The organism is Candidatus Pacearchaeota archaeon (assembly GCA_038874355.1).
Lineage (GTDB): Archaea > Nanobdellota > Nanobdellia > Pacearchaeales > GW2011-AR1 > JAVZCO01.
This window is the reverse complement of sequence record JAVZCO010000001.1, coordinates 441,127-556,469: the sequence shown is the minus strand read 5'-3', so window position 1 is coordinate 556,469 and position 115,343 is coordinate 441,127. Positions and strand designations below refer to the sequence as shown.

The 115,343-nt window shown below is 24.7% G+C and carries 116 protein-coding genes and 5 tRNA genes (2 of these 121 only partly in view); 51 read left to right on the top strand and 70 right to left on the bottom strand.

Annotated elements, in window-relative coordinates; all coding sequences use genetic code 11:
* Positions 1–848 carry the 5' portion of a glutamate--tRNA ligase gene (gene gltX, locus QW117_03310; GenBank protein ID MEM3405970.1) on the bottom strand. It extends 853 nt beyond the left edge of the window, so 848 of the gene's 1,701 nt are visible here — the first part of the coding sequence; its start codon is at positions 846–848; the stop codon falls past the left edge of the window.
* Between the two features lie 40 nt (positions 849–888).
* Positions 889–1,242, bottom strand: a complete 354-nt coding sequence (locus QW117_03305; GenBank protein MEM3405969.1) for a hypothetical protein — start codon at positions 1,240–1,242, stop codon at positions 889–891.
* A gap of 237 nt (positions 1,243–1,479) precedes the next feature.
* On the opposite strand from QW117_03305, the gene QW117_03300 reads away from it, so the two are divergent.
* From QW117_03300 to QW117_03285, 4 genes are all read left to right on the top strand, one after another.
* Positions 1,480–3,066: a hypothetical protein gene (locus QW117_03300; protein ID MEM3405968.1), complete on the top strand. Its 1,587-nt coding sequence runs from the start codon at positions 1,480–1,482 to the stop codon at positions 3,064–3,066.
* Positions 3,067–3,111: 45 nt separating this feature from the next.
* The gene (locus tag QW117_03295) at positions 3,112–3,768 is read left to right on the top strand and encodes a hypothetical protein (protein ID MEM3405967.1); all 657 of its coding nucleotides are present in this window, start codon (positions 3,112–3,114) and stop codon (positions 3,766–3,768) included.
* Positions 3,769–3,800: 32 nt separating this feature from the next.
* Positions 3,801–5,624, top strand: coding sequence for a hypothetical protein (locus tag QW117_03290; protein ID MEM3405966.1), 1,824 nt, complete (start codon positions 3,801–3,803; stop codon positions 5,622–5,624).
* A gap of 113 nt (positions 5,625–5,737) precedes the next feature.
* Positions 5,738–6,589, top strand: a complete 852-nt coding sequence (locus QW117_03285; GenBank protein MEM3405965.1) for a nucleotidyltransferase domain-containing protein — start codon at positions 5,738–5,740, stop codon at positions 6,587–6,589.
* Positions 6,590–6,638: 49 nt separating this feature from the next.
* On the opposite strand, the gene QW117_03280 is transcribed toward QW117_03285, so the two are convergent.
* The 6 genes from QW117_03280 to QW117_03255 form a co-directional block, all read right to left on the bottom strand.
* Positions 6,639–7,376 (bottom strand): hypothetical protein, encoded by a 738-nt coding sequence (locus QW117_03280; protein ID MEM3405964.1) that lies wholly within the window; start codon positions 7,374–7,376, stop codon positions 6,639–6,641.
* A 62-nt stretch (positions 7,377–7,438) separates the two neighbouring features.
* Entirely contained in the window at positions 7,439–9,901 is a 2,463-nt protein-coding gene (gene ppsA / locus QW117_03275) for a phosphoenolpyruvate synthase (protein ID MEM3405963.1), read from the bottom strand.
* 41 nt (positions 9,902–9,942) lie between these two features.
* Positions 9,943–10,482 carry a 50S ribosomal protein L16 gene (locus tag QW117_03270; GenBank protein ID MEM3405962.1) on the bottom strand — a complete coding sequence of 180 codons (540 nt, stop codon included), beginning with the start codon at positions 10,480–10,482 and terminating at the stop codon, positions 9,943–9,945.
* A 1-nt stretch (position 10,483) separates the two neighbouring features.
* Positions 10,484–10,738: a 50S ribosomal protein L35ae gene (locus QW117_03265; protein ID MEM3405961.1), complete on the bottom strand. Its 255-nt coding sequence runs from the start codon at positions 10,736–10,738 to the stop codon at positions 10,484–10,486.
* 120 nt (positions 10,739–10,858) lie between these two features.
* Entirely contained in the window at positions 10,859–12,667 is a 1,809-nt protein-coding gene (locus tag QW117_03260) for a nucleotidyltransferase domain-containing protein (protein MEM3405960.1), read from the bottom strand.
* A 158-nt stretch (positions 12,668–12,825) separates the two neighbouring features.
* Positions 12,826–12,898 (bottom strand) — tRNA-Gly (locus tag QW117_03255).
* A gap of 255 nt (positions 12,899–13,153) precedes the next feature.
* On the opposite strand from QW117_03255, the gene QW117_03250 reads away from it, so the two are divergent.
* Positions 13,154–13,588, top strand: coding sequence for a hypothetical protein (locus QW117_03250; protein ID MEM3405959.1), 435 nt, complete (start codon positions 13,154–13,156; stop codon positions 13,586–13,588).
* Positions 13,589–13,796: 208 nt separating this feature from the next.
* Here the strand turns inward: QW117_03250 and QW117_03245 are convergent, their stop codons facing one another.
* Complete coding sequence (locus QW117_03245) at positions 13,797–14,012, bottom strand: hypothetical protein (protein ID MEM3405958.1); 216 nt, start codon at positions 14,010–14,012, stop codon at positions 13,797–13,799.
* Positions 14,005–15,459, bottom strand: coding sequence for an aminoacyl--tRNA ligase-related protein (locus QW117_03240; GenBank protein ID MEM3405957.1), 1,455 nt, complete (start codon positions 15,457–15,459; stop codon positions 14,005–14,007). The genes QW117_03245 and QW117_03240 overlap by 8 nt, the downstream gene beginning before the upstream one ends.
* Before the next feature lie 219 nt (positions 15,460–15,678).
* Between QW117_03240 and QW117_03235 the strand changes: the two genes are divergently transcribed.
* Positions 15,679–16,374, top strand: coding sequence for a methyltransferase domain-containing protein (locus QW117_03235; GenBank protein MEM3405956.1), 696 nt, complete (start codon positions 15,679–15,681; stop codon positions 16,372–16,374).
* On the opposite strand, the gene QW117_03230 is transcribed toward QW117_03235, so the two are convergent.
* The 3 genes from QW117_03230 to QW117_03220 are packed head-to-tail and all read right to left on the bottom strand — an operon-like array spanning position 16,354 to position 19,077.
* Positions 16,354–16,917 (bottom strand): hypothetical protein, encoded by a 564-nt coding sequence (locus tag QW117_03230; protein MEM3405955.1) that lies wholly within the window; start codon positions 16,915–16,917, stop codon positions 16,354–16,356. The genes QW117_03235 and QW117_03230 overlap by 21 nt on opposite strands.
* A complete protein-coding gene (locus QW117_03225; protein MEM3405954.1) occupies positions 16,899–17,798 on the bottom strand; it encodes a radical SAM protein in 900 nt (299 codons plus the stop codon). Before QW117_03225 ends, QW117_03230 begins: the two co-directional genes overlap by 19 nt.
* Complete coding sequence (locus QW117_03220; protein ID MEM3405953.1) at positions 17,788–19,077, bottom strand: radical SAM protein; 1,290 nt, start codon at positions 19,075–19,077, stop codon at positions 17,788–17,790. The genes QW117_03225 and QW117_03220 overlap by 11 nt, the downstream gene beginning before the upstream one ends.
* A gap of 234 nt (positions 19,078–19,311) precedes the next feature.
* Here QW117_03220 and QW117_03215 point away from each other — a divergent pair, with 234 nt between their 5' ends.
* Positions 19,312–19,437, top strand: a complete 126-nt coding sequence (locus QW117_03215; GenBank protein ID MEM3405952.1) for a hypothetical protein — start codon at positions 19,312–19,314, stop codon at positions 19,435–19,437.
* 132 nt (positions 19,438–19,569) lie between these two features.
* Here QW117_03215 and QW117_03210 read toward each other — a convergent pair whose 3' ends face one another.
* Positions 19,570–20,022 carry a GNAT family N-acetyltransferase gene (locus tag QW117_03210; GenBank protein MEM3405951.1) on the bottom strand — a complete coding sequence of 151 codons (453 nt, stop codon included), beginning with the start codon at positions 20,020–20,022 and terminating at the stop codon, positions 19,570–19,572.
* A 315-nt stretch (positions 20,023–20,337) separates the two neighbouring features.
* Between QW117_03210 and QW117_03205 the strand changes: the two genes are divergently transcribed.
* The 11 genes from QW117_03205 (at position 20,338) to QW117_03155 (ending at position 30,197) form a co-directional block, all read left to right on the top strand.
* Complete coding sequence (locus tag QW117_03205) at positions 20,338–20,715, top strand: hypothetical protein (protein ID MEM3405950.1); 378 nt, start codon at positions 20,338–20,340, stop codon at positions 20,713–20,715.
* Between the two features lie 129 nt (positions 20,716–20,844).
* A complete protein-coding gene (locus tag QW117_03200) occupies positions 20,845–21,858 on the top strand; it encodes a bis-aminopropyl spermidine synthase family protein (GenBank protein ID MEM3405949.1) in 1,014 nt (337 codons plus the stop codon).
* Entirely contained in the window at positions 21,845–22,750 is a 906-nt protein-coding gene (locus QW117_03195; GenBank protein ID MEM3405948.1) for a hypothetical protein, read from the top strand. The genes QW117_03200 and QW117_03195 overlap by 14 nt, the downstream gene beginning before the upstream one ends.
* A gap of 8 nt (positions 22,751–22,758) precedes the next feature.
* A complete protein-coding gene (locus QW117_03190) occupies positions 22,759–23,106 on the top strand; it encodes an S-adenosylmethionine decarboxylase (protein MEM3405947.1) in 348 nt (115 codons plus the stop codon).
* Positions 23,103–24,203 (top strand): hypothetical protein, encoded by a 1,101-nt coding sequence (locus QW117_03185; GenBank protein MEM3405946.1) that lies wholly within the window; start codon positions 23,103–23,105, stop codon positions 24,201–24,203. The genes QW117_03190 and QW117_03185 overlap by 4 nt, the downstream gene beginning before the upstream one ends.
* Positions 24,190–24,768 (top strand): methyltransferase domain-containing protein, encoded by a 579-nt coding sequence (locus tag QW117_03180; GenBank protein ID MEM3405945.1) that lies wholly within the window; start codon positions 24,190–24,192, stop codon positions 24,766–24,768. The genes QW117_03185 and QW117_03180 overlap by 14 nt, the downstream gene beginning before the upstream one ends.
* A 50-nt stretch (positions 24,769–24,818) precedes the next feature.
* Entirely contained in the window at positions 24,819–25,793 is a 975-nt protein-coding gene (locus tag QW117_03175) for a radical SAM protein (protein ID MEM3405944.1), read from the top strand.
* Between the two features lie 285 nt (positions 25,794–26,078).
* Entirely contained in the window at positions 26,079–26,894 is an 816-nt protein-coding gene (locus QW117_03170; protein MEM3405943.1) for a type II secretion system protein, read from the top strand.
* A gap of 63 nt (positions 26,895–26,957) precedes the next feature.
* Positions 26,958–29,195: a hypothetical protein gene (locus QW117_03165; protein ID MEM3405942.1), complete on the top strand. Its 2,238-nt coding sequence runs from the start codon at positions 26,958–26,960 to the stop codon at positions 29,193–29,195.
* Between the two features lie 17 nt (positions 29,196–29,212).
* Positions 29,213–29,593 carry a hypothetical protein gene (locus QW117_03160; protein MEM3405941.1) on the top strand — a complete coding sequence of 127 codons (381 nt, stop codon included), beginning with the start codon at positions 29,213–29,215 and terminating at the stop codon, positions 29,591–29,593.
* 40 nt (positions 29,594–29,633) lie between these two features.
* Positions 29,634–30,197 (top strand): 4-vinyl reductase, encoded by a 564-nt coding sequence (locus tag QW117_03155; GenBank protein ID MEM3405940.1) that lies wholly within the window; start codon positions 29,634–29,636, stop codon positions 30,195–30,197.
* Positions 30,198–30,199: 2 nt separating this feature from the next.
* Here QW117_03155 and QW117_03150 read toward each other — a convergent pair whose 3' ends face one another.
* Positions 30,200–31,870, bottom strand: coding sequence for a metallopeptidase TldD-related protein (locus tag QW117_03150; protein MEM3405939.1), 1,671 nt, complete (start codon positions 31,868–31,870; stop codon positions 30,200–30,202).
* Between the two features lie 147 nt (positions 31,871–32,017).
* On the opposite strand from QW117_03150, the gene QW117_03145 reads away from it, so the two are divergent.
* Entirely contained in the window at positions 32,018–32,728 is a 711-nt protein-coding gene (locus QW117_03145; GenBank protein MEM3405938.1) for an ATPase domain-containing protein, read from the top strand.
* Between the two features lie 128 nt (positions 32,729–32,856).
* On the opposite strand, the gene QW117_03140 is transcribed toward QW117_03145, so the two are convergent.
* Together QW117_03140 and QW117_03135 are read right to left on the bottom strand one after the other, a co-directional pair.
* Positions 32,857–37,311: a NosD domain-containing protein gene (locus QW117_03140; GenBank protein MEM3405937.1), complete on the bottom strand. Its 4,455-nt coding sequence runs from the start codon at positions 37,309–37,311 to the stop codon at positions 32,857–32,859.
* Positions 37,302–37,697, bottom strand: coding sequence for a hypothetical protein (locus QW117_03135; GenBank protein MEM3405936.1), 396 nt, complete (start codon positions 37,695–37,697; stop codon positions 37,302–37,304). The genes QW117_03140 and QW117_03135 overlap by 10 nt, the downstream gene beginning before the upstream one ends.
* Positions 37,698–37,843: 146 nt before the next feature.
* Here QW117_03135 and QW117_03130 point away from each other — a divergent pair, with 146 nt between their 5' ends.
* Both QW117_03130 and QW117_03125 read left to right on the top strand, forming a co-directional pair.
* Positions 37,844–39,883, top strand: coding sequence for a hypothetical protein (locus tag QW117_03130; protein ID MEM3405935.1), 2,040 nt, complete (start codon positions 37,844–37,846; stop codon positions 39,881–39,883).
* 134 nt (positions 39,884–40,017) lie between these two features.
* On the top strand, positions 40,018–40,650 hold the full coding sequence (locus QW117_03125) for an HAD-IA family hydrolase (protein ID MEM3405934.1): 633 nt from the start codon (positions 40,018–40,020) through the stop codon (positions 40,648–40,650).
* A gap of 112 nt (positions 40,651–40,762) precedes the next feature.
* Here the strand turns inward: QW117_03125 and QW117_03120 are convergent, their stop codons facing one another.
* From QW117_03120 to QW117_03110, 3 genes are read right to left on the bottom strand one after another with little or no spacing between them, the layout of a single operon-like run.
* Positions 40,763–41,662 (bottom strand): M48 family metallopeptidase, encoded by a 900-nt coding sequence (locus tag QW117_03120; protein ID MEM3405933.1) that lies wholly within the window; start codon positions 41,660–41,662, stop codon positions 40,763–40,765.
* 34 nt (positions 41,663–41,696) lie between these two features.
* On the bottom strand, positions 41,697–42,920 hold the full coding sequence (locus QW117_03115) for a DUF2334 domain-containing protein (protein MEM3405932.1): 1,224 nt from the start codon (positions 42,918–42,920) through the stop codon (positions 41,697–41,699).
* A gap of 4 nt (positions 42,921–42,924) precedes the next feature.
* A complete protein-coding gene (locus QW117_03110; protein ID MEM3405931.1) occupies positions 42,925–43,455 on the bottom strand; it encodes a hypothetical protein in 531 nt (176 codons plus the stop codon).
* A gap of 75 nt (positions 43,456–43,530) precedes the next feature.
* Between QW117_03110 and QW117_03105 the strand changes: the two genes are divergently transcribed.
* Positions 43,531–43,869 carry a GNAT family N-acetyltransferase gene (locus QW117_03105; protein MEM3405930.1) on the top strand — a complete coding sequence of 113 codons (339 nt, stop codon included), beginning with the start codon at positions 43,531–43,533 and terminating at the stop codon, positions 43,867–43,869.
* Positions 43,870–44,080: 211 nt separating this feature from the next.
* Here QW117_03105 and QW117_03100 read toward each other — a convergent pair whose 3' ends face one another.
* Positions 44,081–44,635 (bottom strand): LemA family protein, encoded by a 555-nt coding sequence (locus QW117_03100; protein ID MEM3405929.1) that lies wholly within the window; start codon positions 44,633–44,635, stop codon positions 44,081–44,083.
* A 101-nt stretch (positions 44,636–44,736) separates the two neighbouring features.
* Between QW117_03100 and QW117_03095 the strand changes: the two genes are divergently transcribed.
* The 6 genes from QW117_03095 (at position 44,737) to QW117_03070 (ending at position 48,108) form a co-directional block, all read left to right on the top strand.
* Positions 44,737–44,919: a ferredoxin gene (locus tag QW117_03095; GenBank protein MEM3405928.1), complete on the top strand. Its 183-nt coding sequence runs from the start codon at positions 44,737–44,739 to the stop codon at positions 44,917–44,919.
* A gap of 49 nt (positions 44,920–44,968) precedes the next feature.
* Positions 44,969–45,289, top strand: a complete 321-nt coding sequence (locus QW117_03090; protein ID MEM3405927.1) for a hypothetical protein — start codon at positions 44,969–44,971, stop codon at positions 45,287–45,289.
* Positions 45,290–45,319: 30 nt separating this feature from the next.
* Complete coding sequence (locus QW117_03085; protein MEM3405926.1) at positions 45,320–46,492, top strand: cysteine desulfurase family protein; 1,173 nt, start codon at positions 45,320–45,322, stop codon at positions 46,490–46,492.
* 11 nt (positions 46,493–46,503) lie between these two features.
* Complete coding sequence (locus tag QW117_03080; protein ID MEM3405925.1) at positions 46,504–47,283, top strand: TIM barrel protein; 780 nt, start codon at positions 46,504–46,506, stop codon at positions 47,281–47,283.
* A 45-nt stretch (positions 47,284–47,328) separates the two neighbouring features.
* Positions 47,329–47,401: transfer RNA gene (locus tag QW117_03075), tRNA-Glu, on the top strand.
* A 26-nt stretch (positions 47,402–47,427) separates the two neighbouring features.
* The gene (locus tag QW117_03070) at positions 47,428–48,108 is read left to right on the top strand and encodes a PD-(D/E)XK nuclease family protein (protein ID MEM3405924.1); all 681 of its coding nucleotides are present in this window, start codon (positions 47,428–47,430) and stop codon (positions 48,106–48,108) included.
* A 254-nt stretch (positions 48,109–48,362) separates the two neighbouring features.
* Here QW117_03070 and QW117_03065 read toward each other — a convergent pair whose 3' ends face one another.
* The 6 genes from QW117_03065 to QW117_03040 form a co-directional block, all read right to left on the bottom strand.
* Positions 48,363–49,721: a restriction endonuclease subunit S gene (locus QW117_03065; protein ID MEM3405923.1), complete on the bottom strand. Its 1,359-nt coding sequence runs from the start codon at positions 49,719–49,721 to the stop codon at positions 48,363–48,365.
* Between the two features lies 1 nt (position 49,722).
* Entirely contained in the window at positions 49,723–50,196 is a 474-nt protein-coding gene (locus tag QW117_03060) for a hypothetical protein (protein MEM3405922.1), read from the bottom strand.
* On the bottom strand, positions 50,186–50,395 hold the full coding sequence (locus tag QW117_03055) for a hypothetical protein (protein MEM3405921.1): 210 nt from the start codon (positions 50,393–50,395) through the stop codon (positions 50,186–50,188). Before QW117_03055 ends, QW117_03060 begins: the two co-directional genes overlap by 11 nt.
* A gap of 1 nt (position 50,396) precedes the next feature.
* Positions 50,397–52,181: a restriction endonuclease subunit M gene (locus QW117_03050; GenBank protein MEM3405920.1), complete on the bottom strand. Its 1,785-nt coding sequence runs from the start codon at positions 52,179–52,181 to the stop codon at positions 50,397–50,399.
* Between the two features lie 352 nt (positions 52,182–52,533).
* On the bottom strand, positions 52,534–52,971 hold the full coding sequence (locus QW117_03045) for a hypothetical protein (protein MEM3405919.1): 438 nt from the start codon (positions 52,969–52,971) through the stop codon (positions 52,534–52,536).
* Between the two features lie 69 nt (positions 52,972–53,040).
* Positions 53,041–53,658 (bottom strand): rhomboid family intramembrane serine protease, encoded by a 618-nt coding sequence (locus QW117_03040; GenBank protein MEM3405918.1) that lies wholly within the window; start codon positions 53,656–53,658, stop codon positions 53,041–53,043.
* Between the two features lie 57 nt (positions 53,659–53,715).
* On the opposite strand from QW117_03040, the gene QW117_03035 reads away from it, so the two are divergent.
* The 4 genes from QW117_03035 to QW117_03020 all read left to right on the top strand — a co-directional run bounded on the left by QW117_03035 (position 53,716) and on the right by QW117_03020 (position 55,798).
* On the top strand, positions 53,716–54,075 hold the full coding sequence (locus tag QW117_03035; protein MEM3405917.1) for a hypothetical protein: 360 nt from the start codon (positions 53,716–53,718) through the stop codon (positions 54,073–54,075).
* Positions 54,072–54,437 (top strand): hypothetical protein, encoded by a 366-nt coding sequence (locus QW117_03030; protein ID MEM3405916.1) that lies wholly within the window; start codon positions 54,072–54,074, stop codon positions 54,435–54,437. Before QW117_03035 ends, QW117_03030 begins: the two co-directional genes overlap by 4 nt.
* A gap of 91 nt (positions 54,438–54,528) precedes the next feature.
* Positions 54,529–54,601: transfer RNA gene (locus QW117_03025), tRNA-His, on the top strand.
* 33 nt (positions 54,602–54,634) lie between these two features.
* Complete coding sequence (locus QW117_03020) at positions 54,635–55,798, top strand: ATP phosphoribosyltransferase regulatory subunit (protein MEM3405915.1); 1,164 nt, start codon at positions 54,635–54,637, stop codon at positions 55,796–55,798.
* Here the strand turns inward: QW117_03020 and QW117_03015 are convergent.
* Genes QW117_03015 through QW117_03005 form a run of 3 tightly spaced genes read right to left on the bottom strand, consistent with a single transcriptional unit; the run spans position 55,775 to position 57,250 of the window.
* A complete protein-coding gene (locus QW117_03015; GenBank protein MEM3405914.1) occupies positions 55,775–56,284 on the bottom strand; it encodes a PhoU domain-containing protein in 510 nt (169 codons plus the stop codon). The genes QW117_03020 and QW117_03015 overlap by 24 nt on opposite strands.
* A 39-nt stretch (positions 56,285–56,323) precedes the next feature.
* The gene (locus tag QW117_03010) at positions 56,324–56,971 is read right to left on the bottom strand and encodes a magnesium transporter (GenBank protein ID MEM3405913.1); all 648 of its coding nucleotides are present in this window, start codon (positions 56,969–56,971) and stop codon (positions 56,324–56,326) included.
* A gap of 48 nt (positions 56,972–57,019) precedes the next feature.
* Positions 57,020–57,250, bottom strand: coding sequence for a hypothetical protein (locus QW117_03005; GenBank protein MEM3405912.1), 231 nt, complete (start codon positions 57,248–57,250; stop codon positions 57,020–57,022).
* Positions 57,251–57,300: 50 nt separating this feature from the next.
* On the opposite strand from QW117_03005, the gene QW117_03000 reads away from it, so the two are divergent.
* The 5 genes from QW117_03000 to QW117_02980 all read left to right on the top strand — a co-directional run bounded on the left by QW117_03000 (position 57,301) and on the right by QW117_02980 (position 60,533).
* Positions 57,301–58,440 carry an NADP-dependent malic enzyme gene (locus QW117_03000; GenBank protein ID MEM3405911.1) on the top strand — a complete coding sequence of 380 codons (1,140 nt, stop codon included), beginning with the start codon at positions 57,301–57,303 and terminating at the stop codon, positions 58,438–58,440.
* Positions 58,441–58,489: 49 nt separating this feature from the next.
* On the top strand, positions 58,490–58,795 hold the full coding sequence (gene rpsJ / locus QW117_02995; protein ID MEM3405910.1) for a 30S ribosomal protein S10: 306 nt from the start codon (positions 58,490–58,492) through the stop codon (positions 58,793–58,795).
* Between the two features lie 19 nt (positions 58,796–58,814).
* Positions 58,815–58,895, top strand: a tRNA-Ser gene (locus QW117_02990).
* 83 nt (positions 58,896–58,978) lie between these two features.
* Positions 58,979–60,112, top strand: a complete 1,134-nt coding sequence (locus tag QW117_02985; GenBank protein MEM3405909.1) for a DUF2334 domain-containing protein — start codon at positions 58,979–58,981, stop codon at positions 60,110–60,112.
* Positions 60,113–60,164: 52 nt separating this feature from the next.
* Positions 60,165–60,533, top strand: coding sequence for a DUF5654 family protein (locus QW117_02980; GenBank protein ID MEM3405908.1), 369 nt, complete (start codon positions 60,165–60,167; stop codon positions 60,531–60,533).
* 8 nt (positions 60,534–60,541) lie between these two features.
* On the opposite strand, the gene QW117_02975 is transcribed toward QW117_02980, so the two are convergent.
* The 5 genes from QW117_02975 to QW117_02955 form a co-directional block, all read right to left on the bottom strand.
* Complete coding sequence (locus tag QW117_02975; GenBank protein MEM3405907.1) at positions 60,542–61,438, bottom strand: tRNA 4-thiouridine(8) synthase ThiI; 897 nt, start codon at positions 61,436–61,438, stop codon at positions 60,542–60,544.
* Positions 61,431–61,997 (bottom strand): DNA-3-methyladenine glycosylase, encoded by a 567-nt coding sequence (locus QW117_02970; protein ID MEM3405906.1) that lies wholly within the window; start codon positions 61,995–61,997, stop codon positions 61,431–61,433. The genes QW117_02975 and QW117_02970 overlap by 8 nt, the downstream gene beginning before the upstream one ends.
* An 87-nt stretch (positions 61,998–62,084) precedes the next feature.
* Positions 62,085–62,432: a DUF3883 domain-containing protein gene (locus QW117_02965; GenBank protein ID MEM3405905.1), complete on the bottom strand. Its 348-nt coding sequence runs from the start codon at positions 62,430–62,432 to the stop codon at positions 62,085–62,087.
* A 94-nt stretch (positions 62,433–62,526) separates the two neighbouring features.
* A complete protein-coding gene (locus tag QW117_02960; GenBank protein MEM3405904.1) occupies positions 62,527–63,327 on the bottom strand; it encodes a lytic transglycosylase domain-containing protein in 801 nt (266 codons plus the stop codon).
* 130 nt (positions 63,328–63,457) lie between these two features.
* Positions 63,458–63,742 (bottom strand): diphthamide synthesis protein, encoded by a 285-nt coding sequence (locus QW117_02955; GenBank protein MEM3405903.1) that lies wholly within the window; start codon positions 63,740–63,742, stop codon positions 63,458–63,460.
* Between the two features lie 91 nt (positions 63,743–63,833).
* Between QW117_02955 and QW117_02950 the strand changes: the two genes are divergently transcribed.
* Positions 63,834–64,079 (top strand): hypothetical protein, encoded by a 246-nt coding sequence (locus QW117_02950; GenBank protein ID MEM3405902.1) that lies wholly within the window; start codon positions 63,834–63,836, stop codon positions 64,077–64,079.
* A 2-nt stretch (positions 64,080–64,081) separates the two neighbouring features.
* Here QW117_02950 and QW117_02945 read toward each other — a convergent pair whose 3' ends face one another.
* From QW117_02945 to QW117_02935, 3 genes are read right to left on the bottom strand one after another with little or no spacing between them, the layout of a single operon-like run.
* Positions 64,082–64,519: an Hsp20/alpha crystallin family protein gene (locus tag QW117_02945; GenBank protein ID MEM3405901.1), complete on the bottom strand. Its 438-nt coding sequence runs from the start codon at positions 64,517–64,519 to the stop codon at positions 64,082–64,084.
* Between the two features lie 30 nt (positions 64,520–64,549).
* Complete coding sequence (gene groL / locus QW117_02940) at positions 64,550–66,172, bottom strand: chaperonin GroEL (GenBank protein ID MEM3405900.1); 1,623 nt, start codon at positions 66,170–66,172, stop codon at positions 64,550–64,552.
* Position 66,173: 1 nt separating this feature from the next.
* Positions 66,174–66,449 (bottom strand): co-chaperone GroES, encoded by a 276-nt coding sequence (locus QW117_02935; protein MEM3405899.1) that lies wholly within the window; start codon positions 66,447–66,449, stop codon positions 66,174–66,176.
* 143 nt (positions 66,450–66,592) lie between these two features.
* Here QW117_02935 and QW117_02930 point away from each other — a divergent pair, with 143 nt between their 5' ends.
* Positions 66,593–67,093 carry an Lrp/AsnC family transcriptional regulator gene (locus QW117_02930; GenBank protein ID MEM3405898.1) on the top strand — a complete coding sequence of 167 codons (501 nt, stop codon included), beginning with the start codon at positions 66,593–66,595 and terminating at the stop codon, positions 67,091–67,093.
* Positions 67,094–67,426: 333 nt separating this feature from the next.
* Here the strand turns inward: QW117_02930 and QW117_02925 are convergent, their stop codons facing one another.
* Complete coding sequence (locus QW117_02925; protein MEM3405897.1) at positions 67,427–68,011, bottom strand: arginine decarboxylase, pyruvoyl-dependent; 585 nt, start codon at positions 68,009–68,011, stop codon at positions 67,427–67,429.
* 206 nt (positions 68,012–68,217) lie between these two features.
* Between QW117_02925 and QW117_02920 the strand changes: the two genes are divergently transcribed.
* The 5 genes from QW117_02920 to QW117_02900 all read left to right on the top strand — a co-directional run bounded on the left by QW117_02920 (position 68,218) and on the right by QW117_02900 (position 73,873).
* A complete protein-coding gene (locus QW117_02920) occupies positions 68,218–70,983 on the top strand; it encodes a hypothetical protein (protein MEM3405896.1) in 2,766 nt (921 codons plus the stop codon).
* 73 nt (positions 70,984–71,056) lie between these two features.
* The gene (locus tag QW117_02915; protein MEM3405895.1) at positions 71,057–71,698 is read left to right on the top strand and encodes an Era-like GTP-binding protein; all 642 of its coding nucleotides are present in this window, start codon (positions 71,057–71,059) and stop codon (positions 71,696–71,698) included.
* Positions 71,699–71,734: 36 nt separating this feature from the next.
* A complete protein-coding gene (locus QW117_02910; protein MEM3405894.1) occupies positions 71,735–72,124 on the top strand; it encodes a DUF2073 domain-containing protein in 390 nt (129 codons plus the stop codon).
* A 66-nt stretch (positions 72,125–72,190) separates the two neighbouring features.
* Entirely contained in the window at positions 72,191–72,613 is a 423-nt protein-coding gene (locus tag QW117_02905) for a Zn-ribbon containing protein (GenBank protein ID MEM3405893.1), read from the top strand.
* 18 nt (positions 72,614–72,631) lie between these two features.
* Positions 72,632–73,873: a hypothetical protein gene (locus tag QW117_02900; protein ID MEM3405892.1), complete on the top strand. Its 1,242-nt coding sequence runs from the start codon at positions 72,632–72,634 to the stop codon at positions 73,871–73,873.
* Positions 73,874–73,877: 4 nt separating this feature from the next.
* Here QW117_02900 and QW117_02895 read toward each other — a convergent pair whose 3' ends face one another.
* The 6 genes from QW117_02895 to QW117_02870 all read right to left on the bottom strand — a co-directional run bounded on the left by QW117_02895 (position 73,878) and on the right by QW117_02870 (position 79,126).
* Positions 73,878–74,651 carry a helix-turn-helix domain-containing protein gene (locus QW117_02895; GenBank protein MEM3405891.1) on the bottom strand — a complete coding sequence of 258 codons (774 nt, stop codon included), beginning with the start codon at positions 74,649–74,651 and terminating at the stop codon, positions 73,878–73,880.
* 166 nt (positions 74,652–74,817) lie between these two features.
* Positions 74,818–75,186: a hypothetical protein gene (locus QW117_02890; protein ID MEM3405890.1), complete on the bottom strand. Its 369-nt coding sequence runs from the start codon at positions 75,184–75,186 to the stop codon at positions 74,818–74,820.
* 66 nt (positions 75,187–75,252) lie between these two features.
* A complete protein-coding gene (locus QW117_02885) occupies positions 75,253–76,212 on the bottom strand; it encodes a presenilin family intramembrane aspartyl protease (protein ID MEM3405889.1) in 960 nt (319 codons plus the stop codon).
* A gap of 10 nt (positions 76,213–76,222) precedes the next feature.
* Entirely contained in the window at positions 76,223–78,112 is a 1,890-nt protein-coding gene (locus QW117_02880; protein ID MEM3405888.1) for a beta-CASP ribonuclease aCPSF1, read from the bottom strand.
* Positions 78,113–78,170: 58 nt separating this feature from the next.
* A complete protein-coding gene (locus tag QW117_02875; GenBank protein MEM3405887.1) occupies positions 78,171–78,425 on the bottom strand; it encodes a hypothetical protein in 255 nt (84 codons plus the stop codon).
* 47 nt (positions 78,426–78,472) lie between these two features.
* Positions 78,473–79,126: a proteasome subunit beta gene (locus QW117_02870; protein MEM3405886.1), complete on the bottom strand. Its 654-nt coding sequence runs from the start codon at positions 79,124–79,126 to the stop codon at positions 78,473–78,475.
* Between the two features lie 105 nt (positions 79,127–79,231).
* Here QW117_02870 and QW117_02865 point away from each other — a divergent pair, with 105 nt between their 5' ends.
* Entirely contained in the window at positions 79,232–82,093 is a 2,862-nt protein-coding gene (locus tag QW117_02865; GenBank protein MEM3405885.1) for a chromosome segregation SMC family protein, read from the top strand.
* 42 nt (positions 82,094–82,135) lie between these two features.
* Here the strand turns inward: QW117_02865 and QW117_02860 are convergent, their stop codons facing one another.
* Entirely contained in the window at positions 82,136–83,344 is a 1,209-nt protein-coding gene (locus tag QW117_02860; GenBank protein MEM3405884.1) for a hypothetical protein, read from the bottom strand.
* Between the two features lie 145 nt (positions 83,345–83,489).
* Here QW117_02860 and QW117_02855 point away from each other — a divergent pair, with 145 nt between their 5' ends.
* Positions 83,490–83,867: a DUF2080 family transposase-associated protein gene (locus QW117_02855; GenBank protein MEM3405883.1), complete on the top strand. Its 378-nt coding sequence runs from the start codon at positions 83,490–83,492 to the stop codon at positions 83,865–83,867.
* A 70-nt stretch (positions 83,868–83,937) separates the two neighbouring features.
* Here QW117_02855 and QW117_02850 read toward each other — a convergent pair whose 3' ends face one another.
* From QW117_02850 to tuf, 4 genes are all read right to left on the bottom strand, one after another.
* Complete coding sequence (locus QW117_02850) at positions 83,938–84,489, bottom strand: hypothetical protein (GenBank protein MEM3405882.1); 552 nt, start codon at positions 84,487–84,489, stop codon at positions 83,938–83,940.
* Positions 84,490–84,526: 37 nt separating this feature from the next.
* Positions 84,527–85,732, bottom strand: a complete 1,206-nt coding sequence (gene dnaG, locus QW117_02845) for a DNA primase DnaG (GenBank protein ID MEM3405881.1) — start codon at positions 85,730–85,732, stop codon at positions 84,527–84,529.
* Positions 85,733–86,012: 280 nt separating this feature from the next.
* On the bottom strand, positions 86,013–86,555 hold the full coding sequence (locus tag QW117_02840) for a hypothetical protein (GenBank protein MEM3405880.1): 543 nt from the start codon (positions 86,553–86,555) through the stop codon (positions 86,013–86,015).
* A gap of 141 nt (positions 86,556–86,696) precedes the next feature.
* The gene (gene tuf / locus QW117_02835) at positions 86,697–87,980 is read right to left on the bottom strand and encodes a translation elongation factor EF-1 subunit alpha (protein MEM3405879.1); all 1,284 of its coding nucleotides are present in this window, start codon (positions 87,978–87,980) and stop codon (positions 86,697–86,699) included.
* 124 nt (positions 87,981–88,104) lie between these two features.
* Between tuf and QW117_02830 the strand changes: the two genes are divergently transcribed.
* On the top strand, positions 88,105–88,782 hold the full coding sequence (locus QW117_02830) for a hypothetical protein (GenBank protein ID MEM3405878.1): 678 nt from the start codon (positions 88,105–88,107) through the stop codon (positions 88,780–88,782).
* Positions 88,783–89,102: 320 nt separating this feature from the next.
* Here QW117_02830 and QW117_02825 read toward each other — a convergent pair whose 3' ends face one another.
* The 11 genes from QW117_02825 to QW117_02775 all read right to left on the bottom strand — a co-directional run bounded on the left by QW117_02825 (position 89,103) and on the right by QW117_02775 (position 102,745).
* Positions 89,103–91,292 (bottom strand): elongation factor EF-2, encoded by a 2,190-nt coding sequence (locus tag QW117_02825; protein MEM3405877.1) that lies wholly within the window; start codon positions 91,290–91,292, stop codon positions 89,103–89,105.
* 56 nt (positions 91,293–91,348) lie between these two features.
* Positions 91,349–91,939, bottom strand: coding sequence for a 30S ribosomal protein S7 (rpsG, locus tag QW117_02820; GenBank protein ID MEM3405876.1), 591 nt, complete (start codon positions 91,937–91,939; stop codon positions 91,349–91,351).
* On the bottom strand, positions 91,936–92,166 hold the full coding sequence (locus QW117_02815) for a hypothetical protein (protein MEM3405875.1): 231 nt from the start codon (positions 92,164–92,166) through the stop codon (positions 91,936–91,938). Before QW117_02815 ends, rpsG begins: the two co-directional genes overlap by 4 nt.
* 1 nt (position 92,167) lies before the next feature.
* Positions 92,168–92,416 (bottom strand): hypothetical protein, encoded by a 249-nt coding sequence (locus tag QW117_02810; GenBank protein ID MEM3405874.1) that lies wholly within the window; start codon positions 92,414–92,416, stop codon positions 92,168–92,170.
* 1 nt (position 92,417) lies between these two features.
* Positions 92,418–92,840, bottom strand: coding sequence for a 30S ribosomal protein S12 (locus QW117_02805; GenBank protein ID MEM3405873.1), 423 nt, complete (start codon positions 92,838–92,840; stop codon positions 92,418–92,420).
* 44 nt (positions 92,841–92,884) lie between these two features.
* A complete protein-coding gene (locus tag QW117_02800; protein MEM3405872.1) occupies positions 92,885–93,304 on the bottom strand; it encodes a NusA-like transcription termination signal-binding factor in 420 nt (139 codons plus the stop codon).
* 15 nt (positions 93,305–93,319) lie between these two features.
* Positions 93,320–96,844 (bottom strand): DNA-directed RNA polymerase subunit A', encoded by a 3,525-nt coding sequence (locus QW117_02795; GenBank protein MEM3405871.1) that lies wholly within the window; start codon positions 96,842–96,844, stop codon positions 93,320–93,322.
* 5 nt (positions 96,845–96,849) lie between these two features.
* Positions 96,850–100,119: a DNA-directed RNA polymerase subunit B'' gene (locus tag QW117_02790; protein ID MEM3405870.1), complete on the bottom strand. Its 3,270-nt coding sequence runs from the start codon at positions 100,117–100,119 to the stop codon at positions 96,850–96,852.
* 3 nt (positions 100,120–100,122) lie between these two features.
* The gene (locus QW117_02785; protein MEM3405869.1) at positions 100,123–100,329 is read right to left on the bottom strand and encodes a DNA-directed RNA polymerase subunit RpoH/Rpb5 C-terminal domain-containing protein; all 207 of its coding nucleotides are present in this window, start codon (positions 100,327–100,329) and stop codon (positions 100,123–100,125) included.
* 549 nt (positions 100,330–100,878) lie between these two features.
* The gene (locus QW117_02780) at positions 100,879–101,691 is read right to left on the bottom strand and encodes an aldo/keto reductase (GenBank protein ID MEM3405868.1); all 813 of its coding nucleotides are present in this window, start codon (positions 101,689–101,691) and stop codon (positions 100,879–100,881) included.
* The gene (locus QW117_02775; GenBank protein MEM3405867.1) at positions 101,666–102,745 is read right to left on the bottom strand and encodes a radical SAM protein; all 1,080 of its coding nucleotides are present in this window, start codon (positions 102,743–102,745) and stop codon (positions 101,666–101,668) included. The genes QW117_02780 and QW117_02775 overlap by 26 nt, the downstream gene beginning before the upstream one ends.
* A 55-nt stretch (positions 102,746–102,800) precedes the next feature.
* Here QW117_02775 and QW117_02770 point away from each other — a divergent pair, with 55 nt between their 5' ends.
* Positions 102,801–103,985: an alanine--tRNA ligase-related protein gene (locus QW117_02770; GenBank protein ID MEM3405866.1), complete on the top strand. Its 1,185-nt coding sequence runs from the start codon at positions 102,801–102,803 to the stop codon at positions 103,983–103,985.
* A gap of 20 nt (positions 103,986–104,005) precedes the next feature.
* Positions 104,006–104,683 (top strand): Type 1 glutamine amidotransferase-like domain-containing protein, encoded by a 678-nt coding sequence (locus QW117_02765; protein MEM3405865.1) that lies wholly within the window; start codon positions 104,006–104,008, stop codon positions 104,681–104,683.
* A 262-nt stretch (positions 104,684–104,945) separates the two neighbouring features.
* On the opposite strand, the gene QW117_02760 is transcribed toward QW117_02765, so the two are convergent.
* The 9 genes from QW117_02760 to QW117_02720 form a co-directional block, all read right to left on the bottom strand.
* Complete coding sequence (locus QW117_02760) at positions 104,946–105,731, bottom strand: LD-carboxypeptidase (protein MEM3405864.1); 786 nt, start codon at positions 105,729–105,731, stop codon at positions 104,946–104,948.
* On the bottom strand, positions 105,686–105,973 hold the full coding sequence (locus QW117_02755; GenBank protein ID MEM3405863.1) for an LD-carboxypeptidase: 288 nt from the start codon (positions 105,971–105,973) through the stop codon (positions 105,686–105,688). The genes QW117_02760 and QW117_02755 overlap by 46 nt, the downstream gene beginning before the upstream one ends.
* On the bottom strand, positions 105,970–106,956 hold the full coding sequence (locus QW117_02750; protein ID MEM3405862.1) for a DUF2268 domain-containing putative Zn-dependent protease: 987 nt from the start codon (positions 106,954–106,956) through the stop codon (positions 105,970–105,972). Before QW117_02750 ends, QW117_02755 begins: the two co-directional genes overlap by 4 nt.
* Before the next feature lie 330 nt (positions 106,957–107,286).
* Positions 107,287–107,361 (bottom strand) — tRNA-Lys (locus QW117_02745).
* Positions 107,362–107,426: 65 nt separating this feature from the next.
* The gene (locus tag QW117_02740; protein MEM3405861.1) at positions 107,427–108,182 is read right to left on the bottom strand and encodes an anaerobic ribonucleoside-triphosphate reductase activating protein; all 756 of its coding nucleotides are present in this window, start codon (positions 108,180–108,182) and stop codon (positions 107,427–107,429) included.
* A 25-nt stretch (positions 108,183–108,207) separates the two neighbouring features.
* Entirely contained in the window at positions 108,208–110,331 is a 2,124-nt protein-coding gene (locus QW117_02735) for a ribonucleoside triphosphate reductase (GenBank protein ID MEM3405860.1), read from the bottom strand.
* 1 nt (position 110,332) lies between these two features.
* Positions 110,333–110,764 carry a transcriptional regulator NrdR gene (nrdR, locus tag QW117_02730; GenBank protein MEM3405859.1) on the bottom strand — a complete coding sequence of 144 codons (432 nt, stop codon included), beginning with the start codon at positions 110,762–110,764 and terminating at the stop codon, positions 110,333–110,335.
* A 177-nt stretch (positions 110,765–110,941) separates the two neighbouring features.
* A complete protein-coding gene (locus tag QW117_02725; protein MEM3405858.1) occupies positions 110,942–112,576 on the bottom strand; it encodes a hypothetical protein in 1,635 nt (544 codons plus the stop codon).
* Positions 112,577–112,590: 14 nt separating this feature from the next.
* Positions 112,591–114,273, bottom strand: a complete 1,683-nt coding sequence (locus QW117_02720; protein ID MEM3405857.1) for a hypothetical protein — start codon at positions 114,271–114,273, stop codon at positions 112,591–112,593.
* 123 nt (positions 114,274–114,396) lie between these two features.
* On the opposite strand from QW117_02720, the gene QW117_02715 reads away from it, so the two are divergent.
* Complete coding sequence (locus QW117_02715) at positions 114,397–114,651, top strand: DUF5652 family protein (protein MEM3405856.1); 255 nt, start codon at positions 114,397–114,399, stop codon at positions 114,649–114,651.
* Between the two features lie 173 nt (positions 114,652–114,824).
* Positions 114,825–115,343, top strand: the 5' portion of a protein-coding gene (locus QW117_02710; GenBank protein ID MEM3405855.1) for a hypothetical protein. It continues 162 nt past the right edge of the window; the window shows 519 of its 681 coding nt (coding positions 1–519); the start codon lies at positions 114,825–114,827; its stop codon lies beyond the right edge, outside the window.

The following is a 115,343-nucleotide window of genomic DNA, read 5'->3' as shown; positions in this document are numbered from 1 at the left end:
TTATTTTTTTGTTTAAAATGTTCTTTTTCTACTATTCTAAAAAGTACAGGATCACGCATAACATAATTTAAACTTTGCATATCTCCTATTGCTCTTAATGTTGCTTCTCCTTCTTTGTATATTCCTTTGATCATTCTTCTCCATTCTATTAAATTCTGCCTCTTGTTTTTTTTCCTACAAGAACATTCTACACCCAATTTTCTTAAATTCTTTATTTTATCTCTTGGGCAAAAACAAACATAAGCTTTTTCTTTTTTTATTAATTCTTCAGCATATTTGTAAAGTTTTAACATGTCATCAGAAACAAAAGTAATTTTATCTGGTTTTATACCTAAATAATTTATAATATCTTCTTTCATAGCTTCAACATATTCTTGAGATTCTTTATCTGGATTAGTATCTTCAAATCTTAAATAACATTTTCCTTTATTTTCTTTAGCATATAAATAATTTAATAAAAAAGATAAAGCATGGCCGATATGACAAAATTTACTTGGTTCTGGAGCAATTCTTGTAACAATTTTTTTATTTTTCTTTTTTATTTTTCTTAAAATATCTTTCTCTTTTTTTTCTTTTTTATTTATTTTAGTGATTTTATTACTTATTTTATTAAATTCATGGATTTGTTCTTCTTCACTTAAAGAATTTACTTTTTTTACTATCTCTTCTATTTTAAGAAAAATTTCTTTTATTTTATCTTTTTTTAAACCATGTTGAAATAGAGGAGATAAAACAAAATTAGAAATAGCTTTTCCATTATGTTCTATAGCATTTTTTAAAGCATATGCATAAATAAGCTCTTCCCAATTTTCTTTTTTTGTTTTTTCTTTTTTTATTTTGGATTTCATATTAATTTTATCTTTTTAAAATTTTATTTATTAAAATTATTTAACTTCCTTCTAATCTTCTAACTTTCTTTTCTAATAAATCTACCCTATCAACTAAAGAATAAATTCTTCTGCTTAATTTATCTATTCTTTCTTCTATTTCTTTTAATTTAATATTTTCCTTTACATTATCTTCTTGTTTAGAAAAATAATTTTCATTTTGAGAATCAAAATTTTCATTAGTTGCTAGTGCAGAAAAAGAAGAAAATATATCTGAATTTTGTTGAGTAGTTGTTTGTGCAGTTAAATCCTCTTGTATTACATTTTTCTGGTATTCACTTTGTTCTTTCTTTTTTCTTATTCTTTCTAATGGTGTTAAATCTATAATTTTATCTCTTTTTCTTCTAAAAAACATATATCTGTTTAGTAATATTTATATTTAAACTTAACTAAATTTTAATAAATATCTTATTATAAATATAATCAAAGAATATCAAAAACTAAATTAGAAAAAGATTCTCTTAACTGAAGAGAAAAAAATATAATTGATAAAGATTTAGCGAACTAATAAAACCTTAGTAAACTTATGCAACTAAAAAAACAAAGCTTTTTTAAATAAGAATTCTTTTATTTGTAGTATAAAAAGAGGAGAATGGCAAATCCAATAGAATTACCTTCTGAAGAAAGAGAAGCTCGTGATAAAGTTTTTGAAGAAATGAATTTTATAGCTAAATTAATTGCTACTGTTAGTCCAGATATTTATTGTAAGAAAAAGGCAGCTTTAAAAGTAAAACAACTTTTAAGAGAAGGAAAATTTTGGGAAGCTGTAGAAAAAGCAGAACCTATTGAGCCAGAAATATGCCCAGAAAGAGAAACAGAATATCATAAAATAGTTTTTGATTCTTCTATGGAGGCATTAGAACCTATTTATTTTTGGATAGTTGATTTTTTACAAGATAGTGGGGGTAAATTTGAAAAATTAATAGATAATTTTTCTGCTACACCTGGATCTGGAAATTTTTCTGAACTAATGGGAAAAGCTACAAGAATGCAAGAAGAAATAATGAAAATAATGCAAACTATTGGTGTATTAATAAAAAGTATTTTAAACATAATTTATGATTTGAAGGAATTTGAAATAAGATTAGACCACTACAAAAAATCAGAGAGTAAAAATAAAGCAGAAAGAGAAGCTGGATTATTGGCTTTAAAACAAATATGGCTAGATAATGTAGATATTAAAAGAGGAATTGGAAGTATTAATGCTTTAACAAGAGGAGATCTAAATTTTGTTACTTTAAGAGATGCTTTTATGTTGGTTAATGATCCTAAAGAGGTAGATTATTTAGATTTAAATGATAGAGTTAAAAGATTATTAAAACCAAGAATAGCAGAATTTTTGGAATGGAAAAAAAGAAGTTATGCAGAGTTAACTAAAAGATACAATATTGAAAGAGCATATCTAAAATCGCAATTAAACTCTTTAAAATTATATACAAAATGGGCACAGCCTTATCTAAAAGCAGCAGCTCAATTAGAACAAAGAAATTTTAACATAACAAATCCATATTTAGTTACAGCCTTTAATACTATAGTTTTAGAGATGCTTTTATTTACTCAAAAGAAAATTGATCCAAAAGATTTAATTTATGGAAAAAATAAAATGTTACCAGAAGTTTTTGAAAAAATTTCTTTTAAGAGAGATTATTATGCTTGTGTTTTTATTGATTTTATTTTTAGAAGTTATCCTGTTCAAACAGCTCGTGGAGGAATATCTTATTCTGGAAGAGCAGAAGTTCATATACAATCTTTTGCTTTAAATAGTGAAGAGATAAAACTATTAAAAGAAAAAATAAATGAATCTAGTTTTAATGAAACTTTAAAATTGGCTTCTGGAATGACAGAAGAAGCTATAAATGAATTAAAAGATGATATAGAATATTTTTTAAGTGATGAAAGGGAAAAAGAAGGAGAAAAAAATGAAATAACTGATGTAAATCCTTTTTTAGCATTGTTTGGATTTTATAATAAATCCACATCAGAAAAAAAAAATAGAAAAGAAAAAATTAACAAAAAAGAAAAAAAACAAGAATTATTAATAAAGCCAGATAATTTCTATGAAAAAATATTAAGAAAAATAGCACAAGAAGAAGCAGCAGAAGCTTCTTGGAATTTTTTTGATAAGTTTAAGAAATCAAGAGGTTGGGCAGCTCATCCTGGTTATGGAGAATTTGTATAATCTTTAGTTTTTTAATTTTAATAAAAAATAAGTATATATATAAAAATGATAAAAAAGAAAGAAAATAGAGAAAAAAATAGAAAAGAAAAAAATAAAGAAAAAGAACAAAAAAATGAAATAAAAGAAGAAACTGAAAATAAAGAAATATCAGAAGATAAAAAGGAAATAAAAGAATTAAAAAATGAAGAAGAAATAAAAGAAAATAAAATAGAAGATTTTAATGAAATTGGTTTATTTAATAATTCCTCTTCAGAAGGATTTTTTATAGAAAGAATTGCGCCTGTTTTAATATCAAATAAAAATATTAATTTAGAAGAAATAACAATTGATGAATCAAATTTAAATAATACAAAATCAAATAAAGACGATATGTCTTTTAATTATTCTAATATCAAAAAACAATATGATAAATATGATTTAATGAATTATAAAAAAAGTGATTACTACATAATTTCAAGAGAAAATGAAGATAAAGAAAAAAGAATGTCTCTAGTAACAGATTCATTTACAAACGATTTTTTTGATAATACAAACTTAGTTCATTTAGATAAATTAAATTTGCAACATCATGTAGTATGGGAAAAGAAAAATGAGACAAAAATAAAATCTTATATTGATATAAAGCAAAATGACATATTAGAAGATACAAAACTACCTTTTGAAAAAAAAAGAATAAAAAGAAAGAATTTTAAACTCGAATAACTTCTTAAAATAAGTAAAAATATTAAAAAGAGATGGCATATGAATTTTTTTATGAAGGAAATAATCTAGAACCATTCAGAAGCCCTTATTCAACAGGATATGTTTTACCTGCATATCAAGCATCAGGAATCACTTTAGATGCAAGAACTGCAAATCAATTACAAGAATTAAGCAATAAAATAAATTTTGGGAGTAAGGTTATAGAAGTTGGAAGCATTTCTCCAGAAGTTTTTGATTCTATTCCAAAACATCATCTACAAGAAATGAATAGACTATCAAAACTGACAGGAGTAGAACCAACTTTACACGGCCCTTTAGTAGAACCTTCTGGATTTACACAATATGGCTGGAATGAAGCAGCAAGAAAACAAGCAGAAAAACAAATATTATCAACTATAAAAAGAGCAGTCGATTTATCTGATAAAGGAAATGTTAATGTTACTTTTCATTCTAGTGCTATGTTGCCGCAAGAAGAAGTGAAAATTAAAGAAAAAGGGAAGGAAGAATTACAAAGTTTTTTAGTTGTAGATCCTACAACTGGCCAAATACATCAAATAAAAAGAGAAGAGAAATTTTTTCCAGAAAAAAAAGGTTATGAGGGTTTTGAAAAAGAAAAAGAGTTGGAAAGGTTAAATAAAGAGCAATGGTATAGAATTCTTAATAGCATAGAATATTATTTGCATTATGGGGAAAGAGAAGTTAAAGAGATCGATTCTTCTGTAAAAAGAATATTAGAACAATCAGGTTATGATAAAGATAGGATTAATGAAATTAGAGAAGATTTATTTAAAGCTTACGCATCTGGGAAAATAGATTCCCTTCCAAATATTCCTGCAATTCAGCCTTTAAAAGAAGGAGCTTCTGAAATTTTTAAATCACTAGATCATTCAAAAATATTTTTAAGAGATTCTTACAATAATTTAAGAGAACTCTACAACAGAGCTTATAAATATGCCGACGAAGAAGATAAGAAAAAATTAGATTCTTATAGAAAAGAAATAGAAAAACAAATACAACAAGGAATAGAAGATAATCCTGAAAAATTAATAGAATTTTCTGACATTATTAGAAAAGGTGTAAAAATTTTATCTGAAATAAAAAATCCTCCTTTGTTTAAACCATTAAATGAATTTATAATTGATAAATCTGCTGAAACTTTTGGAAATGTCGCTTTTCAATCTTACAAAGAATTTAAAGACAAAGCGCCTATAATAGCTATAGAAAATCCTCCATTAGGTAGTGCTATTTCGACAGCAGAAGAATTAAAAGCTTTAATAGAAAAATCAAGAAAAAATTTTATAGAAAGAGCAAAAAGAGAAGGAATGTCAGAAGAAGAAGCAAGAAAAGCTGCAGAAAAAATAATAGGTGCTACATGGGATGTTGGTCATATTAATATGTTAAGAAAATATGGTTATGAGAAAGAGGATATAATAAAAGAAACAGAAAAAATAAAACCTTTCGTTAAGAAAATTCATTTAAGTGATAATTTTGGTTTAGAACATACAGAATTGCCTATGGGTATGGGAAATGTTCCAATAAAAGAAATTTTAGAAAAATTGGGAAAAGAAGGATATGAAGCAAAAAAAATTGTAGAAGCAGCAAGTTGGTGGCAACATTTTAAAACACCACCAATAACATACTCTTTAGAAGCGTTTTCCTCTCCTTTATATAGCATGATGATGGCTCCTTATTGGAATCAAGCAGGAGGATTTTATTCTTATTATGCAGGAATGGGAACTATTTTACCAGAACAGCATTTTTCTATTTATGGTTCTGGTTTTACATCATTACCAATGGAACTAGGAGGCCAAGTTTCAGGAAAACAATCAAGAGTTAGCGGTACACCAGTAGATTAAATAAATATGATAAAAAATAAAAATATAAGAATTATATAACAAATGGTTTTATAAGCAAAATTTAAAAACTTAATTTAACTTAAATTAATTAACTTAAATTAAAAAGAGGTAAAATGGAAAATAAAAATAAAAAAGAAAGATTAAAGAATATTTCTTCAAAAAATAAATATTTAAAAGAAAAAGAAACCTTAAAATTAGTAACAGAAAAAGATATTGCTTTTGATTTTGCTACAAAAGTTTATCAAAAATTTGACAAACTTATAAAAAGTATAATTCTTTTTGGTAGTAATGTTAAAGGAACTTCTACACCAGGTAGCGATATAGATATAATAATTATAGTGGATGATGTTTCTGTATCTTGGGATGAAGAACTTATTGTTTGGTATAGAGAAGAATTAGGAAAATTAATACAATCTAATCCTTATAGAAAAGAACTTCATATTAATTCTATTAGATTAAAAACTTGGTGGCAAGATTTAATTAGAGGAGATCCTATAGTTATTAATATATTAAGATATGGTTATCCTCTTATAGATTTTGGTGGTTTTTTTACTCCTTTAAAAGTATTACTGCAAGAAGGAAAAATTAAATCAACAGAAGAATCTATTTTTATTAATTTACAAAGAGCTCCTTTACACATTTCAAGAAGCAGAGCAAATAAACTTTCTACTATTGAAGGATTATATTGGGCAATGATAGATTCTGCACAAGCAGCATTAATGGCGGCTAAAAAATTACCTCCAAGTCCAGAAAATGTACCACTTATGTTAAAAGAAACTTTTGTTGATAAAAAAGAATTAAAAATTAATTATGTTGTATGGTTAAGAGACTTATATGTTCTGCATAGAAAAATTCTTCATGGAGAAATAACAGATATAAAGGGAAGAGAAATAGATGAATGGTTTGAGAAAACTAATTCTTTTGTAGAAGAAATGAAAAGAATAGTTAAAGATTTATTAGTATAATCATATTAAAAATTCTTATCTAAAATGCCTTTAAATTTTTTATAAAGATTTATTCCTTTGATTTAAAAACTTCATATATAGTTTCATATAGTCTTTCTTTTTCAACTTCATCCGCTTTTTTATGTATATCTTTTATATAATCTACTAAATATGGTTTTTTGAATTTTTTTGTTTTTTCTTCTAATTTTTCTAATTTGTTTTGATAAATTTTTAAAATCAAATCATGGTTTATTGCAGAAACATATAAAAATACATTTGTCCACATTTTTATTTCTTTTTCATCTTTTAATTTTTTACTTTCAATTAGATATTCTTTAATTATTTTTCCCGCTTCTTGATTCATTAAATTTTTAGCAATTTCCTTCTCTTTTTCATTACCTTGTTTATATAAAAAAATTATCTGTTGTATATTTTTTACCTCTTCTAAATATTTTATAAACTCTTTATACTTTTGATCAGAAGAAGATTTACTCAATAAAGATATATTAAATAATTCTTTTTCTTCTGCATCTTTTAGTATATTTTCTAAATTTCTTTTTGAAAAATCTATCGCTCTTCCTCTTTTTGTTAAATAAACAGCATTCATTAAAGCTCTATATTTATCTGGTGTTAAATTTATGCTATTTCCATTTTCATCTACAGTTGGATCTAATCCTGTTATTTCTATTGTTTGATTTCTTACATATTGATAAATATTAGGATCATAATTATCTCTACTCAAATTTTCTAAAATAGATTTATCTTTTCTTTCTTCTTCCCACTTTTCTATAAATTCCTTTTTACCCATATTTTTTAAAAGAAAAAGAAATTTATAAATTTTTTCTTTTTTGTCTTTTTTGAGTAATAACATTATTTAAGATCGCTATTAAAAATGTCTATTCCTAAATCTAAGTCTGGCCATTCCTCTTGTTTTCCTTCTTCTTTTTTCTCTTCTAACTTTTTATCTTCTTCTTTTTTCTCTAATTTTTCTTTATTTTCTAACTCTTTCTTTTTTGCCATAAATTTTAATTTAAATCTTTTAGTTTTTAAACTTATCCCTTTCAATCCTTTTTTTTCTAAATCCAAAACAAATTTACTTATTTCGTAAGCTTTATCAGGAGTTACAGTTAAACTATCTATTCCATGTTTAATCAAAAATTCTACCATTTTTTCATTATTTGCTGCCTGCCCACATATAGAAGTTTCTACTTTATATTTTTTACATACAGATATAACATATGCTAATTGTTTTAATATAGCAGGATGCATTTCATCATATAAATATTGTACATTTTCATTATTCCTGTCGACAGCTAAAGTGTATTGAGTTAAATCATTAGTTCCAAAACTTATAAAATCTATACCTTCTTTACATAAATCATAAATTATTTGTGTAGAAGCAGGAGTTTCTATCATAATTCCTAGTTTTATATTTTTTATTTCATTAGTTGTTAGAGAATATAAAATTTTTTTAAATTCTTTTATTTCTTCTACTTTAATAACTTGTGGTAATAATATTCCAATAATTTTATTTTTGGATAGTTCTAACATTGCTTTAATCTCTGCTTTTAATATTTCTTTATATTTTAAACTTGCTCTAATTCCATGTAGTCCTAACATAGGATTATTTTCTTTTTCTTTTGGTGCTCCTTCTAAATTATTATATTCATCACTTCTTATATCAGATGTTCTAATCCATATTTCATCAAAATATTTCGCTATTTCAGATATTCCTTTAAAGATTATTTTTTCGTATTCATCTATTTTATTATTTTTTAAAAAATAGAACGGATGTTTTCCTGATTCCGCAATTATTCCTTCTAATCTTAATAAACCAACTTCTTTACAAGAAGTTTTTGATGCCCTTTCCGCGAAGCTTGGTAAATCAATTCCAACTTTTATCTTTGTTTTGGTTTTTACTACTTCTTTTATTTCGACCTTTATTTCTTCTTTTGCTTTACCTTCATAAATCTTTCCGGTAAAACCATCTACAGTAACAATTAAATCTTCTTTTAAAATAGAAGTAGCTTTTTCTGTTCCTACAACAGCAGGTATGCCCATCTCTCTGCTAACAATAGCTGCATGACATGTTAAGCCACCTTCATCTGTAATTATAGCAGAGCATTTTTGCATTGTCACAACCATATCTGGATTTGTCATTTTTGTTACAAGAATATCTCCTTTTTCTATTTTTTCTAAATCTTTTAATGTATTAACTATTTTTACTTTTCCAATACCTATTCCTGGGGAAACGCCAAATCCGCTTAAGATTACTTTTCCTTCGGAAATTTTTTTTGTTGTTTCTATTTTTCCTATTGTTGTTATAGGTCTTGTTTGAACAATGTATATTTCATTAGAATCTATTGCAAACTCTATGTCTTGTGGTTGGTTATAGTGTTTTTCTAATTTTATAGCATATTCCGCAAGTTTTTTTATTTCATCATCTGTTAAAACTTTTGATTTTGCTTTTTTTTCATTTAGTTGTATAATAATATTTTTTCCTTCAGAATTACGTGTAATTTCTATTTTTTTATTTCCTATAATTTGTTCTAAAATATTTAAATCTCTTGAAACAACATACTTATCTGGAGAAATTTTTCCAGATACTATGCCTTCTCCTAATCCATAAACAGCTTCTATTATAATGTTATTATCTTCAGGATTTATTGGATTACGAGAAAACATTACACCAGACTTATCACTATTAACCATTTTTTGGACTATAACAGCAATTAGTACATCTTCATGTTTAAAACCTTTTTTTATTCTATAATAAATTGATCTGGAAGTAAAAAGAGATGCAAAACATTTCTTTATGTGATTTATAACTTCATATTTTCCTTTTACATTAAGGAAAGTTTCATTTTGACCGGCAAAACTTGCTTTTATAGTATCTTCTGCAGTAGCACTAGATCTAATAGCAACAAAAACATTTTCTTTTGAGGTTTTTAATATCGAAGTTGTAATCAAATTATTAGTAATAAATAAAGAATCGCTTGTTGATAAAATATCATAAGCATCTAAAATTTCTTCTTCTAAAATTTCTGGCATATTAGCTTTTTCTATCATTTCGTTTATCTTTTTTGAAGTTTCTTCTAATTCTTGCGTATTTTCAATATTAAGAAATTTTAATATATCATAGATTTTTTCTTTTAATCCACTTTCTCTTAAAAAAAATTCATATGCTTCTGATGTTACTACAAAACCGGAAGGTACAGGAAAACCTTCGTTATACATTTCCCCTAGATTAGCACCCTTCCCGCCAACTAATTTTATATCTTTTTTTGATATTTCAGAAAACCACTTAACAAAATTATACCTCTCTTTTGTCATATCTCAATAAGAAAATTATACTTAATAAATTTTAGCCTTTTTTATTTATTTTTTGTTTCTAAAACAATTCTTGCATGACATGGAATTTTTGCCTTTATTTTTTCTAAAGCATCAATTGCTATTCTTTTTACTTTTTCATTATTTGTCGCTACTAAAAATATTTCTTTATCTTTTTTTACTATAGCACCTCTTCCTATTGTTGTACCGAAAGAATGTTGCATTCCTTTAGACATTCTATCAGCCCCAGCTCCTGTTAATGTTTTATTTTCTCTTATTATATGATGAGGATGAACTTTCAGCTCAAAATAAAATTGACCAGCAGAATTTTTTTCTAATTCTTTATTGACATATTGTCTTGCGGCTTCTAATGCATTATCTCTTATCAATACATCTTCTCCTGAGCATAATTTTATAATTATATTATACTTTCCTTCTTTATAACCATTTAAATCTCCCATCTGAAATTTAGATATTTTTACAGGAGGGACAGTTTTTATATAATTTTTATTTTTTGATGTAGACTTTCTAGTATAAGGTGTTACGTGTTTTTTACTATATGCTAAAGCTTTTCTTAATGCCATTTTATTTTATTATTTCAATTTCATTATTTAGCGCTTGGCCTGGTAAACCTTTTTCAAATATAGCTCTTACTAATCCTTTATTTCCATGACAAGAAGAAATCTTTCCTTTTATAATTTTTCCAGATGGACTTTTCCATGCAACTTCTTTTCCTATAAACTTAGATGCCTCTTCTTTATTTTTTGCTCCAACATCTATAATAAAATGCCTTTTATGTAAAGTATGCCTTCCTCTTCTAAATTGAATTACTTTAGCCATTTTATAAAACTTAATATAAAGGTAGTATTTAAAAATCTTTACAAAATTATTTTTTATTATTTTATTAATTATCTTTAATTAGATTTTTTAAATTTATGTAATAATTTTATAATTTTTAATTTAAAAGGTTATTTCATAATTTCCAAATTGTTTTTTTAGAGCAGAAAAAAATTTATCATTTAATTTAATTTCTTCTTCCTTATTTGAAATAAAATTTGAAATTTCTTCAATATTAGATTCTTTAAATACCTCTTTTTCTTCGTTATACCTATACACTTTTTTCTCATCTAATAAAAATACTTCTTTTCCTAAAATTACTAATTCTTTTATTTTATCTTTTATTTTTATTTTATATCTGTTTTTTTCTGATTTTAAAAACTCTTGTCTTTGATTATATTCAGTTAAATAGTTTATTAATATATTAGCATCTTTTCTTGCATTTTCTACTTCATGTTTAGATGCTTTTTTTATCTCTTTTTTAATCTTTAATAAATTATTAAATAGTTTAATTATATAGGAAGGAAAAATTCCATTTTTTATTTTTTCTTCTATTTTTTCTTTGTAAATTTTTTCACTACCTCTTCCAAATAAATTTTTCATTAATTCTATAACATTCTTATATAATTCTTCTATTGTTTTTTCATTAACTCTCTCTTCTATTTGCTTTCTCAGTTCTTTTAATCTTTTCATATACTCTCGACATTCTTCTATTAAAACATCTATTTCTTTTCCTTTTATTTCTTTTAATTCATCATGTTCATATGCTTTATACAATTTTATAATTTTTTCTAGTATATCAATATATTTTTTTTCAAGAATTTTCTCTTTATCTAAAAATATTTTTTTCATTTCACTTACAGTTTCTTTTGGTGCTAATGGAGGAATACCATATAACATCAATAATGCTTGAGAAGGAGTTACAATTCCCCAGTACATTTCATTAATTACTATATCAATTAATTTTTTTTTAGCTATTTCTTCTATTTTATCTCCTATAGACATGAACATATCTATTGCTTCTGGGCTTGGTTTTAATTTTCCCATTTTTAATAACAATTTCCATGGCATAAAAGTGCCTTGATCAAATAAAGGAACCCCGTCTCGAATAAAAGTGAAAATTACAGGATTTGCATCTTTTACAGATTCCCAAAATTCTGTTAAGATATAAACTTGTACATTTAACTTATTTTTTACTCCAGCTATTTCCGAAGCCTCTATTATGTAAGAATAGATAATACTTCTGAGTTTTTCTTTTAATTCAAATCTGTTCATTCTTTTTACATCAGTATCATTTATAATTACATAAACATCAACATCAGAAGTCTCTTTTGCTTCTCCTCTAACTAAAGATCCTGCAATAACATAACTTACAACATATTTTTCGAATTTCCTTAACACCAATGTTTTATGAATTGACGCTAATCTTAAAGATCCCAAAATTCCTTTATCAAACAAAGGAAAAGACATAGATAATGCTTCAACTAAATCATACTTTTCATCCATACACATTTCCCATATTATATTAGGAGAAAAAAAATGCAACCATACTTTTTGTTTATATTCTTTTACCTTCTGAATCAAATCTAATTTTATTTTTGGTAATTCTTTAATTTTTTCATCCGGTATTATTATAGCAAGATGAATTAATTTTTTTCTTTGTTCTATCTCTTCTTTTGGTAGCTCTTCTTCTATTTCTTCTTCTACGAATTTTTCATTTGCTTGTGGCGGAATAATTCCAATAGCAAGAACAAAAGAATACTTTTTTATTACTTCTTTTTTTAATTTTTCAATTTCTTTTTTTACATTTTCTAATTCCAATTCTTTTTTTCCTTTTTCAGGAATTTGATTAGAAATCTTTTTATAAATTTCAGAATGATCTTTGATATTATCTAAATTATTTTTTTCTTGTTTTTTTTCTTCTGCATTCATTTTTTAAATAAATAAAGTTAATATTTAAACTTTGTTTAAATTCTTTAATGAGCCTGGGAGGAATCGAACCTCCGCCATCTCGGTGTAAACGAGAGGGTCTGCCATTAGCCTACAGGCTCTCTAGTATTAAAAATTATTTATGCTTTTAAATTTATGTATGCGTTCGCCGGGATTCGAACCCGGGCCTTCTCGTTGGCAACGAGAGATACTAACCAACTATACTACGAACGCTTTAAATAATATAAATTAATTAGTATTTTTAAATATTTTATCTTATTGATTATAATTTTATCTTTCCTTATTTATTAATAAAAAAATTATTTGTAAGTATTTTTACTTAATAATTTGTCATATTTGATGAAATTTCATTTTCAGAATTTGGTTGCTCTTAGGCTATCTACTTCTAGATAGAGATGGGTTGTTTATGGAAGAATTTAGAAATTTAAAAAGTAAAATTTATATATAATTCATATAATTTACTTTAAAATGATACCCAAAACTGAATTAATATATTCATACCCATATAATGCTCTATTTAACAAAGAATTTAATCACATTAAACTAGAAGAATTAAAAATAAAATTTTCAAAATTTGAAGATTTATACAATAAATATATAAAAAAAATATTAATTTTTATTGAGAAATTTAATGAACCTTGGAGGAAAAAATATATTCCTATTTATTTAACAGAAAAAACAAAGCCAATATCAAGCCCACTAACATTAAGATATGAAGAAAATGAAAAATATATTCTTGTAGTATTAATCCATGAGCTAATACATAATAACATTAGCAAAAAATTTATTGATAGGAATGCTCTTCATACACACATTTCTAATATAACCAAAAGAGTTTGTTCTGAATTAGATTTAGATTTAAGTAAAGAAGTAAAAGAATTAGAAAATAGAATTTTCAATTAAATAATTAAATATTGTTTAAAAGTGAAATTATTTACGAAAAATTTAAATAGTAGCTTTGATATTATACTATATGGTTTATGAAACTATTAAGAAAACATATAAAGAACAATTAACTTATAATATTACTTTAATCTAAAAATCTCCTTAGCATTTTCTGATAAAATTTTCTTTTTATCAGATTCCCTAATGTTTGCATTTAAAATATACTCTAACTCAGAATCATAGGAAAGTCCATAAGGTTCGTTGCTATCCTATATAATTTTTGAAGTATTCTATATGTTTTACTTATACTAAAATTTTTGAAAATTTTTTTAGAAAATAACATATCTAGGTATATTTTTGCTTCATCAAAACCAATTTCTTCTCCTAAGATTTGATAAATTGCTTTTTTGTATAAATTTTCATCCATTTGTACTTTAACCATAAAATATAGGTCTTTTACTTATGCATAGTGGAAGGGGCAAGTCGCGATAAGGCATTCCTTGTTGTTGTTCCAAAAGTTTTCTTTTTAATTCTTCTTCTGAAAATTTTATTATTTTGCCACTTTCTCTTTCCCTAACAGAATATTGTTTCTCTTTCATTTCCTTTTCACCATAAACAATTAAATACCTAATCCATTCATTTTCGGCATTTAAAACCTTTTTCTGAATTGTTTCATTTCTGTCATCAACATCAGTTCTAATTCCATAAGAGTTAAATCGTTTTGCTAAATTTATACTTTCTTCCAAATATTTTTCAGATAAAGGAGCAATTCGTAATTGAGTAGGACAAAGCCAATATGGCAACATTTTCTTTGATTGTGTAAAAGCATTTTCTAAAATACAATATAATAATCTTTCTATACTTCCTATAGAACTGTGAACTATAATACATCCTTTATTCTTACCATCTTTATCCACATAAGTTATGCCATATGTTTCTGAATCTTTAACATCCAATTGAACTGTAGCAAGTTGTGTAGAACCACCAACAGAATCTAAACCTTGAAATTCATGCTTAACTGCCCAATAGTGCTTCATTTCAGAAAGAGTTTCTATAAATGCTGGCATACCAGAATATTTCAACATCTCAATAATTTGTTCTTTATATTTTTCATAAAAATCTTTAACAATTCTAAAAGCAATAGCATATTTTATTCCTAATCCTTTAGTTAAATCATCATAATTTCTATAAAGTTCTTTATATTCTTCCCATCCACTCTCTACATCAGCAGTAAAACTATGAATATCAGGCATATGAAATGCTCTTAATCTTTTAAGCCCAGAAAGTTCTCCAGCTTGTTCATATCTAAAACTCTTGCTAAATTCATAAATTCTTAAAGGAAGATTTTTATAAGAAAACTTAGCATTTTTCATAATTTTAAATAAACCAAAATCTCCTGCAAATCTCATCACAAGCTCTTTTTCTGGCTCATCAGGACATTTAACAGTATAATGTCTTTCATGAAAACTTCCTCCTTGTTCTTTTATTTCTGGATCTGCCCAATTATACATTACTGGTGTTTCTATTTTCATACAGTTAAGTCTTTTAATAGCAATTTCATCACACCAATCTTTGATTAATTCAAAAATCAAATTACCCTTTGGATAAAACTTAAAATGCCCAGAATCTGCTTCAGGAGCATAACCAACAAGTTCTTGTTGTTGCATCTCTTTTATTGAAGGAGACTCTTTTTTAGGCATCATGCCCAATTCTATATTTGTTACATAAGTCTTCAATTCTTGACTGCCTACTTTAGATAATACTCTTTCAACTTCTTCTTTGTTATCCAAATTTATCGAATATTCTTCACCTTTTTGTGTCAAAATAAAATACTCTCTTTTTATTTTTTCACTTATTATTTCTCGTTGTGTTTTTCTTTTATCTTTCATTAAATCTTCAAGTTAATATTATTTAATAATCTTTCTAATTATTTTTATTAAATATAATTTAATTTTCTACTATTTAAACCTTTTTATTTTGTAGTGATTAATAAGTAATAAAAATTACTTTGATATCTTTATAATTTAAAAAATCAACTTCATCTATTTATATTCACTTAAAAGTAACAAAAACAAAAGATTTATAAACCTCAGGATCTTAAAAAGAATATGAAAAAGAATAAAAATTTAGAAAATTATTTATTTAAAGAAATGGAAAGGGAATTTAACAGAAATCAAAGAAAAAAAGTAAGCTCAAAGAAAGATAAAGGATGGTTTGTAAAAAATGATAGACCTGAAGAATATTTAGGAGATCCCTTTCTTTATTATAGTGATGAAGAAGTAGAAAAATATGCACGTTCTGGAGGTATGAGAAGAGCGCAAGAAAAAATTGCGTATAGAGTTTTAGAACTTTTAGAATTAGAACCAGGAAAATCTTTATTAGATATTGGTTCAGGGCCAGGATATACCGCGGAGGTTTATCGCTCTGCTGGATATAATGTGGTATGTATGGATTTAATTCCAAAAATGATAGAAAAAGCAAAAGAAAAAGGATTTGAAGCTTATGTTGGGGATATGAGAGATATTAAAGAATTATTTAATGGTCGTAAATTTGATGGAGTTGTTTCTGTTTCCGCTCTTCAGTGGATCAAAGACAAAAATGACATAAAAAAAGTAGCTCAAGGAATTTATTCTGTTTTAAATGAGGGAGGGCCTCTTATTATTCAATTTTATCCAAAAAGTGAAAAAGAATTAAAAGAGATTGCTAGAATTTTTACTAATAATGGTTTTTATGGAGAAATAATTATTGATTGGCCAGATATACCAAAAAAAAGAACAATTTATTTAGTCATGAAAAGATATTAATTTCCAAGAATTTCCTTCTTTTTTAAAAGTTATTAATTTTTTCATCCAAAACTTTTTAGGTTGGGATATTAAGTTAACATTATACATTAAATTAAGATATTTATCTAAATCTTTTTTTGGCATATGTTCTATAAAATTTTTTACTCTCTTATAGAGTTTATTTTTTTCTTTCTCACTTAGATTAGATATATATTTACAACCAAGACTTAAACCTAAAAAACAATCATCTTCATTGAATCTGACTTTAATAGGAAAAAGTTTACAATCAAGAGGTTTGTTTTTATTAATTAAACACTTCTTTTTTTTATAAAATCGGCAACGAGGAATTTTATTCAAAATTAAATTTCCTTTTTTATCCCGTTTAAATGAATCTATACAAAAAATAGAATTATTTAAATTTATTATTGGATACCCTCTTTTATAAAATTTCTTTGCCTCCTCTTCTAAAAGCCAACCATAAGTTCTACAACAAATATTACAATTTTTACAAACTTTCGAAATTCCTGGAAAAATATTTTTTATATTTATTTTATAAATGGGCATTTTTTACCTGTTAAAAGATTTAATTTTATATTTTTTGAAATATAAGAGAAATAAGGGCAATTTTTTGGCAAATTCTTTTTAGAAAAATTATTTGAGAATTTTTTGAATTTATGAAAATTGGGAGGAAAAAAACTTCCTAAAAATTTTGTTTTTTTACATTGCCTTATTTCCGTACAGAAATAAAACTTTCCTTCAGAGGTTAGAAAAATATTTTTTGGATTAATATTACAACCCCTCTCAATTCTAAATCTTTCGTCAGGAAAAATTTCTTTTAAAATTCTTAAGATTTCTTTATTATTTATTTTTACATATACTTTTTTTTTATTTTTTTTAGCTTTTCCCCTAAAAACGAGTTCGTTTAAACTAATATTTTTAGGATTATATTTAACAATTTTTTTAAGAATTTTTTTGAGATTTAATATGTTCTTTTTATTTAAAGTCATATAAATTCCAAAAGGAATTTTTTCTTTATTTAATAATACTAATGTTCTTTTTACTTTGTTGTAAGAGTTTTTTCCCCTAATAAAATCATTTTCTTCTTTCATTCCTTCAATACTTACTCCAATATAATTAATGTATTTTTTAAGAAAAATAATATTTTTACTATTAATCTGTGTTCCATTTGTAAAAAGGTTATTTACTATCCCTCTTTCATAAGAGTACTTTAAAATTTTTAAAAAATTTTTTTTGATAAGAGCTTCGCCACCAGTAAAATTTATCTGCTTGCACCCCAATTTTTTTAATAGATCTATCACTAAAAAACACTCTTTAGTAGAAAGTTCTTTTTTCGGCTTATAATTAATTAAACAATGTTTACAATTAAGATTACACTTTGTTGTTATTTCCCAATCACATCTTTGAATAAAATTTTTATATTTCATCTATTGCTCCGATATATATAAATTTTGAAAGTAGCTCTCTTAAATCTTTTTTTTCAAAATCATTTGAAAATTTATCTAAAATTTCTTTCTCTAAAATATAATCTTCATTCTTTAAAATAAACTTTACTATTCTTTTAGTAGATTCATCAATCTCTACTGTTTGATACCTTGTAACAATATAAATTTCTTTATGAAAATCATTTAATTTTAAATATCTATTTTTCTTAAATCTTCTCATGTTTGTTGGTACTTTAAATATTAGTTTTTTTGTTTTAATTTTAATTTTATTAAGAGGTTCTTTACAACATCTTACAGAATAATCAATACAAAATTCTCCAGGGAAATTAGAATCAACCTTACAACCTCCTAAACATTCGTAGAGTAAATTACAACTTTTACAAGGCTCATTAACCCAACTTAAATTTCTAAATTCGTCTAATTCTTTTTTATTCCAAATTTTTTCTAATGGTTCTTTTAAAACATTTCCATAAACCTTTAAAGATTGATTACAAATTCTAAAATCGCCATTTGGATTTATAGCTCCAAAAGTTATCCCTGCTCCGCAATTTGCATAAATATTTTCATCAATTAATCTTTTGTCTAAACAATAAGGAATTGCTGTACCAAAACCAAGAGGAATTCCGAAATCTTTTTTTGCTTTTATCATTTGATCTAAAGCAATTTTAAACTGTTTGGTTGAAGGTAAAAGTTTTTTTGTTAATTTGCTACCAATTCCTCCTGGCTCAAATCTATCTACAAAAACACTTTCCGCTCCTAATTTAGTAGAGAGTTTAATTATATTATACATCTGATTATAATTAATAGATGTCAAAACAGGGATAATTCTTACATCAAAACCTTCTTCAATATATTTTTTTATATTACTAATTATTTTATTATAACTTTTAGGATTATTAGTTAAATATTCATGGGTTTTTTTATCTCCATGAATTGGGATGCCTAAGCAAGCGAGATTTTTTGAGAGACCTTTCATATACTTAAAACCATTAGTTACAATTGTAACTGAAGAATATTTTGAAAGTTTATCTATATATTCATTTAATTTTTTAACACTTAAAAGTGAAGGTTCCCCTCCAATAAGATAAACATGGGGTATTTTTGATTTATAAACACTATCTATAATTTTGTCTAATTTTTTATAATCAATAGAGTAATTTCTATTAGGATTATAACAAAAAATACATCCCTGATTGCATCCATAAGTTGTTTCAATATGAATTAAATGGGGTATACTATAATAATGTAGTTTTTCTATCATCTTAAAAAATAAAATAAAAAAGGATTTTATTTATTAGATTTTTTAACATTATTAGAAGATTTTTGATTTTTCTTTTGTAAACTAATTCTCTCAATTTTTTTTACATCTAAAATCGCTTTGCATTTTGACATTTTGTTTTTCCTCCTATATTTTACTTTTATAATTTAAAAAAATAAAAATTTAAAAATCTTTCTTCTTCACAAATTTTATAAACTTCCTTTTTCTTTTTTATTAATGCAAAAAAATTTATTTGAAAAAAAATATAAAGAAGAAAAATGTTTATGGGGATTAAAGCCAGATAAATATATAATTGAAATTTTGGATGTGGGAGACGGAAATGCAGGTGAGCGGAACCGTTAAATTGCTGTTCATTTTTCCTGAATACTTGCAGGGATTGAGTTTTAGTGCAACGTTGGGCGAATGCCCAAAAGCTCAAAGTTGAGTTTGAGTTTTGTATAATATTTCTTGCGAAGCAAGACAATATCTAAGGTTTTAGGGGGTCGCCGTTGTTAATTTCTTAGATAACTTTAAACTCATTCTATATCTATCTATCTTGAAACCCCACTTTTTATAAACTTCTTGAGCAGAATTATCTGGATTTACATCTATTCTACATAAATTAATATTTTTTGATTTAAGAAATTCAATAAATTTATCTTTTAATTTAGTTGAAATTCCTTTATTTCTGAATTTCTTTGAAATAAAAACTTCTCCGATATAACCAAATTTCTCATATAAATATTCTTCAATTATTCCTGCAAGATATCCTATAATTTTGGATTTATCTATCGCCGCCAGGATTATACACCCTCTTTTTAGATAGTCTTCAAATTCTTCAATAATAAAATTTTCTGATTTTTCAGAAATCCCATAATCTTCGTTAAATTCTTGTTTTGTTGGTATAAATACTTCTAAGTATTCTTTTCTTGCTAATTTAATCTTCATAAACGATTAAATCTGTTATAGGTTAAAAAGTTATTCAACAAGCATAGAATTATAAGTTTCTTCCAAAACTTCAGCGAATCTAATATTGGCATATTCATATAAATCGAGAATTTCTTTTCTTTCGATTGTTCGAGATTCGAAAACTGGTAATCCGTATTCGTCATCTTGCTTCTAATCTCTAGTTAAAATTTTTATTCCATATTTATCTGGATTTCTTGCTAACGGAGTTCCTGGATATGGAACCATTATTACATGATTTTTACATGATTTAATGTGTCTATTAAGCCTATTTTTACCATATCGCTTGCAAAATCGATGTTTTTTAAGATCCTTTCTCTTGTATCTTATGGAAATAAATATTTTAATGATAGCGAACCATGGAATACTGTAAAAAAAGATAATAAAAGAACAAACTGTACTTTATATTTATGTGCTAATTTATGTAAAACTCTAGCTATTTTAACACAGCCTTATTTACCAAATGCAGCTCAAAGAATTTGGGAACAGTTGAATTTAGAGGGAAAAGTTACGAAAGTCGGACTTTGGGATTCGGCAAGTAGTATAGATCTACCAAATAATCATCTTATAAATAAACCTTATATTTTGTTCAACAGATTGAATGATGACTACTTAGAACAAATAAAAAAAATAGTTTCAAACCCAACCGAACTTAAAACTTTATTTAATTTTTGAATGTATTGGGCATAGCACAAAAACACTTTTCTCCAAAGCATTTAAGATTAAATGCTAAATTCTTTATTTTCCTAAATTTTTTATTTTGATAAAACAAAATTTAAATATTAACTGATTTTTAAAGAGAGTATGAACAGAATAAAAGAAATAGAAGAGAGTATCAAAAGAAGATATTCTTTTATGGATTTTATGAGATCTGAATCAAAAGTTGAGGACATACTGATGGACTTATGGATTCTATATCAAAAAAATCCTTGTAAAATTGCAAATTATTTAAATAATTGCGATATTCAAAGCAAGTTTAGTTCAAAAAAATGGTTTTTCCCAAAAGAAATTGAGAGGTTTAGAAAAATTAATTCCCCTACATTGAAGTATTCTCAGCTATATACAGACAAACGAACGATGTTTAAAAAACTAGACCTTTTTAAGGATTCATTAAACAAATTTTCTATTAAAAAAATCTTAATCTTAGGAGATGATGATCTATTAAGTATTTTTTTAGCTGCAAATTTCAATAAATTAAAAATAGATGTTTTAGAGATAGATACAAGAATTATAAATTACATTGAGAAGGTTTCTAAAAAAAAGAGATATAAGATTAACACCTTTCATTATGATGTGAGAGAACCTTTACCTAAAAAATTTTTAAAGTCTTATGATTATTTCTTTTTTGATTCTTCACATTGTCTTGGTGGGTATATTTCTTTTTTAACAAGAGTAATAAACTGTTTATCAAAAAATGGTTTCGGCGGCCAATTCGTTATTCAATTAGTTGACGATATTCCTATATTCACATATAAAGAAAGAAAAAAATTATTTAATTTTATTAAATCGCACGGATTAAAAATAAATAAAATAGAAAAGAAAGCAGTTACTTACGATTGCCCGGAAATATTAATTAAAAGATTTATCAAAGAGTTATTAAATTTATTTCAACAAGATGTATCAAAATTAAAACTTATTAGTTTTTTAAAGCGTTTTGGTTTTTCTGAATTTCTTCCAGGAGTTTCATTATCGCCTGAAACAATAATTGAATTAAAAATAACAAAAAATTTTAAATACCCAAAAAATGATTTTTATGATAGATCAAAAGAAAAGAAATGGGGGAAAATGTACTTTTACCAATATTATGAGAAAAAATAAATTAATCTGGTTTAAGAATTGGAATTCTCAAAATATAAAACATTTAATTAGGGTTAAAAGAATTTTTCATAAATTCTCTAGATTTCAAAAGATAGAAATATATAAGTCTAACCTTTTTGGAAAGATTCTTACTCTTGATAATGAGATACAAATTTGTGAAAAATTTAATAGTTATGTTCATGAAAGTCTTATACACCCTGTTGTTTTATCTATGGAAAAAATAAAAGAAGTGTTAGTTATTGGCGGAGGGGATGGTTTTTCTTTAGGGGAATTAATAAAATATCCTTATATTCAAAGAATAGATCTTGTAGAAATCGATAAAGATGTAGTAAATATTTGTAGGAAATACTTCCCAGAAGTTAAAAAATATTTTAACGATAAAAGAGTTCGTCTTTATTTTAATGATGGTTTTGACTATGTAAAAGACACTCATAATAAATATGATCTCATCGTCTTAGATATTTCTGACCCTAAAAATTTTGCTCTAAAGATTTTTTCAAAGGAGTTTATTCTTAATCTAAAGAGAATTATGAAAGAAAAGTCAGCCATTGTTACTCATTGCGAGTCTCCTGACTCTGCGGGAGAAGTTTATTATAGAATAATTCAAACTTACAAGTCTGTATTCAAAATTGTTAGACCTTATAGGATCTGGATACCTCATTATGTAGACTTTTGGGGGAGATTAATAGCTTCTGATATTGTAGACCCCCTCAAATTCTCTGAAAAAGATATAGAAATTAAAATAAAGACTCTAAAAATAAATCTAAAATGGCTTAATTCTATGCTTTTTTATTCAATTTTTCGTTCATTTTCAAATGATATTTTAGAGAATTTAAATAAAAACTGGGGTGTTATTCATGAAAGAGATAAATATCTTTTTTCCAAATTATAAAACACAAAATGATAAATAAAATACATAATTTTATTTTTATTTTAAAGACAAAAACAAAAGATATCTTAGATGACAGAAAAAAGGTTTACAGTATTCTTGATACTATTTCTAGTTTACTTGATTCTAAAATTATAAGAAGAACATATAAATATTATAATCATCAAGGAATAAATATCTGCTATTTTTTGTCTACAAGTCATATTATATATAGCTCTTATCCTGAGTATAATATTGTCATAATAGAAGCTTCTATATGTACAAAACCGCATAAATTAAAAGAATTAATAAAATATCTTAAGAAAAACTTTGATTGCAAGAGCTTAAAAATTAAAAAATATTCAATTAGATTAAAATGACAAAGTTTGATTTTTCATATCCTGAAGGTTTTTTTGGATTTCATAGTGGTTGGAACAATAACGATGAGTTCACAAAAAGATTATCTCTTACATTTAGAAAACCAATTAGACTAAAAATTTATCCTTCAGAAATATTGGAGGAGTATAATCCTAAATTAAAAAATATTCCCTTTTTAATAAAAGATTCAAAAGGAGAGTATCTGGGTTTAAGTTGTGGTACTGGCGGAGCATTAGTAAAAATCGAAGGAGAAACATACAAATTTAAAAGGAATGGTACGAAGTACAAAGGTTTTATTAAGAATTGCATAATCGATAGAGAGATTTTATTTAAAAAGAAGATTATTATAGAAAGTAATATTTATGAGCACAGAGGTACTTTAGATTATAATGATGCTAAGAGGGAAATAAAGAATTACCATTTAATTATCAAAGAAGGATTTGTTAGTCCTTATATTCCGATTGGAATAAGAAGGGTATTATTGCCATTTAGAACATCAGAAACTTATTGTTCTTTAATATACCTTGTTAATAGCGATTTAAGAGTAGATGAATTTTGCATGGCAGTTATAATAAATATTCTTGCAAAATTAAAAGACTCAGTTCAGTTTAACAAGAAAAAAAATTATTTTTTAATTAAAAATATTAAAGTTACAAGAATTCTTAAAGACCATCATGAAAAATTAAAGCTATTATATAACTTAGGAAAAAAGATAGGATTTATCTATAGAAAATTACATAATAAGGGGTTTATAAGAGGTATAGGAAATTCTTGGTACGGGAATGAAATTATTATGCCTAATGGAGAAATAGGAATTACAGATTTAGATTCTATGTATTCAAAAGATTCATTTAAAGGAAATGAAGAATCTTTCTTAAGATTTCAGAAGAATGATTTAAATCTTTTTATAACAGGGGTTTATTCATCTTTAGCATATTTTGAGAATTGTATTTTTGATTTTTCTGCTCAGAGTTTAATTGAAGGATTCAATATAGGATATCTTAAATATAAAGATGTTAAATTAAATAAACATCAAATTCTTTCCGAGATAGAAGAATTTCAAAAAAATAAGGAGATAATGAAAAATGCATTCAAATAAATTTTATTTTGATAAGATATACAAAAGAAAGAATTTTAAATTCGAAGAAGATTCGGGATTGGTAAAAGATATTTTAAAGTTGAAAAAATCTGGAAGTGTTTTGGATTTAGGTTGCGGCGAAGGCGGAAATGCCCTTTATCTTGCAAAAAAAGGATTCTGTGTTACTTGTGTGGATATATCAAGAACAGCAATAAAAAAAATAAAGGAAAGAGCAAAAAAGGAAAAAATAAAAATAAACACGAAAGTCGCCGATTTGGAGTTTTTCAAGATAACAAAAAAATACGACATAATAATCTCTACAGGAACATTTCACTTCCTAAATTATCAAAAAGGGATAGAACTTATAAAAAGAATGAAAAAAATGACAAAAAAACAAGGAGTTAATATAATTATTTCATTTACTGAACAAGACCCGACTTTTAATAAAAAAAGATTATATTTTAGAAATAACCAACTAAAAGAGATATATTCTGATTGGAAGATAATTAAATACCTTAAATTTAAAGAAAAAGACGAACATATGGTTCATTCTCTAGTTAAAATAATTGCGTTAAATGATTGTTAAAGTATGCATATTAGCATAAAATTTATAAATCTTTACTATTTAGTAATAACATGATAAAAGGTTATAGTCTACAAGATCTAACTGTAAATCTGTTCCTAACATCCTTTTGTAACTTGGATTGTAAATGGTGCATCGCAAGAGATTATATGTCTGAATGCCGGAAACCAATGTTTATACAAGAGGATATGATTTTAGAATTAGAAAAAAGAATAAGAAAAGAACCTCCAAAACAAATCAATCTTCTTGGAGGAGAGCCGACTCTTCACCCCCATGCACTAGAAATTGGAAGAAGATTTTATAATTGTGGCACTTCAATAGGCTTGAGTACAAACGGGCTTTGGAATAGAAAATTTAGAAAAGAATTTGAAAGAATAGAATACCCTATAGAAACAGAAATAACTTTTTTAGGATGGCATCATTATAGCTCTAATCAAAAAAAAGAACTCATTGAGACTTTTGAACAACTTAGACAAAAAGGAGGTGTTGTTTCAATTGGTGCAATAATAGATTCTGATAACTTTAGTGGTATTGAACATTTAGATATAGCTGAAAAATATCATTTCGAACTTAGATGGTCATTTTCAGAACCTATAGTTAGCTCTGGCAATCTTTTTGGATATAAGAGCCAGAATACTTTACGAAAGTATGGAAAAAGAATTTATGAAATCGTACAAGAAGCAAATAAAAGAGGCATTGAAACTTGGGGCGATATATGCGTCCCTCATTGTGCATTCAGTGAATCTCAATTAGAAATCTTTGCAAAACAAGAGAATGATGTTTCTTTTATTTGCCCCCCATTTTTTGATATATCCCCTGATTTAACTATTTGGAGATGCCTCCCTTTAAGAATATATAAAATTGACGATTTAAAGAAGTATGGGACCTTCTTAGAAGCTTACAATGCGTTAAAGAATTATGAATGTCGCAATAACTCAGGAGTATTTGGAGAGTGCAAATCTTGTTGTTATCTTAATTCTGTTTGTAGTGGTGGCCCTAGAATTGTGAAAGATTTTAAAAAAAGCTAAATGTTTTTCATCTTCCCAAATTTTATAGCAAGGAAGTTCTCCTTTGACAATCTTGCGCAAAATGCAGTTTTCTTTCATAAAATTCTAAAAGAGAGATGGTTTTTAATTCTTTTCTCTAAAATTTTTATTTTTGTAAACAAAAATGATTTAAAATTTTTATAATAAGAAATCAAAATTATTATTAATCAAATCAAGAAGGATTTAAAAAATCAACTTCATCTATTTATATTCACTTCAAAGTAACAAAAACAAAAGATTTATAAACCTCAGGATCTTAAAAAGAATATGACAAATTATAATAGCTATGCAGATGATTATTTGTTAGGAGCAGATGCTATGCCTTCACCGACAGGAAATGGGTTAGAAGAAAAAACAAATAATAATGATTCTAATTTGCATTCTTTTGCTAAAAGATTATTTAAACAAGGAATAACAAAAAAAGAAGATGTTATTAGAGTAGGGAAAAAAGCAGGTTTTACCTTAATTGAGCTTTTGGTTGTAGTTGGAATAATTGCAACATTAGCTGCAATGCTTATGCCAGCATTAAGCAGGGCAAGAGAAAGCGCAAGAAGAGCAACATGCATGAATAATCTCAAGCAAATTGGTTTAGCCTGCGAGATGTATGCTGCTGATAATGATCAGATGTATCCTTATACAGGTCCTTTAGGTTATGCTAATAATAGAATAAGAACCTCTAGCAGAAAAATTTGTTTAGGAGATTTAATTCCCCAATACATTAATACAACAGATTTAATGGTTTGCCCATCAAACAATTGGACTACAAAAGAAAAAGTAAAAGCAAATTGGGAAGCAAACCAGAATACAGATTCTACATACTTCTATAGAGGTTTATCTGGCGGCTTAACATCTTACAAAGTTGATTCTTCAGAAAGAAGAGAAAAACCAGCTTTAGTTATGGATTATAATGTTAGAGGAGCATATAACTACTTCAATCATAAAGGAGAATATGTAAATATACTTTATGTAGACGGAAGTGTTAAAGGAATTCCTGATAAAGAAGGAAAATTAACTTTACCTGGTCCTGGTCCAACAGAAGCTGACATAGTTTTTGAATATGCAGATAATTTATATAAAAAATAATTCTCACCTGCCTTTAGCTTGCTTGTAAATAATCTTTATAAACTTTATTTTTCTTTTTTATTAATGCAAAAAAAAGCAATTGCTGTTAGTAGTGCTATCATTATAGTTGTTTCATTATTTATTGTTCTCTCAGCAAGCATGTTTTTTCTTCAAGAAAAAAAACTAACAGGATTTGCTGTTTATTCAAATCCTGGAAATACTTGTGGTTTTACAATGAGTGAATCTTCTATATTTTCTGCAGATGTTACATGTTTAGCAGGAGATGGCTTAACAATAATGTGTTCTGATTGTACTCTTGATTGTCAAGGTTATAGTTTTAATGGAAATATTTATGATGAAACAACAGGTTTGATTATTCAAGGAACAAATGTAACAATAAAAAATTGTAATATGAATGATTGGTATATTTGTACAAGTGGAAACGAATATATAGGAATAAATAATTCAGGTTGCTTAAATAATACAGAATGCACATCAAACTGGCAAAATATAACAACAGAATGGCAGAATTTGAATTGTTTAAGCGAGGGAAGGAATCAATCACGTAATATAACTCAATATGACGCAAATGGCTGCAATGAAACTAACACAACTTGGACAGAATACAGAATATTATACATAAGCTTAGTTAATACATCTTGGAGTGAATGGCAAAATTTAACTTGTGTTAATGAACAAATGAATCAATCTCGTTACTTAACTCAATATGATGCTAATGATACAGGCTGTTATGAAAATGAAACTATATATGATTATAGATTAGATGGACCTATATTGCAAAATACAACATTTGGAGAGTGGCAAGAAGATACCTGTATAGGAAATCAAATGAGATTAAAGCAAAGTGCAACTCAATATGATTTATATGGATGTAAGGCAAATGAAACTGTTTATAATTATACCTTTGTAGGACCTAATTGGACTTATACTGATTGGACTGATTGGCAGAATGTAGGTTGTGCTGGTAATGACATGAACCAATCAAGAAGCAGAATAAAATATGATTCATATGGTTGTGCTGAAAATGTGACTGAATATGAATATCAATTAGTAGGACCTGAATATATTAATGTATCTATAGGTGAATGGCAAGATTATAGTTGTGTTAATTCAACAACAAAAAATCAATCACAAGAAATAAATCAATCTGATATTTATGGCTGTGCTGATAATAGAACAATATATAACTATAGATTAATTAGTTGTAATAGTGGTTATATATGTAGTGAAGGAATTTGTGTTGCTTCTTCTAGTGGAGGTGGTGGTAGTGGCGGGGGTGGTGAAAGCTGTAGTGATGAATGTTCATCTGGCCAAGAAGAAAAATCTTGCGTGAATTCAACAACAATAAAAATAAGAACATGTGGAAATTATGATTCTGATTCCTGTTTAGAGTGGAGTAGTTATAGTTATGAATCATGTAGTTATAATTATATTTGTGAAGAAGGAAGTTGTATAAAAAACATAACTTGTATAAATGAATGCTTGCCTGATAATTATCCTCAATGTAAAGATAGTAAAACTTCTTTATTATGTAAATTAAAAGATGACGGTTGTTATTACATAAAAACAGACACATGTAGTGATAATGAAGAATGTAATTATACAACAGGAATTTGTTCTCTTATTACAAAAGAAATAATAGAAGAAGAAAAACCAGAAACAAAAAAAATAAAATTTAAAGGAAAAGGCACTAATATAACATTATCTAAGCCTTCTGATTTTATACCTCACGGAGATATTCCGGATGTTGTTGTAGACACAGCAGCTTATACAACAACTGTTGCTGTTATAGCCACAAGTTTACATTTCTTATGGTTATGGATAATAAGTTTATTTTTGCCATTTTTCATTTTGCGCTTAAGACATATTTGTCTTGCTTATATAGATACAAATATGCAGCTTCCTTTTGTAAGTGAGGATAAAAATAAAAAGCAAATTTTAATAAACAAAAAAGAAATTGAAAAATTTATTTCTTTATTAGAAAATCATTTTAAAGAAAAAATAATTTTAGTTGAAGAAACACAAAATAGTTATAGATTCTTATTTTATAAAGAAGGTTTCATGGAAATTCAATTCGATTATCCTTTAATAATAAATATTCATTTTTCTTCATCAAGAAGGACAAGAAGTTTTAAGAAAGCATTTTTAGAGACAATAAAAACTCTTTATGGAATAGAAAAAATGAAAAAAATTGAAAAGTCTATTATAATAACAAAAGAATCAGCAAGTATAATTTCAGCAATAAGAAATATTTCAAGAGAAAGAAAACTAAAAAAATTAGCAGAAAATTTTAAGAAATAAAATTAAATAAAAATAAAATGAAAAATTATGATAAAGAAAAAAAAGAGAAAATGGGATTTTGCATAACTCTAAAAGCTGTAAATCTTTTTTATGATGAAACTAAAAAATCTTTTTCCGAAATAAGCAAAATAGAAACTTCTATTGAAAAATTTTTAAGAAATTTAGAAAAATCAATGCATGAAGTGATATGGTATATAGGAATAGATTTTATTAACGATAAAATTTGTGAAAGATTCATGTTTTCAAAATCCGGTTTTATGGAGATATACTTAATGCCACAAGAATTAAATATTTATGTTACATCTAAAGAAAAAATGAATAAATTGTATAATGCCTTAAAAAAAACTTTAATAAAATTAAAAAAAACATACTTAATAAAAGAAATAAAAATAAAATAAATTTAAAAAGGTAAAAATATTAAATAATAAAAAGAGGAAAATGTTAAGTCCTTTACTTAAAAAACTACTTTTTGTAAGACAATTTTCTATAGACAATGGGAAAATAAATATTCTAGGAAATAGACATGTAATGCTTAGCGATGATGTTTTATTAGAATTACAAGAAATAGATGATGTTAGGTTATATTCTTTAATAAAAGATTCAACTTTATTACAACTATCCAAATTTGTTGAGCATGCTAAGGTTTATAAACAACTTAAAGAAGTGGTTGCTTTAGACATCTCAACTCTAAGTAAAAAAATAAGTAGTAATGAAGGAATAATAAAAACAATTCAGGATATATTTGATATATATGGGTTAGGAAAGATGATTATAGCTTCTTTAGATAATACAAAAAAGCAAGCAGTAGTAAGAATATATGAAAGCGTACTTGCAGAGACTTATCTTAAAAAAAATAAAAAAAGAGCAGAAAAAGCAGTGTGTGCAATAACAGCAGCTGTAATAGCAGGAATTTTTTCATATGTTTTTGGAAAAAAAGTTGATGCTATAGAAGAAAAATGCAAAGCAAAGAATGGAGATTATTGTGAATTTATTATTAAATAAGATTATTCTCTTTTGTTGCTTATTCTTGATTTTTCTATAGTTAAATTTTCTACTACTACCAATGAAGGTGATTCGCTTAAAGTTGTTATGCAACCAGAATCACTGCCACAATAATGATTTTCTTTAACATATTCTCCACCAACAAAAGCGATATTTTCAAAAATAGAGCGAGGCATAAAATTTAATGAAATATTTTTTAATATAGGTGTTATTTTTCCGTCTAGATTTATAAGAAATGCTTCTGATGGATATAAAGTACAAATGGTTTTTCTTACTTCTTGATCTTCATCAGAATCTTCCCTTTCTTCTTCTAATAAATTTACTTCTCCAGCAGAACTATTAAACAAGATTCCATAACTTTTTCCTTTTCTTTTTAACATTTCTATGAAAAAATATAAAATCTCTTTTTCATTTTTTAATTTTTGATTCCATCTAACTAGTAAATTACTAACTCTTGGTTCAACATATTCCTTTATATCTTCTGCTCTTGCATGACCATTTAATTCTAAATCAATAGAATCTAAAAACTTAAGTTTTGCTTTGCTTTTTCTATCACAAATAAAATTTTCTAAAAAACCATTACTAATCAAATTAACTTTTTTTGCTGGAGTTCCTTCATCATCAATATTATAATAACCCCATTCTCCCTTTCCTGGATAAAAAGGATCTAATATAACAGAAAGATTTTCATTACCAATTTTTTTACCAATATCTTCTAAAGAGAATATCCCTACCATATCATCTACTTGGTACGAAAGAGAAAATAAATGAGCTGCTCCTGCTTCATGAACAGCATCTGCATAACTTTTTTCTATAAATAATATGTCATAAGTTCCTGGTTTTATATTAATAGCATTTTTTTGATTTATAATTTTTTTTTCTAAATCCAATATTTTCTTTTCTATTTTTTTCTCTTTTAAAATATCTTCTAAATTTTTTTCCCTAATTTTTTCTGTAATTTTTATTTTTCCTATCCCAGTTTTAACAAAAGCATTCATATATATTTCAAATGTGCTAGATGGATCATAAATTATTTCTGTTCCCTCAGAATTAACTAACATTTTTTCATTTTTTAATGATAAAATTTCTATTTCTCCGCTTTCATCTACCACTTTACTTCTATCTAAGTTTTTGGAAATATTTATAGCAATTTCTTCTATTTCAGAAAGATCGTAATCAAAGTTTAAATAAAAATTTGAATAATATTTTGTTGGTTGTATTGTTTCAAAAAAATCATATTTTCTAATCGCATTTTTTCCTGTATTATCAGAAGCACTTGATATATACCCAGCTAAATTTGTTATAGCATCATTTAAACTTTCTTTTCTGCACTTTTCTATTATCTTAAAAAATCCTTCTTTTGAAGAAGGTTTTATTTTATAATAACCATTTCCATAAGCACCTCCATAAAACTCTTTTTTTGTTGTTGGCCTAATAAAAGTAATATAACTTACATTTCCAACTTCTCTTTTATCTGAATTAATAATTTCTCCTTTTTCTGCTGTAACTTCTATAATAGTATTATTACTAAATAACATAGAAAAATATTCTTCTTCTAAGTCATATGGTAAAGAAGATGAAAATTTTTTCTTTATTTCTTCTTTACATTCTGGACTTTTAAAATGTTCTCTTATTTCTTTTAAAAATTCAAAAATTTCTTCCTTTTTTAACATAATTAAATAAGAAAAGTTTTATTTATAAATAAAATTATACTAAAAAAATATTTTTATAATATCTATTTATTTATAAATAAAATTATTTTTATAAATAGTTAAATTTAAATATATCAAATTTTATATAAAAATATAAAAAGAGGAAAAATGCCAAAACCTTCTGTTGACGAAATGTTAGTAGAAAGATGCCCAACAGGAATTCCGGGATTTGATAAGTTATGTAATGGTGGTTTAGTGAGAAATAATACATATGTTGTTTTAGGTGGTCCTGGAGCAGGGAAAACTATTTTTTTATTGCAATATTTATGGACTGGCTTAGCATATAATGAGAATGGACTTTACATAAGTTTTGAATCTGATTTAACAGATGTAATGCAAGATGCTTATATTTTAGGTTGGGATTTTTCTAAGTATGATCAAGCAGGAAAATGTAAATTTATAAGATTAGATCCTTCTATAACTGATAAAGAATTAACAAAACAAATAATGTCTTTTGTAGCAAAATATGATGTTAAAAGAGTATGTATAGATCCTTTAAGTGTTTTTAATATGACTATAAATGATCCAGCTAGAATAAGAAGAATATTATATGATTTATGTTCTTTGTTAAAAAGATTAAAAGTTACAGTATTGTTAAGTTTAGAAACTCCAGGAGATGGAGAAGGAGATTTATCTTCTTCAGAAGAGGTTCATAACATTGTAGAATTCTTAACTGATGGTGTTATAAAATTACATTCTTTAGGTGTAGGTGGAGAAGCAGATAGAGCAATAAGAATAATAAAAATGAGAAGAACCGCCCACGTGAGAGAACCTGTACCAATGAAGATAACAAATAAAGGAATTGTTGTTTTAAGTTAATAGTAAATTAAGTAAAGAAGATAAGTTAGTAATAAGATTAAAAAAATTTTTTGAAATATATATTTTTTTGATATGTTTTTTAAATCTTCTTTAAAGTACTATGGATTATCTTATAATAAACAAATCTTTTAATCTTTTTTTAATTTTTTGTAATAATAAATTAATAAAATTACTAAAAATAAGATTACAGAAAACCAACTAATAAAAGGCAAAATAATCTCTGAAAAACAAGGAATTATTGCTTCATTTAAATTATTACATCCTCTTGGTTGATTTCCTTCCCAAAAAACATTAATATTTAAGTATCTTATTCTACCATTGATACACTCTGTTAAAGATTCTTCTTTTATTGTGCAATTTCCATAATTATTTAAATTTTCATTAGAGAATATCTTTTTATTATTTTGTTCGTATTTTGCGTAACATTTTTGTGAAGTTTCATTCCATATGCATTTACAATTTTGTATATAATTCACATAAATTCCATCATTTGTATTATTGAAAAAAAAGCCACCACATTTTAATCCTAAATCTTGAGCAGAAAACAAGCTATGAATGCTATTTTTCGCTATCTCTAAACTATAATTTTCGCAATCTTCTTTTGTTTTATAATCAAAACAAGTTTCTATATGTTCTTCTTTGCATATATCGCTAATACATTTATATCCTAATGGACAGCAAGTTTTACTTGAAAAAATTAAAACATTTTCTCTATAACAATCATTTAAACTATCTTCTGAATCACCAGAAGAATTTATCCAATATTCTCCTCCAGAAGAACAATAATATCCTACTGAGGGATAGACATTAAATTGATTATTAATCTTTTCACTTTGGATAGGATCGTCAAACTCTACATATAATTCTACATAATGTTGGCCTGGTTGAAAGTATAAACTAAAGTTTAGTCCAGAACTACCATTTGTCTGTAATTCATTCAACCCTTTATCAAAAGTCCAATAAAATCTCATTTCATCATAAGATTTTATATTATCCAAAATATTTTTATTATACATATCTTTTGATAAACAAATCCCTATTAAGCAAGTGATATTATTAGTAGAAGAATTATATAATATTGCGTGACTTCCAAGAGCACTGAAATTTACAATTTCAGAAGAGAAATTATTATCTTTAGGTTCGCGAATATTAGCAAAAGCATATTTCTTTGTTGAACTTTTATCTATGACATAAATATTTCTTTTTAAAGAATATTCAGTTTCTCTTGATTTTATTTTTAAAATAACTTCCTTTTTTCCATCAGAAGAATAATTATGTGTTATATTGTAATTTTCGTAAGTAAATGTGTTGCCTGAAACATAGTTACCATCACCAAAATACCAAGTGTATTCAATTATATCATCTATATCGTGAGTATTTTGTATAAATCTTATTTCTTCATTTGTATAATAATATAAATCTTCTCTTGGCTCAATAATTTCATAATAAGTAGGAGAATCACTTTCTTGCAAAATTTCTAATATATTTGATTCATTTTTTATAGTATCATTTAATTTTGCTATGAAATAAACTCCATCACTTTCTCCATTAGAACAATATCTTGCTTTCCATAAAGCAATTGCTTTTCCATTAATAACATTTGCTCTTGCATATCTTGCTTCATTAGGCCAGTCACCAGAACAATCTACATCAAATAAACCTTTATCTACTTCATGAACTTCAAAATTAATTTCTTGTCCGTTATATTCTTCTCCTATGTTGTATATCATTAATACACTATCATTTACATTAGTTTTGTTTATATAATTTTGATTCATATCTGCCCAGTATGCTATTCCTTTTGGAATTTTTTTTAAACAATCATTAGGACAAGAAGTATAGTTTTCTCCTATATTTTCATTACAAATATTATCTCCACAAAAAGACTGACAACCCTTTGCAATATAATCAATTAATAATAAAACATCAGAATCATTCATATATCCATCTTTATCTAAATCACATATCTTTCCTATAGGACAATTATCTAATTCGTATGGGGGATAAAGTAAAAATAAAAATGTAATATCTGTTCCATTTAAAATTTTATCATCATTGTAATCATAAGGATGATTTTCATTAACATTACAACCAAATTCTGGTTGTGTTGTATTAACAACAAAACTAACTTGTTCTGTATTATTTACATTGCTAGCTGTATCATTACACCAGAACCTTGCTGTGTAGCTTCCGTCGTTTAATTGAGTTATGTTATAGAAGTATGTGTCATTTAATTTTGTCATGGTTATATTTGTTTGCCAGTTATTAAGAGTATATTTACAAGATGATAATGCTTTATTTGCTGTTATGTTAAAGCTGATTGTGTTTGTGTTATATGTTATGTTTGCTGGTGAGATTATTGTTAGTTGAAATGGTGTTATACCAATGCTACTATAAATAGCTAAGGGCAAATAATCTATGTTATTAGAAGCAAGAATATAAGCAGAATCGCAAATTCCATCTGAATCAGAATCAGAACAAGTCTCGCTGTATCCAGTTCCATCTGGTTTTGCCCAGAAGTTACCACCTAAATAATTTCCGCCTATTATGTTTGTGCCTGATGTTTTTGTTGTGTTCCAATTATTAGCTCGTGGTGTTCCAATAAAATAGAAGTTGTTTGTGTTGTTAAAGAAATTATTGTAAATTGTGTTAGGAGTTGAATCTGGTGAAGATAAATAAATTCCATATTGTGTATTTTTTGTGATTGTGTTTGAGTGTAATGTGTTATTATTTGAACTTGAAGAAAGAGAGATACCACGAAAATTTAAATTAGCTGTTGAGTTTATGATTTGGTTATTTGAACTTGAATCAAGATAGATACCATTATTATTTGAATTAGCAGTATTATTTACTAATATACTATTTGATAAGCTAGGTAAATCAAATCCAAAACCTCCAGAATTATTATTCGCAATATTATTCATTATTGTATTATTTGATCCACTTATCCTAATTCCATAACTATTTGAATTAGCAATATTATTCATTATTGTATTATTTGATCCACCTAAAAGAATCCCTATATCACTATTTGAATTAGCAATATTATTCATTATTGTATTATTTGATCCACTTAAATAAATACCGTACCAATTATTTGAAGAATTTATATTTATGAAATTTGAGTTATCAGTTAAAAAAGCAATAAGCCCATTATTCTTTTTGATTTGAGAAGCTTCTATTGTTATATTTGTGATGACTGAATAATCTGCATTACATAATATTAATTCGGATAATACTTCATTTGATAAATTTATTGAATTATTAAAATATTTAATAGTTCTGTCCATAGAACCAATGTTATTTTCTAATATATTATTGCAATCTTCATTTTTTGATGCATAAATATAAATATCAAAATTATTATTCTCTTTTATTATATTATTAACTACCGTATTATTTGAACTTGAATAAAGATAGATACCACGAGAATTTAAATTAGCTGTTGAGTTTATGATTTGGTTATTTGAACTTGAATAAAGATAGATGCCATAAGAATTTGAATTAAATATTGAATTTATGATTGTGTTATTTGAACTTGAATAAAGATAAATACCATAATAAGAATTATTAACAAAAATATTAGTTAAATTAGAGTAATCTGTTCTAACTAATAAAATTCCATTATTCTTTTTGTTAATATGAGTTAGGTTTACATTTTTAATTACAGAATAATCAGCATTACATAATATTAACTCAGAAAAGTTATTGTTCCAGCCTTGTATATTTACAGTTTCATTATAATATATTATAGGTTTATTATCTGTTCCTATTACATTTTCAAGTTTGTTTTGGCAGTATGAATCTTGTGAAGAATAAAGATATAAATCATATACTATATTATTAATTAAACTTGAATTTATGATTTGGTTATTTGAACTTGAAGAAAGATAGATGCCATAATAATTTGAATTAAATATTGAATTTATGATTGTGTTATTTGAACTTGAATAAAGAAAGATACCATACTGAGAATTTGAATTAAATGTTGAATTTATGATTTGGTTATTATTTGAACTTGAAGCAAGATAGATACCATACTGAGAATTTGAATTAGCTGTTGAGTTGATGATTGTGTTATTATTTGAACTTGAAGTAAGATAGATGCCATAATAATTTGAATTAAATATTGAATTTATGATTGTGTTATTTGAACTTGAAGAAAGATAGATACCATACTGAGAATTTGAATTAGATGTTGAGTTTATTATTGTGTTATTATTTGCTCTATATAAATAAATTCCTCCAAACCAATCTGTTAATATGCAATTTTTTATTATTACATTTGTATCTGTTGATGATGAACGATAAACACGAATTCCATATGTGTTAGATGTGTCTTTTCCGTCTATAGTATATCCTTGGCAATCTAATGTGACATCATTTGCTTGTATGTCTATACATATTGATGCTGATGAATTAATTATATCAGCAGTTAAAGTGTATTCTCCTGGAGAGGTTATAGTAGTGCAAGAAGAAATTTCTGTAGCTGCACTTACAAAACTTATAGAGTTATAAAAAAATAAAATAATAATAAATAAAGAAAAAATGAAAAATATTAATTTTATTTTTTTTACTGACATTTTATTCTTGCCTGTTTTCCTTCTAAAAATGATATTATTTCATGTTTATAATCTTGAGATATTTCATAAGGAATCTCGCAATTTAAATAAGTTCTTTTCATTGTTTTATAACTATATGCTATAACATTAACATATAATAGATTATTCTTAAATTCATTTATTGTTATTCCTAATAAATAATCCCCCTCTGTTATAGATATTTTAGATTTTTCTTTATTCTGTAAAGAAGAAAAAAAGCAAGTTTCATCATAACATTTATTTATTTCTTTTTTACTTTTAATTATTTCATAATATGTGCTAAAAACAAAAATAATTAATAAAATTAAAAGAAAAATGATACAGCATAACAAAATTATAATTATTTTTTCTTCTGGATATTTTTTCATTTTTAAGTTATTTAATAACTTTACCTTCTTTTAATATTTATAAAGTTATTACGTATATAAATTTTATTATTATTCAATAAAATCTAATCTTTTTGGATAGCATAACAAAGAAAAATCTTTAAAAACTTTCAATTCTATACTACCTTATGAAAAAAAACAAATTTTATCTTATCTCTATATTTTTTATTATTTTGCTATCTATACATTTAATAAAAGCAGAAATAACCATATCAGAACCAAAAAAAAGCATTTATAATTTTTTAGATAGCGAAGACATTTCAATAATAATAAAAGATTCTTCCAAACAACAAAAACCATTTTCTTTAGATTTAGTTTGTGAAAACGGAGATAAAAATTTAATGCAGATTCCTTCTTTGTGGATAAAAAAAGGAGAGGAAAAAATAACTTATTCTATGCTTTTTTCAAAATATTTTCTTGATGATTTAAAAGGAAATTGTAAGTTTTTAGCAAGTTATGGAAATGAAAAGAAAGAATCTAATACCTTTATATTAACAGATGAAATAAACATAACATTAAACATAAAAGAAACGCAAATAAATCCAGGAAGTAATTTAAAAATAGAAGGAACTGCCCTACCTTTAAATGGAAAAACTGCTTCTTTAAATATAGAAATTTATTTTGAGGGAACAAAAAAAGAAACACAAACAATAAACAACAAGTTTTCTTCAATAATAAACATACCGAATGACATAAAATCAGGAAATTATAAAATAAATATTTATGCATATCAAAAAGAAAATGATATTGTAGAAAATGAAGGTGAAGAACAAATAATAATAACTATAAATCAAGTTCCAACAAGTTTAGAAATTGTTACAGATAAAGATAGTTATTTACCTAATGAAGAAATAAGTTTATATTCTATTGTTTTAGATCAAGCATTAGACCTAGTTGAAGGAAAAACAAATATAGAAATTTATGATTCTTATAATAATTTGAAATATAGCAAGGAAGTTTTATTAGGAGAAAAAAATTATATTGCTGTTCATTATAATGATATCCCAGGAAAATGGAAGATAAAGGCAAAATCCTTTAATTTAACAAAAGAAAAAATAATAACAATAAAAGAATTAGAAAGAGCAAGGTTTAATTTAGAAAATAGCGTTTTAAAAATAACAAATATAGGAAATATTCCCTACAATGAATCTTTAAAAGTAACAATAGGGAATTATACTGAAGTTATTGATGTTTTTTTAGATATAGATGAATCAAAAGAGTATAAATTAGAAGCACCAGATGGAGAGTATAACATAGTTATAGAAGATGCATATGAAAATTTTATTGTTAATAATGTTCCTTTAACAGGAGCTGCTATAAATATAGAAGAAATAAAAGAATATTTATATGATTGGAAAAGTTATATTTTTGTTTGGATATTCTTAATAGCTTTAATAATTGCTTTACTATTTGTTATCTTTAAAAAAAATAAATTATCTTATGGTAGTAAAATAAACGAAGAGAAATACGGAATAGAAAAAATAAGACCATCTTTGATTAAGGAAGAAAAAAATGAAATTTCAAAAAGAAATACAAAAAACTTTCCAGAACATATAGATAAAAACTTCATAAAAATTCACTCTGTTAATGCCCAGTATGAAGTAGAATTAAAAGGAAAAGAGGAAAATGTTTCTGTTCTATCATTAAAATTTGAGAATTTACAAAAATATTTAATAAGTAATAAAGATGTAATAGAAACAATAGTTAATTCTATAAAAGAAAGTAAAGGTTCTATATATCAGAATAACAATTATATAATAGGAATTTATTCTTTCTTAAATACAAGAACATTTGAAAATGAGAAAATTGCAATAAAAACAGCAGAAAAAATTTATTCTTTAATAAAAGAACATAACAAAAAATTTAAGGAAAAAATTAATGTAGGAATAGCTATTCATACAGGAAAAATGATTCTAAGAAAAGAAGAGAAATTGAAATTCTTGCCTATTGGAAACACTTTATCACTATCAAAAAAATTGTCAGATATTTCTTTAAACAAAAATAATTTAATTTTATTGTCAGAAGAGATATACAAAAAGTTAATGTCAATAATAAAAGCAGAAAAAATAAATGTAGAAGGAATAATAGCATATTCTTTAGAAAAATCTTTAGTAAGAGAAAGTAATGAGAAATTTATTCAAGATTTCCTAAGAAGAAATAAATTTTAATTTATTTAGAAAAATCAAAATTCTTTTTTCCTTAAAAATCGGTATAGAAAAGATATTATATTCATTTAATTCATAAGATTAATAAATACAAGAATTCTTCTCAAATAAAAATTTAAAAGTTATAAAATATGAAAATGAAAATAAAACTTTTAATATTTGATTTTGATGGAACTCTTGCAAATACAAAAAATTTATGGTATAATACAATAAAAAAATACTTAAAAAAAGAAGGAATTTCTTTTTCAAAAAAAGATTTTCATACTAAATTTTTAGGAATAAAGGTTGAAGAAATATTAAAAAAACTAAAAATAAAAAACAAAGAAAAAATAAAAAAACAAATCCATAAAGAAGTTTTTTATAAAATAAAAAAAGTGAATTTAGCTAAAAGCATAAATTATTTAAAAAAAATTAAAGTTAAAAAGATAATAATTTCTAATACAACAACAAAAAACGTTCTTTCTTGCATTAAAAGTAAAAAAATAAATTATTTTAAAGAAATTTATGGTGGTGATAAATTTGAAAATAAGGAAGAATTTATAAAAGAATATATAAAAAATAATAAATTAAATAAAGATGAAGTTGTATATATAGGAGATACTATAAGAGATATAAGATTAGCAAAAAAAATAGGTTGTATAAGCATAGTAATAGTTCATAATATCTCTTGGAATAATAAAAAAGAATTGTTAAGGAATAATCCTTCTTTTGTAATAGAAAGTTTTAAAGATTTAAAAGATTTAATTAAGAGGAAGAGTTTGAATGAATAAAAAAATTAAAGTTTTAATTTTAAAAATTTATAAAAACTTTCTTTCATTTTACTTTTTAGTTATAAATAAAATAAATATAATTTGGGTTTATTTTCATTGTCTTAAATTATCTTTACATTGATTCTAGAATTCTTATTCTTTCATCTATTGGCGGGTGTGTTTGAAATAGATTTATTATTCTTTGTTTTGCAGGATCAGAAATAAACATTGGAGCAACAGCTTTATTTACATTTAAAGGTTTTGAATCATTTTTTATCTTTTTCAAGGCATTTGCTAATCCATCCGGATATCTTGTTATTTCTACTGCTCCTGCATCTGCCATGTATTCTCTTCTTCTTGAAATAGCAAGCTGAACTAATTTAACTATGATTGGAGCGAGAATAGCTAAAATTATCCCTATAATAAAAAAAATGATATTCCCCCTTTCATTTCTGTTTCTATAATGAGAAGAATAAAACAAACTTCTTATAAACATCTGTGCTAATATCTCTATTAATCCAACTACAACAGCAACAATTGTAACAAACCTTATATCATAATTTTTTATATGACTTAATTCATGTGCTATAACTCCTTCTAATTCATCTTTATTTAATTTTTCTAATGCCCCTGTTGTAACGCAAACAACAGCATTCTTAGGATTTCTTCCTGTTGCAAAAGCATTTATTGCTTGTTGTTCCATAATATAAACTTTAGGCATTGGCAAACCAGAAGCTAAAGTTAAACCCTCTACCATATTATAAAGATATTTATATTTTTCTCTTGAAGCTTCTTTTGCATTTACACTCCATAAGGAAATTTGCGCAGAAAAATAGTAAGTAAGCCAAATGTAAAATATAGAAAATAAGGAAAATATAGTCATGAATATAAAAAAATCAGCTTTAATTATCTTTCCTATAAGGTATCCTAAAAAAATTAATATTAAAAAAACAAATAAAAGCAATAATATAGAATTTCTTTTATTTCTTGATATTTGATCACGGAAATCTATATGCTTTACTTTATTTTTCATTTTAAAAATAAAAATTATAAATTTTTAAATTTAATCATATTATAATTTTTCTATTATTTAAATCTACACTTCCTTTTTTTATCAAAGCATTATTAAGATATATTTCATATTCTTCCACATTGTTATTTAAAATATCTATTGTTAAACCTTTAATTTTTTCTTTATCAAAAGAAGTTTCTAATTTTATTTTTAAAGTTTTGTTTTTTATAGAAGTTTCTGCATAAATATCCTCTCTTATTAACCACCACATAGCTATTTCTCTTAATGTTGTTCTCCAAACCTCTTTATCTTTCTGATATTGTAAAAATTTTTCAAGCAAATTAAAATTTTTTTCTTTCATTATTTTTTGAATATGGCTTAAAAGTATAAAAGCCCCTTCTTTATCATAATATTCATTAAATCTTTTTACCAATATCTTGTATCTATTTCTTTCAAATACAGGAACTTTTGTTTCCCAAAAAAAATCTCCATTAGTAATAATTTCAAGTAAAGATAATTCATTAATATGAAAAGGATAAAACAAAGATTCTGCTACTCTTTTATTATTCATTAATATCCAAGGAGATATTCTAATGCTAGAATCATATAAAAATTTTTCTTCGTCTAAAATTTTAAGAGTTTTTTTATCAATACCAAAAGCAGGAGCTCTAAAACCATCTATTTTAAAATTAGCATTATTTAAAATATCTAATCCCAATATTATTTTCTTTCTTTGTTGTGAATATGGATAATCTAAAAATTCTTTAAAATTATTTTTTATTAATAAGGACTTTCTTCTTGATACATGAGTTAAACCGTGTTGTGCTATTTCGTTACCTCTTTTTTCTTGTTTTTTTAAATAAAGAGATAACAAACTTTCTTTTTTTATTTTATATGTGTTAGAATAAAAAGGAACAATGAAAAGTGTTGATTTAACATTGTACTTATCTAGAAGATTAATAATTTTCCTTAAATCAGAAATTTCTGTTGTAGCATTAATATCATCTATAGTAAAAACAAAAGCCACTTTTTTATTATTAGGCCATAATCCTATTTTAATATTATTATCTTTTTCGAATAAAACTGCCGGACCAAATAAAATATTTCTGTAATAGAAGAAAAAAATGTAAATTAAAAGAAAGAAAAAGATAATCAAAGGAATAAAAAAGTATGGATTAAAAAATAAATGTTTATAGTAAAAAAAAGCAAGAAAAAAAATAAATATAAAAATCAAAGAGAAAAAAATCGTTTTTATTTTTTTTGTTAGATTAAAAACCATTTTATTACTTTTTATATTTCTTTGATTTTTTATTTGAAGATTTTTTATTTAATTTTAAAGAAAGATATATTATAACTATTGTTAATAAAAAAGAAAAAATAAACTTGGTTGTATTACTTAGATAATTAAACCCTCTTGAAAAAGCATTAATAATAAGCAAAATACTCGCTGCAATAATTCCAGAACTTATAATTAGAAAGTTTAACAAAAAGTAAGAAATAGTTAATAATAATAAAACTAAAATAATTACAATAATAAAAAAATTATTATTATATCTTTTAATTTCTTTGTCATATTCCTTATAGCATAAATCTATCTTTTCTATATATTCTTTATTAGATAAAAATTCTTTACATTCTTTTACACTTATGCTTTCATTACATCTCTCTATATCAATAATATTATTAAAAACACTTTTATCACAAAAATCTTCATATTGCGGCTGAGGATAAAATAATTGTATGCTTACTAAAATTAATATAAATATAGATACAGCGATTGCTATTCCTAATAAAAAATTTAATATTTTTGCCATCTTTATATTATATAAAATTTATATTATAATAAAATAAAAAAGATTTATAAACTTATTCTAAAAATATTCTATATAATGAAAAAAATAGAAAATGAAGTAAAAGATATTAAAAGAAAATTAAAAGATTATAATATAAGTATAAAACTTCTAAATCAATATGCTTTACAATTAAAGACATCAGAAGATAACCCTTTGTGGTTAAGAGCAAATTTTTATTATGCAGATAGATATGAAATTCTTAATTTGGTTATAGATAAAAAATATAGAAAAAAAGGTCATGGAAAAAAACTTGTTTCTATTGTAGAAGATTTTGCTAGATTGTTAGGAATAAATAAAGGAGTTATACCAGTTAATCAAGAAAAATCCTTTTGGGAGTGTATGGGTTATAAAAACGGAATAAAATATTTGAGTTAAATAATTGAAATAAAATAGTTTAAATATAATAAAATTATTTTAATTTTAGATGTAACAATAAAAAATATTCTTAATCAAAACTTGGAATAAAAGACATTTTGTTTTTGATAATTAAGAAATTTATAATAAAATAATATTTATTCAACAATTATTTAATGATAAATAATAAATTATTTGGATTTAGTGTATTTATAAAAAAAGAATATTTCTTTTAAAATTTAACCTTAACAGGTTTTCTTTCTTCTTCCTCTATTTTTAAATAAGGAAGTTCTTTTCTTCCATATAGATTAGCAAAGAAATTTCCAGGAAAAGTGCTTCTTAAGTTGTCATATTCTAAAATAGAATCATTATAAAATTGTCTTGCATATGCTATTTTGTTTTCTATACTTGAAAGCTCTTCTTGTAGTGATTTAAAATTCTCACTTGCTCTTAATTGAGGGTATTGTTCTCCTATTGCAATAATGCTTTTTAATGCTTCTTGTAATTGATTTCCTGCTTTTACTTTGTCGTTTAAAGATTTTGCAGAAAGCAAAGCTTTTCTAGCATTTGTTACTTCTGAAATAACTTCTTTTTCATGTTTTGCATATCCTTTCACAGTTTCTATAAGATTAGGTACTAAATCTGCTCTTTTTTTAAGCTGCACATCTATTTGAGCAGCAGAGTTTTCTATTCTGTTAACAAGTATAGCAAATCTATTATAATAAGAAATAAACATGATTATTACTAAAACAACTAATACAATTAAAACCCAAAATATCCATAGCATAATCAAAAGATAAATTTTTAATTTATAAATTTTTCCATTCTACTGCTTTTTAATATAAAAATTTTAGAATAATTTAAAAATATAAAAAAATTAATAAAATTATGGTAACAATAAAAATAGATTCTAAAAAATGTATTGGATGTGGTGCCTGTGAAGCAATATGCCCAATAACTTTTAAAATAAAAAATGGAAAAAGCACAATAAAAAAACAACCAAAAAAAATAACTTGCGAAGAAGAAGCAGCAAATTCTTGTCCTGTTCAAGCAATAAGAATAGAAAAATAGAAAATTCAGCTTTCATAATAATTGAAATAAGTTTATTAAAAAGATAAAAATGAAAAAGAAAAAATTAAAATTAAAAGGTGTTGGAATAGGAATTGCAAGAGAAGAAGACTTATCAAAAACATTTGCTCATTTAAAAAGAATTACTCTCAAAGAAGCAGAGGAGAATAAATATAAGTTTTTAGGTGGTGGAGCAGGTACAAGTTTTGAACATTGTTGTTTTATGGGATTAAAATATTGCAAGGATTTTAGAAAAAAGGCAAAATATTATGTTGTAGTTAGTGATATTAAAGATACAACTGAAAATGCTATTAAAAAATTAAATCAAGGAAAATGTGTGGTTATAAGATTTTATGGAGATAGAAAAAAATAAATTTATCTTTAAAAAATAAAAAAGAGGAAAATGTCAAAAAAAGAAATTTATTTAGATAATGCCGCAACTACTAAAGTAGCAAAAGAAGTTTTAGAAGAAATGATACCTTATTTAAAAGAAAAATATGGAAATGCTTCTTCTTTACACAAAAAAGGAGAAGAAGTAAAAAAAACTTTAGAAGATGCAAGAGAAATTATAGCAAAATCCATAAACGCAAAATCTTCTGAAATAATTTTTACTTCTGGCGGAACAGAATCAAATAATTTTGCAATAAAAGGATTAGCTTTTTCTTATCCTGATAAAAAACACATAATAACAACGAAAATAGAACATTCATCTATTTTAAATGTTTGTAAATGGTTAGAAGAAAATTTTAATTATAATATTAGTTATTTAGATGTAGATAAAGAAGGTTTTGTTAATCCATTAGACTTAGAAAAAGCAATAACAAAAGAAACTTTATTATTTTCATGTATTCACGGAAATAATGAAATAGGAACAATACAAAATATAGAAGAGTTAGGAAAAATATGTAAAAAATATAATATTTTTTTTCATACAGATGCATGCCAAAGTTATACTAAAGTTTTAATTGATGTTAAAAAACAAAACCTTGATTTAGTTACTTTAAATTCTCATAAAATTCATGGACCTAAAGGAGTAGGTGCTTTATATGTAAAAGATGGAATTAGAATTACACCTCTTCTTCATGGAGGAGGTCAAGAAAAAAATTTAAGAAGTAGCACAGAAAATATTGCTTCTATAGTTGGTTTTGCAAAAGCATCACAAATCATAACAAAAAAAGACATAGAAAGAATGTCAAAATTGAGAGATTATTTTATTGAACAAATAGAAAAAAATATTCCTAATACAAAATTAAATGGGCCTAGAGGAAAAAATAGATTATGTAATAACATAAACATATCTTTTTTAGGTGTTGAAGGAGAAAGTATTGTAAGTTCTTTAAATCTTTACAATATTTATGTTTCTACAGGCTCTGCTTGTTCTTCTAATACTCTTAAACCAAGCCATGTTTTAAAAGCAATAAACTGCAGCGAAGAAGAAATTGCTAGTGCTATTCGATTTAGTATAAGCAAATACACAAAAAAAGAAGAAATTGATTATACATTAAAAATTCTAGAAAAAGTAATAAGAAGTTTAAGAAAAATATCTCCTTTAACAAAATTTATAGAAAAAAAATAAAAGAAGAATAAATGGAAATAAGATTCGGTCCAGCAGGTTTAGGAAGTGTAAAAGAAGCTATTTCTAATCTAGAAGAATATAATAAAGCAGGAATAAAAGCATGTGAAATTGCTTTTACATACGGTGTTTATATAAAAAAGGAAGAAGATGCTATTGAAATAGGAAAAGCTGCAAAAAAGTTTAATATAAAATTAACTATACATGCTCCTTATTGGATAAATCTTAATAGTAATGATAAAAAAAAGATAGAAGAAAGCAAAAATAGAATTTTAGAATGCTGTAAAATAGGATCATATTTAGGAGCAAAATTAGTTGTTTTTCACCCAGGATTTTATGGTAAAGATGATAAAAAAACAACTTACGAGAATATAAAAAAAGAAATTATAAAATTACAAAACATCATAGAAAAAAATAAATATAAAATAAAATTAGCACCAGAAACCACAGGAAAAATAAATGTTTTTGGTTCATTAGAAGAAATATCATTATTAGTTAAAGAAACAAAATGTTCTTTTTGCTTGGATTTTGCTCATATTCTTGCAAGAGACAAAAAAATAGATTATAAAAGAATAGAAGAATTGTTCCCACAAAAAGAATGGCATTGTCATTTTTCTGGAATTGAATATGGAGAAAAAGGAGAAAAAAACCATAAAATAACACAAGAAAATGGAATAAAAGAATTATTAAAAAATTTGCCAAAACATAAAAATATAACAATAATAAATGAATCTCCTTTACCTTTTGAAGACAGCATAAAAATGATAAAAGTTTATAAAAATTTATTTAATTAATCATTTAAGATAAATTTAAAAATAAAATTTTTCTATTCTTTTTATGCCCCTTTCGTCTAGAGGCCAAGGATAGAGCCCTTTCGAGGCTCTGACCCGGGTTCGAATCCCGGAGGGGGCATAATTCTAATAATAAATAATAAAACTATGCCATTCAAATTATCACCATCTGTTTTGAACTTAATGCAAGAATGTCCTAGATGCTTCTGGCTTCATTTTCATGGAAAGCAAAGGCCATTGGCAATTTTTTCCTCTCTTCCATCAGGCATGGATTCTATATTAAAAATACATTTTGACAAGTTCATGGAAAAAGGAATATTGCCTCCTGAATTAAAAAGAGAAAAAGAATGTTGTAATTATAAATTATTTGATGATGAAGATTTATTGAGAGAATGGAGAAATTCTCGCAAAGGATTATGGATAGAAGATGAAGATGGAAATATATTACATGGAGGAATTGATAATTTACTTGTTAATAAGAAAAATAACAAAATAATTGTTCTTGACTATAAGACAAGAGGATTTCCATTAAAAGATGAAACAGCAAAACATTATCAATTGCAGATAGATATTTACAATTTTCTTTTAAGAGAAATCGGTTATGAAACAGAAGATTTTGCTTTTTTGTTATTTTATGTTCCAAAAGAAGTTGCAGAAACAGGAGAAGTAATATTTGATACTCAATTAGTCAAGATGAAAGTTGATATTGATAATGCTAAAAAAACATGGGAAAAGGCAATTAGATTATTAAACGGAAAATGCCCGTTAAAACACAAAGACGAACAAGGCGAGATTTGCGAGTGGTGTGAGCTGATGAGCGAGGAATAGAAAGGGTTAAAAAATACAAAACTAAAAATAATTTAGAGGGGGTAGGCCTTAGACCGAACTATGAACTCAAAATTACTTCGTAATTTGCCACGCCCCGCGGGCTTTCACTTTGTTTATGGCGTGTAACAACGATTAAGATGGAAAATCTTGCGAATAATTGCATATGTTAAGTGAAATTAAATTTTAGTGGCACGAATAAAAAGGAGACAATTTTAATGAGAATGAAAAACAAAGAAGGGGGGACGAAAGAAAACCTAACCTAAAATAATCTTTTCAACTTCCTGCTTTGCTTTTTCTAATTCTTCTTTAGCTTCTTTCTGTAATTGTTCTGCTTTCTGAATTCTTCTTTTTACTTCATCAGCGATTTTGTTCTGAATAGAAAGAGGTGGGAGGGGGATTTTGAAATTCTCAATAGTTTCAATAGTAATGTTTCCTTGAATTGCTCCTATTTTTTCTCTTTCGGTAAGTAGTTTTTGTAATTTTGTATTGAGCCATGCAGAAATATAATTTTTATTTATTTTATCATTTAAGCAAAACTTAATCATAAATGAGCCAAAAGCAAAACCTTCTGCTTCTTTTGGCACAACTGAAACCATACCAACAGTTCCACTTCTTGAAATCAACAAGTCACCTTCTTTTACAAACGCATTTCCTAAATCTTTTTTCATTGTTTCTGGAAGTTTGACAATATCTTTTAAATCAAATTTATTAGGTTTCAAATTCATTATTCTTAATAATGGAATGCCTTCATTAACATATTCATTTTTTACAGATGCGCCATAATGTATTTTTGTAATAAACTCTTTCAATTCTCTAACCTCATACTTCCCCCTCTTTATCGCTTTCTCAACTTCCTCAAACTTTGGCTGATAATAATAAGCATCTATCCTTTTGCCTTTTACATCATCACTATTCACAACATAAACCATTTTATCCTTTAATTCAGGCATCTTTATACCAAGCTCATCAAGAACATAATCATTGATTGAATCAAGAAGTTTTTGGGCTTCCGCTTCCTTGGATTTTTTAGATTGATAAGCTTTGTCCATTAAAGCAACGATACGGTTTTGAGTTTCTAATGATAAAATTGGAATCAATAAATCTTTTATGGTATTTGCATTAAATTGTGGCTGTGCTCCTCCTTTAACTAACATCTTAGCTTGATTTTTGAAATATTTTGTTTGAAAAAAATAAAATAAAAATTTTGGATTTACTTTTTTATCTTTTAATTTAATTCTAATGAGATATCCCGCAAAAACGGCTTCCAAATTTTCGTTAAAATAAAAAGATTTGCCAAATGTAGCACCAATTCTTGCTATTAAAATGTCTCCTTTAGTTAATTTATAATTCGAATATTCTGGTTTATAATTTAAATATGCAATTTCGTCTTTTTTTAGTAAACCTTCTTCATCAATATCAGTTATTCGAATATAGAAAATATCTCCTTTCTCTTTAGCAGTTTCATTAAGTCCATATTGAAAACTTGCAATATCACCTAATTTTTCTATTTTTTTAGATAACAAAATTCTTTTTAGTTCTCTAAACTCCGGCTTATAATAAAAAGGGTCCAATCTTCCCTCGATTTCATTGCTCATTACTGTAAAGCATTCCATCTTATAACAAACTCCATAAGATTATTATCAGTTTAAGTAATATTAAGATACTTACAATTAAAGAAAGCCATTTGAATCTGATTATCCATTTATCATAATGTTTTATTTTTTCTTCTATTTCTTTAGGAAGTTTTACTTTAATTTTGAAAAGTTTTATAGTTAAGAATATTGATAATATGAAAGATATAGATACCAAAGTTATAGAAATGGGTGAATCTTTGTAAATTGGTTTTTCGACTTCTAAAATCTTTTCTACAGGAACTTCTACAGTTTGATTATTACAAATTTCTAATTGCTCAGACAAATTATTTATGGTATTTTGATATTGAGAACAATCACAAGCAGGGCAATTTTGTTTGCCTATTTGTGAGATAACTCCTAAAATTGCTCCTAATAAAACTAATAAAATGGGAAAAACTAATATAAATTTGATTATTTCTTCCCAATCTCCTATTTGTCCTTTTTTATTTTTCATTTTTAATTACACCTTTCATTTTTTTGTTGAAAAAAAATATTATAACGAGTATACCTATTCCAGTAAGAAGGATATAAAAAATTAATAATATAATATTTTTTTCAAAATAATTATATAAAAAATCAAATACAGAAGATATTGCTAAAATGAATGTTAAGCCAATTATAGATAATTGATTTATTTGTTCTAATTGCGTCATTCTATCCTCCTTTATACCCTTTTGGATTTTTCTCAAACTTTCTGTATTCTTCTAAGATTTTATCTAAATCATTAATTGGGTCTTTTCTGCCTGTTGCGTCATAACCAATATGTTCAGCTATTGCCATGAAGATAGGATAATTTCCTAATTTTTCATTTTCTTTTTTCTTTCTCACAAATACAAGAGAGGATTTTACTCCTGCTCCGAAATGAGTAAATGCAAACTGAGGAAGTGAAACAACTGCTAATATTTGTGATTTTTCCATTAAGAAATCTCTAACATATTGTAATGATGAATTTGTTAAAATTCCGTCAGGCAACACTATTGCCATTTTTCCATTTGGTTTTAAGAAATCAAGACATCTTTCTATAAATAATATTTCTGTTTTTTGGTTTTTCTTTCCTTTGCCTAACTCGTATTTGTCTAGATAATCTTTTTCGCTGGATTTTACAACAGCTCCAAACGGGGGATTAGTAAGCAAAATATCAAACTGGTTTTTCTTAAACCCTTTGTGTATTTTTGTGATTTCATCAATGTTTCTTAACGAATCTGTTGATATAATATTTGTGTGTCCATCGTCATGAATTATCATGTTCATCTTGCAAACACGGGCTATTTGGTCGTTTATCTCAATTCCATAAAGATTATTCATGGCAAACTTATGCCAATGTTCCCATGCTTCTTTCTCATCATAGTTTGTTTCTGCAAATTTCCGTATTTTATCAAGAGCATTAAGCAAGAAACCACCTGAGCCGCAAGCAGGGTCTATTATTAAATCTTCTCTTGTTGGATTCATCATCTCAACACAGAAATTTATTATTTCTCTCGGTGTAAAGAATTGCCCCATTTTTCCTTTAAAGAAATCTTCCATAAACCTCTCAAAAGCCACGCCTTTGGTGTCTAAATCAATCTTATTTATGGCTAATTCCTGTAAATGCTCAACAACATTATAAACGACTTTCGGCTCTAATCTTATATCTTCTTTAAAAACTTCTGCGTCTTCTTTTTTGGCTTTTTGATAAATTGCATTTATCTTATTAAAAATTTCTTCCGCTGATTCATGCGTTCCAATTTGAAAACTATATGCTTCTCCTTTCTTTGTTGTTTTTTCATCCTTTAGTTTACAAAAAAGGAGTTTAGAAACTTCGTCAAAAGCTGTTGTAGGCGCTAATTTCCCGCCTTGCCAAACAGTATCATGAGATTTCTCTAATGCTCTGATTAGTTCCTCTCTGGAAACTTCTTTTAATTCTTTGCCTTTTTCTCCTTTTATGAATTTGTATTTTGGCGTTTTTCCATATTTCTTTGGAATATCTGAAATAACATTTTTCTCTCTTTCACTTGGCTTAAAACCTGCAACATCAAAAGCGGTTTTTGTAATACCTGCAACAACCGAAGCAAACTTTGCCCTTAAACTGTTTGCATTTCCAAACGCTTGCTCAATTGCTTGCTTAAATTCTGCGTCTGTAATTCCATCTTTTTTACATTCAATAACAAGATATTCTGCCCCTTCTTCATCATAAACGACAATATCTGCCCTATCCTCAGGTGTTCTTCTTGGAACAGTAACTTCAATATCTATATTTTTAGCAGGATAATCATAATCTAAAACAAGCTCACAAAAATAAGAAGCCCTTACTTTTTCTTCTGGATTTTTAAAAGAAGTAGAATAATCTTTTTTACAGAAATAAGTTATTTTTGAGCCATCGCTTTCTACTTTTATAATCCCTTTGTCTATTCCTCGCTGTATGTTTCTTTGAAAAATAGAATCATGATTGTCTTTATTCATTTTCTTGTCTCCTCTTTAAGCTGCTCTTCCATCATAATCTCAACTTGACGAGATATTAATAAACCCTTCTTTTTGCAAAACTCTTTATACTTATCATACAAATCGGAATTAACTCTCAATGTAATATTTTTTGATTTCATTTCAACCCCTAACTAATATAAATATGTACATTTGTATATAAATATTACTGTTTTCCCCCCACAAGCTCGCCCTTCGGGCTCGCAAGATTTATAATATTTTATTTTTGCTTGAATATAGAAAGAATATTAATGTGACTCGCTAACTTTTAACAATTCTAAATGTTTTAATTTATTTTGTTTACTTAAGATTATTTTAGTTATTATCTTTTTTCTCACTTAAAATTCAATTCTTTTCTAATTATATTTAATCCTAAGACACAGTCTTCAAAATTTTTATGGATTAAATATAAACTTTTTTGATATGGAGATTCATGTAAAGAAGAAACGTAATACAATCTTTTTCCTAAAAAAGAATAAAAGCTTATTGATTTTCTTTTTTTAAAATATTCTGAAAAAAATCCGAGACTAAATAATATAGAATCTGCACAATTTCTAATAATATTATAAGAATTTATATTTTCCATTTCTGCAAGAATAAGATTTTCTATTTTAAAATTTCTTAAATTACTAATTTTTTCTTCTTTAACAAATTTAATAAGCATATTAGTTATATAAAAAGTTAAATCTTTTTCATAAAAACTAAAATTTCTAAAGTTTTTTTCTACATTATCATAAAAGAAAAATTCTAAGTTTTTATAATCATAAATCATTTTTAAAAATGGAAAAAAGATTTTTTAAAAATTATTAAAATTTAAAATATATTTTAATCTTTTAAATATTTATTTAAAATAATAATCTTCCCATAATCTTATTTCTTCTTCTGGAATATTTATTTTTTCTATTTTTATTTTATTTCTTTTGTTATTATTTTTTAATCTAAATACTAAACCAAAAATAAATCCAAATAATATTCCAGATAAATGAGCAATATGTCCTATATTATCTATAGGATTAAAAATTCCAATAATACTCAAAATAATCCAAATTATTGCAGCAAAAAACATTGGCATAGGTAAAGAAAAAACCCATATCGTCATTAATGGGCGAATTATAGTTAAAGTTCCTAATATTCCATAAATTGCTCCAGATGCTCCGAGAGAAGAGTTATAAAAATTTACTGTAATTAAATTTGTTAAAATCCCAGAAACAAAAAAAACAAAAAGAAATTTTTTACTTCCAATTAGACTTTCAAGAATCAATCCAAACATAATTAATGCAAATAAATTAAAAATTAAATGTTCAAAATTTCCATGTAAAAAAATAGAAATAACAAATCTATATGGTTGAATAAAACTTTGTTGATTTAAAATAAAGGCATTTGTAAAATTAGGAAAAACGAATTGAAAAATAAAAAAAACTATACACACTAAACTTAACCATAAAGATATAAATTTCATGTTTATTTAAAAACAATAATATTTATAAACTTGTTTTATCGTTTTAATTTTTTTAAAATGGAAGAAGAAAAACTGAAAATTTTTCAGAAATGGGAAAAAATCCTTGAAAGAGAAGGGTTATCTTTAAAACAGATTAATTCTAAATTAATCTCAAATCAAAAAAATTATTTTGGTAATATAGAAGAGATAACAGAATTAAAATTACACGAAAATATAGACTACAGTTTATTAGATAAAAATTATTTAAGAAGGAATAGATTAAATTCTAATATTATAAAAAATAAAAATAAAATGAGTTTAATTGAGGAAAATCCTATTTATAATGAATATTTCAATGAATTTTTGGATGATAAAGAATATCTTGGTTTAATTTATGAAGGATTTTTTCATATAGGAACAAAAAATTTAGAAAAATGAAAAAGGAAAGTAAAAACTTAGATTATGTTTATATAAATGGGGTAAATTTAGAAAGGCGTATATTAAAAATATTTTATAATGATTTCGAAGAATTAGAAAAAGATAAAATACCAGAAAATTTCTTAATTCATTATAGATTATTAAATAAAATGATTAGTAATTTACCACAAGAAAAAAAAGAAAAAATATCGAATTTTTATTCTTTGGCAAAAAAGCAATATGATTATTTAATAGCAAAAATTGAATATGAAAAAGGAAAAAAATCAAAAAAAGAAAGATTAAATAATATGAAAAAATCAAAGAAGGAAGTTGAAAATATTTTAAGAAAATATGAAATTTTCCATTCTGAAAATAAGTTTTAGAAATTAAAAATACTATTAATTATAATATATTTATTAATTTTAATATTCTGATAGATTTTTAAATTCTTCTTATTTAATTAATTATGAAATGGCGGATGTAGTATAACGGTTTAGTACGAGCGGCTGTGGCCCGCTAGAAGAGGGTTCGACTCCCTCCTTCCGCCCTTAAAAAATAAATGTTAAAGAATAAAATAAAGATGGAAAATGTAAAAGGATTTAAGGATATTGATGGAGAAGAAGCAAGAATAAGAGAAAAAGTTAAAGAAATTTTAATAAAAAATTTTAAATTGTATGGATTTTCTCCAGTTGAAACTCCAATAATAGAGTACGAAGATTTTGTTAAAGGTAACAATCAAAATGATGAAGTGATATCAGATATTTTTAAACTGCAAGATAAAGGAAAAAGGAATCTTGCTTTAAGATATGAACTAACATTTCAATTAAAAAGATTATATAAAAATAAAAAATTGCCATTTAAAAGATATCAAATTGGGGAAGTTTTTAGAGATGAACCTACGTCAAGCAATAGATTTAGACAATTTACACAATGTGATGTAGATATTGTAGGATCAACAATTAAAGATGAAGCAGAAATTTTATCTTTAGCAAAAAATATTTTAGATGAATTAAATGTAAAGGCAACTATTTATATAAATAACAGAAAGTTACTTAATGAAATTTTAGATTCTGAAGAAATAAAAAATAAAGAAGAGGTAATAAGAGAAATAGATAAGTTAGACAAAATTACTGAAGAAGAGGTAAGATTAAAATTAAAAAAATATAATGCAGAAAAAATTTTAGAGATTTTTAAACAAAAAGAATCTTTTTTTGAAAAATATCCTTCTTATAAAGAAATAATAGAATTAAAAGATTGGTGTAATTTATATGGCGTAAAAGTTAATTTCTTACCTAATTTGGCAAGAGGTCTTTCTTATTATAACGGTAATGTTTTTGAGATAAAAAGTAATGAAATGAAAGAAACAATAATCGCTGGAGGTTCATACATGATAGATAATATTCAATCTACAGGAATTTCTTTTGGATTAGAAAGATTATCAAAATTAGCAAAAATAGAAACAAAAGAAAATTTTGTTTTAGTAATAAGTTTAAATCAAGATAAAGAATCTATAAACTTATTAAAAGAATTAAGAAAAAATAAAATTTATTGCAGCATTATGTATGGAAAACCATCTAAAGCTTTAGAATATGCAAATTATTATAAAATTCCTTATGTTATATTTGTAGGAGAAGAAGAAATAAAAACTAAAAAATTTAAAATAAAAGATATGGTTATTGGAAAAGAAAAATTGATGGATAAGAATAAATTAATAAAATATCTATTGTCTAACGCCATAAACTAAATCTCCTGCTAATAAATTCTCTTCTGCTTTAGGATGATGTATCCATGTTTTCTTTCTTTTTATAGTAACAATCCAAATCTTATTATCTTTTCCAAATTGCGAAACATTTTTATTAGAATCTATTCTTTTTATTTTTATCCTAACAAAATTTTCTTCTGCTTCATTTAAGGACTTTTTTTCTATTTCGTGTACTTGACCTTTTAAAACAGTTTTTGCCAATTCTTCTGCAATATTAGAAATTCTTTCTGAATAAGATGCTAATCTTAAGATTCCAATAAGCTTTTCTTCATTCACTCCAGAAGTAGCAGCTTTTAATGTAGATTTTTCAATATTATCTCTTAAATCATCTATTTTTCTTGATATAGAAGAAACTTCTTTCGCTAAATCTTTATCAGAAAATAAAACAGAACAGTATGCTAAATCTACTGCTAAAACAGATAAATCTTTTATTTTAGTTATTAATTCTTTTACATTTTTTTGTTCCATTTTTCTATATATTATATTTATTTAAATATTTAAATTTTATCATACCAAAATTCTGACAGATAAAACTAAAAATAATATAGAAATTATATCGCTTATAGTTGTATTTAAAGGAAATAATAAATTATCTGGGTCAAATCCTTTTCTAAAACTAAAAAAAGAAATTATTGTTCCTGTAATTATTAAAGTAAAATCTGAAAGAAAACTTGCTATTAAAACTATAAATATAAATTTAAACAATCCGGCTGATGGAAATTTAAATAATATGCATAAGTAATGTGCCATAGCCCCACTTAAAATAGCAATTAATATAGTAAGAAATAAAACACCAAAAACATTTTCTTTAAAATTATTGTCTTTTAAAAAAAAAGCTTTTTTAAAATTTGCCTCAATAGAACCTAAATGTAAAGCACTTGTTAATCTAGAACAAAAAATTCCCATCAAACTACCTCTTGTTCCAGAAACAATCGGAACTAAAATAAGTACCCCAGGCAATAGATTTAGAAACTTTTCTATATCGCTTAATATTATTCCTGCAAGAATTTCTCCAAATATACATAAAATAAGTATTAATAAAGATTCTTTTATTATACTCTTAGAAATTTTTAATTTTTTCATAAAAATTATTAAAGTTATTCCTAAAAAAATTGTTAATATTATTATAAATAAAAGAGTAATTAAAATTTTCATTTTATTTTTAATAATTTTTATACTTATAAATTTTTTTAGAAAAAATTATTATTCCTTGACTTCTTCTTTTAAATCATCTGAATCTATAGAATTAATAATTTCTTTAAATTCTAAAAATTTTTCAGCTGGTATTCTTGTACCAGATTTTGTAAAACCTGTATATCTTTCATTAGAACTAAACTCTCTGATTGTTATTCCTTTCTTTCCTCCAAAATCATCTATTCTTATAACAATATCTGTATTTTGATTTTTCTTTATTCTTCCAATATCTTTTTCCATAATAAAAAGACAAAACATATATTTATAAATTTTTATATATGTGTTAAAATATGAATATAAAAAAAGAATCTCTTAAATTACATGAAAAACTTAGAGGAAAATTAATTATAAAATCAAAAGTAAAATTAAAAACAAAAAAAAATTTTTCTCTTGCTTATACTCCTGGTGTAGCAGAACCATGCAAAAAAATTTATATTAATAAAAATGATGTTTACAAATATACTATAAAAAGTAATTCTGTTGCTGTTATTAGTAACGGAACCGCTGTTTTAGGATTAGGAGATATAGGAGCTTTTGCAGCAATTCCTGTAATGGAAGGAAAATGTGCTATTTTCAAAGAGCTTGCAGGAATAGACGCCTTTCCAATATGCATTGATTCAAAAGATATAGAAGAAAATGTTAAGATAATTAAGAAAATCTCTCCTGTTTTTGGGGGGATAAATTTAGAAGATTATAAAGCGCCGGAATGTTTTGAAATTGAGAAGAGATTACAAAATATAGGAATTCCTGTAATGCATGATGATCAACATGGAACTGCTATTGTTGTTTTAGCAGCATTAATTAATTCTTTAAAATTAGTAAATAAAAAAATTTCTGAAATAAAAATAGCAATTATAGGAGCGGGAGCAGCTGGAACTGCTGTAGCAAAATTATTATATAGATATGGGGCAAAAAATATAATTCTTTGTGATATCAAAGGAATAATAAGTAAAAATAGAAAAGATTTAGATAAATACAAAAAAGAATTATTAAAAATTTCAAATAAGGAAAATATTGATGGTGGAATCAAAGAAGCTATACAAGGAAGAGATGTTTTAATAGGATTATCAAAAGGAAATATAGTGACAAAAGAAATGATAAAAAAAATGAATAAAAAAGCAATTGTTTTTGCTATGGCTAACCCAATTCCAGAAATTTTCCCAAAAGATGCAAAAGAAGCTGGTGCTTATATTATAGCTACTGGAAGAAGTGATTTTCCAAATCAAATTAATAATGCTTTAGCATTTCCAGGAGTATTTCGAGGCGCTCTTGATGTAAGAGCAAAAAAAATAACAGATAAAATGAAAATAGCAGCAGCAGAAGCTTTAGCAAATATGATTAAACCAGAGATAAATAAAATTTTACCTTCTATAAAAGATAGAGATGTTGTAAAAATTGTTGCCCAAGCAGTAAAAAAAGTAGCAAAATAAATTTTTTATTAAAAGTAAGATTTTTAAATTAACTTTAACATAAAGAATTATGGCAAAAGTAAGAATAAAATTAAGTAGTTATGATATTGATGCTCTTAATGATATTTGTAATAATATAAAAAATATTGCTAATAAAATGGGGACTCCTATTTCTGGGCCAATACCTTTGCCTACAAGAAAATTAAAAATAACAACAAGAAAAAGTCCATGTGGAAATGGAACTGCTACTTTTGATAGATTTGAGATGAGAATATTTAAAAGATTAATAGAATTGCCTTCTGATGAAAGAGTTTTACATTCTATAATGAGAACTTCTTTTCCTAGAAGTGTAAGTATAAAAATAGAAATGAAATAAAATTTATTTTTTATCTTATGCCCGCATCGCATAACGGTAGTGCACAGGTCTGGAGCACCTGGCCCTCTTGGGCTTCCCGGTTCGACTCCGGGTGCGGGCGTTGAACAAAATTAAAAAGATATTTGAATAAAGTAATAAAATTATAAAAGAAAAGATTTTTAAATTCTCTTCAATTTTTTTCTTATGGAAAAATTACTTAAACAAAGAAAAATTATAAAAATTATTATTCTTATTATTATCGCTTTTTTATTTTATTTATTTTTCTTTTATTACAGAAATATTTTATTCGGACCAGCAATTTTATTTAATTCTGATGAAAATATTAATATAGGATTATGGCCGAATGATTATAAAGGAGTTTTAGTATTTACAATAGATGATATTGATGCTTTAACAAATTTAGATGAATTAAAAAAAGTTATGGATTTACTTAACGATTACAATATTAAAACAACATTATTTGTCATTCCTTATTATAAAAATATATATAAAATAACAAAAGATAACGACTTAGGAGTTTATCTAAAAAAGCAAGAAGGGTTAGGAAATGAAATAGCACAGCATGGTTTAACTCATTTTTCAAGAAGAAAATCTATACTTATAAAAAATAATTATAAAGAATTATCTAATCTTCCTTACTCTGAACAAAAGAGAAGGATTCTCTTAGGAAAAGAAATATTAGAAAAATCTGAATTGGAAATTAAAGGTTTTAGGGCTCCGGCATTTGGTATAGATAAAAAAACATTTAAAATTTTAGACGAAGAAAAATTTCTTTATGATTCAAGTATTAGAGTTTCTCCTTGGATATTAATGAATAATAAAAGAATAGCGGAATCTTTATTTTATCCTTTTCATATTAGTGAATTATCTCTTATAGAAATTATAACAAATGGAGATTTTTTTTGGGAATCGAGAATTCCTATATTTGAAAGAAATAGATATAATATATTAAAGAAAAGATTTGATATCTATTATGATAATGAAGGAGTTTTTGTTCTTTTAAGTCATATAGAAAAATTACCACATGAAAAAAATCTTAAAATATTAAAAAAATTTTTGGATTATCAGAAAGATAAGAATGTTTGGAGAACAACTTTAAAAGAAGTTGCAAAATGGTGGATTATGAGAGAAGAATTGTATGCAGAAACTTTTATAGATAAAGACATATTAAAAATAATGATAGAAACTTCATATGAAGAAAATATAAATGGACTTACGATAGAAATAAAAAACAAAGAGGTTAAATATTATAAAATTTATATTAATAATAAACTAATAAAAGAAGGAAAAATTGAAGATAATAAAATAATATTATAATAAGATTATAATACATAAATAAATTTATAAATAATCTTTTTATTTTTTAAAAATGGAAAGTGAAAAAGAAAGTAATAAATTAACTTTACAACAGAAAGAAGAAATAAAGAAAGAAATTCAAAAAGAAATTCAAAAAAAATTAACTGAAAAAATTAAACAAAAAGCAAAAGAGTCTGCGAGCGAATTCAAAAGAGAATTTAAAAAACAAATAGTAACTGCGATTAGTGGAGCATTTGCTTTCCTCATAGCATTAACATGGAGAACTCCAATTGAAAAATCTGTTAATAATATTGTAAAAAGATTAAATTTGAATAAAGAAGCCTATTATTATGAATATATTGCTGCAATTATAATAACTATTTTAGGAGTTATTGCAGTAATGTTATTAACTAAGTGGGCTACCGAAAAAAATAAGAAATAAAAAATATTTTAATATTTTATAATAAATTTTTCTATTTTATTCTTAGAATATCTTCTTATTAATTCTTTTGCCTTTTTTATATACTTTTTATTTTTAACAAGAGCGCTTGGACCTTTTCCTATAGGAATTATTTTGATTCCTTTTTCTTTTTCTAAAATCATATTTTCTTCTTTATTTCTCCCTAATATTATCTTATTGGAAAAAAAATGCCTTCCAATAGATAATAATTCTATATCATGAAAAGTTATATTATTCTTTTTTAATAAAGGAAATAATTTTTTACAATACTCTTTTTCGCATAATAAACATCCTCCAGCAGGATTAATAAATTCTATATTATATTTTTTTGCTAATTCAATTTGTTTTTTTCTACTCCTACTCTGTATAGAAAAAAATTTTTCTCTATCTACTAATTTTTCTTTTTCATAAATAGTTTCTGGTAAAAGTTTTGCTGATAACGGCCTTAAAACATCAAAACCAATTTCTTTATCTATTAATAAAAGAGATTTTTTTGTTTGTGAAAATGGTCTTTCATTTAATACATCTCCTGTAGCTATTATTTTTATTTTTTTCTTATTGGAATATTCTTTTGCTTTTTTTAATAAAAAAATATGGCAATCTATACAAGGATTTAATGCAGTTCCTCTTCCAAACTTAGGTTTTTTTATTATATTTATATATTCTTTGAATAATTTTCCCTTTGTAACATCTATTAATTCATATTTTATTTTTTCTTTATTCAAAAAATAAAGAGATTTTTCTAATTTTTCTTTTTTTATGAAAGGCAATAAAAAAGTTATTGCCTCTATTTTTAGTTGTTCTTGTAAAATTTTACAGACTAATCTTGAATCTACACCACCCGAATAAAGAACAAGTGCTTTAATTTTTTTATTTTTTTTAATCATCTTTTTTACTTATATAATCATTTCCTTTAATATAAAATCTTAACTTTTTATATAAATCTTTCTTTACCCCAATTCTAAAATCTTTTTCTACTTTAAATTCTTTTTTTCTTTTATCTTTCTTTTCTATTTCTAAATAAAGTTCTTTACAATCGAAAATATTTTTTTTATGAAATTTTTTATCTATAAAAAGCGATTTTGTTAATAAACCTGGACCGTTTGTTTTTGCTTTGAAATTCAATGGTTCTACTGCCCTAATTAAAACAGCTTGCGCTTTTCCTTTTTTTCCTGTTACAATATTAATAAGCCAATTATTGTGGACACCATAAACTAAAATTGTTCCAGCTTTCATTTTCATTGTTTCTTTTAAATCTCCATTTTTACAGGCTCTTGAAGCAGGATCTTTTTCATCAAAATAAGCTTCTGTTTCTACTATTTTTGCTTTTAATATCTTTCCATTTATCTTTCTACATAAATTCTTTCCTAATAGGTAATTAGCAGTTTTTTCTGCGTCATAAAAATGTTTTATAAAATTTTTATTTATCTTTTTGTTTTTTATCATTTTATTTTTAGAAAAATGGAAATTTTAAATTTTATTAAAAAATAAAAAAGAAAAAGGAGGGGATATACCTCCTAAATCAATTAAAATTTATAATTCTTCTGCTTTAACTCTTCTCAAGGAATTACCTTTTACATTCATTAAAGTTAGCAATTTAAAGTTTCTTAAAAGAAACTCTGGTTCAAGAATTTTTAACTTTGGTTTTTCTCCTTCTATCACAAGGTAGACATAATAATTTATTATATTTTTTCCCAATTTTTTAAATTTTGTTAAACTCAATAAAAGATCCTTGTCTCTTTCTGTTCCTATTTTTACATCAATAAATCTATCTCCAGATTTCAAGTCATATCCTTCTCTAAATTTATTTACTCTCTCTGGATTTCTACCTTGTTTTTTTTCATATTCTTCAACTAACTCCATAGCTTGTTTTTTTTCCATTTTTTACCTCCGTTTGTTTTTTTCAATTTATTTTATTTAATTATTAAAAATAAATAAATATTTTTATAAATTTTTCTATTTAAAAAAATATGTTTTATATTAAATTATAATACTTCTTTTTAATTTTAACTATATAATTTTTTGTTTCTTTTGGTGCTTTAGAAAGGTCAAAGTTATTTTTTATTAAGTTTCCTATACCCCAATTATAAGCTGCACAGATATATTCTAGTTTCAAATCATTATTCAAATTTTTATAAAAAGGCATTTTTTCATTTAATATATTATCTATTAATGAACAGTATTTAAAAACAAACTCTTCACTTTTATTTTTATCTTTAATTCCCTTTAAAAAATCACTATAACTATCATTAGGAAATACCTCTTTCCATGTTGAGTAATATGTTTGTGGTAATCCCATTGCTTTTTTATTACTTATAACGTTAGGATTGTATCCAGATTCTACATAAATCACTGATTTAACAAAAGCATTACTTATATAAGAAGGGATATATTTATGATTACTTTTTTTATCAAACTTTTCAGAAAGATATTTTTTAAATTCTTCTTCTTCTTTATTTTTATAACTTATTTTATACTCTAAATTTATTTTATTATTTTTACCTTCAATTTCATAATTTTTTTCTGCAATTACTTTATTTTCAAGATTATTTATATAATTTTTTTTATTTCCAAAAAAGAAAAAAGGGCTTAATAAAGAAAAACCAATAGATAATATTGCTATTGTTTTTTTTATTTCATCTTTTATTTCTTCTTTTCTTATATTATATCTTGTTATAACAAAATTATTTTTATCACAAACAACTATCTCTTTTTCATTCCTATAAATAATATAATTTCCTTCTCTTCCGATTTCTTCTAATTCATTTTCTTTCATTTTCAAATAAGATCCTTTTAAATTGAGAAAATATTATAATTTTATTACTAATTGATAGTAACATTAAATAACTCAATTTCAAAAATAAATACAAATAAGGATTTTTAAATATTTCGGTTTTAATAAAAAATTAATTAGAGAACTTAGTATGACCAAATTGAATCAATAAATCTATTTTTATATTTTTAGGTAAACATGGTATATCACAAGCACCATAACAACTTCCAAACCAAATAAAAAAATTAATCTTATCTTTTAAAGATTCTTCTAATCTATCTACAATAGAAGAAGCATAAGGTTTTAAAAAATCTGGTATTTGTAATAAAACATTTTTAATCTTTCCTTTTTTTATAATTTTTTTGATCTTTTTTATTTCAAGATAAATTTCTTTTTCTATTTCATTTAAATCCTTCATTTAATAAAGAATTAATTTATTTTTATATATTTTTCTTTTTTATATAATAAAAAATAATTATTTTTTTATATCCAATTTTTTATTATTTTATATGAATAATTTATTAATAAAAATATTACAGGATATTTTTGGGGAATTAAAAAAACCAGAAATTTATGATAAGATAGAAGTACTATATGTTAATGAAAAGAAGTATATTATGAAAGGTTGGAAAGAAAAAAATTCTTATTATGTTTATTGTGAAAATTTAAATAGAGTAACAATAGAAGAAAATGAAAAAAAAGCATTTGAAAATATGATTAAATATATAATTAATACTGTTATATGGAAAAAATAAATTTATTCTATTTCTATTTTTGTTTTTTTATCATCTTTTGTTTTTGGAACAATAACTTCAAGAATTCCATCTTTATATTTTGCTTTTGCTTTTTCTGGTATTACCTCGCAAGGTAGTATCATTGTTCTATAAAATCCATTATAAATTCTTTCTGATTTAAAAAATCCTTTCTTCTCTATTTTTTCTTCTTTTTTCTTTTCTGCTCTTATTTCAACTTTATTTTTTGTTATATTTAAATGTATATCTTTTTTATCAACTCCAGGAATTTCAAATCTTAATATTAAATCTTTTTCTGTCTCTTCCATTTCTGAAAGAGGTTTTTTCATTCCAGACATTTCTTCTTCTAATTCTAAATCTAATCTATTATTAAAAAATTGATTAAAGTTTTTATCAATTTCTCTTTTTAATCTTTTTATTTCATCAAATATATCTTCAAACATTTTACCTTCTTTTTTATTATTTAATTAAATTTAAATTATAATAGTTTCTGTAATTTTATCTTTTTTTTCATCAAAATCTGTAATTAATGCTTCTGTTGTTAAAACCAACCCGGCTATTGAAGCCGCATTTTGTAAAGCACATCTTACAACCTTTGTTGGATCGATTACACCATTTTCAAATAAATCTTCATAACAATCTTTTTTAGCATTATATCCAAAATTTTTATTTTTATTTTCTTTTACTTTAACTAAAACTTCCATTTCATCTTTTCCAGAATTTCTAGCTATTTGTCTTAAAGGTTCCTCTAAAACTTTTTTTAAAATCTCAAGACCAATTTTTTCGTCACCCAAAAATTCTTTAGTAATGTTTTCTTTTTCCAATATCTCTTTTGATCTTAATAATGTTACACCACCCCCTACAACTACTCCTTCTTCTATTGCAGCTTTTGTAGCATTTAAAGCATCATCTATTCTTAATTTCTTTTCTTCTAGTTCAGTTTCTGTAGAAGCTCCTACTTTAATTACAGCTACTCCTTTACTTAATTTTGCTAATCTTTTTCTTAAATCTTCTTTTTTATAATTTGAATCTGTATTTTTTATTTGAGCTTCTATTGACTTTATTCTTTTTTCGATATCTTTTGTATTTCCTTTTCCTTCTATAATAGTTGTTTTTTCATCTGTAACAATAACTTTTCTAGCACTTCCTAAAACTTCTTCTTCTATATCTTCTAATTTATACCCTTTTTCTTCTGTTATAGCAATTCCTCCAGTCAAAATAGCAATATCTTCTAATATTTCTTTTTTTTCGTCTCCAAAACCAGGAGTTTTAACAGCACAAACTTTTAATGTCCCCTTTAGTATATTAATTATTAAAGCAGCTAATGCTTCTCCCTCAACATCATCTGCAATTATTAATAAAGATCTTCCTTCTTGAACAACTTTTTCTAAAATGTTGATTATATGTTTAACTGAACTTATTTTTTTATCTGTAATCAATATATAAGGATCTTCTAATTCGCATATCATTTTTTCATGATTAGTTACCATATAAGGAGAAATAAACCCTTTGTCAAATTGCATTCCTTCTACTATATCCAAAGTTGTTTCTGTACTCTTGCTGTCCTCTACTGTTATAACACCGTCATTTCCTACTTTCTCCATTGCTTCTGCAATCAAATTTCCTATTGATTCATCATTATTAGCAGAAATGCTTGCTACCTGAGAAATCATTTTTCTATCTTTTACTGAAACACTTTCATTTTTAATATAATCTATCACTTTATTTACTGCTTTTTCAATTCCTCTTTTAATTTCTATAGGATTTGAACCAGCAGTAATATTTTTTATTCCTTCTTTTAATATAGCTTGACCTAATATTATTGCAGTAGTTGTTCCGTCTCCAGCATCATCTTGTGTTTTAGAAGAAATTTCTCTTATTAATTTAGCCCCTATATTTTCAAATTTATTTTTTAATTCTATCTCTTTTGCTATTGTTACACCATCATTAGAAATTAATGGAGAATATTTATCAAGAATTACACTCCTACCTTTAGGTCCTAAAGTTACTTTTATAGTATTAGCAACTTTGTCTATACCTTTCATTAAAGCTTGCCTTGCATTTTCTCCATAAATGATTTGTTTTGCGTCTGCCATTTTAATCTTCTACTTTTGCTATTATATCTTTAAACTCTACAATAACATATTTTTCATTATCAATTTCTATTTCTTCATTACTATAACCTGAATATAAAACTTTATCTCCTTTTTTTAATGGAAGGTCTTTTCCTTCTTTATCTTTTCCAACCTCCATTACTATTCCTTCTTTTTTATCTTCGTCGGATTTTGGTAAATATAATCCCGATTTTGTTTTTTCTTCTTTTTGTTTTTCTATTTTTAATAATACCCTTTCTCCAATAGGTTGGATTTTCATTTTATATTAATAACAGAAAATTTAATAAGTATAAAAAAACTATATGTTATTTTTATATACTTTTTTTCCAATTTTTTTAAAAAAAAGATACTTTTTGAATAAAAAATAAAAAAATTTATAAATAATTAGTATATAATTAAATTATGGAAAAGCTAACAAAGAGAGAAAAAGAAGTTTTAAAAGAACTATTAATTAATTGTAAAGTTTCTGATCAAGAAATAGCAAGGAAATTAAAAACTTCAAGACCAACAATATTTAAAATAAGAAAAAGGTTAGAAAAAGAGAATATAATAAAAGAATATATTCCAAGAATTAATTTAGAAAAATTTAATTTAAATGTACAAATGACTATTTTATATAAATGGAAAGATTATTCTAATAAGAAAGAATTAGAAAAATTAATAAATTTTATAAAATCTAGCCCAGAAATAATTTTTTTTTCTGAAAGTTTGGATATAAGTAAAAAAATTAATATTATAATTTCTTTTCATGAAAATTTAGAAGAATGCGAAAATTTTTTAAATAAAATAAAAGATGGAATGAAAAATAATATTGAAGATATGGAAATAGTTCTTTCCTCTAGAAAAAACATAATAAAAAATTACGACTTTTCTTCTTTGATTCTAAATAAGATGAAAGAATAAATCAAAAAGTAATTTTCACAATTTGCCCAATATTGATAAAAGGATAATTATTTTTCCGGTAGTAAAATTATTATAGATTATTATATCGAATATGTTTATTTAAGAGGCGAAGGTTGTTGAATTTTGATTTATATTTCTCTAATCCTTCAATTTCATTAAGATGTATGTATAAAATAAGAAGAGTTTCCTGTATTGTGAGAATTAATAATCAAACAGGATAAAATAGTAAAAAGATACCTAAAAATTAATAAAAATTTGTTATAATATTTTAGTATCAAAATTATTTTATTATTTTGGTCTTTATTGTTTTTGATACATTCTTTTTTTGTATTATTATTCTTTTTTTGTACTATTATTAAAACCTAAAGTTTCATTATCTTCAGGAACAAAAACAGCTGCTGCAATAACAGTTGTCCAAATACCTGCTTTTCCAATAGCAGATTGAGTTATATTTGTTGTTTTAACGATTTTGTCTGATATTTTCCATATCTCTCTTAATTCATCATAACTTTTATTTGGATCAAATTCTACTCCTAAAGTAGTTGCTAACATCTCTGCTGCTAAATCTTCTGCATATTCTCCTGCTTTTTCATCTGTTTCTCCAAAAGAGTGATGTTCAGATAAATAACCATAAGTTGATTTATCTGCCGGTATGGCACATCCTATACTTGCTGCTATTAATCTGTTTGCTTCATTACATTCCATTCTTGCCATTACACAATATGTTATTGCTCCTGGTTTTAATTGTTTTATCCCTTCTTCTTTGCTTATTATTTTACAATTAGGAGGAAAGATACTAGAAACATATACTAAATTACATTTTTCAATTCCAGCATCTCTTAATGCTGCTTCAAAACTTGCTAATCTTTCTCTATGCCTTCCAACTCCTTTGGTAAAAAAAACTTTTGTTGGAACCATTTATTTTCCGTCTATTTTTTATTACAAATTTTTATTATAATAAATCTTTAATATGGAACTATTTTTAAATATTTCTATTATAAAAAATATTTTTTAGTTTATATTTAAATAAATTTTTGATTTTTATTTAAATAATTTTGATTTTTATTTTAAATAAAATTATCCGCTTAATAAAATTTAAAAAGAATATTTTCTTTTAATAAAAGATGGGGAAAAAGAGATTATTTATATTTTTTTTATTTTTAATAATATTATTTTATAATTTTTTTTATAACTTTTTTTTAGCAAATGCTTATATACATTTAGGTAATCTCTCTTATGACATAAAAAAAGAATACAAACCTGGAGAAAATTTACAAGGATGGATAAATATATCTGTTAAAGACGAATATTATGATTTATTAATCAAAGGAAATTCTAAAATTAACGGTTCTATTAATTTATTTGATTTAATATTATTAAATTCTTTAAATTATGGTGAAGATTTTTTTTGTAATTCTTATAATTGTATCCCTTATTATAAAACTTCTAATATAGATTTGGAAGAAAAAAGCATTACTCTTCAAAAAGGGGAAAGTTATACACTTGCTTTTAAATTAGTTGGGGATAAAATAAGCTCTATATCAAAATTTAGTTTTGATATGGAAGTAACAAACCAGTATTCATGTGAAAATCCTCTAGAAATAGATTTATTATATGATAAAGAAATAGAATGGAGATCGGACAAATTTTCTTCTTCTATAATCTGTTCTGATAGTAAAAATTATGGTTGTTTTAGTAATCTATCTTCTTCGACTTTAGTTTCTTTATCTCAAGATAATTATTATTGTGAAAGAATAAAATTAAAACCATCAAAATATTATAACTTAGGTGCATATATTATTAACAATTCAAAGTATGAAAATAACATAAGAATGTCCATTTTTAATTTAGATGGAGAAGAACTAGGAAGATGTACTTTAGATTTTACAAAAAATATAAAAGAGGGAGAATATTTTTGTAACATTTCTTTAAAAAATGAAGACATGAATTATAATGAAGATTTTTATTTTATCTGTATAAAAAAAACAAATTCTTTAGGCGACTATAAAATTAAAAGAGAATCATCTGGAGAAAAATGTGGTTTTTATGGGAATCCTGAACAAATTCCAGAAGATTTTTCTTATGATTATTCTATCTTTGCAGAATCTTATGTTTTTGATAATATAGGTAAAATAAAAGTAGAAGACTCTTACTTAAAAGATTATATAATGAATTACATTCAAGAATATTATGATTCTTCTTGTATTGAAAATAAGGATGGTTGTGTAATTCCAATAAATTTCAAAGCAAATGTTCCTATAAATATAAAAATATCTAATATTTCAATTGAATATAATGAATTAGGCGGTTATTCTTCAACAAATAAAATTTACGAAACAAATATAGAAAAATCTAAAATATCTTTTAATTACACTATTTTAAATCTAGATGAAGCAAATTTTTCATTACCATCTCAATATGGAAACCACACAATAGAAATTTACATAGGAAATAAAAAAATTTTTAATGAAACAATTAAAATTTTATCTTTTCCTATAATAAAAGACTTATATCCAAAAAAAGCATTTTTAGCATATCCAACAAAATTTTATGTTCAAGCACAAGCACTAAACAATAAAAGCATAGTTAAATATATCTGGAATTTTGATCCAAATAAAAGTATAGAAACAACTAATAATAGTATAGAATATACCTTCATGAATGTTTCTTCTTCAAATTTTAAAATAAAGGTTTCTGTTATAGATTCTGAAGGTTTAATGAGCGAAAAGGATTTTAATATAAATATTTCTATTCCAAAAGAAAAAATAAATTCAACAATAGATATTTACAAAAAAAGATTGCAAAACTTAACTTTACAGATAAGTTCTTTTCCTTCGCAGTATCAACCATATATAAAGAAAGTTTTAAATATTGATAATATAACAAGACAATTAGATGAAATTCAAATAGATTATAATGCTGCAGGAGGAGACGAAAAAAAATATGAAGAAATTGCAGTAAAATTATTAAGTTTAAAAATTCCCTATAAGATAAATATAACACTAAAAGAAAATCTTCCTTATTATGTAAATTACGAAAGAATAAATTTAAATGATTTAGAAGAATTAGAAGATTTAGGAAATTATTCTGAAGAAAGAGAAGAAGAATATAAAAAAGCAATTGCCGGCTGGCAGCAGGATAATATTATTATGTATATGCAAGGAGAATATCTTTATGCATATTATGATAATTCAATAGAACAAATTTTAGGAATATTTCGATTAAAAATATCCCCAAAAGAAGAAATTTCAAGAGAAATAAAAAATTATTTAATTTTTCCAGATGCTATTAAAGGAGTAAATTTTGATTTATACTCTTCTTATAATAATACAAAACAATTAAACAATTCTTTTTCTATAATTTTTGATGATATAAAAGAAAGAGAAATAACCTTCTTTTACTTTGGTGAAATTAAATATAAAGATCTTAATTTATATATATCTCCAACTTTAGAAGAAATTGAAATAGATTTTCTATTAGAAAAGTGTAATTATAACAAAATTTGTGAAAAGGAAAAAGAGGAGAATTGGAAAAATTGTAGAAGTGATTGTAAACCATGGACTATTGCATGGATATTATGGTCTTTTATATTGATTTGTGCTTTTATTTCTTATATCTTAATATCTCAGTGGTATAGAATTCATTACGAATCCAAATTATTTAAAAATAGAAATGATATTTATAATCTATTACTATATATTAATAATGCTATACATCAAGGAATGACATATAATACAATAAAACAACAGTTAAGTAAAACGGGCTGGTCAAGTGAACAAATTTCTTATGTAATAAATAAATATCAAGGGAAAAGCATAATACCTTTAGACATATCTAAGATTTTTTCAAAAAGAGCAATAAAACAAAAAAATATTCAAAATAAAACATAAAAAATAATAAATAAATAAGATATATTTAAAAACCTAAAAATTTTGAAATTTGAATAAAAAAGAGAAATTAAAAATGGTAATAAAAATAATAAAAAATTTTTTTAAAAGAATACTTAATAACATTTTTAGGAATAGAAGAGAATTAAAATTAGGTTTTTATGGCCCTCCTAATGCAGGAAAAACAAGTTTAGCAAATAGAATCTGTAAAGATTGGACTGGTGAAGAATTAGGAGAAGTTTCAAAAATACCGCATGAAACAAGGAAAGTACAATTTAAAGAAAAAGTAGAAATTAATTATAAAAATAAGAAGATGATTTTTAAATTAATAGATACTCCGGGAATTGCAACAAGAATAGATTATGAAGAATTTTTGAAGTATGGTTTAAAAGAAAAAGAAGCTCAAAAAAGAGCAAAAGAAGCAACTCAAGGAGTAATAGAAGCTATACAATGGTTAGATGATATGGACTTAGTTGTTGTTGTTTTAGATGCAACACAAAATCCTTACAGTCAAGTTAATATAACAATTATAGGAAATTTAGTAGCTAGGAAAATTCCTGTATTAATAGTAGCTAATAAGATCGATTTAAAAAAAGCAGATATAAAGAAAATTGAAGCAGCTTTTCCAGAGTACGAAGTTGTTGGAATATCAGCAAAATTTGGTACAAACATAGAAGAATTTTATGAAGCATTATTTAGATTATTAAAAAAATTATAATTATGAAAAATAAGAAAAAATAAAAATAAAAATAAAATGGCAGCGAAAATTGCTGGACTAACAATAAGATTTATCACTTATAGTGAATTAGAAAGATTGCCAAGTCAGGAAAGAATAAAAAAAATTCTTGATTTAATCTTAGAAAACAAAATTGTTATTTTGCAAGGAAGACTTTCTCCTATAGAAGAATCATCTTTAATTCAAAGTACTATGGCTTTAGCTGGAAGAATAAAGGGATTTAAAGGTGTGGAATTAGCTGTATTAACACCAACAAACGAAAATAAAGGATTTTTTGATAGATTAAGAAGTAACTTAGCAAATGTTATATCTAAAGGAAGGGAAGGTTTAACAATTATAGGGCCTGCTACAATTGTTAAACAAATTAAAAAAGATCCTAGTAAAGTCGAGTTAATGTTAAGAAAATAAAAATTATATAAAATAATAAATTTCTTTTACAATAAGTTTTTATATACTTATTTCTAACATATATTTATGCATCAATGTGTTCATTGCGGAACTTTATATCCTGATGGAAGTAAAGAATTACTAGAAGGTTGTTCTAAATGTAAAAGTCATTTTTTCTTTTATATCAAAGATGAATATTTTAGAAAATTAGAAGAAGAAAAAAAATTGCCCTTTCAACAAATAAATGAAAAAGAAAGAGAGAATATAGAAAAAGATATAAGAGATATTATCGGGATAAAAGAAGAAGAACCAGTTATTTTAGAAATAGAATCCATAAGAGTTATAAAAAAGGGGAAATTTGAATTAGATTTGACAAAAATATTAAAGAAGAACTTACCAATTATATATAAAATAGAAGAAGGTAAATATATTATAGATTTATCTAATTTAAATCAAGCGAATATAAAAGCAAAAAAACAAGTTAAAAAAATAATTTTTATCTATTTATAAAAAATTGATTAATAAAAAATGAAAAATTTGAAACCTATACTAAAAGAGATAAAAAAAGAAATTTTATTAGAAAAAGAAAAACAAAAAGAGATAAATGAAAAATTATCATTATTTATAAAAATATTAAAAAAACATAAGATAGATTTTTTTGTAGGAGGAAGTATAGCAAAAGATACAATAATAAAAAAAGAAAAATATGATATAGATATTTTTTTAAGATTTAAAAACGAAAGAGAAATAAAAAATAAATTTAATAAAATAATAAAAAATATAAAAAAGAAAACAAAATTTAAATGCCAAAAAATTCATGGTAGTAGAGATTATTATAATTTTTATTATGATGATATAATTTTTGAAATTGTTCCTACAATAAAATTGTCTTCCCCAAAAAATGCGAAAAATACAACAGATCTTAGTTATTTTCATGTTTCTTATGTAAAAAACAAAATTAAAAAAAATAAAAAATTAGCAGAGGAGATAAAATTAGCTAAAAAGTTTGTATTTGCTTCTGGTTATTATGGAGCAGAATCTCATATTAAAGGTTTTTCCGGGTATGCTATAGAGTTATTAATAATCTATTATAAAACCTTTAAAAATTTTATAAAAAACATAGCAAGTTCGGATAAAAAAATAATAATAGATATAGAAAAATTTTATTCTAATAAAAAAGAAATTCTTAATGAGATTAATGAGTCAAAAATCCAATCTCCCATAATATTAATAGATCCTACTTTTAAAGAAAGAAATGTAACATCTGCTTTATCTAAAGAAACTTTTAAAAAATTTCAAAAATATTGCAAAAATTTTTTGGATAATCCTTCAAAAGACTTTTTTTCATACGAAAAAATGATAAAAAAAAGAATAAATAATTTAGAAAAAAAGAAAGCAATTAAAATTTTAATTAAAACTTCTTTTCAAGAAGGGTCTATAGCTGGAAGCAAATTATTAAAATTTTACCAATTTCTTAATAATTGTTTAAAAAAATATTATAAAATAAAAGATAAAGATTTTTTTTATGACAATAAAAAATCCGCTGTTTGCTATTTTGTATTAAAAAAGAAAGATAAATTGTTAATAAAAGGTCCACCGATTAATAAAACAATGAATGTTATTGCATTTAAGAAGAAGCATAAAAAAACTTTTATAAGAAAAGGCGTAATTTACGCTGAAGAGAAAATTGATATGGATTTAAAAAAAATAATAAATAGTAAAAAAAAATTTATGAAAGAAATTGGGATAAAAAGTATAAAGATATTATAAACCTTTATTTGATTCCTAATTCGAAAAGATGCGCAAGTGAAGATGAAAAAAATGACGAATTTAACCATATAGCAATTTCTTTTTCATTTTCTTCCCTTTCTTTAAGTAAGAATAAAACTTGTTCTTTATCTATTATAAAAAATGTAAGTTTTATATTTATATAATAAAATTTTATTTTAAATTTTGATTCTAATTCTTTTAATTTTTCTTTATCCCCATTAACTGCTATTTTTAATCTTATTTTTTTATCCATCTTATTAAATAATTCCTTATACATTTTCTCTTTTTTTAATAATTCTTCTTCAGTTATAGATATTAAAACTTCTTTATTTGCATTATCTATTAATTCATAAATATGGGAATAAATATTATTTTCTCCTTTTATAGCAGAACTTACTTCTTTATTTTTAATAAAATTTTTAGAAGATTTATGTAATAGTTCAAGTTGTTCATATTCTTTAGTTCCTTTTATATTGTTAAGAATATTTATTCTTTCCTCTGCTTCTTTTTTTGTTAGCTTTTTTAAATTTTCAAGAACATTTTTAGGTTTAACAGCAATAAATTTAATAGGTTTACCTATTTTTTGTATTACATACCCTTGTTTTTCTAAAGATTCTAATATATCATATGTTCTGCTCCTAGGAACACCAGATATTTCAGAAATCTCTCCAGCAGAAGCTATACCTTTAGCTAATAAAGCAAGCCATACTTTAGCTTCATAGCTGTTCAAACCAAAAAAGCTTCTTACTTTTTTTATTAAATCATTGTTTAATGTCATCTGAATCTTAATGATTTAAATTTAATTCTTTATTTTTCTTATTTTTAATTTAAAAATTTTTATTTATAACTACTTATAAGTAAGAATAAGAAATATTACTTTATAAATCTTTCTTTTTTGTTACTATTAAGTAGATAATAAAGAAATTAATTATAGAACTATATTTTTAATAATCCCTTTGTTTTTTATATTGTTTATTCTTTACTATATCATAACAACAATTTCCTAAGTTAGAAGTATAGATTTTTCTTCTAAAAGGACATTTATTTTCATCTAAAAAATTATATAAATCTTTTAAACAATCATATAATACTAAACGATCTAGATCTTTTATTTTTTTTCCACGATATTTACATTTTTTATATTTTTCTTTATTAAGAATATCTTTAATATTGTAATAAAATTTTTCTAATAGATTAAGTTCATTAATTATAAAAATTAATAGAAAAATAAAAATGATTCTATTTACAAAAAATATTCTTGCTAATTTTTCTATATAAAATTCTGGAATAATATTTATATTTTTATTTATCATTTTTGATATTTTTTATATAAGAAAATTTAAAATAAAAGAATTATTTATAAATTTTATTGTTTTATATCATATAAGGGAAAAATATCTTAATATATTAACTAATAATAAACCTAATAAACACCCTATTGTTAAAAAAGGCATTGCTGGATAAAATTTTCCTTTTTTTGCCATAAAAAATAAGAAAAAAAGAGAGATAGTAGAAAATAAAACAATAATCAAAGCAGATAAAATTCCAAAACTCTTTAATAAAACTCCAGACATGATTAATGGAAAAATAACATCCCCACCACCTAAAATTCCAATTTCTATTTTTATTTTTTTTATTTTCCTTTTTCTCTCTTTTTCTAATTTTAATTTTTTTAACATTTCTCTTTCTTTATCAGATTTTCTAATATAAGGAACAAAAAAGCCTCCAAAAACTTTTACATGATTTATTTGATATTTTGCCATTTTTTGCATAAAACCACTATACCATACTGCATATATATCATATATAGAAATAAGCAATAACAGAAAAATTATCATATTCAAATTAAACATATAAACAAAAATTACTGCAATCCCAGGATAAATAAAAATTTCTGTTAAATTATGGATAAATATATTTCTTTTAAATACTTTAATATAAGCTAAAAATAAAGCAATAAAAAAAGCAATATATTGTGAATATTTTATTTTTAATAAAAAAGAATTAAAACTTATTCCTAGAGCAATCACAACTACAATAAAAAACCACATTCTCAAAAATATTGGTTTCTTAATTTTTATTAATAAAATTATAAGTAATACTGCAATTAAAAAAGATGTTAAAAAACTTGTAAAAGAGACTTCTGGTTTTTGTTCTTCTGGAATATTCATTCCATAAGGAATCTCTTTTTTTATAGTTATATTTTCAAAAGTATTTGTTGTTTTATTAAAAATTATTTCATTATGAGGTAAATAATTTTTTATTATAATTAAACCTACTATTTGAGTTAAAATAAACATTCCAAGCAAAATTAAAGTTGTAATAAGATTATGTTTCATTTTTTAAATTTCATTTTAATCTTATTGTTTCTAAATTTCTTGGAACTATTGTTTCTATCCTATTTATTTTATAAACAGTAGAAGCTAAATCTAAACATCTAGACGCTTCTCCATGATTTATTATTATTTTTTTTGGTTGTGGGTTTATGTTATTTATAAAAGCTAATAATTGATTTCTTCCAGAGTGTGCTGTTAAGCCATCAATTGTATAAACTTCTAAATTAACTTCTATAATTTCTTCTTTTCCTTCACTTAACATTTTTATTTCTTTTACACCATCTTGTATTTGTCTTCCTAAAGAACCTACTCCCTGATAACAAACAAATATTATTGAATTTTTTTTACTTGAAGCAAATTCTTTAAAATATTCTACTGATGCTCCTCCAACTAACATACCGCTTGTAGCAAGAACAATACAGCTGCCTCCTTCGATAACTTTTTTTCTTTCTTCACTAGAACCAACTCTAATAAAAATATCAGAAATAAAAGGATTTTTATCTTGAAAAATTGAATTTTTAACACTATTAGACAAAAAATCTGGATATGCTGTATGAATAGCATTTATATCCCAAATCATCCCATCAATATAAAATGGAATTTTTGGAAGTTCTCCTTTATTAACAGCATCTTCTATTATCAACATTGTTTCTTGTGCTCTACCAAGACCTAATTCTGGTATTAATACTTTTCCTCCTCTTTCTATAGTCTTTTTTATACATTCTATAAGTTGTTTTTCTGCTTCTTGTCTTTGAGGAAGAATATTTTCTTTTCCTCCATATGTAGATTCTATTATCATAGATTCTAATCTAGGAAAATTTGTAATAGCAGGATCTAATAATCTAGTTTTTCCATATTTCATATCACCACAATATAATAAATTATGTAAACCATTTCCTATATTTAAATGAATCATTGCAGATCCTAAAGTATGACCTGCATTATAAAAAGTAAGTCTCACATCCGGAGTTATATCTGTAACTTCATTATAATTTAGACATATAGAATGTTTAACCATTTCTTTTATATCACTAGAAGAAAATAAAGGCATTGCTGCTTTTTTATATGCAACACCTATAAAATCTAAAGCAAGTAAAGCTGCTAAATCTCTTGTTGGCATGGTCATATAACAAGGTCCTTTATAACCCATTTTGTATATATATGGTATTAAACCTGAATGATCAAGATGAGCATGACTTAATATAATAGCATCTATTTCTTCTAATCTTAATTCAGGAACATCTAAATAAGGAAATTTTTCAGAATTTGGAGCAGCAACATCAATACCGCAATCTAATAATATTTTTGATGTCGGGGTTTGTAATAAAATACAACTCCTTCCTACTTGTCTAGCTCCTCCAAGAAAAGTTACTCTAACCCATTCTTCTATTTTTTCATTTTTCCATTCTTTATAAATTTTTTTTCCAGTTTCATTTAAAAATTTTCTTCTATAATTGTTGTTTTCATATAAGACTTCTCTTATATTTTCTGTAATCTTACTCTGGATAGTAGAACTTCTTTGAACTTGCGGGGTCCAAAAAGTTTTTTTTGCTATTTCTTGTAATATAGCTCCCTGTTTTCCTATAACTAGTCCAGGTTTTTTTGCTTCAATTATAACAACACTTCTTTGTTTGTCAAAAATTATATTAGTTATTTCTGCTTCTTTAGGAACAATTTTTTTTATTTCCTTTTCTACTTCCTCTTCTTTTTTTAAAAGTTTTTTATCTGCTCTTAACTCTATTCTTTTTTTTATTTTATCTACTATCTCTTTTATTTTTTTATCTCCTTCTAAAAAAAACTTTTCATTATTAGTATATAAGACTATATTTGCACCTTCAAAATTTGCTTCACTAATACTATTCTTTGGAATATCTGATAAAATTTCTTTTAGTATATCTGCCATATTTATATATATTTTTATATTTTTTATTTTAGATAAGTACAATTATCAAATGTTATAATTATTTATTCTTTTTATAGTTTGGCAACCAAATTTTAAATTTTCCTAAACAATGATAATATATTTTTCTTAAAGATATTTCTCCAATATTCCCAATATAATAAAATCCATATTCTCCTTCTTTATCAGATAATTGTTTATATGTATAAATATCAGAAGAGAGAAGGGTATTTCTTAATCTTATATTCTTTTTTAAAAAAGATTCATCTATCTTCTTTTCTAAGCATTTATTTAAGATTTTCTTTTTTTGTGACATTTTATTTTATAAGATTAATTTTTTAAAAATAAATAAAATATATTATGTTATTTTAATTCTGCAATTATCTCTTTCTCAAATACTTTCTTTATTTCATTTTTCGTTATAGTAAAAATATCAATACCATACCCTGAACCAACATCTCTCTGAGTTGATGCTTTTAAACATTTTACTGCCAATTCTATTCCTTCTTTTGTTGTTATATCTTTTTTGTATTCTGATTCTAATATTCCTAAAATATATGGCATTCCAGAACCAAAATTAGCATCATAATCTTCTACTTTTAAAATACTTCCAGCTGGCTCTATTGTATATAACTCAAAAGAACCATCTTCATTATATCCTCCTATTAATATACCTACTACAGAAGGTATTGTAGAAAATTGTCTTATACTCCTAAAAGCAATCATAGATAAAAGATTAGCAGCTTCTTTTACAGTAGGTCTCTCTCCAGAATTATATTCTTTTAACTTTAATTCTGCTGATAATATTTTAGCCATAAACTGTGCATCAGAAACATTTCCACAAGTAGCAATAACTAAATAATCATTTATTTGGATTATTTTTCTTTCTGTTTTACTCATGACTATATTTCCTGCAGTAACTTGTCTATCGGCAGCCATTACTATTCCATCTTTGCATACAATTCCTAAAATACTAGTTCCTGTTTTTTTTATAACTTTTTTTATTTCTTCATCCATCTTAAAACAAAAGAAATTATAATTTAAGATGATTTAAGTATTTATAAAGTTTTCTATAATTTTTTTAAAAATTAAATTTAAATATCTAATTTATTAGTATTTTTTATGCCATATATAAAAAAATTGGTGATGAAAGGATTTAAGAGTTTCGCACAAGAAACTGAAATATTATTTAATAATGGAATGAATGTTATTGTTGGTCCTAATGGGAGTGGAAAAAGCAATATAACTGAAGCTATATGCTTTGTTTTAGGAAGAAAATCTGCAAAAAGTATGCGAGCAGAAAAATCTTCTAATTTTATTTTTTCTTCTGCACATCATAAACCAATGTGGGAAGCGTCTGTTAAAATAGTTTTTGATAATTCTGATAAAAAGTTTCCTTTACAAGAAAAAGAGATAACAATTGAAAGAATTGTAAGGAGAAATGGAATAAGTATTTATAAAATTAATAATGAAATAAAAACAAGACAAGAAGTTTTAGAATTATTGAGTAATGCTGATATTAATCCTTATGGGTTTAATATCATTTTACAGGGAGAGATAATGGATATTATAAAAATGTCACCAGAAGAAAGAAGAAGAATAATAGAAGAAGTAGCTGGAATATCTATATATGAACAAAGAAAAGAAAAATCTTTATTAGAATTAGAAAAAACAGATGCTAAACTTAAAGAAGCTGAAACGATATTAAGAGAAAGAATTTCTTATCTAAAAAAATTAGAAGAAGAAAGAAAGCAAGCATTAAAATTTCAAGAATTACAAGAAATGTTGAGAAGATGTAAAGCATCTATTTTAAAAAAAAGAATTGAGGAAAAAACAAAGAATATAGAATCTTTATCAAAAGAAATTAAAAAATTAGAAGAAGAAAAAGAAAAAATTAAAAGAAATTATGAGAAAATTCTTAAAAAGAATAACGAATTAGAAGAAGAGATTAAAAAAATAACAAAACAAATAGAGAATTCTTCGGGTATAGAAGGAGAAAAATTGTATAATGAAATAACTCAGATAAGAGCTAATATAAGTGGATTAGAAGTACAACTAAATAATTTTAAATCAAAATTAGAAGAAAACAAAATACGACAAGAAAAGTTAAAAGAAGAATTAATAATAAAAGAAAAAGAATTAGAAGAAATAAAAAAAGGTTCTACTTTTGATATAAAAGCAGAAGAAATTGAGAAGAAAAGAAAAGAAATAGAAAAATTAGAGAAAGAAAGAACAGAATATATAGAATTAAAAACAAAATTTAAACTATTAACTAATAATTTGGAACAAAAAAAGGATTTAATAGAAAAAATAAAAAATGAGATAAATTTTCTTTTTGAAGAAATAAAAGAAATAGAATTACAATTACAATATCATGACGAAAAAGAATGTAGAGAGAAAATCTTTAATATAAAAAATTTACTAGAAAACAAAATTAAGGAAGAAAAAAATAGTAGTGAAGAATTATTAAGATTAGAAAAAGAAAATTCTTCTATTTTAACAGAAATAAAGAATATAGAATCCATAAAAGAAGAAGTAAAAAAAATAGATAAAATATGTCCTTTATGTAAAAGTAAAATAACAGAAGAACATATAAAGAATATAGAAAAAGAAGCAGATGAAAAAATTTCTGATCTAAAAATAAAAATAGAAAAGAATAATACCATAATAGAAAAAATTAAAGAAAATATAATTTCTTTAAGAGAAGAAATTCAAGAATTAGGTATAAAAGAAAAAAAAGCGGAAATTGATCTAATAAAATTAATTTCAATAGAAGAAAAAAAGAGAATTATAAGAAATAAACAACAGGAATTAAATAATTTTGAAAAAGAAATTTCTCTATTGGAAACAGAAAAATTAAAAATAGAAAAAAAAATTAATGAAAAAAAAGATATAGAAGAAGTATATGATAACAAAATTTTAGAATTACAAGAAATATCTTCTAGGAGTGAAAAATCTTCGAATGTAGAATTAGAATTCAAGCAAATTGAGATACAAAAAATAAAAAATTCAATAAAACAAAGTGAAAAAGAAAAAAAAGAACTTGAAGAAGAATTAGAATATCTTCAAGAAAAAATTTCAGAAGAAAATAATAAACTATCTTTTATGTTAAAAAAAGAGAAAGAGTTTGAAGAAAAATATAAATATTTAATAAAAGTAAAGAATGATTTACAAAATGATTTATTAAAAAATAATAAAGACTTAGTAACATTACAAACAGAACAAAATAATAAAATAAATATAATAAATTCAATTAAAATAGAAAAAGCAAAATTAGAAGCTGAAAAAGAAAATTTTGAAAATGATCTTAATTTGTATAAAGAAGTACAATTTATAAATGGAAGTATAGAATTTCTAGAAGATAAGATAAAAAAATTAGAAAATGAAATTTCTATGATTGGTTCTATAAATATGTTAGCATTAAAAGAATATGATTCTGTCAAGAATTCTTATGATGAAATATACCAAAAGGTAGAAATATTAAAAAAAGAAAAAGAAGAAATAATAAAAATAATAGAAGAAGTAGATAAGAAAAAAATAAGAACTTTCATGAAAACCTTAACAACCATAAATGAATTAATGAATAGAAATTTTATGCAATTATCTAATAAAGGACAAGCATACTTAGAACTAGAAAATAAAGAAAATCCTTTTGAAGGCGGTTTAGAGATTACTTTAAAAATAGCGAAAGGAAAATATTTTGATGTATCTTCTTTATCAGGAGGAGAAAAATCTCTTGTAGCTTTATCATTAATTTTTGCAATTCAGGAATATAAACCATACCCTTTTTATATCCTTGATGAAGTTGATGCTTCCTTAGACAAAAGAAATTCTGAAAAATTAGCTTTTTTGATAAAAAAATATATGAAATCTGGTCAATATATAATAGTAACTCATAATGATGCTCTTATATCTGAAGCTCCAGTTTTATATGGAGTGAGTATGCAGGATGGTATAAGCAAAGTAATAAGTCTAGAAATTTAAAAATATAAAAATATAAAAAGAAAAAAATAAAAAAGAAAAAATTTAGTAGTAGCTTTCTTCTAAATTTTCTTTTATCAATGGCTTTTTTGTTAATAAGACAATAAGTACTATAAGCAGTATAACAAAAATTATTGCTAAAATTATTGTTAACATTGTTATATTATCAATACTTCTTTTTCCTTTTATAGCATTGGCATTAAATTCTACCGACTTTATAACATTTTCATTTTCTTTTATATTAACAACAAAACTATATTTACCTTCTTCTTTTGCTTTTACATTAAATTTTATTGTTTTACTTGTTTCTGGTGGAATTACAATAACAGATTCCTCTGAATCCACTTCCAAATTTTCATCTTTTTTTGTTTCTAATTGAAGAATGGCAATTTTTTTTGCAGCATTAACTATTATTAAATCATAGTTCGCAATTTCATTTATTGTTATTTCTTTACTTTTTATTGGAACAAAAAAACTTAAAGTTTCTCTTCCACCATAAACAAAAATTTCTTTTGTTATTTTTTTAGTTACTTCTTTGTTTTTTACTTCAATAGTAATTTTGTATATTCCTTGTTTTGCTTTATCTGGGATTTTTATATTTATTGTTTTTTGGATAGAATCCTGTTCATAGTCTTCACAATCTTCTAAACAATCTGTTGATTGTAAATCGTAAAGATAAACTTTTTTTTCTATACCAAGTTCTTCTGATGTAACAATAACAAACAGATCCTCTAATTCTTCATAACCTGTGTTCTTAATAACAATATTAATTGGTAATAAACTTCCAGCTTCTACAGTTTTTTCTATATCTACATCTAGAATTTTTATATCATAAGATTCTCTTTGTAATTTCAAGTTAAATTGTTCTTCTACATATCCGCTTTGTGTTTCAATTGAAACATACAATTTATATTCTTCTTCAGGTTCTATATCAGAAGGAATTTTAATGTATAAAGTTTCTGAATAAGTGCTTCCATTTACAATTCTTATTTTTCTTGATTTTATTTCGTCTTCTCCGCCAATCCAAACTTTTATTCTTGCATCACTTACATCTACGTTTGATGTAAAATGAACTGTTACCGGTAATGTACTCCCAGCAAATCCTGCATATACTACATTATCATTCGGTTGAATAGTCAATCCATTTATTACAATATCATTTATTGTTACATCAAGATTATCTGCTTTAACAAATGTAGTTAAACTTAATGCTAAAACAAAGGCCATTGTTATAACAAAAATTAAATTTTTCATTTTTTCTTCATTAAATTTATTTATTATTAAAATGATGTAATAATCATTTATAAATCTTTCGTCATTTTATAATAATATCTTTTATGTAACTACCAAAAAGTTTATAAAATGTTATAACATAGTTATAACATAAAAAATATGCAAGATGGAATTTATAAAAAGAACAATAAAGGTTGGGAATTCCGCTGGAGTTTTGTTACCTAAAAAATTACTAGGAGCTGAAGTAAAAATAATTGTATTAAAAAAACCTATCGATTATAAAAAAATTATTTTTAAATTTATTAACCCATATTTAGAAGAAGTTAAAGCTATTTGTCTAACCCAAAAAAATCCTTTAAATTTTATTGTGATAACGTTAAAAATTAAAAAGATTATAAAAAATTCTCAAATAAGAATAAATTTTGTTCCAGAAAGTATATTTTTAAAGGATTTTAAAGAAAAAAATATTTTAAGAGAAAAAATAAAAAAATCTTTAATAATATTGAATAAAGATTTTTTTAATAATCTAGAAAATTTTATTTAAAGAAATTAATAAAAACTTTTATTTTTATTCATTGATTTTAAAATTTCTTAAAATTTATTTTTATTTAAAATTATATAGGCCTTACTTCTTCTTGTATTGTTCCAAGATTTTTTATAATTATACCCCAAAGATTTTTAATTATTATGTTTTGGATATCTTCCTTTAATTTTCCACTACATTTATCAAGATTAGATTGTGGTTTTATTTTTTTATTTTGATTTAATAAAGAAATAGCTTCTTCTTTAGTTATATAACAATTCATCTCTTCTCCTACAAGATATTGTAAATCTTTTTTACCCTCTTTTATCATAAGTAATTTTACATTTATCAAACATCTTTTTTCATAATTTAAACAAAAACCTAATTTATTGTAAGATAAACATTTTTTTTCTATTCCATTTATTCTATATTCCCATGTCGCTTCTACAGAATCATCTAAATAATAACTTCTTTGGCAATTAATAACTGCTGAATTAAAACATGTATGGTCTTTACATTTATATTGATATTTAAAAGAAAATATTAGTAAAGATAAAAGAAGGATTATAATGCTTATTAATATTATAATAAAAATTTTTTTAAAATTAGAATTTTTTTCTTTTTTTATAACACCATTTTTCATAAAAGAAAAATACTATTTAAGTTTATAAATTTTTTTATCAAAAACTTAACAAATTTATATTTCCAGTTCCTGTAAAATTATTAGCAATTATTGTACCTATATTAAAATTTTCTGCAGTTTCTATTATCTTTCGTGTTGCTTTATCAATCATTAATATTGCTACTTCTTTCTTATAATTTTTTAATGATGAATATAATTTTTTAGAATTGATTTTTTTAATAATATTCAAATCATAATCTAACAAAATAATATTATTAGATTTTGATATCTTTCTTAATAATTGTTTTAATTTTTCTTTATTTTCTTCAATTTTTTTAAATAAATTTTCTTCTTCTATTTTTTCATTTTTTTTATTATCTCTTTTTTTTTCAAAAATTTTAGAAAAAGCCCTTTTTGGAATAGGGCTTTTTCTTTCTAAAGATTTTATTTTAGAAATAAATTCTTCACAAGGGATTTTCTTTCTTAAAGATTGTAAGATTTCTTTATCTGTTAATTGTTCAACTTCTTTTCCATCTGGAGCAAATGTAATATAATCGATATTCGCATTTTCTATAGCGTTTTTTGCTATTAAATAACCTCCTCTATCACCATCTAAAAACAAAGTTAAAATTTTTTCTTCTCCTAAATTTTTTATTTCTTTTGGAAGTTTAGTTCCATTCATTCCAATAACATTTTCTATCCCATTTTTTAATAAATTGATTACATCTGCTCTACCTTCAACAACAATTATTTCTTCTCCAGAAAGATCTCCAGCTGGTAATTTTTCTTCTCCATACTCTTTTAATTTAGAAATTTGTTTTTCAATATTAACTTTTTCTTTTATTTCTTTTGAATGAATAGAACTTTTTTCTAATTCTTCTAATAATGATTTTGCTCTTTCTAAAATGTATTCTCTTTTATTTTGCCTTACATCTTCAATTTTTTCTACTTTTATTGAAGCAATTGTTGGACCAATTCTTTCTATTGTTTCAATAGCAGCTGCAATTAAAGTTGTTTCTGTTTTATCTAAGGCTGATGGTATTTCAATTTTACCTATGGTTTTTCCATCTTGATTAGATAAATCAACTTCTATTCTTCCTATTTTTCCTTCTTTTTGTAGTTCTCTTAATTCTAAATCTTTTCCTAATAAACCTTCTGTTTGTCCAAATAAGGCTCCGATTACATCTGGTTTATCTAAAGCTCCTTCTGCTTCAAATTTAGCATAAATCATATACTTTATTGAAACTGGACTTATTTTTGCCATTTTACATTACCTCACTTTATTTTAATTTTATAAGAATAAATATTAGAACTTACAAATAATTAATTCATTTTTTTCTCATTTCAAAAAAAGCATGATAAATTAAAATTAATACTATTAATAAAAATTAATACACTATTATGTTCTAATATTTATTCTTATATTAACTAAGTATATATGTTTATAAATCTTTCCAAAAATGGTTTTTTAAATTAAAAAGGTTATAAAGAATTCAAAGATATTTTTTCTCCTTTTCTCTAAATAAAATTTAAAAAAGAATTTTTTATTTCTTCTCTTTTAAACTCATATATTCTCTAACTTTTCCTGTTTTTTCGTAAAGTTCTAATAACTTATTTTTTAAAAGTTCTTTTTCATTAGAATCTGTTTCTATACTATAAAGTTTTTCGTAAATTTTTAATGCTTTATTCCTTTCATTTCTTTTTTCATAAAACAAAGCTTGATTTTTATACATTTCTTTAACTGTTTTTTTTATTTTTTCTTTTTCAGAAGAATTTGCATTAGATAAAGCTCTCTTTAATATATCATCTGCGGTAACATAATCTGAAGCTTTTATCCACATTTCTACTTCTTTTAAATATGCCTCAATTTTTTCTTTAAATGTAACAGAAAGTTCAGCTAAAACTTCGTAATGTCTAGCAGCATTACTATACATTCCTTTATTAGCATATAATTCTGCTAACTTTTTTCTTACATATTTATTGACTTCAAGGGAATTTTGTTTTTTACTTATTTCTTCTAAATATTCTAATTTCAAAAAATCACTCATAGTTTTTAATTTTTCATCAATTTCTTGTATAGTAATCATATTCTTTATACAAAAATGCTATTTTTAAATTTTGCTATAATTTAAAAACATAAAATAAAAATATAAAAGAATAAAAAATAAAATAATAAAAACAATTCTATTTGTAGGACATATTTTTATATAAAAAATAAAAGATTAAAATTATTTTTTAGGAACAAGATCTATACAAACACCAGCAGCAACTGTTGCTCCTGCATCTCTTATTGCAAATCTTGCCATATGAGGATTATCTTTTTGTTTTTCTAATACAAGATTACCTTGAGGTTTTATTTTTACAATCGCTACATCTCCATTTTTTATATAATCTGGATTTTCCTGTATAACTTGCCCTGTTTTAGGATCCATTTTTTTCTGTATTTCAATAAATCTACAAGGAACTTGTGCTGTATGTACATGGAAAACAGGAGTATATCCTTTTGCAATAACTGTTGGATGATTAATAACAACAATTTGTGCTATAAATTCCTCTACTACAGGAGCTGGAGAATTTGCATCACAAATTACATCTCCTCTTGCAACATCCTTTTTTCCAACTCCTCTTATATTAATACCAACATTATCTCCTGCAATAGCTTCTGGTAATTGTTCATGATGCATTTCTATTGTTTTTATCTCTCCTGCAATTCCTTTTCCTGTTCTACCAGGTAAAATTATTACTTTTTGTCCTGGTTTCATTTTTCCTGTCTCTATTTTTCCTACAGGAACTGTTCCTATTCCTGTTATTTCATAAACATCTTGTATAGGCATTCTTAAAGGTAAATCAACAGGTTTTTGAGGTTCTGTAAATAAATCAAATTGTTCTAAAACAGTAGGTCCTTTATACCAAGGCATATTTGATGATTTCTTTACTATATTATCTCCTTTCAAACCACTCGCAGCAATAAAATTAACTTTGTCTGCATTTATTCCTACTGTCTTTAAAAGAACTGTTAAATCTTGTTTTAATTTATTATATTTTGCTTCATCATAGTTAACACTGTCCATTTGGTTTATTATAACTGCAATTTGTTCTACTCCCATTGTTCTTAAAAGCCAAAGATGTTCTTTTGTTTGTGGCATAATTCCATGTTGACAAGCTACAACAAGAAAAGCTGCATCTGCTTGACTTGCACCTGTAATCATATTTTTAACAAAATCTTTATGTCCTGGTGCATCAATTATTGTTATTTGATATTTTTGTGTTATTAATTTTTTGTAAGCAAGATCAATTGTAACTCCTCTTTCTCTTTCTTCTTTAACTTTATCCATAACAAAAGCAAATTCAAAACCAATTTTTCCATGTTTTGCTGCCTCTTCCTTCAATTTTTGCATTTCTTGTTCTGGTATTAATCCAGAATCATACATAAGTCTTCCTATACATGTTGATTTACCATGATCAACATGTCCTACAAAAACAACATTTAAATTTGGTTTTTCGTGTGCCATTTTATATTTATTTAATTTTAATAAAACTTAATAATAGATGATATTTAAAAAGGTTTCGATTTTTTAGAAAATTTTTTATATAGACTTAGTTTAAGATTTTTTAAACAATTAGCATTAGATTAAAATGCAATTAAAAACTAAAGAGTTAATTAATGAAAGAGCATTTTTTTTAATAAAAAATTTTAATGAAGAATTTAAAGATAGAAATCCTTATTGGGATAAAGGTCCAAGTAAATTTTTTTATGAAGAAATTATTAGTGCTCATAAAAATTATTGTATTGAAGATTTATTAAAAAGCAGAAATTTTCTTAAAGATTGTTATTCTTGCCTATCATCCTGGGGTTTGGATAAAATGGGTAGAAGAGGACCAAAAATGAAAGATTTTGAAGAATTTATAGAACAAATAAATAAATTTTCGGGATTGATAAAAATTTTAAGTTCGTATGAAGTAGGAAATCCTAAATCTATAAAAGCGCTATTCTCGTTATCTGAAATATTTCAAAATATTCAAGTTTTAGATAATAAAACAAAATTAGTTGCAAATTCAAAATTACTTCACTTTTTACTTCCCAATCTATCTCCTATTATAGATCAACAATATATTGTAAGATATTTTACTCAAAAAAATTTTAATAAAAAATCAATGTATATATTACAACCAAAAGATGAATTAGATTTTTTTCAGAAGATATTTAAAATTTATAATTCTTTAATTTATAAATACAGTTTACCAAGAAAAGGCTCTTTATTAGAAGTAGATAGAAGGATTGTAAACTATGTAAGAAAAAAATTAGTAAAATAAATTTAATCTCATCTTAATTTCTCCTGTTTCATCTCTTTTCTTATCTCTATCTTTCTTAAATTTTTATAAACAACAATATTCTTTATATTTCCGTATAGTTTTTCAGAACGAGATAAATTTAATTGAATAAGCAAAGTTGCTGTTCCTAATAATTTTTTCCCTTCTTCATAAATAACAAGAACATAATTTTTATCTGTAGTAATTTTATTAAAAATATTCTTTAATTTTTATTTATCTCTCTTTCTTTTAACGGGCTCAATTGATTTAATAAAAAAAGAATTTTTTCTAAATTTTCTAATTTCGCATTTATTATTTTAATTTTATTGATTTTCACTTAATCCTTTTCTATTTCTTATTTGTTTTATGTATTCTAATTGTAATGCAGTAGGAACTTTTTCAAATTTTTGATCACATAATGACGCAACACCTCTTCCTTCTGTTGCAGATCTTAAATCATTGCTCCATCCAATCATTTCTGCTACCGGTATTTTTGCTTTTATTGAAACACCAGATTCATCTTGGTTTACTTCTAATAGTTGTCCTCTTTTAGAATTAATTAAACCTGTAAGAGAAGATAAAAATTCTGTTGGAGCTTCAATCAAATAAATTTGAATTGGTTCTAATAAACAAGCAGCCCCATCTCTCATAGCAGAATAAATAGCATCTCTTACTGCTGGATAAACTTGCGCAGGTCCTCTATGGATAGCATCTTCATGTAATCTTATGTCTACAAGAGATATTTTCATTTTTGTGCAAGGTTCTCTTGATAATGGACCGGCATCACAAACTTGTTCGAATGCATCTAAAACTAATTCTATCACTTCTCCTATATGAACCTCTCCCTTCGTTTTATCAAGAAAAACATTTCCTTTATATATATCTCTATATTGTCTTATTTCTTCATTATCAACTCCAAGTTCTCTTAATTTATTTACTATATTATCGTCTCTCTTTTTTATTCTTACTTCTGGCAACTCTCCTGATTTTATAGCTTCATAAACATTATCTTCTAAAGGTTCTGCTGTAATAAAAAAAGAATTATGTTTGTTAGGAGATCTTCCTTCAAAAGCTTGAGATTTTTTTATTACAGTTTCTCTAAAAACTACTATAGGATTAGATGTTTTAACATCAACTCCTTTTTCTGTTTTTATTCTATTTTCAATAATTTCTAAATGGAGTTCTCCCATCCCTGAAATTAAATTTTCTCCTGTTTCTTCATTAATTTGTACTTTTATTGAAGGATCTTCTTTTGCTACTTTTCTTAAAACATCAATTAATTTTGGTAAATCAGAAGGCTTTTTTACTTCTATTGCTTTTGTTATTACTGGTTCAAAAATATGCTTCAATTCTTCAAATGGCGTTTCTTTATCTAAAGTTATTGTTTCTCCGGCTTCTCCTGTTATTCCTGCTATTGCAATAACATTACCACATTCTACTTCTTCAATTTGTTCTGGTTTTATTCCATTGTATATTAAAAGTTGTTGTATTCTTTGTTTTTGTTTTGCTAAATTTAAATAAACTTCTTGTCCAACTTGTAATTTTCCTGAAAATAATCTTCCGGCTGCAACTTCTTTTCCTGATTTTGGATCAATAACTACTCTTGTAATAACAAAGGCCGGTTTTGCATTAGGATCACAATTTAAAAGACCTTTACCAAAATCACTTTCTATATCACCATGCCATATTTTTGGTATTCTATATTTTTGTGCTTCTTCTGGATTTGGCAAATGTTTAACTACCATATCTAATAAAACTTCGTATAAAGGAGCATTTTTCCAGCACCATTCTTTTCTTTCTTCTTCTTTCATTTCATATATCTTTGAAATTTCTTTAAATGTTATTCCCTTCTTTTTCATAAAAGGAACTGACAAAGCCCAATTATCTCTTGCAGAACCAAAAGCGACACTTCCTTCTGCTATATTAACTTGCCATTTATTTTTATACTCCTCTTCTGCAATCTTTTTTATCAATTCATTAAAATTAATTACTATTTTAATAAATCTTTCTTGCATTTGTTCTGGTGTTAATTTTAATTCCTTTATCATTCTATCTACTTTATTTATAAACAAAATTGGCTTAACTCTTTCTCTAAGAGCCTGTCTTATTACAGTTTCTGTCTGTGGCATAATACCCTCAACTGCACAAACTAATACTATTGTACCATCTATAGCTCTCATAGCTCTTGTAACATTACCAGAAAAATCTACATGACCTGGAGTATCAATTAAATTAATAAGATATTCTTGACCTTGATATTCATGAACCATAGAAACATTTGCAGCATCTACTGTTAAAAGTCTTTCTTGTTCGTCCGCATGTTGCCAAGTAGCCATTCCTGCTTCTAAATCACCCGCATTTTTAGCAGCCATATAACCGCTAGCAGCTAATAAATTATCAGTTAAAGCAGTTTTACCATGATGTATATGGGCAGAAGTAGCAATATTTCTAATATTTTTCCTTTCTTTACTTAATCTTTTTATTTTTTCTAACTGAGTTTCTTTTTCTACCATTTTTTAGTTTGTTAAATTTTATTATTTTTAAATTTATCTAATTTTTAATAGAAGAATTATCTTGCGGAATCTGCTTGCTTTTCTAAATCATTTTTCTTTTGTACAGCAAAACTTTCTTGTATTATTCCTTGAGAAGCTGCTATTATTTCATCTGCTAATCCTTCTGCTAAATTTTTTTTCTTATTGAAAGATTTATCATAAGCTCCGTGAACTATATTTCTTAAGGCTAAACTTAATCTTCTATAAGGAGAAACATCTACTGCTACAGGATATCTGGCACCACCATACTCTATTGTAGTTACTTCGTCACAAGGAGCAGAATTTTCTATTGCTTTAATTAAAATTTGTATTGGATTTTGTTTAGTTTTTTCTTCTATTATCCTAAAAGCATTTAAAACAACTTTTGCATTCTTTTCGTACTTTCCAGATGCCCATGAAGTTTGAATTTTATGTTTTTTTCCTCTATGACCAGGAACACATAATAAATTTATTAATCTCTCAATTATATTAACTTCTGCCTTTTCAAATCTTCTTTTTTTTCTACCATGAGTTTTTACAACTAATTTTTCTTTTAAGTTTATATATTTAGATAACCCAGAATCATTCACCTTGATATTTTCTGTAGAATATAGGTCGAATATTTTCATTTTTCCCCTCTTATTTTTATTCCAATAACTTTATAATTATTAAAAACAGATAAATTTTCAATAATGTATTCTTTTCCAATTTTATTAAAATATTCAGAAACAATTTTATTAAACTCTGGAATTTCTTTTATTTCTTCTTCTCCATCAAATATACAAAAAGCAAATCCTCTTTTATTCATCATTCCTAAAGCTTCTTCTAATTTTTTATTTAAATTTTCTCTTTTCATTTTATTTTTTTATTTTTCCTATTATTATATGATATAATATATTTTTATAATTTTTTGAATTATTATTTAAATAATAAACTTTATACTCGTTACTTTTAAAATTAAATAAAATTTTTTTGTATATCTCTTTAGCTTCTTTCATTTTTCCAATAACTTCTATAATAATTTCCTCTTCATTTTCCAATTTTTCTTTTATTTCATTAATCAATTTATCTCCTTCAATTCTACTTATCAAATTTTCTTTTTTCATTTTATCTCCTACCCTTTTCTATCTTACCTTTCCACAAAAGTTTTAAAGGTTGATCATTAACTTTTATAACTTTAAATCTAACTCCTGGAATGTCTCCTTTACTCTTTCCTTGCTTACCTCCTATTCTTTCAACAATAACTTCATCATGTTCATCTATATATTTTACAGCTAAATTTCCCGGAACAAAAGCTATAACATTTCTTCCATTTTTTATTAATTGAACTTTAACACATTTTCTCATAGCAGAATTTGGCTGTTTTGCTTCTTTTTGTACTTTTTCTAGAACTATTCCTTTAGCTTGATTCTTTCCTTCTAAAGGATCTGCTTTTTTATAAAGATTTAGAGTTCTGACTTTATAATTTCTATCATGCCATCTAAATTTTTTTCTTCTCTTCATTAATTTTAAAGCATTTTTTAATCCCATCTTAACTTATTAAAAGTTAATAACTTTCTTTTTAAACTTTTTCCCTAAATTATTTGTAAATCAAGACCAAAAAAATTTTTTATTATTTCTTTCATTTCTTCTAATCTTTTTTTTTCTCTTCCAATCAAAATAGCTTTATTTTGTCTACTTCCAGCTTCAATTTTTATTATCCCATTTTCTATTATTATATTATTTATTTCTATAGGACTTATTAATTGTTTTATAAATTTAGGAGCATCTTTTAATTTTGATGTATAAGGAATTACTTTTATTTTTTTACCTATGACTTTAGATATTTCTTTTAAATTTTTTGAATTTTTTCCTATAGCTTTAAATAAATCTTTTTGTTTTATAACAAAAAAAACGATATTATTATAAAAAAAACAATCTTTACTTCTAACATTAGTTATTTTTTCAAAAATATTTAAATATCTTATTTTTTTTATATCAATTGTAGTTTTCATTTGGCATTAGAAAAGTTATTTTTCTTTCTGTTTATCTTTAGCTAAAGAACCTGTAATTTTTACCAATAATCCTGGTAATCCTGTTCCAACAGGTACTGGTTGATTTAACATTATATTCTCTGTTACACTTGCTAATTCATCTTTATTTCCTTTTATTGTTGCATTAACGAAATGTTTTATAGGAGTTTCAAATGAAGCTTTTGCTAAGATACTTGATTTTTCACTTATTATACCCAATCTTGTTGTACCTTTTATACTTCCTTTGTAAGTCATTGCATCTGCTACCATTTTTATATGTCTCTCATCAATATCTAGTCCTTGACTATTAACAACCTTTTTTATCTCATTTATTATAGCATTTCTTGCTGCTTCTATTCCAAATATCTCTTCTATTTCATAAATATTATTTGTTATTGTTTTTTCTTTATTAATCCCTTTTATTTCTAATATTTTCTTAAGATTTGTTCCTGCTGTAAGGATAACATAATTTTTATCTCTTTTTACAATTAATATTTGTGTTATTCCTGGAACACCAGATATAACACATTCTTTTAATTTTTCTTTTAATTTATAAAGTTCTGTAAAATTAAAATTAGGATTTGAAGTATATATAACTTCTTCTTTTAATTTAACTTTAAATCCTTTTTCGTTAATTCTTTCTATTATTTTTTCTATAGAAGAATGTATGCTTTTTATTTTTTCTTTGTCTAAATGAATTTCTATTTTTTTATCGGAAAAATTAATCTTTATCTCTTTTGCTATTTCTTTTAATTTGACTTCTTTTATTTTTTCTGCAATTACTCTTGCATCTTTTTCATTATTAAATTCATTTTCTAAATAAATTTCCATTTGAGGTGTTGACGGTAACTTTCTAGCATCAATTATTTCTATTAATCTTGGTAAACCTGTTGTTATCTGCATTTCCTGAACACCAGCAAAGTGAAATACGTTTAATGCCATTTGTGTTGATGGTTCCCCAAAAGATTGTGCTGTAACTAAACCAATAGCTTCTCCGGGTGAAATTTTTTTATTTAAGTGTAGAAGAGATACGTCTTTTCCGTCTTCACCATATTCAAATTGAACAATATTATCAGAAGCGTCTCTTACAGTCAAATCATATGCTATTTTAAAATCTTGTAGAGAATTTGCTAATCTTCTATAAAGATATCCGGATTTTGGAGTTCTTAATGCAGTGTCCATTAAAGAATCTCTTCCTGTCATAGCTCCGAAGAAAAATTCTATAGGTGTTAATCCTTTTTTATAATTTGAATAAATAAAACCTCTTGCTTTAGGTGATAAATCATTTTTCTTAAAAAAAGATAGTGTTCTGTTAGTGTAACCTATTTCAATTCTTTTTGCCCATAAAGATTGTTGGCCTATAACACATCCAACTTGAACAATATTGAGTATATTACCACCAGCTCCTGAAAGAATCATAATATTTACAGGTGAGTTTTTATCAAATTTTTCTTTGACAACTTTTCCTATTCTTGTTCTTACTTCATTTAAAGCTTGTATAATTTTTATTTCTCTTGATTCCTCTTTTGTTTTTCCAGGAATTAATTCAATTGTATCATTATAATAATCTTCTATATATTTATTTACTTTTTCTTCTGCTTCTTTTATTACAGACAAATTTGCTTTTTCAATTTCTTCATTTATTTTTAAATCTTCTATTCCTATAGAAAAGCCCTTCTTCATTAAATAACCAGTTCCTAATCTAAAGATTTTTTCTATTGTTTTTATAGTTTCTTCTCTTCCAACTTCTTTATCCAAAATTTTTATTAATGTTCCGTCTTCTAATCCAAAAGTATTTTTATCTATTAAACCACTTATTAAATTACCATTCTCTATTTTTAAATAGGAATTATAAGGACAATTTTGTTTCTTACATTTATCATAATAAGGACAAGAATCTCCTAAACAAGATTTTGTTTTTGTTTCGAAATTTATTTTAGGTAATATTTTAGAAAATATCTCTTTACCACTTAAATTTTTTTTAGATATTTTTTCTTCTTTATTAGATTTATATAATAATTGCATTGCAACATCTCTTTCTATTTCATCTTCTGAAGTGAGTAAATAATTTCCTGTTATAGAATCTTGTGCGCATCCAAATAAATTTACATTATTTTTGGGGGAAATTAAATTTTTACTTACTTCCAAAAGAATTTTTGCTTCTGCTTTTGCTTCTTCTGTTTGAGGAGAATGTACATTCATTTCATCTCCATCAAAATCTGCATTATATGGATGACAAACCGCTGGGTGTAATCTAAAAGTCTTGTAAGGAAGTACTCTAACAATATGTGCCATTATACTTGGTCTGTGAAGAGAAGGCTGTCTATTGAATAAAACTATATCTCCATCTTGTAAATGTCTTTCTACAATATAACCTTCTTTAAGTTCTTCTAATATTTCTTCTTTTAATTCTTTAGTAATTTTTTTTCTTTTTCCATCAGGTCTTATTACATAATTTGCAGAGGGATAAGAATCATTTTTTATTATTTCTTTTAATCTATTAATATTTAGAGAATTTACCATTTCTGGTACAGTTACTATTTCTGCTACTTCATGAGGAATACCTATTTCATTTATCTTTAAAAAAGGATCTGGGCTTATGACACTTCTACTAGAAAAATTAACTCTTTTTCCTGTAAGATTATGCCTTATTCTTCCTTCTTTTCCTTTTATTCTTTCTTCAATTGTTTTTAATGGTTGGCCAGATCTATGCCTTGCTGGAGGAATTCCGGCTATATTATTATTAAAAAATGTTGTAACATGATATTGAAGTAAATCCCATAAATCTTCAATAATAACTTCTGGGGCTCCTGCATTCAAATTTTCCCACAACCTTTGATTTGCTCTTATTATATCAGATATTTTATGAGTAAGATCATCTTCGCTTCTTTCCCCTGTTTCTAATGTTATACTTGGCCTTACAGTTACTGGTGGAATTAACAATAAAGTCAATACTGCCCATTCTGGTCTAAATACATTAGGATTTATTCCTACATATTTCAATTCTTCATCTGGTATTTTTTCTAAAATCTCCCTTATCTCATTAGGAAAAATTCTCTTTTTTCCTAACATAAAAGTAGTTGGCTTTTCTAATTTTATTTTTTCTTTTTCTGTTTGGCAATATGGGCATTTTTTAACATTTTTTGCTTTTTTTATTCTATCTGCTAAAGAATGTTTTTTTATATCTTCTTCCTTCAATAGAAATTTTCCGCAAAAACTACAATAAGATTTTAATATTATTTCTATTATTTGAATATAGTCTATATGAATAACAGGTCTTGCTAATTCTATATATCCAGGATGTCCTAAACACTCTTTTAAAGTTCCTCCACAGGTTCTACATCTAACTCCAGGATCTATCGCACCTAATCTTAGATCCATTAAACCTCCGTCTACAGGATAACCATCTACGTCATAAAGTTCTGGAGTAATTATTTTTGCCGCTGCTATTTTTTTTATTTCTTCTGGACTTAAAAGTTTAAATTGGATATTCTTTATTTGTTTTATTATTGGAGTATCCATTTTATTTATTCAAATTTATTTTTTAAACCAAATTTAGTTGAAATATGAAGAGCATTTAATTCTTCTAATAATAATTTAAAAGCATAAGATATTTCTACAGGGCTAATTTCATGAGAATTACATAATCTGCAATTAACTTTATTTTTTATATAATCTTTTGTTGCTATAGCACCACAATTATCACAAATATAAATAATTACTTTATCAGAGTCATATCTTTCTTTTAATAATAAAGATGCTCCATGAGCAACTAATGCTTCTTGTTCCATTTCTCCTAATCTTAGCGCTCCTCCCTTCGCTCTTCCTTCTACAGGTTGTCTTGTTAACATTTGCACTTTTCCTAATGCCCTTGAATGTATTTTATTAGAAACCATATATTTTAATTTTAGATAATGCATTTCTCCGATATAAATTTTTGTCTTCATCATTTTTCCTGTAATAGGATCATACATTGTTTCTTTTCCATCATATCTAAATCCTAAATTTTTTAATTCGTTTTCTAAATCTTCAGGTTTTTCTGCAGAGAATGGTGTTGCATCAACATATCTAGCAGATAATGAACCAACTTTTCCTGCAAGTAAGTCTAATAAATATCCAACAGACATTCTACTTGGTAAACCATGCGGATTAAAAATTATATCTGGTTTTATTCCCCTCGCTGTAAAAGGAACATCTTCTTCATTTAATAATAACCCCACAACACCTTTTTGCCCGTGAGGAGTTGCAAATTTATCTCCTAATTCTGGAATTTTATGATCTCTTGTTCTTACATGAACAACTTTATCTCCTTCATTATCTATTGTAATAAAAACTCCATCAATTATTCCTTTTTCTTCTTGTCTTATAACTGAACTATTCTCTTTACTTGTTTTTATAGTTATTTCTTTTGTTTCCGATAAGAACTTTGGAGGAGATATTTTTCCTATAACAACATCACCTTCTTTTAATTCTGCTTCTATATAAGATATACCATCATCTTCTAAATATTTATAAGATTCTTCTGTTCTATAACCAGCAACATCTTTTTCAGGAATACATATAAAATCTTTTAAACCACCGGGATAATGTAATTCAACAGAAGTATATGGTCTAAAATAAGTACTTCTTCCTAATCCCCTGTTTACACTTGCTTTATTTAATATAATTGCATCTTCCATGTTATATCCTTCATAAGTCATTACAGCAACAACAACATTTTGACCCACAGGACATATTTTTAATTTATCATACACAAAACTTTTTACTATTGGTTTTTGTGGGTAGTGTAAAAGATGTACATCTGTATCTATTCTAACAGGATAGTTTAAAGAATAAACTCCAAGAGCCTGTTTGAATGTTTTACTTCCTCTTAATAATCTTGAAGCTTGATTATGATTTGCATATGGAGCAAGAGAAGTTGTAACTCCTAAACAAGCAACATGATCTATTTCTAAATGTGTATGCTCTTGTGTTAAATCTTCTTTATTTAATGCAACTAAAGCATTTTCTTCTTCACTCGCATCTAAATATTCTATTATCCCATTTTTTATTAAATCTAACCAACTAATTTTTCCTTCTTCCAAACTTTTTTCATATTCTTCTGTCAATTTACTTTTTCCATCTTCAACTATTATTAAAGGTCTTAAAACTCTTCCAGCATCTGTAGAAATAATTATAATTTTGTTTATTTCTTCTATAAAAATACTCATTTCTTCTGGAAAAATATTTTTTCTTCTACTTTCTCTAACTTTTTTAACAAAATCTAATCCATTATTAACACTTCCTATAAATTTTCCATTCCAAAAAATATCATATTCTAAATTTTCTTCTTTTTCTTTCATCCCACATTCTTTTAATTTTTTTAAAAATTGCTTTTCATCGATGTTTATTGGTGTTGATATTTTTGCTAATAAAGCGAGATTTTTTCTTAATCCAATTTCTTTTCCTTCTGGTGTTTCTATAGGGCAAAATCTTCCATAATGGGTTGGGTGTAAAGTTCTTGCCATAAAGTTTTCTTGTTCTCCTGACAATAAAGAAGAAACTCTTTGCAAATGAGACAAAATAGAAAAATAATTTGTTTTATCCATATTTTGCGTTACACCTGTTCTTTCTCCTATCCAACTTCCAGTGGCTATTGCTGATTCAATTCTATGAGAGAATAATGTTGATTTTGCTATTGTTTTTAAGCTATAAACTTTACCTCTTTTTGCTATTTTTGAAAAAGAGTATTGAAGATCTCTTAAAAAAATAGTTAGATTTACTCTAAATAAATCTGATAATAGATCTCCTGAAAGTCTAACCCTTTTATTTGCATAATGATCTTTATCTGTTTGTACATCCGGATTCTCTTTAGCAATAAAAAACTGTTTTATGAATTTACATAAAGTTATTGCTTTTTCTATTCTGTCATTTTTTTCTGTTCCTACATGTGGTAAAAAGTATTTGTCTATTCTTTGTTTTATTCTATCTACTACCTCTCTTTTTGTTCCTTGTAAATCAAGTTTTTCTGCTAAGTAAATTAAAGCGTCTTCGGAATTTGTTATGTTTGTAAATTCATATAAATTAATAATTAGATTGTCTGTTTCTTTTCCTATATATTTTGCTATATCAGCTTCTTTAATCATACCTAAAGCTTTTAATAAAATTATTGCTGGAATGTTATTCATTCTAGAAAAAGAAACTTCAATTATACCATTATTATTTTCTGATATAGATGTTGGTATTCTATAAGATCCTCTTGAAGAAAAAATTCTAAGAACTAACTTTCCTTTTATTTTTTCTATAAAGGGCTGATTAGAAGCAAGATCTTCTATTAATACCATTATTCTTTCATTACCATTAATAATAAAATATCCTCCAGGATCTAAAGAATCTAGATAATTTTTTTCTAATTCTTCTTTATTCATTCCATAAGTATTACAAATTTTACTTTTTACTAAAATAGGTATTCTTCCTATTTCTACTTCGTAAGATTCTTCTTTACCGTCACTCTTAAGGGAAATTTCTACATATATTGGAGAAGAATAAGTTAAATTTCTTAATCTCGCTTCAGTAGGAGTAATATTATTTATACTGCCATCTGCTTCTTTTATATTAGGCTTTCCAACTTTAATTTTATTTATTTTTATTTCTATTCCTTCTTCACTTGGAATAAAAGATGAACTTACTTCTTTCGCTATTTCTTGTAATCTATTTTCAATAAAATCATCAAAACTTTTTATATTAGATTCAATTAAAGAATGACTTTCTATAAACTTTTCTATTAAAATATGTTTATTCTTTTTGATATTTTCCATTTTTTAAATAACAACTCTATAATAAATAGTATTTTTATCTCCGGATTTTCTTTCTATTTTTATTACATCACCTACTTCGCAATTTTCTGGTAAAGCTGGATCTTCTTTTTTTATTTTTGGTAATTGTGACAAAGAAATATTATATTTTTTTAATAATTCTTCTACTTCTTTTTTGCTCATTTTTGTATGTTTAGGTTGGAGGATGTGCATATTTATAGCAGTAAATTAATTTTAATAAAATTTCTTTTACAACTTACTAATACTAAATGAATTCTAACCAAGATTTATAAATCTTTCGAATTTTATTCTCTGTAGCAATAACGGCTGATGGTTCTCAAGTCAAAGGCGGGTGATAATTATTTTTTAAATTATATACTGCGCTATTCTTTTAATTCAGCTTCAAAATTGCTTATATATTTTGCATAATTTCCAGATTTTATCTCTACAAATAGAATATTTTTTCTATCCTAATAAAGAAGTCTGGATTGAATTTTTCCCATTTTATCAAGAAAAATCTTTGGGTGTAGCGAGCGAAACCGCTTAACCAATGTTAGACTTTGTTTGCGAAGCAAATTGGGTTTTTTGTTTTCGTTTTGTGAATTTTAACGAAGGCAACAACAGGAGAATTTTCGGTGGCAACCCCTACAGAGGCAGATTAGAATGGCAAGAAGTCAGAAATCGGAGGTGGCGGGACACGATTTTACAATAAAAAGGGGGTTGCGTAAGGGCAGGACTTTTTTTGTTCTTTACAAAAAGAAATTATAAATATTCTTCCAAACTTGTTATATGCTCTTTCTTAGTTATGCCTAAAACGATAGAATCTGCCCCTACTAAAAAAGCGTTATTTAAACAATATTTTAGTATTTCTCTTTTATTTAAACCTAAAAATAACCTATCCCTTTCTTTCTTTAAATTTTGTTTTTCTAAATTATACTTTTTACAAAAAGGAGGATTGATTGAACCCATCAAAAATCCGTGCAATAAAACAGATCGCAGAAGAACTTTTTTGTTTTTTTGTTTTAAATTTTTAATAATATCTTTATTTTGTTGTTGTAAGATATTATAATGTACTTGAAAAAAGTTTATTACAGGTTCGTCCAATATTTCGCTGTGATTATTCGGAGATTCAAATGGTAAGGAGATCCCCCAGTTTTTTACTAATCCAGTGTCTTTTAAATTTACCATTAAATCAATTAATGTTTGATAATTATTCCAATTATAATCCCAATTATGAAGCTGAACTAAATCTAAAGAATCTCTTTTCAATCTTTTTCTTGATTGATCTATACATTTTTTAATCCATAACGAATCATAGGCATCAATTATTTCTTTTGATTTATTTTTTGCAGGAATTTTGGTTGCAATAAAACACTCTTTTGGAAGATAAGATAGAAAATGTTCCATCCTTCCACCACCATAGACTAATGCTGTATCAAAACTCTTTATTCCATTTCTATAAGCAAAATCAAATAGTTCTTTACAATAATCTTGTGAATAATCCTTCCATTCTGGCAATCCCCATGTTCCAAATGTAATTCTTGAAAGATTATTCATTTTTGATTTGTTCTTCAATTTTATTAAAATATTCTTTCATATTAATATTACCTTTAGAGTCAAAAAGAGAGATAATTCTTTCTGTTCCAAATCCAAAGTTCTTTGTAACTATTTGAGAAGACTGATAGATTCCTCCAAATTCATGAGCAAACATTCTAAAAGGAAAACCATAAATATTCACACAATTATTCATAAATCTTCTTGAATCATAAGAATAGTGGTCGGGCGTTTGAAATGAAGGATAGATAAAACCATACTTAGAATCGAAAGCGATTATTTTTTGTACTAAATCTTTTTCTTTTTTATTATCTGGCATAACTTCTTCCCTACTAATTTTTACATATCCTAGGGGATATAAATGCTTTAAGAATTGACTGCTTCCCAAATCATAAACCCAATTTCGGATGTCTATTATTTCATCAATATTGTCTTTTAAGATAATTGTTTCGATACCTAAACAATTAGAGTCACTTCCATAAACTTCAAATGCTTCAATGATCCCCCGAGGTACTTTTTGATTATTAAAACTATAATAATTGTAAGACTTGTTTTTTGGTTCATTCTTGCCAAAGATAATCTCGTCGTTTTTTCTTGGATTTAAAGACTCTAATTTTATTACTAAATTGACTTTTCTTTTATATAATTCCTTTAAAATATTTTTATTTAATGTTATTCCATTGGTATATGTTATAATATTTATCTCTTTATCGCCCGCTTTATCTAAAATATCTAGAAATCTCTTTGGGTTTAGTAAGGGTTCTCCATTGCTACACAAAAAGAAAGTCTTTGTTCCAAGCAAATTTAATTGTTTAATTATCTCTGAAATATGCTCATCTGTTAATTTAGGTAAACTATTATCGTAATTAAATCTCACATCCAATTTTCCTCCCTGTGTTGCACAATATTTACAATTAGCGTTACACCTCTCAGTTAAATTAGTATCAAAATCTAAGGGTATTGAGTTGCCTCTAATAAAAAGATCTATATCTTCTTTTTTAAAAGTATATGCCAAAATTGAGGGTAGATTCACATCCCACATTTCATTCTGATATCTTAATCTTGGAATACCCATATTTTAAAAGAAAATAAGAATATTTATAAATATATCTAAATTATACCACTATAGAATGGATAAAAAAATTAAAGAATTAAAAGAAGTAGAAGTAGAATACTTGGATTATTTTTCTAAACTAGGTTTTTGCACTGAAAAATCAGAAAACCTGCTCCCCGAAAATAAAAGTGCGGCCGTGTTATTTATGATTTGTGGGGGAATTAAATATGATAATGTATTTAGGGGAAATGAAGAGTCCAATATGCAACAGTTAGCAAGAATACAAAATTGTCTAAGAACGGATAACGATTATAGAGTTGGATATTCCCCTAGACATTTAACAAACTTTAAGATGCTAGAAGTTTTTTCTTTTAACAATACAAATTTTTCAAAGATCACAGATTATATGATTGACTATTTGATTACGACTGGGGTTCCGCCTAATGAAATTTTTTTAAATGTTCCAGATAACAAAAAAGAGATTTCAGAAAATGCCAAAAGATATTCTTCGTTAGGAATAGAAATTAGAAGACTTGATCCAACAAAATTGTCTTGGAGGATTAAGGATGGCCCTTTAGAGGGGCAGCGAATGGAAATTGGACATATTCCCACAGAATGGGAGTTGTGGAATATAGCGTACATTGATCCTCAAAATAGAAAATTAGTTGATTCTGGAATGGCCTTAGAAAGATTAGTTGCAGTAATCAATGGTTATAATTCTGTTTTTGAAATTGAAAAATTAAAAAAAATAACTGAAAAAATAATTTCAAATTTCCCATATCTTCAGAAAGAGGATGCACAATATGTGGGAGACCATATTCTAACATTAAATGAAGCATCCAATCAAGGAATTTTTCCTTCAGCAAAAGGACCAGGGAACAAAATCAGATATTTAACCAAAAAGGTTTTAGCGAGAATTAGAGCATCAGAAAGTCAAACTGATGGGCTTTTAGATTTATTAAATCCCATATTTGAGGAAGAAATAAAAAGAATAGAAGAAACATATAAAAAATGTGAGAAAGAGTTTAAAGATTATCTTCAAAATTACTGCAGAGAATACTTTAATTTAGAGAATTACCTCAATCAACTAAAAAAAGGTACAAAATCAGGATACTTTGATAGTCCAAAACTATTAAATGAAGAATATATTAAGATAGCTATAGAACAAAATAAAAAAATTATTTTGCCTAGTGTTTCTAAAAAAGAATTAGGCCAAAAGTATGATTTGCCTTTAGGGTTAATAGAAAGATTAAAAAAATAGAAACGCAATAAATCTATAATATGGAATTGATACTATCTGGAGGAGGGAAAGGGGAACAAATAAAAGAGATAAACTCGTTATTTTTTAAGAGTGTAGGAAATGGAAGAATAATTTTTATTCCTCATTCAAGGGAAAAAGAAGAATTTCAATCTTCTTTAAATTGGATGATTGAAAATTTATTTTCACCTTTCAACCATAGTAATTTTGAAATGTGGACGACTCTAAATGATAAGTCAATTAAGGATTTAAACAATGTTAGAGGAATCGTTATCGGTGGAGGAAACACTTTTAGGTTATTAAAAGAATTGAAAGATTCTAATTTTATTGAAATATTGAGAAAATTTATCAAAGAAGGTAAAGTAGTTTATGGGATAAGTGCCGGAGCGATAATATTAACAAAAAGCATTATTACTGCCAGACCCCTAGATAAAAATAAATTTAAATTAGTTGATTTAGAAGGGATGAATTTATTGAACGAAAGAGGCGTATTTTGTCACTATGAAGAAAAATATGATAAAGAGATATTAAAGATTATTGAAGAAACCGATATGGAAATTATTGGTCTTCCAGAAGGAACGGGAATATATTTAAAAAATTCTTCCAATAAAATAATTGGAATCAATTCCGCTTATTTTTTTTCCAAAAGTGGAAATAAAAAAGAGTTAAAAATTGGAAAAATATATAAGTATTTTTTCTAGAAAACTAATTGTCCATTATAAAAAGCCCCTGCCCGTTTTTTTAGAAAAATCTTTGGGTGTAGCGAGCGAAACCGCTTAACCAATGTTAGACTTTGTTTGCGAAGCAAATTGGGTTTTTTGTTTTCGTTTTGTGAATTTTAACGAAGGCAACAACAGGAGAATTTTCGGTGGCAACCCCTACAGAGGCAGATTAGAATGGCAAGAAGTCAGAAATCGGAGGTGGCGGGACACGATTTTACAATAAAAAGGGGGTTGCGTGAAATCAATTTACTCCAGATTCATCTATTGAAAAAATGTTTTTTTCAGAATCTAAAGTAACGCTTACTCCTAAAGGAATAGTTATTTTTGGATCAGTATGACCTATATCTAATCCGTATAAAATTGGAAAGTCAAACCCTCGTGTGTTAAAGAGTATTATTTCTTTTAATTTTTCTATCTCGTCATCAGAATACCCAAATCCTCTACCAAAAATAAGACCTTTTATTTTTTTAAGTATACCTAGTAGCCTTAAATCTGCTAAAAAACCATCTATGTTTGATAAGGGCTCTCCTTTAAAAAAAGATTCTCCTTCAGGTGTTTCTAAAAGAAGAATTTTTTCTGAAAAGTCAGGCCAATATTCAGTTCCCTTTGTATGCATCATTGAAGTAATACAACCGCCAATAATTTTTCCTTCAGCTTTTCCTTTTCTTAACCACTCATAACCTTTATTTTTCTTATATTCTCTTTTTAATCGTAAATCCTCTTTTTTTAGCCAATTTGCTTTTCTGCAATCAGTCCATTTTTCTGATGGTGAAACCTTGCCGATAGGTAAATTAGAAGCAACTGCTTTAAAAAAATACTCTTCAGTATACTTTTCGAAATTAATTTTTTCTCCAAATTCAGCAATTGCCGTTGGACCATAGAAAGTTATAAAATTACATTTTGTATATAATGCAAAATGCAAAGTTGTTATATCTGAATAACCACAAAATATTTTAGGATTTTTTCTTATTAAATCAAAATCTAAATATCTAGAATTTGATGAGAAGAATTTCCTCCTATAGTGCATAGTATCATTTTTACATCTGGATTAGAAAAGGAATCATTAACATCTTTTGCCCTATTTTCTGGTGTATCAGAACTAAAGCCAATATTTTTCAATGCAGTTGGATAGATTTTTACTTTATAACCATTTTTCTCAAAATAAGATTTAGCTAATGTTAATCTATGCTTTACTAATGCCGCTAAACCACCTGCTGGGGCAATAAAAGCAATGGTATCTCCTTTTTCTAATTTTTTAGGCTTTATCATATTAGTTCCTCAAGTGTCTTATATATAGTAACATCCTTTGAAGTTTTAATTTCTAATTTCGAATTTAATGAGTTTTTTCCTATAATTATTTTATAAGGAACATTAAGAAAATCAGCATAATCCATTTTATCTTTAAAATTTAGGTCTCTATCATCAATGTAAACATCTTTGTTTTTTGCTTTTAAAAAAGAATAGCATCTCTCTGCTAATTCCTGTTCCCCTTTGTGCAATACAATAGCATATTCAAAAGGCCTGATTTCTTCCGGAAAATTGATACTTTTATTATTCCTATTTGAATCTATAATAGAAAATAGGATTCTTTGTAAACCAATACCAAAAGTCAAAACAGAAGCCTCCATTTTTTTGTTATCTTTAGAAGTATAATAAATAGCATTTCTTTTTTTAGTAAAGGCCATTTGAAAATGTTCTGCTAAACCTTCAGCAATTAGATGATCGAAAAGGTTCATTTTATAAGAATAGTAAGGTTGTATACAATGAGCAAATTCGTGTAAAAGAGTGCATTTAAAGTTTGTTTTCCAGTTTTTTGTCGGGTATAAATAAATATGAATAATGTTTTTGTAAGCAAGAAAGCCACTACAACCATTCATTTTTTTGATTATAAAGTTCGAAAATGTAGGAAAAACATAAACTAAAATTTTTTTAGAATTTAAAAAAGCTTTAACATGACTAATAACTTCTTTTATTAAATGTTTTATATCTTTAATTTTTAGTTTTTTATACGTATTTATTGAAACTTTAATTATTCTTTTGTCAAAAATTTCTCTTTCTAACTGGTTTTTTAATAAGTTTTCATTTAAAAATCCTCCTACGTGATTTTTTTCTCCATCATTTTTTATATCATCTAATAAACTATCAAAAAATTTCTCTTTATCATTTAAGAGTTTTGATTTGTCCAATAAATTAACTATTTTCACAGAAATTTTTTTATTTGAATTAAAAATATTAATTATATCAACTTCCATAAATTTATTAAAAAGAAGATATTTATAATTATTTCTTTTTCCTTAAACTTATTGTATAAACTGGTATTTCCCCTTCTGTCAAATCTAATATTTTTATTAACGTATCATCTACAAACCGCTAACAGGACATGCCCCTATATTATTTTCTGCAGCTGCTAAAACAATATTCTGGCCAATATATCCTGCTTCCAAATATGAAAAAGGTGTGGCTGAGCTTATTAAAACAAAGTCTCAATAATCCGAATTCGACAAAAAGAGAGGTGATTTTAAAATGACCCTTTAATACGCCAGAGCTCGTTTTTTAAGAAAATTATAAAAGGATTATAAAAATGGCCCCGAGGGGATTTGAACCCCCGACACCTGGCTTAAAAGGCCAGTGCTCTAACCGGGCTGAGCTACGGGACCTTCATTAAATTGGTATAAAAAATAAAAATACTATATTTAAAAAATCTTTGTTTTTATTTTAAAGATTAATCTCTTATCTCTATTTTTGGAAAATATTTCTTTGCTATTTTTTTCATTTCTTCTATTAAATAATTTGGAGTTTCATGTAATTCTTTTGATAAATAATTTAAAGAGAAATTTTTATTTAACATTTGTTTTTCTTCTCTTGAAAAAAATTTTTGTAGAAAATATTTTGATTCTTTATTTTTTATTATATTATAAACCCATTCTAAAGTATCTTTTAATTCTTCAATTTTCATCCAAGAAATATAATCTTTATTCCTTTTTATAGGTACGATAGTTGTTCTAAATTCGTATTCTGAAAATTTGCTTACTATTTTTATACTTTCTTCAATTCTTTTAATATCTATGTTAATTCCTACTAAATCTGAATAAATATTTTTAGGCCCTTTAATATCTAAAGCAACATAATCTACAAGATTTTTCTCTAAAATTTCTTCTAAAATATCTGGTTTATAGCCATTTGTATCCAATTTTATTTGTATTTTTTCTTTTTTACACTTTTCTAAAAAAGAAATTAAATCTTTTTGTATAGTTGGTTCTCCACCAGAAATAACTAAACCATCAATAAATTTTTTTCTTTTTTCTAAATAATAAAAAATTTCTTCTTCTTTTATTAAATTTGTTCTTTTATTTGGTTTTACAGCAATTTTATTATGACAAGTAGGACAATTAAAATTACAGCCTTTAGTAAAAATAACAAGGGAACATTTACCAGAATAATCTATAAAAGAATTTTTCTCTAAACCTATTATTCTCATTTTTATCTAAAAATTCTTTTTATTTTCATTTATAAATATTGAACATTTTTCTATCATAAAATTCTGCTTGCTTTCCATCATTCCACTGATGTATAGGTCTTAAATAACCTACTATTCTTGAATATACTTCTGTTTCTGTTTTTTTCCCTATGCTCATACATTTATGGCATATTTCATGTTTTCCTGATAAATAGCCGTGTTCTGGACAAACAGAAAAAGTTGGTGTTATAGTAAAATAAGGTAGTTTAAAATTTTCTGCTATTTTTTTAACTAAATTCTTAACGTCATTTCCTTTTAATTTTTCCCCAACAAAGCAGTGAAAAACAGTTCCACCAGTATATCTTATTTGTAAATCATCTTGTAATGTAAGAGCTTCAAAAATATCATCTGTATAATTTACAGGAAGTTGTGTAGAATTAGTATAATAAGGTGCATAACCTTTTTTCACAGCTTCTTCATTTGCTACTATTATATCTGGAAATCTTTTTTTATCTATTCTTGCGAATCTATATGTAGTTCCTTCTCCAGGAGTTGCTTCTAAGTTATATAAATTATTTGTTTCATCTTGATATTTTCTTAATTTCTCTCTCATAAAATCTAGAACATTTATTGCGAATTTTCTTCCTTCTTCTGTTGCGATATTTTCATTAGGCATTAAGTTCATTATTGCTTCATTCATTCCTAAAATTCCTATAGTAGAAAAATGATTTTTCCAATATTCATTAAATCTTTGTTTTATATTTCTTAAATAAAATTTTGAATAAGGATATAATCCTTTTTCTGTAAGGTTTTCTATTACTTTTCTTTTTATTTCTAAGCTATCCTTACAAATTTCCATTAATTCTTCTAATCTAGTAAAAAAAGATTTTTCATCTTTGCAAAGATAACCTATACGTGGAAGATTAATAGTAACTACTCCTATAGATCCTGTTAATGGATTAGAACCAAATAAACCTCCCCCTCTTTTACTTAATTCTCTTTTGTCTAGTCTTAATCTACAACACATGCTTCTTGCATCTTCTGGTTTCATATCAGAATTTATGAAATTTGAAAAGTAAGGAATTCCATATTTAGCTGTCATTTCCCAAATTAAATCATAACTAGTATTTTGCCAATCAAAATCTTTAGTTATATTGTATGTTGGAATAGGAAAAGTAAAAACTCTTCCCTTTGCATCTCCTTCTAACATACATTCTGCAAATGCTTTATTTATCATATTCATTTCTTCTTGAAATTCTTTATAAACTAAATTTTCTAATTTTCCTCCGATTATAACTGCTTTATCTTTCATATGTTGTGGTACTTTTAAGTCTAAAGTTATATTTGTAAAAGGAGTTTGAAAACCTACTCTTGTTGGTACATTCAAATTAAATAAAAATTCTTGTAAACATTGTTTAACATCTTTATAACTTAAATTATCTTTTCTTACAAATGGAGCTAAAAATGTATCAAAATTTGAAAAGGCTTGAGCACCAGCAGCTTCTCCTTGTAATGTATAAAGAAAGTTACATATTTGCCCTAAAGCTGTTCTTAAGTGTTTTGCCGGAGAAGCTTCGACTTTTCCTGGTACACCTGTTATTCCTGTAATTAATAAATCTTCTAAATCCCAACCAACACAATAAGGTCCTAGAATTCCTAGATCATGAATGTGAATATCTCCATTTTCGTGGGCTTTTCTTATTTTTTCTGGATAAATTTTTCTTAACCAATATTTTGGAACTATTTTATTTGAAATAAAATTATTTAATCCTTGAAGTGAAAAACCCATGTTTGAATTTTCTCTTATTGTCCAATCCTGTCCATTAAGATATTCATCTACCACCTCTATTGTATCAAAAAGTCCTTTTAATTCTCTTAGCTCTTTATGTGTATTACGATATAAAATATAGGCTTTTGCTGTTTGATAATGCCCATTTTCAACTAAAATTTTTTCTACAATGTCTTGTACTTCTTCTACTTGTGGTATTCTTCCTTTACTTACTATATTTTTTTCTATTTCTTTAACAATTAAATCTGAAAGATATTTAGGTCTCTTTTCTAAATCTGTTCCGCCAACTGCTTTTACTGCTTTTCTTATTGCATTGGTTATTTTTTCCTGATCAAATTTTTCTATTCTACCGTCTCTTTTTATTATTTTTTCAATTCCCATTTTATACCTCTTTCATTACATTTTTAAAATCACTTATATCTTTAAATTCTCTATAAACTGAAGCAAATCGAATATAAGCTATTTTATCTAATTTTTTTAATTTTTTCATTACTATTTCCCCTATAATCTTAGTTTTTATTTCTTTTCCTCTTTTTCTTAATTCTTCCTCTATTTCTGCTATAACCTTATCAATTTTTTCTATTGCTATTGGTCTTTTCTCACATGCTTTTAATATACCGTTTCTTAATTTTTCTCTATTAAATTTTTCTCTTCTCCCATCTTTTTTTATAACAATCAAATCTATTTCTGCTTTTTCATAAGTTGTAAATCTTTTTTTACATCTTAAACATTCTCTCCTCCTTCTAACAAAATCATTTATATCCCTTTTATTAGTTACTTTCGTTTCTTTGTGGCCACAATAAATACATTTCATATCTTGTTCCCCTTTTTATTTCTGATTAAAAATATATTTAAAATACAATATGTTGTATTTTTATTTAATTTTATATTCAACTTATTGTATAAAGTAATTTACTTAAAAAAATTGAAGTTTATAAATATTTCTATATTTTAAGATATAATTTAAAATTAATATTTTTTATATAAATTTTTATTTTTTTAAAATAAGATAAATAATAATTAAAAGAATAAAAATTGATAAAATTAAAAAAATTATTAATGAAATAAGATTATTTTTGGTTTCTTTTTTGCTTAATGTTACTTTTTCTTTTTCATAATTAAGTTTTATATTTTCTAAACAGTCTTTCTCACAATTATATTCATTTTCTCCTAACCAATATTCACATATATAATTTCCGCATATTTCTTCTTCTTTAACAAATTTTAAAATTTCTTTTTTTTCTCTTTCATTTTTTTTCGTCTTGTTTTTTTCTGTTTCTTCTGTATTGTTTTGTTTTTCTAAAATATGTATTGTTCTTGTTTCACTTACTCCAACATTATTGTAAGAATCTACACATTCTATATACCAAGAATAATTTCCTTTTGTTAAATTTTTTGTTATAGTTAAATTAATTTCTTTTATAATAGAGTTGTCTGTATATTCACTTATGTTATTTAAATAAAATTTACAATAAGATATATTGCTTAAATCTGTTACTTTATAAGTGAAATTAATATTTCCTTCATAAAATTGAGAGTTATTTGATGGAGAAATTAAAAAGATTATTGGTTCTGTTGTGTCATTTTCTTCTATTGTAGTATTAACAACAAAACTAACTTGTTCTGTATTATTTACATTGCTAGCTGTATCATTACACCAGAACCTTGCTGTGTAGCTTCCGTCGTTTAATTGAGTTATGTTATAGAAGTATGTGTCATTTAATTTTGTCATGGTTATATTTGTTTGCCATTCATCTAAAGTATATATACAAGTATCTAAATTTTCATCTGCTGTTATATTGAAGTTAATTGTGTTTGTGTTATATGTTATGTTTGCTGGTGAGATTATTGTAATTTGTGGAGGGTTTGTATCATTTATTGGAAATTGATCTGTAAAATTAACTATTATTATTTTCGATTTTTTATTTATTATATTAGAAGAACATTTGCAATCAATAACTTCTGTTTTTATTGTTATATTATAAATTCCTTCTTTATCCGGAATCCAATAAAATTCTATATCTTTTAAAGAATCCATATAAATATAATCTACTTTTGAACTAGTATGAACAATATTTTTTGTAGAATTTTTTATTTCTAATGTTATATTCACTTCAGAAGAAAAAAAATCTTTTATAAGATCTTTATCAGAAGGAACTGCATAAGGTGCTTCAGGTAAATTAAAAAAAGCGGATTTTATTATTGCTGTTATATTAACATTTTGACTCTTATTTATAAGACCTGGAAAAATTAATTCTTCTATAGAAGAATTACAATTTTCTTTTTTTGTGAAATTAACATTTTGTAAATAACTCCCGATAGAATTGGGTTTCCAAGCCATTTCTTGATAAATATAACAAGAAGAGAACCAATAACTAGCATAGCCGTATTGTGGAGATGGAATAGAATAAGGAATAGTTATACTATTACTCTGTGAAGTAAAATCAAACGTTTTTTCACCTAAATTATAACAACCGTTATCTAAACATTTAAAATTCATTGCTCTAACATTATTAACTGGATTTCCTTGATAATACCAATTTGTAGTATAATAGTAATAAGAAGAAGCAAAAACTAAACTAATTGTGAAGATACTAAATAAAGAAAAAATAAATATTTTTTTCATTTTTCATAAGATTTTTATATCCCTGGGTGAGGCCCTGGTGGTATTTGTATTTGTGAAGATCCATTAATACCTTTCTCTCCTGGTCCTATTATTTCCCCAACAGCGACAGAAAGGCCTATTTTTGATATACTTTTCAATAAGGATTTATTTAATTTTTCAGAATTATATATTTGATTTTGAACTATTACTTTTTTATCTTTATCTTTTTTAATAACAAAACCACTTAAATGATTTTTATCTTTATTTATATGTTGAGGAATAATAAAATTTTTATTTTTTTCTGCATTATTTATTATTTCTTCTAATTGAATAAAATTTATTATTTTATCTGGTTTAGATGGAGAAACATTTTTTGTTTTCATATCATTGTAAACTATGTATTCTGATGGAATTCTTTTCCCATTAGAATCTGTATTTATTTGCCAGATACCTCTTTGTTCTATTTCTTCATTAGTGTTTATTGGAAATCCGTAAACTTCTATTCCTTCTCTTTCCCAAACCTTTATAATAGGTCTTTCTCCAAATAATTCTTTTCCTTTAGTAGCAATCTCTTTTAATTTATCATATTTTATTTTCAATGTCTCTTTTTCCACTTCAATTATTTCTGGAATATTAAAAAGAATTGTTTCATCTAAAACTTCATAATAAATTGAATGTTTTTTTATTTTAACTTCTTTAAAATCTGATTGTAATATTTTCTCTAAATTTAGAGAAAGATCTTTTGAAGGAATTTCTTTTTGTATTTCATCTTTTTTTTCATAAGATTTATTTTCTTTTTCCTTTAATTCTACTATATTTTTTATTTCTTCTGGAATTTTTGATCCTTTTTCTTCTTTTTTTTCATAAGATTTATTTTCTTTTTTACTTTTTTGTGAAGAATAGATATTTTGTTTTTTTGTTTTTATTTCTTTTTTTTGTTCGCTTTTTATTTTTTTCTCTGGCTGAATTTCTTCTAAAATTTTTATTTCTGCTGGATTTTCTTCTTTTTTTTCTACGTAATTAATTTTCTCTTTTTCTTTATAAATCATTTTTGCGTCATAATAACCTTTTTTATAACCGCCAAAAAATAAAGAACCTGCTAAAATTAGACCTGCTGTTGTTGTAATTAAAGCTTTTTTTGCAATTTTTCCTAATCTATTAAAGAAATTTATATAGTTTTTTTTAGGATTGTTTTGATTATAGGTAACAGGAAAAGGATTACTATAAAAATTTTTTTCTCTTAACTCTTTATTTTTTGTTATTTCCTTGTTTTCTATTTGATTATCATATAAAATTTTTTCTTCTAAATTTTTTTCTTTTTTTATTATTTCTTCTTTATTTTTCTTATTTTTTGATTTATATTCTTTTTTAGAATTATAAACTCCTTGTTGTTTTAGATATTTTATTATAGTACTTTTGCTTAATCCATGATAACCTGAAATAGTTTCAAAATAATTTTTTTCATTATATATAGGAATTCCTTGTTTATATTGTTTAACTATCTCTTCAATATCCTCTTTATAAACTCTTTTTGAGTAAATTTTTCTATTAGATTCTTTAAAAATTTTTCTTAATGTATATTGAGAAATATTAAATTCTTTACATATTTCTTTTTGTGTTAAGCCATATTTTTTTCCAAAATTATAATGAGTTATTATGTTGTTTATTAAAATATCATTCTCTTTAATTTTACTGTAAGTTAGTTGATATTTTTTCATCTTATACTACTTTTATTATTCTTATGTTTATAAATATTTCGTTTTTGTAACCATTTTATAATTAATACAAATTAAAAAAATTTAATTAATTAAATTTATAAAGATTTTTTTTATTATAGTATAATGGCTTTAGATTATAATCAAATTTCTTCCTTATTCGGAATTAATCCAACTCTATTAATAATTCTTTTAATTTGGAGTTTAACATGGAAGGGAATTGCCTTATGGAAAGCTTCTCAGAATAAAGATGTCATATGGTTTATCATTATACTTATTATAAATACATTTGGCATTTTAGAAATCCTATATATTTTTTTGTTTTCAGAAATCTTTTATACTAAAAAGAAGATAAAAAAGAAGCAAAGAAAGAGAAGGTGAAAGAAGAAATAAAGAAGGGTAAAAGATTGATTAACATGTTATTATCTTAAAAAGAAGATTAAAAAAATTCTTTACTTAAATGAAAAAGCAATTTGTTAATATAATAGAAAGTTAGATTACTAAAAAATTATAATTATAAAAAAATATAAAAAATATTAATAATATTATAAATTATGTTAAAAAATAATAAAAAAATAATCAGATCTTTGGTTTTTATTTTTATTGTAATTCTTATTATCTTTATATTGAGAAATTTTACTTGTTCTTTTTCAATAGAAAAGCAAGGTACAAATATTGAAAAATTAAATGTTAGTTTTAATTTTTATATTATTAATAACGAAATCAATGAAGAAGAATTAGTAAAATATGTTAGTGAAGTAAATAAAATTTGGAATAATTATAATATTTCTATCTTAATAAATAATATATACAAAGTAAATTTAAATATAACAACAGAAGAAAGAAAATATCTTTATACTAAAATTTCTGGAAAAAATTCAGAAGAAGATAGTAAAATTTGCAATGAATTTTATATTCCTCTTATAAATAAAATAACAAACAATAGTCCTGATATGAGTATTATATATATTAAAGGAAAAAGTATTAATTTTGGGAGAGGAAATTTATGTGGTTATAAATTTGTTATTTTTAAGAAAGATAAAAAATGTAAAGATTTTACTGCATGGAACTTG

What these genes read in the sequence shown, in the direction of transcription:
- QW117_03250 (MEM3405959.1), top strand. Translation starts at nt 13,154, where the DNA reads ATGATACCCAAAACTGAATTAATATATTCATACCCATATAATGCTCTA.
- QW117_02775 (MEM3405867.1), bottom strand. Translation starts at nt 102,745, where the DNA reads ATGGGTATTCCAAGATTAAGATATCAGAATGAAATGTGGGATGTGAAT.
- QW117_02985 (MEM3405909.1), top strand. Translation starts at nt 58,979, where the DNA reads ATGGAAAAATTACTTAAACAAAGAAAAATTATAAAAATTATTATTCTT.
- QW117_02715 (MEM3405856.1), top strand. Translation starts at nt 114,397, where the DNA reads ATGGCTTTAGATTATAATCAAATTTCTTCCTTATTCGGAATTAATCCA.
- QW117_03215 (MEM3405952.1), top strand. Translation starts at nt 19,312, where the DNA reads ATGCAAAAAAATTTATTTGAAAAAAAATATAAAGAAGAAAAATGTTTA.
- QW117_03055 (MEM3405921.1), bottom strand. Translation starts at nt 50,395, where the DNA reads ATGACGCAATTAGAACAAATAAATCAATTATCTATAATTGGCTTAACA.
- QW117_03225 (MEM3405954.1), bottom strand. Translation starts at nt 17,798, where the DNA reads ATGAAATATAAAAATTTTATTCAAAGATGTGATTGGGAAATAACAACA.
- QW117_03110 (MEM3405931.1), bottom strand. Translation starts at nt 43,455, where the DNA reads ATGGCAAAAATATTAAATTTTTTATTAGGAATAGCAATCGCTGTATCT.
- QW117_03035 (MEM3405917.1), top strand. Translation starts at nt 53,716, where the DNA reads ATGGAAGAAGAAAAACTGAAAATTTTTCAGAAATGGGAAAAAATCCTT.
- QW117_03260 (MEM3405960.1), bottom strand. Translation starts at nt 12,667, where the DNA reads ATGAATGCAGAAGAAAAAAAACAAGAAAAAAATAATTTAGATAATATC.
- QW117_03045 (MEM3405919.1), bottom strand. Translation starts at nt 52,971, where the DNA reads ATGATTTATGATTATAAAAACTTAGAATTTTTCTTTTATGATAATGTA.
- QW117_02970 (MEM3405906.1), bottom strand. Translation starts at nt 61,997, where the DNA reads ATGATAAAAAACAAAAAGATAAATAAAAATTTTATAAAACATTTTTAT.
- QW117_03160 (MEM3405941.1), top strand. Translation starts at nt 29,213, where the DNA reads ATGAAAAATTATGATAAAGAAAAAAAAGAGAAAATGGGATTTTGCATA.
- dnaG (MEM3405881.1), bottom strand. Translation starts at nt 85,732, where the DNA reads ATGGCAAAAATAAGTCCAGTTTCAATAAAGTATATGATTTATGCTAAA.
- QW117_03240 (MEM3405957.1), bottom strand. Translation starts at nt 15,459, where the DNA reads ATGAAAGATAAAAGAAAAACACAACGAGAAATAATAAGTGAAAAAATA.
- QW117_02840 (MEM3405880.1), bottom strand. Translation starts at nt 86,555, where the DNA reads ATGATTACTATACAAGAAATTGATGAAAAATTAAAAACTATGAGTGAT.
- QW117_03220 (MEM3405953.1), bottom strand. Translation starts at nt 19,077, where the DNA reads ATGATAGAAAAACTACATTATTATAGTATACCCCATTTAATTCATATT.
- QW117_03125 (MEM3405934.1), top strand. Translation starts at nt 40,018, where the DNA reads ATGAAAATAAAACTTTTAATATTTGATTTTGATGGAACTCTTGCAAAT.
- QW117_02875 (MEM3405887.1), bottom strand. Translation starts at nt 78,425, where the DNA reads ATGTCACAAAAAAAGAAAATCTTAAATAAATGCTTAGAAAAGAAGATA.
- QW117_03145 (MEM3405938.1), top strand. Translation starts at nt 32,018, where the DNA reads ATGCCAAAACCTTCTGTTGACGAAATGTTAGTAGAAAGATGCCCAACA.
- QW117_03210 (MEM3405951.1), bottom strand. Translation starts at nt 20,022, where the DNA reads ATGAAGATTAAATTAGCAAGAAAAGAATACTTAGAAGTATTTATACCA.
- QW117_02720 (MEM3405857.1), bottom strand. Translation starts at nt 114,273, where the DNA reads ATGAAAAAATATCAACTAACTTACAGTAAAATTAAAGAGAATGATATT.
- QW117_02920 (MEM3405896.1), top strand. Translation starts at nt 68,218, where the DNA reads ATGGGGAAAAAGAGATTATTTATATTTTTTTTATTTTTAATAATATTA.
- QW117_03130 (MEM3405935.1), top strand. Translation starts at nt 37,844, where the DNA reads ATGAAAAAAAACAAATTTTATCTTATCTCTATATTTTTTATTATTTTG.
- QW117_02980 (MEM3405908.1), top strand. Translation starts at nt 60,165, where the DNA reads ATGGAAAGTGAAAAAGAAAGTAATAAATTAACTTTACAACAGAAAGAA.
- rpsG (MEM3405876.1), bottom strand. Translation starts at nt 91,939, where the DNA reads ATGAAAATATTCGACCTATATTCTACAGAAAATATCAAGGTGAATGAT.
- rpsJ (MEM3405910.1), top strand. Translation starts at nt 58,490, where the DNA reads ATGGCAAAAGTAAGAATAAAATTAAGTAGTTATGATATTGATGCTCTT.
- tuf (MEM3405879.1), bottom strand. Translation starts at nt 87,980, where the DNA reads ATGGCACACGAAAAACCAAATTTAAATGTTGTTTTTGTAGGACATGTT.
- QW117_02870 (MEM3405886.1), bottom strand. Translation starts at nt 79,126, where the DNA reads ATGGATGAAGAAATAAAAAAAGTTATAAAAAAAACAGGAACTAGTATT.
- QW117_03190 (MEM3405947.1), top strand. Translation starts at nt 22,759, where the DNA reads ATGATAAATAAAATACATAATTTTATTTTTATTTTAAAGACAAAAACA.
- QW117_02765 (MEM3405865.1), top strand. Translation starts at nt 104,006, where the DNA reads ATGGAATTGATACTATCTGGAGGAGGGAAAGGGGAACAAATAAAAGAG.
- QW117_02885 (MEM3405889.1), bottom strand. Translation starts at nt 76,212, where the DNA reads ATGAAACATAATCTTATTACAACTTTAATTTTGCTTGGAATGTTTATT.
- QW117_02825 (MEM3405877.1), bottom strand. Translation starts at nt 91,292, where the DNA reads ATGGTAGAAAAAGAAACTCAGTTAGAAAAAATAAAAAGATTAAGTAAA.
- QW117_03185 (MEM3405946.1), top strand. Translation starts at nt 23,103, where the DNA reads ATGACAAAGTTTGATTTTTCATATCCTGAAGGTTTTTTTGGATTTCAT.
- QW117_03180 (MEM3405945.1), top strand. Translation starts at nt 24,190, where the DNA reads ATGCATTCAAATAAATTTTATTTTGATAAGATATACAAAAGAAAGAAT.
- QW117_02850 (MEM3405882.1), bottom strand. Translation starts at nt 84,489, where the DNA reads ATGAAAAATGGTGTTATAAAAAAAGAAAAAAATTCTAATTTTAAAAAA.
- QW117_02945 (MEM3405901.1), bottom strand. Translation starts at nt 64,519, where the DNA reads ATGTTTGAAGATATATTTGATGAAATAAAAAGATTAAAAAGAGAAATT.
- QW117_03065 (MEM3405923.1), bottom strand. Translation starts at nt 49,721, where the DNA reads ATGGAATGCTTTACAGTAATGAGCAATGAAATCGAGGGAAGATTGGAC.
- QW117_02880 (MEM3405888.1), bottom strand. Translation starts at nt 78,112, where the DNA reads ATGGCAGATATACTAAAAGAAATTTTATCAGATATTCCAAAGAATAGT.
- QW117_03005 (MEM3405912.1), bottom strand. Translation starts at nt 57,250, where the DNA reads ATGGAAAAAGATATTGGAAGAATAAAGAAAAATCAAAATACAGATATT.
- QW117_02905 (MEM3405893.1), top strand. Translation starts at nt 72,191, where the DNA reads ATGCATCAATGTGTTCATTGCGGAACTTTATATCCTGATGGAAGTAAA.
- QW117_02930 (MEM3405898.1), top strand. Translation starts at nt 66,593, where the DNA reads ATGGAAAAGCTAACAAAGAGAGAAAAAGAAGTTTTAAAAGAACTATTA.
- QW117_02760 (MEM3405864.1), bottom strand. Translation starts at nt 105,731, where the DNA reads ATGCACTATAGGAGGAAATTCTTCTCATCAAATTCTAGATATTTAGAT.
- QW117_03050 (MEM3405920.1), bottom strand. Translation starts at nt 52,181, where the DNA reads ATGAATAAAGACAATCATGATTCTATTTTTCAAAGAAACATACAGCGA.
- QW117_03030 (MEM3405916.1), top strand. Translation starts at nt 54,072, where the DNA reads ATGAAAAAGGAAAGTAAAAACTTAGATTATGTTTATATAAATGGGGTA.
- QW117_03305 (MEM3405969.1), bottom strand. Translation starts at nt 1,242, where the DNA reads ATGTTTTTTAGAAGAAAAAGAGATAAAATTATAGATTTAACACCATTA.
- QW117_02785 (MEM3405869.1), bottom strand. Translation starts at nt 100,329, where the DNA reads ATGCACATCCTCCAACCTAAACATACAAAAATGAGCAAAAAAGAAGTA.
- QW117_03175 (MEM3405944.1), top strand. Translation starts at nt 24,819, where the DNA reads ATGATAAAAGGTTATAGTCTACAAGATCTAACTGTAAATCTGTTCCTA.
- QW117_02915 (MEM3405895.1), top strand. Translation starts at nt 71,057, where the DNA reads ATGGTAATAAAAATAATAAAAAATTTTTTTAAAAGAATACTTAATAAC.
- QW117_03170 (MEM3405943.1), top strand. Translation starts at nt 26,079, where the DNA reads ATGACAAATTATAATAGCTATGCAGATGATTATTTGTTAGGAGCAGAT.
- QW117_03090 (MEM3405927.1), top strand. Translation starts at nt 44,969, where the DNA reads ATGAAAAAGAAAAAATTAAAATTAAAAGGTGTTGGAATAGGAATTGCA.
- QW117_03085 (MEM3405926.1), top strand. Translation starts at nt 45,320, where the DNA reads ATGTCAAAAAAAGAAATTTATTTAGATAATGCCGCAACTACTAAAGTA.
- QW117_03300 (MEM3405968.1), top strand. Translation starts at nt 1,480, where the DNA reads ATGGCAAATCCAATAGAATTACCTTCTGAAGAAAGAGAAGCTCGTGAT.
- QW117_03105 (MEM3405930.1), top strand. Translation starts at nt 43,531, where the DNA reads ATGAAAAAAATAGAAAATGAAGTAAAAGATATTAAAAGAAAATTAAAA.
- QW117_03265 (MEM3405961.1), bottom strand. Translation starts at nt 10,738, where the DNA reads ATGGCTAAAGTAATTCAATTTAGAAGAGGAAGGCATACTTTACATAAA.
- QW117_02810 (MEM3405874.1), bottom strand. Translation starts at nt 92,416, where the DNA reads ATGAAAAAAGAAAATTTGATAAGTAGAATTGAAGGAGATAAATTGATT.
- QW117_03280 (MEM3405964.1), bottom strand. Translation starts at nt 7,376, where the DNA reads ATGGGTAAAAAGGAATTTATAGAAAAGTGGGAAGAAGAAAGAAAAGAT.
- QW117_02770 (MEM3405866.1), top strand. Translation starts at nt 102,801, where the DNA reads ATGGATAAAAAAATTAAAGAATTAAAAGAAGTAGAAGTAGAATACTTG.
- QW117_03205 (MEM3405950.1), top strand. Translation starts at nt 20,338, where the DNA reads ATGTTTTTTAAGATCCTTTCTCTTGTATCTTATGGAAATAAATATTTT.
- QW117_02955 (MEM3405903.1), bottom strand. Translation starts at nt 63,742, where the DNA reads ATGAAGGATTTAAATGAAATAGAAAAAGAAATTTATCTTGAAATAAAA.
- QW117_02935 (MEM3405899.1), bottom strand. Translation starts at nt 66,449, where the DNA reads ATGAAAATCCAACCTATTGGAGAAAGGGTATTATTAAAAATAGAAAAA.
- QW117_03165 (MEM3405942.1), top strand. Translation starts at nt 26,958, where the DNA reads ATGCAAAAAAAAGCAATTGCTGTTAGTAGTGCTATCATTATAGTTGTT.
- QW117_02830 (MEM3405878.1), top strand. Translation starts at nt 88,105, where the DNA reads ATGCAATTAAAAACTAAAGAGTTAATTAATGAAAGAGCATTTTTTTTA.
- QW117_02725 (MEM3405858.1), bottom strand. Translation starts at nt 112,576, where the DNA reads ATGAAAAAAATATTTATTTTTTCTTTATTTAGTATCTTCACAATTAGT.
- QW117_02735 (MEM3405860.1), bottom strand. Translation starts at nt 110,331, where the DNA reads ATGGGAATTGAAAAAATAATAAAAAGAGACGGTAGAATAGAAAAATTT.
- QW117_03200 (MEM3405949.1), top strand. Translation starts at nt 20,845, where the DNA reads ATGAACAGAATAAAAGAAATAGAAGAGAGTATCAAAAGAAGATATTCT.
- QW117_02755 (MEM3405863.1), bottom strand. Translation starts at nt 105,973, where the DNA reads ATGATAAAGCCTAAAAAATTAGAAAAAGGAGATACCATTGCTTTTATT.
- QW117_03195 (MEM3405948.1), top strand. Translation starts at nt 21,845, where the DNA reads ATGAGAAAAAATAAATTAATCTGGTTTAAGAATTGGAATTCTCAAAAT.
- QW117_02960 (MEM3405904.1), bottom strand. Translation starts at nt 63,327, where the DNA reads ATGAAAGAAAATGAATTAGAAGAAATCGGAAGAGAAGGAAATTATATT.
- QW117_03010 (MEM3405913.1), bottom strand. Translation starts at nt 56,971, where the DNA reads ATGAAAATTTTAATTACTCTTTTATTTATAATAATATTAACAATTTTT.
- QW117_03020 (MEM3405915.1), top strand. Translation starts at nt 54,635, where the DNA reads ATGGAAAATGTAAAAGGATTTAAGGATATTGATGGAGAAGAAGCAAGA.
- QW117_03235 (MEM3405956.1), top strand. Translation starts at nt 15,679, where the DNA reads ATGAAAAAGAATAAAAATTTAGAAAATTATTTATTTAAAGAAATGGAA.
- QW117_02925 (MEM3405897.1), bottom strand. Translation starts at nt 68,011, where the DNA reads ATGGTTCCAACAAAAGTTTTTTTTACCAAAGGAGTTGGAAGGCATAGA.
- QW117_02860 (MEM3405884.1), bottom strand. Translation starts at nt 83,344, where the DNA reads ATGAAAAATTTAATTTTTGTTATAACAATGGCCTTTGTTTTAGCATTA.
- QW117_02910 (MEM3405894.1), top strand. Translation starts at nt 71,735, where the DNA reads ATGGCAGCGAAAATTGCTGGACTAACAATAAGATTTATCACTTATAGT.
- QW117_03095 (MEM3405928.1), top strand. Translation starts at nt 44,737, where the DNA reads ATGGTAACAATAAAAATAGATTCTAAAAAATGTATTGGATGTGGTGCC.
- QW117_02800 (MEM3405872.1), bottom strand. Translation starts at nt 93,304, where the DNA reads ATGAAAACTACAATTGATATAAAAAAAATAAGATATTTAAATATTTTT.
- QW117_02750 (MEM3405862.1), bottom strand. Translation starts at nt 106,956, where the DNA reads ATGGAAGTTGATATAATTAATATTTTTAATTCAAATAAAAAAATTTCT.
- groL (MEM3405900.1), bottom strand. Translation starts at nt 66,172, where the DNA reads ATGGCAGACGCAAAACAAATCATTTATGGAGAAAATGCAAGGCAAGCT.
- QW117_02965 (MEM3405905.1), bottom strand. Translation starts at nt 62,432, where the DNA reads ATGGAAAAAAAACAAGCTATGGAGTTAGTTGAAGAATATGAAAAAAAA.
- QW117_03060 (MEM3405922.1), bottom strand. Translation starts at nt 50,196, where the DNA reads ATGAAAAATAAAAAAGGACAAATAGGAGATTGGGAAGAAATAATCAAA.
- QW117_02795 (MEM3405871.1), bottom strand. Translation starts at nt 96,844, where the DNA reads ATGGATACTCCAATAATAAAACAAATAAAGAATATCCAATTTAAACTT.
- QW117_03080 (MEM3405925.1), top strand. Translation starts at nt 46,504, where the DNA reads ATGGAAATAAGATTCGGTCCAGCAGGTTTAGGAAGTGTAAAAGAAGCT.
- QW117_03120 (MEM3405933.1), bottom strand. Translation starts at nt 41,662, where the DNA reads ATGAAAAATAAAGTAAAGCATATAGATTTCCGTGATCAAATATCAAGA.
- QW117_03100 (MEM3405929.1), bottom strand. Translation starts at nt 44,635, where the DNA reads ATGCTATGGATATTTTGGGTTTTAATTGTATTAGTTGTTTTAGTAATA.
- ppsA (MEM3405963.1), bottom strand. Translation starts at nt 9,901, where the DNA reads ATGACAAAAGAGAGGTATAATTTTGTTAAGTGGTTTTCTGAAATATCA.
- QW117_02815 (MEM3405875.1), bottom strand. Translation starts at nt 92,166, where the DNA reads ATGAAAAGAGAAAATTTAAATAAAAAATTAGAAGAAGCTTTAGGAATG.
- QW117_02790 (MEM3405870.1), bottom strand. Translation starts at nt 100,119, where the DNA reads ATGGAAAATATCAAAAAGAATAAACATATTTTAATAGAAAAGTTTATA.
- QW117_03015 (MEM3405914.1), bottom strand. Translation starts at nt 56,284, where the DNA reads ATGGAACAAAAAAATGTAAAAGAATTAATAACTAAAATAAAAGATTTA.
- QW117_03230 (MEM3405955.1), bottom strand. Translation starts at nt 16,917, where the DNA reads ATGCCCATTTATAAAATAAATATAAAAAATATTTTTCCAGGAATTTCG.
- QW117_03070 (MEM3405924.1), top strand. Translation starts at nt 47,428, where the DNA reads ATGCCATTCAAATTATCACCATCTGTTTTGAACTTAATGCAAGAATGT.
- QW117_03140 (MEM3405937.1), bottom strand. Translation starts at nt 37,311, where the DNA reads ATGTCAGTAAAAAAAATAAAATTAATATTTTTCATTTTTTCTTTATTT.
- QW117_02890 (MEM3405890.1), bottom strand. Translation starts at nt 75,186, where the DNA reads ATGATAAATAAAAATATAAATATTATTCCAGAATTTTATATAGAAAAA.
- QW117_03135 (MEM3405936.1), bottom strand. Translation starts at nt 37,697, where the DNA reads ATGAAAAAATATCCAGAAGAAAAAATAATTATAATTTTGTTATGCTGT.
- QW117_03285 (MEM3405965.1), top strand. Translation starts at nt 5,738, where the DNA reads ATGGAAAATAAAAATAAAAAAGAAAGATTAAAGAATATTTCTTCAAAA.
- QW117_02975 (MEM3405907.1), bottom strand. Translation starts at nt 61,438, where the DNA reads ATGATTAAAAAAAATAAAAAAATTAAAGCACTTGTTCTTTATTCGGGT.
- QW117_03295 (MEM3405967.1), top strand. Translation starts at nt 3,112, where the DNA reads ATGATAAAAAAGAAAGAAAATAGAGAAAAAAATAGAAAAGAAAAAAAT.
- QW117_03245 (MEM3405958.1), bottom strand. Translation starts at nt 14,012, where the DNA reads ATGGTTAAAGTACAAATGGATGAAAATTTATACAAAAAAGCAATTTAT.
- QW117_03115 (MEM3405932.1), bottom strand. Translation starts at nt 42,920, where the DNA reads ATGGTTTTTAATCTAACAAAAAAAATAAAAACGATTTTTTTCTCTTTG.
- QW117_02740 (MEM3405861.1), bottom strand. Translation starts at nt 108,182, where the DNA reads ATGAGAATAATAGGTTTAGAGAAAAATTCTTTTATAGATTATTCTGGT.
- QW117_03155 (MEM3405940.1), top strand. Translation starts at nt 29,634, where the DNA reads ATGTTAAGTCCTTTACTTAAAAAACTACTTTTTGTAAGACAATTTTCT.
- QW117_02895 (MEM3405891.1), bottom strand. Translation starts at nt 74,651, where the DNA reads ATGACATTAAACAATGATTTAATAAAAAAAGTAAGAAGCTTTTTTGGT.
- QW117_03270 (MEM3405962.1), bottom strand. Translation starts at nt 10,482, where the DNA reads ATGGCATTAAGAAAAGCTTTAGCATATAGTAAAAAACACGTAACACCT.
- QW117_03000 (MEM3405911.1), top strand. Translation starts at nt 57,301, where the DNA reads ATGAATATAAAAAAAGAATCTCTTAAATTACATGAAAAACTTAGAGGA.
- QW117_02950 (MEM3405902.1), top strand. Translation starts at nt 63,834, where the DNA reads ATGAATAATTTATTAATAAAAATATTACAGGATATTTTTGGGGAATTA.
- QW117_02805 (MEM3405873.1), bottom strand. Translation starts at nt 92,840, where the DNA reads ATGGGATTAAAAAATGCTTTAAAATTAATGAAGAGAAGAAAAAAATTT.
- QW117_03040 (MEM3405918.1), bottom strand. Translation starts at nt 53,658, where the DNA reads ATGAAATTTATATCTTTATGGTTAAGTTTAGTGTGTATAGTTTTTTTT.
- QW117_02855 (MEM3405883.1), top strand. Translation starts at nt 83,490, where the DNA reads ATGGAATTTATAAAAAGAACAATAAAGGTTGGGAATTCCGCTGGAGTT.
- QW117_03290 (MEM3405966.1), top strand. Translation starts at nt 3,801, where the DNA reads ATGGCATATGAATTTTTTTATGAAGGAAATAATCTAGAACCATTCAGA.
- QW117_03150 (MEM3405939.1), bottom strand. Translation starts at nt 31,870, where the DNA reads ATGTTAAAAAAGGAAGAAATTTTTGAATTTTTAAAAGAAATAAGAGAA.
- QW117_02900 (MEM3405892.1), top strand. Translation starts at nt 72,632, where the DNA reads ATGAAAAATTTGAAACCTATACTAAAAGAGATAAAAAAAGAAATTTTA.
- nrdR (MEM3405859.1), bottom strand. Translation starts at nt 110,764, where the DNA reads ATGAAATGTATTTATTGTGGCCACAAAGAAACGAAAGTAACTAATAAA.
- QW117_02865 (MEM3405885.1), top strand. Translation starts at nt 79,232, where the DNA reads ATGCCATATATAAAAAAATTGGTGATGAAAGGATTTAAGAGTTTCGCA.